This window comes from uncultured Vagococcus sp., from assembly GCF_963518325.1.
Lineage (GTDB): Bacteria > Bacillota > Bacilli > Lactobacillales > Vagococcaceae > Vagococcus_D.
The window spans coordinates 57,672-149,107 of record NZ_CAUQJB010000008.1; the positions used below are offsets into that span (position 1 = coordinate 57,672).

The following is a 91,436-nucleotide window of genomic DNA, read 5'->3' on the forward strand; positions in this document are numbered from 1 at the left end:
ATTCTTAGTATACAGATTCTTTTTCACATTTGTTAACGGTTTCATCACAACTTTTTAAACGACCAGTAAAATAATTGTGATGAACTGGTGGAATCACTTATTGATTCTCCTCTAAGGATGTACCTTGAAACACGCCCCACTCTAATGATTATTAGTTCTTCCCTGTGACAATCCACACTTGATTAAATAATCGGATGATGTCGTTCGTACTGCCGCCTTTTCTTAAGTTAAGTCACGAATGATTGCCCCAATGCCTTGTCCAATATTTCTCCCCCAATCATTGATTGAGCCAAATAATCAAATGTGCCTAAAAGAAATCACCGCTAGATAAATTTACCACTTTACTAGTTGCCAGTTTAGTTCGTCATGCCTGTTTTAATACATTGATTACTCGCCTTCAGTTTTAAGAGTCTTATCCAACAGCTAGCACACCACGACAACTGATAGCCTAATAATTACGGTAGTGACTAAAGGTGACGTTATTTCCATAAAAAAACATCAAAAAATCTGAATGACGGTTTATTTTGTCTCAGAAAACGCAAAAAACGAGACTAGACTACCTGTCTAATCTCGTTTCAATTGATGCCATTATGAAAAAACAAACCTTTACAGCCACACCTATTCTTAAATAAACTTAAGCATTTTCTAGAATTTTGCGAAAAAAACTAGAAAAAAGCGCTTAAATTAGGTACAATAGATGAAGCTGGTGTAAAAGCTAGCTTGGCAACTGATTGACTAGTACTGTAGTCTTTTGGGCATCGCAGGGGGATTGCAGTCTCCTTGCGAGCACGCCATAAATTATTATTTAGTTGTCGTGATGGTGCTAACAGGGTCATTGTACGACAGTTTGAAAGCGGTGTCAAGAGCGTACGTTTATAAATAACAAAAAATATAAGCAGCTTCCTAGGTGATTGGTCTAGGTGATGTGTAATGGGATAATAGAGGTTGGTATACGAGTCTTCTAGCCTCCTATAGCTCAATATTTTATTTTTCACACTAATTAGTAACTTGTCTAAAGACCGATAATCATAATTAGACGTGCTAGTTAAGGTTATTATCGTTATAACACCAGATTTATCTATTTTTTAGTTGGTTAATAAACTAATGTATCACGCTGGTCCTGAAGTGGCAGCTTACTTCCAGCCCCCCCATCAAACTGGACATAGCATTTTCCTCTCTATCTATCATTTTCCGCAAATAGAGTAGGCATGAGTTTTTTGCCCACCCGTGGCTTAATGTCCCTTACTTTCCCAGGGACATTAAGCCGAAGTTAATAAATAAAATATTAAAAAACATTGACCTTGCCCACAGAAAAAATAGGCTAATATATCCAAATATACTAGCCTACTTAAACATTTTAGCAAAAGTTAAATTTATCTCATCTTCATGCTTTAGCCAATCTTTAGATAATGTCCCTGTGTAGCGAAAAGTCACATTAGTATCCATTTAAGTAATTCTATGTCCTCTTCACTGACCTCCTTTAAAAGACTAACCTTTTCTGCCTCATAACAAACAAAACAAGCATAATTACAATCAATAAATAACTGTTCGATTTTTATGTCTAATTTTTGATGAGACATTGAATATATATTGACGGTTTTCGTTTTATCCGTCTTAATATAAAACGAATCAAGTTTGCAACTCAGCCCCAATCCCAAATATTTAACATAACTTTCTTTTGAACTCCACAGATTATAGGCATGACTATTCATTTTAGCCCTTTCCATACGTCTACATTCTTTTTTTTCAATGTGGTGAAAATGGTTCAATAAAATTGATCCATGATTTCCATATTTTTCAATATCAAGCCCTACACACTTATCACTAACAGCGCAAACAACAAAACGTCCTGAATGAGAGATATTGAAGTGATAGTCTTGATTTACCAGGCTAGGTTTACCATATAGGTTTTTTCTAAAACAAATTGATTGTTTCTCAATAGACAAATCAATATACATGGCATAATAAACGATTATCTCTGCGAGTAGTGATCTCTTTTTGTCGTCATCAAATTTAAATCGTTTAATTTTTTCCCTTCTATTACTTGAAATAACATGCCAAAAACGGTCGATAAGGACAGTAGTTTCATACGAATCAATCTCTAAATAATAGATACGTAACAAGCCCTCTCCTCCTCCAATAAGATTAGACACCATCTCTTTGCTTAGACAAATTCAAATAGAAAAATAGGGGAATTGTACTCTATAATGAATTGGGTCTTTACATACTTTTTTATCACATATCCATCATTTTCCATGATTATCGTGTACGCCATTCCCAAAAAGTAAAGCTCGCAAAGGACGGTGCCTTTTTCTGTAAATGACCCTTCCGAAATAGTCGTTACATTTATTATCTTCGCTACAACTTTTGAGCAAAGCAGATAATGGTTGTCTAGATTCAGCAAATATAAATTTGAAATAAACTCACTTTCACTGCAATATCTTTTTTTGACACTTTCAATAACATTTTCTTGAAAAAACAGTGACAATTCCCCCTCGTTTTTGTTGTCCCCAAAAATATGACTCAATACTTTCTTTCCTATTCTGAACTTTTTAAAGAATCAACAAGATTTAACTTTCTCAACTTTCTATAAACCCCATAATTCACAAGAAATGTGCAACCGATAACTATAGCTAATGTGATAACTATATTACTCATCCTTAACTCAACTAGATAGCCTCTAACATTAGTGCTTACAAGCGAGACAAACACGCCTAAGAATTTTATCCCAACAATCATGCCAAACACAGCCCCTACAAATAGTGAAGGAATACTATCAAAAACGATTAATTTGAATAACTCACTATTTTTAAATCCCAACACTTTTAATGTTGAATATTCCTTGGTTCTTTCCACAAATTTTAACATTCCTAGATTATACAAAATGACAATACTTAAAAGGATCGATGCAAAGATCATTGCAATAATTACCGAGTAAATACTTTGCATAATTTCATTTGTACTTGCAAATTGCTCCTCCAAGGTTGTTATTGAGGTAATATTATCATTATCTCCCTTTAAGACGTTCTTAGCAGTCAAATATGACGTAGGTAAAAAGTCATTCCCTTTTCCCTCCCAGTATCTCTCAGAAACATAAATGCCTTGAGGAAAAGGTATCTCAATTATCTTTGAAACATCGTATTTCTTGAAACTAGAACTTATCGAATCTTTCATGGCGATAGTGTCATTCACGCTTATGCCCAATCTATCAGCTAGTTTTTTTGATATCATGACTTGTTCTGAGTTAAGATGAATTGGCTTTGATCCTCCCAACTCAATAAAATCACCTTCACTTATTACGGTAATATTCGTCGTTTCAATGATACTATCAACATCTATTTCGACGATCGATTCTTGAATCCATTGTCCTTTAAAGTTATCTAATGTTTCGATAGCATCTCTATCAGTAAATTTGCTTACGTTTACTTTTGATTGGTATGAAAATACCGTACCATACACAAAATGATTGCTATAGCGAACGGAATCCCTAAGACCTATAGCTGATAGAATCAGAACAACACTTCCTAGTACCCCAATAACACCAATGAGAAAACGTAACTTAGTTCTAAAGATATCTCGTATTACCCAATTCCATTCATATCCTAAAAACCCTACATTCACTTCCTTCTTATTCCCAGAGTTTTGTGAATTTTGATTTTTCATAATTAATGCTGGATTACTTACTACTAGCTTATAACTTGCCACTAAAGCTCCTAAAGAACAAATTAAAATAACTGCAATAACAAGAATTAAAGACCTTGCAGATATAGGAATATCCCAACTTGGCATCACATGAAACTTTTGTTGTCCTCGAATCAGTAAGTTACCCAAATAGAAAGAGCAGGCATATCCCGATACCGTTCCTAGTAGGCTTATTAACATCCCATAACTCAAGTAATGAAACAATATTTGACTTCTCGAAAAGCCCATTGCTATCAATGTTCCAATTTGAATTCGCTGCGAACTCACTAGCCTACTAATAGTTGAATAAATTGTCAATAGTGCCAATAGTAAAAATATTATTGAAAACAAAATCGACACTTTCTTTATTGATTCAATCTTACTTGTAAAATAAGTAAGATTTGGATTAGTCTCTCTATCTATATAGGAAACCATTTTATCTTCAAGAATATCATTAACTTGATTTCTGACCACTTTTGATTTAGACTCACCCTCTAATTTCAACTTTAAACGATTGTAGACAATAGGTGATTTAATTAACGACTCAAATAAATCCCTTCCTACAACCATATATCCATAGGATTTGTGATCTGTTGGTGTCACAGATCCTGGGCCAGTATACCCTATATATTCCGGATTCATGACTATCCCACTTATTCTTATTTTCTTCGCCTCATCAGCAACTTCAATTTGAATAGTATCTCCCACGTTTAAATTCAAAGCATCCGCATAAAACCTGTCCAACCAAACACCAGATTTATCACTATGATAGTCTTCACCACTGACGACTCGGAGGGAGGAGACATTATTATTTTCAGAAGATATTATCTGAAAATCAGCACTTTCACTTTTATGAATGACCTCTCCACTAACAAAAACCTGCCTATCAACATCTTCAACCCCGTTTAACCGTTTTATTTCTAATAGTTGGTCTGTGGTTACTCCTGTTGTTGTTATCCATGCATCAGCTAAATTAGTTTCTTTAAAATATTTTTCACTGTTAGTATCCATTGAATTCCATAACCCTTCAATCCCTGAATAAACAAGCAGGCAAAGAAAGGTCATCACAAATACCGAAGCAAATTGACTTTTATATGACCATAAATCTCTCCTTAATTTCTTCATTAAATAATACATTACAACACTACCTCCTCAGGAGAGAGTGGAGTTTCATTCGTTTCAATTGCAACAATGCTTCCATCTTTCATGGTAATAACCTTATCAGCAAGTTTTGTGATTTCAGAATTGTGAGTGACCATAATTATAGTTATTCCGCGTTGGTCTGAAATTTTTTTAAGTAGTTTCAAGATGTTTTTCCCAGTCTCGCTGTCTAATGCTCCCGTTGGTTCATCGCACAATAATATCTTAGGGTTTTTACAGATGGCTCTAGCAATAGAAACTCTTTGCATTTCCCCGCCTGACAAGTTTGAAGGAAAGTGTGTTTTTCTATCCTCCAAACCCACAGCTTTTAGTATTTCATCTGCGTTTAACGAATCATTTGATAGTTTTCGTGAAATATCTACATTTTCAAATGCGTTCAAGTTAGGAATCAAATTATAAAATTGGAAAACAAAGCCTATGGTCGCTCTTCTATACAGTGTTAACTCTTTATTTGAAAAATCACTAATCTTTTTCCCATCTATTGTGATTTCCCCTTCTGTTGGTGAGTCAAGCCCACCTAAAAGATTCAGAGTCGAACTTTTTCCAGAGCCCGATGAGCCTAAAATAACAACGAAGTCACCTTGATTGATTTCAAAACTTATTTTATCTACCGCCTTAACAACTGATTCTCCAACTTTAAAAAATCTTGAAACATTCTCAAATTTTATTAATGACATATCTATCTCCTTCTCTTTTTACTTAGTTATACTCTGTTGATATTGGTCTTTAGAATAACTGCTAAAGTAGTTAAAATACTGTTTCAAATATTCCCTATCAATAACACTCCATTCAAAGCCGATTTCCTGCAACACCTTAACAGTGAAATCACTATTATACTTGAAATCACTTTTATAAATTGACAAGCCTTTAGACAGATCATTTACGCGAATCTCTTTTAAATACGCATCATTTTGATTTGCTACCAATTTGTCTACTGTTTCTAAAAATTCATTATCTTCAACAATTTTTACATTAATGTTTAACTCCAATAAAATTTTAATCAAATCTTTACTTCGCAAATAATGATTATTATTAATGTGAAAAATATTATAGTCCATATTATGTTGACTCAAATTGACTATTGCGGCAGCTACTTCATTTACTGGAGAGAACTCAAAAGGATACGTTTCTAATGACGTAGGTATTTCCCCTGAATTTATCATTAGTAATAGACGTTGAGTAAATGCATCTGACGATTGATTACGCTGAAAAACCCCATCACTACTTCTATTCGTAACATTTCCAACTCTAAATATGAATGCATTCAAGCCTTCTGAAATCTCTTGGAGAATTATTTTTTCAGCCTCAAACTTAGATTTTACATACACATTATTTAGCGGCTGACCGACATAAAGATCACATTCCTTAAATTCAATCTTAGTGTTACCATCGGTCGATGAGTTCTCTAATCCATTGTTTCCAGAAATTGCCAGTGTTGAAATATGCAAATACTTTGCACTCGATTCTTTTGCGAAAGCGATGATTTTTTCAACTGCCACAACATTAATCTGATAGATACTATCATACCTACTATAATGCTCAACCGACCCAGCCGAATTAATGATGAAGTCAGTAGTTTCCTTAAGAGATAAATAAGCTTCTCGACTCATTCCAAAATTTTCTTTCAAAACATCACCTGAAATTATCGTTACTTTTTGCATAATACGTTTTATTTCATCTGAAGAAAAATAGAAATTTAGAACTTGATTCATTCTTTCTTCAGCAGTCTGATTTTCACTAAATCGAACGACACAATGAATACGTTTGCAATGATTCAGTTTTGCTAATTCTAATAATAAGTGTGAACCTAAGAAACCTGTAGCGCCAAATAATAGAACATTATCTAATTGATTTTCTTCAATAGTGCCTTGGGCTCTGTATTTATTCTTTAAAAGAACATCCTTAACCTCTTTGGTCGAAATAACTGGCTCTAATATGGTATTTTCTGTTGATTTATTTCCTTCAAGAAATACCAAGAAATCTTTCAAAACGGGGTTATCTAAAAAGTCCTGAAGAGTACAACTAATTCCACTATTTTGAATTTTATCCAAGACATCGATTGCTAATAATGAGTCTCCACCAAGCTCATAGAAGTCGTCATCCAATTCTATGTCAGATACTTCAAGCACCTCGCTCACGATTTGAAGTAACATACTTTCTAGATCATATTCCACATGACATTCTGCCTCAGTTTTATTGATACCATCAACTGACACCTCTTCAAAAAAATACTTTTTATTCATTGGGTATCTATATGTCGGGATTTGCCTCCAGTTAAAATTTCGATAGAGGAATGTAAAATTAATCTCTTTCCCCAATTTAGAAATAAAGTAGCTCAAAGTGTTATAAAATTTTTCTAACGTTTTTATATTATCGCTATTACTCACTTCATCCGTAATGTTATAAACATCACTATTGGACAATTCCGGTATGACTTCATTTAAGAATGACGTCCAGTTTAGAAGAACATCTACTTCTGAAGAACCACCTCCATAAAAAACATCCATGATATAATTAATCTCTTGTCGATTAAAATGAAAATCATAGCCATTGGTTAATTCGCTTATCGAGTCAGTATTATTGATAAACGATAACAGCTCTCTTTTATTTTTAACAATCATAAATAGGTTATTTTTGTAGTCATTGCTTTTTCTAGAAAGCGAGTATACGATATCACCAAAAGATTGTTCATTTTTTAACAATCCATTCAACTCTTCTTTAATCTTAACTAAATCATTTTCGTAATTGTACGACAGAGGAATAAAATACAGAGGTAACTCTTCGTTAAGATCTAATTGTAATTGACTGGTATATCTTTTAAGCCTAACATGTACATTAGTTCCCCCAATCCCAAATGAACTTAATGCGATGTCATTTACTTTAGTTAAAATATTCTCTTTAGGAAAAGAAAATAAACTCGCATACTTATTTAAGTTATGATTGATTTTTTTTAAATTTATATTTGCTGGAATAACATTATTTTTCATGATATACATTGCTTTTATTAATGACGTAATCCCTGCCGCTACGTCTAAATGTCCGACGTTAGCTTTCACACTCCCAATTGGAATGGGTGAGATCTGACTATTATATACTTTCGCAAGTGCTTTTATTTCGATAGGGTCACCTAGTTTGGTTCCGGTACCGTGTGATTCTATATAATCTGGCAATTTTTGACTTAGGCCTTCACCCTTAATCACTTTTTCTTGGGCCTTAGCACTTGGAGAGGTAAACGACATTTTATCCGAACCATCATTATTAATACCTATATAGTCTATAACTCCATAGATAGTATCTTTATCAGCTAATGCTTGAGAAAGTTTCTTTATAAGAATTACAGAGCATCCATTGCCTTTCACTAGTCCATTTGCCTCTTCATCAAAAGGCCTACAAGTCCCATCGCTTGAAAAATTATCCTCTGATCTAGAGATATAGCCTTCGTTATGTGGAAAAGAAAGTGAGACGCCTCCAACTAATGCAGATTCACACTCTTCATTTGCAATACTTGAGCAAGCATAGTTTAGTGCAGCTAAAGAGCTTGAGCACGCATTCTGAATGTTTGTTGCTGGTCCAATTAAATTCAACTTATACGCGACTCGTGTTGCTAAAAAGTCTTTATCATTTCCTATCAATAACCCATAATCAATACTATTTTTATCAATCTTCGCGTTAAGTAAATTATTTATTAAGTACGAATTAAAACTACTTGAAGCAAAAACACCAATATTTTTTTTTATTTGCCGATTTGAATAGCCACTATTCTCCAAAACCTCATAGCAAATCTCTAAAAAAAGTCTGTGTTGCGGATCCGTGTACTTTGCTTCTCTAGGGCTCATAGAAAAAAATTCATGATCAAAATATTCAATTTCATCTACACTAGAGTATGTATTAACTATATTAGGATTACATTCTTCTTTATTTGTAAAAAAGTTTTCCCCTGAAACAAGTTTTTCAAAAAAGATATTAGTATTGCTTGCACCACCATAACGCCCCGAAAATCCCACAATTACAATTTTATCTTCATTCATACAATCCCTCACCTTATTCTATTTTGTCTTCACTAATCATTTTCAAAATATCTCTACCGGTCCCCAATTCAAACATATCTGCAATATCAAAATTCTTTAATTCAAAAACGTCAACAAGTGTATTATATATCCTTGGAATATGGATGGAGTTAATCCCAATATTGACCAAATCATCGTCCAAATTAAAATCATTATGCTCAACAGCTTCTGATATTATCACACTAACTTTCTCTTCATCAGATTTCCCCTCAAGTGAAACACTTCTCTCTTCATTATTTAAATACGGTATAACATGATCCCGTAGCTTCAGAAAATTAATTTTTCCATTAGCGGTCAAAGGAAACGTACTTAGCTTTATCCAAAACGTCGGTATCATATAATCAGGTAACATTTTTCTTAATACATTCTTTCCCAACTTTTGAGATATCTCTTCATCATATACATAATAAATAACCAAATGAGATATTCCCATACTTGTTTGAATGCAGTCAACTACACTCTTACCTCCTTTAAAATAGTTCTCAAAAACCGTCTCTACCTCACCACATTCAACTCTGAAACCTCTAATTTTATGCTGTCTGTCTGTTCTACCTAAAAATTCTATTTGATAATCATCGAGAATTTTCACTTTATCCCCAGATAAATAAACATTTTCTCCATTGGACAGTTTTACAAACTTTTTATCATTAAGGATTTGGTTATTTTTGTACCCGCTCGTAATACTCGGTCCCCCAATAGCTAATTCTCCTGCAAATCCTTTTGGTAAGAGGGCTCTACTTCTCTCATCAACGACAAAACTTCGTATGTGAGGCAACGGTTTTCCAATAATATTCGCTCGATTTTTCTCAATATCGTCATGACTCACCTCATAAAATGTCGAAATGACTGTTGATTCTGATGGACCATATAAATTAAATATTTTTTGAGTCGTTAATGGATATTTTTTAATCCAGGAATCTAATATTGAGAACTGAAACGATTCGGAAGCAAAAAGCATATACTTTATAGATAATTTGTTTTGATAATCAAACTCTACCTCTTTTAATAATTTGAAAGCAGTTGGTGTTTGAGTTAGTACTGTAACGTTATTTTTCATTAATAAATTTCTAAATGCTCTCGGTGATTTTTTTATCCTATCATCAACCACAACTAACTTTGCACCAGAAAATAACGAAACGTACATCTCCCAAATGGAGGCATCAAAACTAAAGGAATGTGCAAATGCCCAAACTTCTTTACTTGAAAAGCCAAGTGTCTTTATGACTGAGTCAAGCATGTTGTGCAGATTACTCCTAGAAATCGGAACGCCTTTCGGCTTGCCCGTTGTACCAGATGTATAAATAATATACGCTATTTTATTCTCGGAGTGATGGCAATCCAAAGAGAAATCATCTGCACCTAACGTTTTATCCATACTCTCTAAAACGTTTGCATCAATAATTTTATACTCTTTTAGATCATGAAAAATGTCTTCTTTTCTTTGTAAAGGCACCTCTTCCGGGATAGGAATATAAACTTTTTTAGCTTGTATAATTGCCAAAGAGAGAGCCACCAAATCAATACTTTTTTTTATCGAAACAACTATGTTTTTATCACATGGCCAATTAGTTATTAGCCAATGTGAATATTTATTAACTTTTTCTTTTAGACCTCGAAAAGTTAACGTTCTCGAACCATGTAGTATAGCGATTTTATCTGGGGCCTTTCTTACATTTTTTTCAAATCTAGCAAATAGGCAATCATCCTCAAGTTGTACGACACTACCACTATTTAGACGTTCGACTTCACTATGAATGTCCTTCGAATCGTAAAAAGAGTAACTATTAATGTCTACCTCACCCTTGAGAATATTAGCTAATACATTTTTATAAATTTTTTCAAGCTCAAATGACTCAAAAAATGTGCCTAATTCGTAATTCACTTGGTACCTATTATCTAATTCAGTAACAGTAGAAGTCAGTTCAAATTGAATGTATTCATGATTAAAATCTATAATGTTTGTCGTACAATCTTTATACTTTGGCAAAATATCATTTTTGTAAAAGGTAAAACAATTATTAATTTTATCATTCTCAAGGCTTAAAATTTGTCTATTATCCGCATTTTGCTTTTTTAAAAGTAAAAATACATTTTTTTTGATAGTTGCTAAAACTTGCGGAAAATCATCGCCGATTGAAAAATCAATTTCAATTGGTAATGTATTCACAAAATAACCAAAAATTTTACGAGTCTTCTTGTTCCTGTTTGCAAGCGGTATTCCAATCGATATCGTTTCTTTATTGAGAATCTTCGATATTACAATTGCGTGAACGCTTAGAAAAAAAACGAATGGACTAACTGAGTATTGAGTTAAAATATTCTGTATTTCGTCATAATTTACAATTTCAAACTGTAAATTCCTACCAATCAATTTATCATCTTTTTTCTTTTGTGTTATCTCAGGAAGGCCTAAATTAGTATACGTTTTTTCCAGTTTAGTTACTGACGACACAAATGCATCATCAGTTAGAGAAAGATAACTGTCAGTCCTTACATCTTCGATCAATAAACTAAGATTTTGTTCGTCTAATTTGCTGTTGTACAACGTTGCAGCTTTTTCAAGAAACGAATAAAAACTATAAGCATCTGCTATTATGTGAGAAACAACACAAATAGCCGCATAATCTTCTACATTTTGTTTACTCCAGTACAGATTTATCCTAATAAGCTTATCTTGTTCCAAATCAATCGATTCTTTATGATAGTTCGAAGCGATCTCCCTAATGTTTTCCAAAAAATCCTCAGTACTTAACGCATCGATACTTCTTACTTCAACGGAATGATTTATTGCACTATCGTGTTTCATATAAGTAGCATCATCTTCACTTATAAAATTAACTTTCAAAATTTCCTCTGTATTCATTAGTTGTTCTAAAACAGCTTTCATTCGCTCTTTATTAAACATTCCCGATAAATGAAAGGAGTATACGATATTATACGAGGGATCTTTTGGGTATTTTTGGTAATGTGTAAATAATTGCTTTTGTAATTGATTTATCCTAACTTTTTTCATTCGGTAGCTCCTTTTTGTCCCATAATTTTCTGTGCGATATAATTTGGTCTTTGATTAATAAAAAAATGATGACCACTCATTTTGCATATCTCAACTTCCCCTTCCACGAAATTTTTCCATTTTTCTATTTTGTCGACATCAACTAGTGGGTCTTCCGTTCCAACTAACAAAGTTAAGTTAACCGAAATTGGGTTAATAGTTGCATTTATCCTCAAGTCAGCATATTGAGAAAGTAAGTCAAAGTCTTTTTTCATAGTGGGATATAAATATTCAACCATGATGCTTTTCTCCTTGAGTGTAGCCATTTCAGGAAAACCTCCAACCTCCTCAATAAAGTCCGCAAGGTCTTTTTTAAAAAAATTAAAATACTCTCTTTTTAGTTGATTAGGTGGATTCACTCCAGATAGGACAATTTTAACAATTTGTTTATTTAACCTCTTACTTCTCCCAACTTCATAGGCTAAGTACGCTCCTAAGCTATGACCGTACAGGATAATTTCAGAACTTTCTGAACATTCCGAATATACTTTATCGCATAAATAGTCGACTGTTTCTGCAAATGTTCTAACTGCTTCTGTTCTAAAATCCAAAGTCTTATGTGTAATCCCAGCATCAAAAAAAGAAGTAATGTTCCTATAACAGTTTTTATTCCCTCCCGAATAGGGAAAAAGAATGACTTTTGATTTACTCATTTTTTTTCTCCATAACGGACTGCTTTAGAAATGCTAAACCACCAACATGATATTCTGTTAGGGCAGCAATTTGATATTTCATATTTTTTTCTTGCCCCTCCGCTTTCAGTATATTGAGATAGCCATTCACTAAATTTTCTGCAATGATTTTTAGCACATCAGTATTTTCATCAATAGTCAAATCCGGGACAACCATATTGTTAATAATATCCAATAAATCTGAAATATAATGCTTGTCGTTCTCCTCCATTTCACGATCAAATATCAAAATAACACCTTCTTTCACGGGCAAAATATGATTGAACAAAATAAATAATAAACCTTCTTGAAGATTCTCAGAGCCAACGAAAGGGTTACTAGCGAGGAGTTTAGATATAAAGGTCAATTTTTCTTTAGCCTCAACAGTCAGAGCATCAAAAATACAATTTTTTGACTTAAAGTAATTGTAAATATTACTCTTTGAAATACCACATTCCTTAGCAATATCATTCAAGGAAGTCTGTTTGTAGCCACCTGACATAAACAGCTTACTCGATACATCTAGAATTTTATTTTTTATTTCTATCTTTTGGATTTGCATAATTAGACCCTTTCATCTTCAATAAAGTCCAATCGTTCTTTATTGAAATTATAATATTATATTTCCACCTAAAAGTCAATAATCATAAAAAAAAAATCCTAATAAGCTCGATAAAAAATATTTACACCTAAAAAGAGTTATATCTCTCAACATAATACTATTAAATAACAAAAACATATATTATGTTCGTTTTTTTAGCGAACTGTTCATTTAAACCCAACTGTGCTCAATATAACTATGCTATTTATCGAATAATCTAAAAACGACTTGTCATTATTAAATTAACTAGTGACTCTCATTATCCAATTATCATAATATATAATGCTTGGCTTGACTCTCACTTCAGATTTTTTTCTTATTTCAACACTATAAATAAAAGTGTTTTCTACAACTGTCAACTCTAATGTAATTTTAACATATATCCGCCACGGTATATAATCAAACAGACAATTCATTAGCTTATCTGCGTAACCATCAGAGAAGAGACATATTTTCAGCTGTATCCAACTCAATATTTAGCGGTGGAAGCTTTCATTACATTGGCCTTATTCTAACGAATTCATTCGTTAGAATAACAGTAGCAATTAAACACGAATGACGTGGCTCTTACGTCTATTAAATAACAATATTCTCACATCAGAACCTTTTGGAATTGAGGCAATCAAACAAGATATCAAGAATGCCTGTATACTCACGATAAATTTTCCTGCCTAGGCAGTTTGAGCCATGACCTCATCGTAAATCAACATATTAAATTTTATTAAAGATTAATTAGTCTAATTTATTACCAAATCAAAACCTCCAGTGAGGACTGTAGGTTTGCTCTGCGGCTGAAAGGCCCTCTGAGTGGTCTCCCTTTTGCACCACATTTACTCACGGATTCTGAAGAATCTCATTCTATTTTCTCTTGTTTTTTCTCCTGTAAACGGATCATACTCTTCGATTAACGTCAGTTGATCTGCTACATAATCCTCTTGTATTTGATTTCTTATGTATTCTTTGATTTGCTTTTTGTTTAGCCCAACAGTATCCACATAATAACCACAACACCAAAATTACGATTACCCTATCTATAGTTTAGTTCAGCATGTCGATCAAAAATCATTAGACTACTTTTTCCTTTGAGATAGCCTATGAAACTCGAAACACTTTCTTTTGGAGGGATACTTACTAATAAATGGATATGGTCTTTACATGGATTCGCTTCTATTATTTCCACTTTTTTCCTTTGACATAATTCTCGTAGAATTTTCCGTAAACGAGCTGTCTTCTATATTTCGGCGCGAACACTAAGAGAATAACATTTTTTTATTACCTCCCTTAAATATGTTATAATCGGTTTCTAGGAGGTGTAATTATTGAGAGAATTACTAAGCGCCGCCATTAAACAAGGAAAAAAGATTACATTATTTTTTGTAGATGGAACTGAGCTTGATGAGATAAGCGCAACTGGAAATTATAAAATCTTCGGCAGTGGTGATATCTTATCCGTAACTCGTTGTGATGATCCAACCCAAAATTTTGTTATTAATCTTTCACTTGTCAAATATTTTACAGCTTCATAGTCACATTGCCTACCCTCGCTATTAAAGGTAGGTTTTTTAGTTATTCTTTCGAGTATTCTAGATATTACTAACTATGTTATAATTATCCTCGACTAAATAGATTGGAGTAATTATGTATGACAAAATTTTATACTATCTTTTGTATTGTAGCTGCTGTAGTACTGTTTCCTTGTTTAGCTATGATCGTTAGTGGGTTTAAAAATAAAAAGGTGTTATTAACCATTTTAGGTTTTATTTTCCTGATACCTTGCTTATATATCGTGTATATAGCGTATGTATTTATCGCCCTATCGACTATTGATTTCAGTGGTTAATCTGGTGATTCTTTCTGGAATTAACGAATTACGATTCCTCTAATTTCTTTTTGATTTTTTCCGCAAAATGTCTGATATCAAGTTCAATCGATTCACCGCTTTTAAAAGTGTACTGGCAATATAATAAAATTTTGTCGAGATCCCGAACTTCTTTTTCTGTAAATTCCATTTTTCTTCACTCCTTCTTATTTAAAGTAATCCCATGTGTCAACCTCATGAAGCTTAACAACTATTTGCGTCTAAACGTTTTTCGAAACCACATTGATTCGTCTTCACTTTTAGTTGTCAAATGCTCCATACATTCACGAGTAATAATATAGGTAGTGCCAAAAAGTCGAATTTGTCCGTCTAGGAACCGTTCAGGATACGTCTGATACATTTGCCTAACATAGTTCGGTTGGTAGCCCCAGCGTCGACTGGCTTCGGTAGCCATCATTAAATCAGGACTAGTTAGTTCATATTTTTTCAACTGGCGGCCTCCTTAGATTTACCAGGTAGCTTATTGAGTCATAATATTCTACCTAGTAAATCATAACTTTCTCTAAATCACTTTAGATAGTAAGATTTGATTGTTTTTTAACCCCGCTATTATCAGTCGTCCTCTCGAATATCAATGCACTTGAGCAAACCGCACTAAGCAATTTTTTATCTCCTTACCTAGAGCGAAAAAAGAATGGCGAGAAACATACCAGTCATAATCATCCTTCATGACATTGGGTTTGACTCCCCAATAATAGAGAGAGCCAAATTATCTTTAGGTCAAAGACTCAATATCCACACCAAAATCTTGCGAACAATCGCGCCATCATTTCTATGTGATATCCACCAAGGAATAGCTTCTTTCTGAAGTTAGTAAAAAAACATTCATAGTCTGATGCGAAAGATATCGAAGGTGTGTTGAGAATACAATGGCTAATTTTTTTTGACGCAGATTAATCAACCGTGCTTTCGATTACCTTAAATAAATGTTTATTATATAACGTTTTAAATAACTTACTAGGATATTCATTACTAAGGCTATTCAGTTTCGCCCTAGTAATTTTAATATCTTTTAGATAAAACATCATCATGTCTTCTGCCTTATTACCGCTTACTTCAATCATGTTTTCATAATCATTAATTAAATCAAGGATTTGCATCAATCGATCATTACTATTAGTGATTGATGCCCTTGCATTATAGATATCACACTTAGTTGATAAGGTTTCAACTTTATTTCACGAAACCATCGATGAGGTTATTTCGGTCGTCTTTGGAACTTGGTTCGTGAATTTAAGCTGATTGGCAAATGATAACCCAGTCTTGTAACCATATCTTTTTTCTCCGCTTATGATAAACTTACTTGCTATAAGCTTATCGTCACTCAAGAAAGTTTCTTCATTTAAATAAGGATTAGTGAAAGAAAAATAATAGATGCCTTTCTCAGCACGACTTATCTCCTTGCATTTATATAGATTTGATAAATATTTTCTAAATGAATTTTGCTCCACCCCATATTTTTCTTCTGAATATATATATCTCAAAATTATCGGTTCGTTTTTGCCAAAATCTTCTAATAACACTTCTTTTAGCCTCATTTCTTTAGTCATACTATCACCCCTTTATCCCCATAATAGCTCAAAATTAAACGTTTTTAATTCTTTTTTGCGATATCGAGATTATAAATTTTCGAATGAAATTTATTCAAAAAAACATCAGCCCCTTTTCCCATAAAAAGGAGCTGACTTTATAGCAGCAGATGAGCCACGTAACAATAAGGATTGTGATACTGCGCTTTGGGCTTTTACTATTGGCCCTTATTCTCGTGGCAATCACCTGCATTAACTATCTCGTTTAATGGTCTTTAGATCTGTCACTTCAACTTTCTTCTCTCGATTCCTGGATTCCCACCATCATTTAACTAACCCATTCATTTAATAACTGCCACGCCCTAATCTAACAGGAAAGGATTTTTAATTAACAACCTCAGAGCTAAACAAGGTAGTTTTAGCACTATCGTAACCGCCAGTCATGATGGACTTCCCTCCCCTTACTCCTTAATCCCCCCTGCTGTCACACCAGCAATAATATAACGGGACAAAAACAGATAAATCAGCAACAGAGGGATGATTGTCAAGGAAATTCCCAAGTACATACTCCCAAATTCAGTCCGGTAGACATTCGTCTTTAATAATTGAACCAACATTGGCAAAGTGTACTTCTCCGCATCATTAATCAAGATCAGTGGCATAATAAAATTATTCCAGGTTTTGACAAAGGTAAAAATCGCCATAGTTGCCAGACCCGGTTTCATCAATGGCAAGATGATGCGGTGAAAAATCTTGATTTCCCCTGCCCCATCTAAGCGAGCCGAATCGGCTAGATCCGGGTGGTAAATCGTCTCTAAGTACTGCTTAAGAAAGAACACCGTGGCAGGAGAGGCTAAGGACGGCAAGATGATTGGTAAAAAACTATTGAGCAAATTAAGACGCAACATAAACTGATAAAAGCCAATCAAACTAATTTGTGGGGGAATCATAATCAAGCCCACTACTAAAGCAAACAAGCTGTTTTTCCCTTTAAACTCGTAGGCCGTCAGTCCGTAAGCAGCAATCGCTGAACTATATAAGGTTAAGAGGGTCGAGAAAAAGGCAATCACAAAACTGTTTTTAAAGCCTTGAAACACATTAAAGCCTTTACTCGTTAAAGCCTGCCAATTATAGGCCAAGCTACTGCCCGGCAAAAGAGACAAGCCTTGTTGGATTTGCTCTGCTGAGCGGGTCCCATTCACGAGGACCACCCAAAAAGGAAAGAGGCTTAATAACGTCAACAAGATAAGCAAGGTGTATATCAGGTACTTTTGGATGTTCACAGCTGACATTAGGCACCTCCTTTGACTTGACGTTCTTTAAACAAGCGAAACATTATCAGGCTAAGCCCGACTGAAATCAGCAAGAGGATGACTGAGGCGGCCGAGGCCATGTTGAGATTGCGATTGCCTTCAAAGGCTTGTTTGTAAATATACATCGTCACTGTCAAGACGCTATTGTCTGGATTCCCACCGGTTAGTAGAAAAGGAATATCAAAAATCTGCAAGCCACCAATCAAGGAGGTCACCATGGTATACAGTAAAATCGGTCGTAACAAGGGAATGGTGATGTAGCGAAACAATTGACGATCTGTGGCACCATCAACCATGGCTGATTCAAATAAGGTGTCGCTAATACTGAGAATACCCGATATGAGCACTATCATAGTCTGACCGTACCACATCCAAAACTGAATAAAAGCCACAATCCCCCGTGTCGCCCCAACTTGCCGGAAAAAATCAAATGGCTGATCAATGAGATTCAGGCGCATTAACAACAAATTCATCGGCCCCATGGGGTAACTAAAGAGGGCATAGAATAGCAAGGCCACTGAGGCCGCCGTAATGATATTCGGTAAATAGAAGACAATTTTAAAGAAGCCTGTCCCCTTTAGCTTTAATTTAATACTAGTAAACCAAGCTGCCAACACTAAGGCTAAGACGATTTGTGGCAAGAAATTCATCGTCCAAATAATAAAGGTGTTAGCAATCGATTGACGAAACAGATTGTTGTGACTCAACTTAACAAAATTTTGGCTGCCAATTAATTGAAAATCAGTTTGCCAGCCACGCAAATCAGAAAAACTTAGGACCACTGTGTATAAAATCGGGTACAATTGAAACACCACAAACCCGATTAAAAAAGGCAGTAGGAACAAATAGGCATAGCGGTTATAGCGCTCGAAGCCTCTGGGTCTAACGTTGGCCATGATGATCCTCCTTACTTCACGCTAATATCGGGATAACTATTTTGAACCGCGGCCTTAAAATTAGCAATCGCCGTGTCCTTGTCCACTTCTCCTTTAGAATAGGGAATCAACGCTTCATCCTGATAGAGGGTATCAATGGTCCGATCATACTCCGTAATGGTCTCAGCCGAAATGGTTTCAATCATCTTGGCAAATTCCTCGTAATGGTTTTGTCCGCCAAGAAAGTCATTTTTAAACTCACCTTTGACTTTGGCCACCACTTGACGATTGGAGATCACATCGCCGACTTCTCGGGTGTAGTCCTCTAGGAAAGTAGCATCTGTGGTAATAAATTTAATTAACTCAGCGGCTTCTTCCTTCATCGTTGATTGCTGACTAATGCCGACCCATGTGCCACCTGAGAAATAAGGGGCCGGACCTTGAACCATCTTCCAATCCCCAAAAGTCGACTCACCAGAATCCGCTTCTGAATTCGGCTGTAACCAATAATGCAGCCCCCAGGTTGGCAGAGGGTACCCCATAATGGTCTCAGAGGCCATGCCACCGTACCACGCTTCTGAGCGGTATTCCGTATCTAAGGTCAACTTTTCAGCCACCATCCGCTTGCCTAACTCCATCAAGTCAACCATTTGTTGATCCATTTGAAATTGCTCGTCTTTGACCCAGCCAGTCTTTCTCAACGCTTCAAAAGGATAAAGTAAGTCACTGACACTGGAAATCATGTAGACTTCGCCCTTTGACTTTTCCTTTAAGGTTTTGGCCGTGTCATAAAACCTGTTAAAATCCGTGACCAAATCTTGAAACTCAGCCGGTGAGTTAACCCCTAAGAATTTTTCGGCTAAACTAGCACGGTAGAAAAAAGCACCGGGAGTGGCTTGCCACGATAAGGCTCTTAAGGTGCCGTCAGTCGATGTGCCCACTTCTTTGACATACTCATAGGTGTCCCCAGAGGCTTCATCTAGTTTTAGGGCATCTAAGTCTGCCAATAAGCCAGATTCCACGTATTTCTTCACAAAGGACGATTCTAGGGCAATGATATCTGGGGCTTTGTCGGTGCCAATAATCGGGTCAAGCTTTGTTTGAAATTGATCACTAGGAGTGACCACAAATTTAATCTTATAAGCCAAATCCGGGTTGGCCACTTGATAATAGTCCGTCACCATCGTTTCGATTTCATCTGTAAACGTCCAAACCACCAATTCTTTTTTGGTTTCCTTCCCGCCGTCTCCTTGATTTTTACCACAGGCAACTTGTACCATTGCTAACACTAACATTACCAATAATCCGATTCTTTTTTTCATGAATATTTTCCTTTCTCTTGGTTGACTGCTTGCGTGAGTTGTTGCGCACTTGATGACATTCCTTGAGATGAGAGACCATAAGATTGACCCTAATAAATTCAGATTTTTTCCTGATCAGTTGCGGCCATATTCGTTAGACGTATGGCTTGCAGATAGGTTTTAGCGGCTGTCACAATGGAGGCAGATGAGACATCGAATTTGGGATGATGGTGGGGGTAATCCTTTGCCATACCCCCACTGCCAACAAAGACATAACAACTGGAAACCCCTGTTTGACTGTATTGGGAAAAGTCATCCCCTGCTAGCGTTGGCTCGATTTCATGACAGGTTGCTGCTGGTATCCCTTCTTGTAACCCACCTTTGATTTTTTTAGCATAGGACGCATCATTGACTAAGGGGTAGGCTTCTGGTCGACTGGCAAAGGTCACAGTACACGTCCCACCATACGCCTGACACATATCATGAGCTAGGGTCTCGATTTTGTCATATAGAAACGCCATGTCCCTTAAATTCAAGGCTCTCAAGGTTCCGCCAATCGTTAACTTTTCGGGAATGACATTGTAGCTATTGCCACCATGGAGGGAGGTAACCGAGACCACTCCCGTTTTAATTGGTGCCAAATTACGAGAAACGATGGTTTGCAAACTAGTAATCAGATTAGCTCCTATAACCATTGGGTCGATGGTCTCCTGTGGCATGGCCCCGTGACCGCCTTTGCCCTTAATCACGATGTCAAAAAAATCACCAGCCGCCATTAATGCCCCTTCATTTCCCCCAATAACTGACGTTTCTAAAGGAGTCCATAAGTGCAAACCAAACAAATGATCCACACCTTCTAACAGACCTTTTTCGATAAAGAGATTAGCCCCTTTGCCCACCTCTTCTGCTGGTTGAAAGAGGAAGCGTAGGCTACCAGTTAGCAGATGACGGTGTTGGCTGACAATTTTAGCCGTGATTAAGAGAGCTGCCATATGACCATCATGACCACAGGCATGCATCTGTCCCGGGTGTTCTGAGCTAAAAGCCAGACCTGTTTCCTCAGTGACTGGCAAGCCATCAATGTCCGCTCGGATGGCGAGATGTTTGCCGGGAATCTCTGAGGTCAGCTCAGCCACCACCCCCGTCTCAGAGACACGATAACTGTTGATACCGGGCAATTCTGCCAAATAGCTTTCGATATAATCCGTTGTCAGAAACTCTGCAAAAGCTAATTCTGGTATGCGATGCAAGTCTTCTCTAATGGTCATTAGTTCCTCCTGATGACGTTCCACTTCTTGATTCAGCAATAGGATGATGTCTTTCGTTTCCATAATTGTCTCACTTTCTTAAATTAAGCCCTGAATGATTGCGATGATTTGCCACTAGTACGATTCGTCTCTCTTGCTCTGATAGGTTGATTGTTCTCCTTCGATTTTGAGATAACTGTCGGACAGACTATCCAACAGCTAGCACACCACGACAACTGATAGCCTAATAATTACGGCAGCGACTATAGGTGATGTTATTTCCATAAAAAAACATCAAAAAATCTGAATGACGGTTTATTTTGTCTCAGAAAACGCAAAAAACGAGACTAGACTACCTGTCTAATCTCGTTTCAATTGATGCCATTATGAAAAAACAAACCTTTACAGCCACACCTATTCTTAAATAAACTTAAGCATTTTCTAGAATTTTGCGAAAAAAACTAGAAAAAAGCGCTTAAATTAGGTACAATAGATGAAGCTGGTGTAAAAGCTAGCTTGGCAACTGATTGACTAGTACTGTAGTCTTTTGGGCATCGCAGGGGGATTGCAGTCTCCTTGCGAGCACGCCATAAATTATTATTTAGTTGTCGTGATGGTGCTAACAGGGTCATTGTACGACAGGTTGAAAGCGATGTCAAGAACATATGTTTATAAATAACAAAAAAATATAGCATCTTCCTCGGGTGGGTATGAGCCGAGGGAGATGCTTTTATATTAAGAACTCAATTAGCAACTAGACTTTTCATGTCACGTAATCTCGACTTATTCACTCTTTAGTTAGGATTTCCCACGTTATAGCCTTTGCTTTATCGATTGGCTCATTTAATCCCATTCTCGTCTCATAATCATCATCCCAAATATAATACTCTCCTAAACCACCTCTAGGAGGATACAAGCCATCATTGATTTGACGTATCTCATCTAGATTAACCTCATCTTCATTCCTATTTAGTTTATCGATAATTAGTCTAATCGTTGATAGCTGTGGCGCATTTAACTGGTTTCCAAGTTTAATCAGCTCAGCTAAAAGTAGTTGATATTGTTTTCGCAAAAGATTTATACTAACCATTCCTACATTAAATTATCTATTAGTTTGACAACTTCTTGTTTATTTTGAATAAGTTCAATGAAATCACCAATGTAAAAACTCAATCTGCACTCATTTTTCGGAACACCATTTGCTTCACTAACTGAATCAATCACTAAAACATTATCCTCTTTACTTGATATCAAGTATTGGTTACCCTCGATATTAAACCCTTCATAGTCTTCACCCTCATATAAAATATCTTTGAATTTATCAGATTTTTCAAGGTCATTACTTTTTACAAATGCAATTGTTTCATTTAAATTATCGTCATCGATTTCTGATAATAAAAAATCCTTAATCTTCATTTTTTCTTGATTATTAAATTTAGACAAAACTGTTAGCAACATCGGATTCGTATTTTTCATTAATGCTACTCCTTTCAATATTAAGGTTTGACCACAGGATAAGTTGTCCAAATATTATTCAAAGTGTCATACACTATTTTTATATGAGTCTCTCCTTTAGTCCCTATTACTTTTCCAGCGTCAATAATAGTAGAAAAAGAAGTCTGTCCCTGGCTCCCTATGCCATTAGGTAAAATTTCTAAGACCTCACCATTCATTAAAGCATCTTTTACAATTGCATTAGCTTCCTTAGCAGTTGATACATTAAACTTGCGTGCACGTTTTGCAGTCGAACTATTCAAATGTTTGTTCTTTATTTCAAAGCTATTGATATTCATATTTCTTAGTCTACCAACTTGATTATTTTTTTCTATGATACCTATTTTTGCTACATCTTTAAAATAACCAGTCTTAGTCAATAAAGCTAAATCTTTTGCTGATAACTGGGTTCCCGATAGTAACCGATTGCCAGCTCGTAACTCTTTTGCCATTGTGATTAAACCAGCCTGAGACACTAGTAGAGCAGTTGTCCATAGTGCGGCTTCTAAACGGCTTACCTTATCACCAGTAACGGGATCCTTCCCCGTAAACAGACGATAGACTGAATAAGCTCCAGTCATCTCTCCCGCCATCGTTACACCCATCAGACCTAACTGTTTCATGCCGTCTTTCGATAGCATAAACATATAGTTCGCAGTGGCTTGCTCGTTATAACAACCATTGACATAAACTTTGTAATAGCCATCAACATCCGTTGAAACAATCTCTAAACGTTGAGATGGGCTCTTTTCATTATAAGCTACTAAATCATTATACCATTGACTATTCGTAAAATCTGGCGAATTGTACATGCCTGTCTGTACATTAAATTGTTTCGCCTTTCCGAGTTCACCTAATGCCGACTCTAATTGATTCCCAACACTTATTATCTCAGTAAAATCACTAGCATGAGATGATTCAAACGCCTGATATTTTTCCAATATGTCCACTTTTTTTTGAAGTTGACCGATTTGCAAATCTTGCACCCTTATACCATATCCGCCAACTATTTCAGCAATAATATTACCAGATATTTTTATCATTAATTCTTGTTTCGCTTGTTGAATACGATTAATTTTCGCTTGTAACTCAGCTAGCCGGTCCGTATCAAGAACATTTTCAGTTGCGCCTACTTCTCCATCAAAACTTGCTAAAAAGGACGTGTACGTTTCACCAAAATCACAATGATAATTATACATGGCTTTAGAGATAGTCTGGTACGGCTCAAAAGACTGCTTGGCTGACTCCCAACCTGGCCCCGTTAAAGCTGTTGTTTGCGAAAAGTCACTTATTCCATTTTCAAAGGTTGAAAAATTTGATAAACAACTAACTCGAGCGGCTTGTGTACTGCTGTGTACGCCTTGTAGTTCTGAGCGATTGATCTTAACCATTACTTTCCTCCTCGCTCTTAGACTTGTAATAGGCTTCTGTCAGTCTATCTTCTTCCTCAATCAATGTCTTTTTTTCTTGTTCGAACGTATCCTCAATCTCTAATGATAAATTCTTAATTTCTCTACCTTCTTCTAAAAAATCTTCTAATTGATGAGTCGCATTTTTATAAGAAACAGTTCCTTTACTAAAATGTGCTACCTCATCCAGTGCCTCTTGCTCTTGCCGATGTAAATAATTAAGCTCTTCTTTATATGACTCCCAGAGTCGTTGTTTCTTTTCCAATCGCTCCTTAGCATTTTCATTCTGAGTTAATTTTTCTAAAAGTTGGTTCGTATCTGGTTTATTTGCCATTTCCTACCACCTTCTTAGCTTCTTGATCGGCTTTTTCTAGCGCTGCACTTATAGACAAGATATTTTTCGCATCCGCCGTTATACTAGTTTCAAACGTTGACATCACACTTGCTGTTTGACTAATGATTTTGGTAATATCTTGAGCCGCTTGACCGTTGGAGTCACTAATTGAAGCACTCCCTACCGAATAAGGCGACACAGCTGGACCAATCATCTTATTAGCAAATTGAGTGGCTACCCCTTGATCATTTTTTGTCTCAGACATTTTACTCGCCTCCTTTAAATTAAGAGCGTTTTTTATAATCAAATTCAAAATAAAATCACACAGAGTTGATTTAATAGTACAATTATACCAATTGAAAACAATATATCCAAACACAAATTGTGAAAAATGGAGAAATACTAACTAGTCGAGCATTTTAGATACCGCTTCAGAGTTTTACAGATGTTTCTCACAATTAATCAGGTAGTACTACTTTACTGATAGTCTCGATCTATTACATTAATCGCTCATTTCCTCTCGTTATTAACTCAATAAATGATTCTGTATTTATGTTGTAAAATCCTCCTAATCAAGAAGAAGTAATTGAGTCGCTATCGAATTATCTGAAATTAGAATTGAATAGAGCTCTAATTGGCCAAATTTCAGATTTTTCGACAAGTTTATAGATTATTCAGACCAACTTATTGTAAAAAATAATTAAAAAATGTGAGTTGAATTTGATAAAAAGCTATTACATCTACTAAACTAACTATTCAAATGATGATTACAAAAATAATTTATTCATAATTCAGGACAGTTACTCGTTATATCATTCACCAACCCTACCATTGCTACCGAACAAAAACGGAACTTTAATAGAACATATTAGTAAATAATGTTATAATAACACTTAATAAACAATGAAAGAGGTTATAACATGTTAAATTCTGCTTCAAAAAAGAAAGCTCTCTCACTTTACAAAACTCAGGAAACGAGCTATCGTTCTAGAAGGAAAAGTATAATCGAAACGAGTCAAATCTTATTTGACGTTCGATTAAAGATGTTATCTTATATTGAAATGTCTGAAACTATTATTAATAACATTGCTAATACTCCAAAAACCTTTGATAAACAAATTAAAGAAATCAACATCAACTATAAAAATTTCAATCAATTTTTAGATGACATGGGCGAATATACCACTGAAAAAGTAGGAGGATCTATTGCCGGCGCCGGTGTGGCTGTTGGCGTTGGTGTGGCTGCCTTCGGCTCAACCGCAGCTATGAGTATCGCAACAACGTTTGGAGTAGCTTCAACAGGTACCGCTATCTCAACGCTTTCTGGCGCTGCTGCGACAAATGCTGCACTTGCTTGGCTTGGAGGCGGAGCTCTAACAGCAGGCGGTAGTGGCATAACTGCTGGTTCTGCTCTATTAGCTTTAGCTGGTCCTGTTGGTTGGTCAATTGGCGGTGTTGCATTCCTTGGAGGCGGTTTATACACGAATAGTAAAAATAAAAAAATTGCAGAAGAAGCACTAGAAAAAACAAAAGAATTAAAAGGACTAAATGCAGAATTACGCTTGGTTATGAAAGATCTTTATCCTTTAAAAGACAGTACGATTACCTTAAATGAAGGACTACTGCCAATTATTGAACAAGCTTCTCTCTTGGAACGCCGTGACTATGCTACTTTGACTGAGGATGAAAAAGCTTTGTTAGGATCGCTAGTCAATAATACTCTAGCAGCTTCTATTTTACTTAATAAAACGGTTGGTAAGTAGTTTATGACTCTATCTTCCACTGATAAACAAATTAGCAGTGTTATCATTGATAACCTTTCTAAGAAGTGGTCTGAGAAAGCTATAGAAAATACCTTTGCTCAAAATAAACGCTTCATTGAGGCCTTATCTGAATTAGATAAGATAAGAGATTTTATTAATTCTCCCAGTAATATACTGGGGAGTCCCTTAACAAAACACGGGGAAATTGCTGAGCAAATAAATGTTGGCTTCAAAAATGCAGATTCCATTATGGCTGGTCTGAAAAAAACAGCCACATTTGAGAAGGTTGGACGATTAGCACCTCACGATTACATTGTGGATGGTCAATTTGTTCAAGCAAAGTACATTAATGGTTTAAATAATACATTAAAGCATGTCACTAACCATCAAAAAAAATATTCATTTGCTAGTGGTATTAAAACTGAGTATTATGATATTCCAAAAGATCAACATGAACTTCTGGAAAAAATAATGGCTGGTGAAAAGATTACTGAATTAAGTGAAAAGTCTATTCAGTCAATTAAAAATAAAATTTCAGAAATTGAAACCGCAACAGGAAAGCCATACTTTAAAGTTATTCATTCGGGTGAGGTTACCTATTCTGAAGTCCAAACTAAGGTTGCAGGAAAAACAATTGAGAATAAAGAGCAACGCTTGCAAGAAGTCAATAATAATAAAATAGCTAAAATAAACACAAAAAATCAAATTGGCGAGGGGGCTAAAGCAACTGTTACTGCTGCTGCAGTCGCTGGGACACTAAAACTTGCCTCATCAGTTTATACCAAAGTGAAGAGTGGTAAACAACTTAACGAATTTGATAAAGATGATTTTAAGGAAATTGGAATAGATGTAACATCTTCATCCATAAATGGTGCAATCAGTGGAGCTTCAATATATGGATTACAAGAATTTTTTAAGCTTTCCGCACCTGGAGCCGCCTCAATAGTATCTGCTACAACTGGTTTGTATAAGCTTCATAGGAACTATGTTCGAGATGAAGATATGAATCTCGATGAATTCGTAGCCGGCTGTTACGGACTTACAATGGAGGTATCGCTTAGTTTCATTGGAACAGTTTTAGGAACTGCACTAATTCCTATTCCAGCAGTTGGCCCAATTATTGGTGCTATTTGTGGCTCTTTTGTTTCATCTATTATTAATGATAGTTTGGAGGCAAGTGACAAAGAACTGCGCGAGAAACTAACAACTGACTATGAGCGATTTTGTGCACAGTTAGACTCATGGGGGTTACAAAAAGAAGCTCAAATAATTAATAAATACCATACCCTTGATCATTATCTTGATTTAGCTTTTGACCCAGATCGCAATTTACAACTTCTTTTTATTGCTAGTGGAAAATTAGCTTCACATCTCAATGTGCCTGAAGTAGAAATTCTTTATGAATTTGATGCTGTAGATAATTACTTTTTAGGGTAAAAATTCGTAAGGTGTTTTCACCAAATCACTATTCCTTTCGGCATACTCATGATATTAATGTCACATTTTTATACATATCACGTAAATAAAGATATTTCACCTATGGCGCCCCCTCTTAATTAATGATGTATCAGTTCATCCAAAAAGATTGCTGGGACGATTGATATTACAGTCTATTTGATCAATAATATCATTTCTAGCTATATTTGATGGTTTAAGTATAGCTAGAAATAATTCTCGTTCGCAGTCGGTCACTTATTCCTCAGTTCTCTCCTTATTAAGTGGAATATCTTTTATTTAGCTAAAAAGAATATCTGCTGAAGACGACATCAGATATTGACTACATGCATAACCAGAAAGAACCAACTACTCGCATACTCACCATTACAGTGAATACAACTTTCCATCTCGGAAACGAGGGCTCTATATCTATCTAGTATTCAAGAAATTCTATGAACCATTATTTTGATGCAGAATTCATCATTTCCTTTAGCATTCCATAAAAGTTGATTAGACGTTATTCAATTTACAAAGTGTTTTCAATTGCCTAGAGAGTTCTTTTTTTGGACTTTTAATATTTCCTTCGATAGAAAATGTTTCTTTTAAAATTTCTTTACAATCACTATTAGTCATCGACGTAATGATACTTAACTCAATTCTAGCTCTTGAAGCCCCTACATAAAATATCATTTGTCTATTATGCTTAAATAATAAAGGATCCACATCGACAAGAATAATCGCATCAGCTTCTAAACCTTTGAATTTTCTGCAAGTCGTAAACTGAACATCATGATAAAAACCACGTGACCCTTCACAAGCAAGTAAACTTTCCTTTTCTGTTGTACAAGTCAAAATAACAATATCATTAATACCTTTTTTATGATACTCCTCGATCCTCTCATTCACTGCTCCAATTTCATCATCGGTAAAGTATATCATAGAGGCCTTTCCCTTCACAGCCGCATCAAAAAGCTTAGGTTTTTCATTAAATGTTGCCATTGATGTTTTGGCAATATTTTCAGTATTTCTGCAATTCCTATACAAAGTTAATTTGCAATCAGCTTCACTAATATATTTCGGAATAATCTGACCTTGGACAAGCTGAAGTCTATCGTAAAAAATATAAAAAGAATTATTTGATTTTTTATCAACAATGATATCCTTTAACAATTCTATGAGTGCAATTTCTTCAATTTTATCTTGTCCAAAGTCTTGTCCCTCATCAATTATTATATGATCATATGGAAATCTATTTAGAAGATACATATCTTCTAAATTCGCCTTCAGTTTAGTATAGTCTGGTTTTGACGAATTGCACAATTTGCATGCTAATCCATCGATCGTATAGTAATGAATATTTTTATGTTTATAATTTTCAATCAAAAAATCCTTTAAAAATTTGTTGTAGCAAAGAAACAATACTTGCTGATTGTCAAAAGCGTGCATTTTTGCTTTCTCAACTGCAATCATAGTTTTCCCTGTTCCAGCAGCACCATTAATAACTGCACTTGTTTGGTCTCCTAAATACTTTAATATTCCAACCTGTTCTTTTAATAATCGGTGAAATATCTTTTTTTTGATATCGTTTTCGAATGATATTGTTGGAAATATATCAAATGCTGGACATAGTACCGATTCTAGCAGCCCTTTTTCTTCATTCTCACTTAGATTAGTCTCTATCCCACTAGGAAGTCTTAACTGAAAAATTTGATCTATTTTCTCCTGAACGTTTGATAATGACTCTTTCGTCATTATTAAACATTTTTCCGCGTCTGCTGGCAAGCTAATATTTTGTAAGTCAATTTTTGAAATCGATGGAAACCAAACAGCATGAAGCAACTTACATTTCCCCAGCAGATTTTGATACTCACTTTTTTCGATATGACTTTTCAATTTCCATTTATTACCACTAGCTTGAGCGAATGGGCCACCCTTCTTCATTTGTCTACCATTCGAATATCGCCATTCTCCTTTGGAATAACTAACTCTTCCTGCTTTCGCTTCTATACATAAAAGACCCTTTCTTCGATTAAAAATTAAAAAATCAGTTTCACTTTCATAAAAAGTTCCATTTACATTTCTAGCTATTTTGAAGGAATGAAAAACATAATAGTCATCTGATAATTCTTTTAAAGTATTAAACATCTCATCTTCCAGGCTGGATTTAGTATACGCTCTTGGTACTTCTGGTATCATTATTGCCATTAACTTCGCTCCCTTATCAATTTGGATAACATTTCAGGTGTAATATCACTATTTGAAATATTTATACTTCTCCAACCAGATATTTTCCCATAATCAAGATCGCTAGTGTCTCCTGAATCCCAAAAGAGTATTTTAGCTTCTTTCCAAATTAAATTAACCTGAACTTCCTCTCCTGTATCTAAATCTTTTATAGTCCCATCTATGGTAGGCTTCTCACAATCATAAAACAACTCATTCTTTTTGATTGCATTATCAAAAAAAATACGACTATTTGGTTCTTTGGCCTCGCCAAGAAGTATCTCCCATATCTCATGATACTCGTAATCTTGTAAGCTAATCCCTTCACTTGAAAGAAAAAAAACTGCTTTTTTCCTTACGGGTACTTCAGAAGGAACGACTTTATTTTTTTCATATACCCACTTATGCTCATACAAAAAATCACTAAAAATTCCTAATTTTTTATTATTAAAAGTTCCAGAAATCACCGCCCTATCTAAGAGTATATTATATTCTTCGCAGCAAGTCTCTGGTAATAGTGTGCATGCATGACAAGATGCTAAGTTCAAAGCATCTCTTCCTTGACCGTTGCTAAGAATACACACAGGATCATTTGAACAAGACATAGAACTAAAGAGTGCTTTTTGATATATCCTTGAAAAGCTATCTGCTCTCCCCTGTCTAACTAACCCACCTAAAGTGCCTTCTGAATCACCACTAGAGGTATAAATCAATATTCCAGCCATTCTTTTTCCATCATCTTCTTCACTACAATAAATTCTTTCTTTTAGAGAAGCCACACTATAACCGCATTCAAAACTTAATTGCTTTATCAGTAGATGAGATAATGTGTGCAGTAGTAAAAACTTTGCAGTAATCCTTCTTGGATATTGTTTTCCCGAATATGACTGGTTATACTTTTGATTTATTTCATCCATTCTGTTTCTTAACGAACTATTACCTTTTATCCACTCCTCTATTTGATTTTGATCAAATTCCAAAAATATTCCTTCACCTCTCACCTCACAAGCTGGGTACCACCTAGTCCTTTTGCCTTTTATTGAAACAAAAGTATCATTTGACTTATAATCAGACATTTTTTCTATCGGATCAATCCTTGAAAAACCCAGTAGAGCTTGAACTTCTCTTACCTTGTGGATTAATGTGATCTTATTTACTAATGGCACTTTATATTCATTTATGTTCATTTCTTCAATAGCAAAATCAAGCGTTTGATTTCCTGTAATCTCTACTTTTCCATTAAGCGCATCATATTCTTCAGAACGATATTTGACACTTAGCGTGCTATATTCCTCATCCTGTTCATCGAGCCACTTTCTTTTTAGAACTTCCTTAACAAATTCTTTTGGTACAGCTACCGCATTAGATATATCGCTAACCCAAGAAACTAGTTGTTCTTTAATCACACTTTCTCGTAACTCTTGTGGTATTTGCGCTAATACACTTCGATAATTTTTAAAAGTTTCACTAGCTTCAATTTTCGAAATAAATTTATCAGAGTAAGGAGGAATTACTAACGAACTAGCTGTCACAGGATAATAGATTGAAGAAGAACCTCTTTGCATCGCCTTAGGATACTCGTCGCAGTTTTCAAATTCATTTTTCCATGGGTGGAAACCTCTACAAGAAAAATCCCACCTATTCTCACTGCTTTTTTCAGTGAGGCTCTCAAAAATCCCAGGATTAAATGCCTCTCTAAGCGAAGCCTTAGCTTTGCATGTTTCACAAGTTATAATTAATCCTTCAAGGCCTTCACTTGAAGATGTTCCAGTCTTAAACCTTAAATCTGGTTTACTACATTCTTTTTTCTCACCGCTCATATTCTTTCTATGTGCCCATTCTACCCAGGGAAAGTCATCTATGTGTCCTCTTCTACATGCAACAACAATTCTAGATACCACAAGATTTTGATAACATGTGGTACATTTGATATGTTTTGTCATGTAGTAATCATCCTCAGCTTTTTTCTTATCTTTAATTTGAAATTCTTTAGTCCATTTTTCTAATGTTTGAAATTTCCTGCACTTTGGGCAAAAATACCACGATGGAAATCTCGCATAAGAAATACCTTCCTGAGCTATATCTTTTCCAGCCGGCATACCAAAGTAATCAACGCCCAATAGTTTTTCCAATCGCTCATCATTAATCTCCACAATATTTTCAGCCCAATACTCTGGCGCAGCAGTCATCAATGTTTGATTCGGAAAATCTACCATCGCCCCTACGCCATACTGAAGCACAGCTTGGGAAGCTCTAACGATGTGTGTGTAACTATTCAACCGTTCTTTTGTTACCAACTCTTGATTCATATCTTATCTCTCCTTCCAGATTAAAATATTACTTGCTACCATACTATCAACATTTCTCAATGAAGTCATGGTATCTCTAGCATTTAGATCACTCCGATTTGAATTGAAAGTTTTCAACAGTCTTCTCTGGTCACTTGAAGTCTTTTTCATCATATACTTCTTACCATAATGTAAAGTGCTAGAATCTTTTTCTTCTAGCAAGTTACTCCAATCATTAATAAAATTTTGTATTTCCTCAATGATTTCTTCACTGCTCGGTACCAGGTGATCATTTAGCCTTCCCATTATTTCCTTATCCCTTGTCACAATAAAGTTTTGAATTCCCAAAATTTCATTTAAAAATTCTTTTTTATCAAAATTTTGCGCATCCTCTTCCCCTTCTAACTTCTCACTAATTTGACGTAAAATTGAAACTACAACTGCATGCAGAGCTCGCTCTCTTGCAGGTTTTGAGAACGGTGTGACTCCAGTCGGTTCAACGAATTGATAAAAAGATTCATGATATGATTTAAACTGTTCATAGTGTGACCTATCTCGACTTTTAGTACCATCATATTGAACAAAAACAACGCCTGGATACTCTCTGCCAACTCGACTAGTAGCTTGAATATATTCACTTGTAAGCTTAGGTTGTCCAACAAGCAACATCATATTCAACCTAGCTACATCTATTCCAACTGAAATCATATTAGTTGCTAATAGAACATTAGATGCATAAATTTTATTGTCAATATTCTTTTTAGAATACTGAACTTTTTCAAGCTTATCTAGAGTAGTAGTTAACTGGGTTGTTGAGATTCTACTTGTTAATTCATCTGGTGTTCCTAATAATCTTAACCGGTCAAGATTGTTATTTCTCGATGCTATCCTTCTTATAAAATCTCGAACATCATCGCCAAGTAATGTCGATGCTTTCCCTAGATCTCTAAGGCTATTGAAGTACACTGTTAGTGTCCAAAACTTATCAATAACTTTATCATCTACTTCTAGTGTTTTTACATTCTGCAATAATGTTGATAACATTCTAACTTCCATCATTGCTTTAGTTTTACCTGATGGCAACACGCCTAAATATACACGCCCAAAATTATTTTTATCATAAGATATAACAGATTCTTTTGCAAAAAAAGAATCTGATGAATTCAGTCCTGGTGCTGGAAATTGAGTAACTTCTCGGTTATATAATGATGCACACTGTTCTTTAGCTCTACTTATAGTGGCTGTCGAAGCTACTATTTTAAAGATGTTACTTTTCTTTCTACAAATTGCTTCAATTGCAGTTTCATATAATCCTACCATTGTTCCTAAAGGTCCAGAGATTAAATGTAATTCATCCTGAATAATTAGTTCTGGACATCGATTATTGTTGTGACTTGCAAAAAAATTACCTACTTTACTTTCCCAAGGTAACATCGCAAATTTATCAACTGTACCAAAAAGTAAAGTGGGAGGATTTTTATACAACTCTTCATCAATAATTTGAATGGGTAATTTTTGATTAAAGCTACATGCCTCTTGTGGACAAGAAAGATAGAAATTCTTTCCTTGCCTCATTTTATACCCCCATTGACCAACTTCTATGTTTTCTTTTATCCCCTTAGTCATTTTAGTACCACACCAGGGGCATTTCAGTATGTGGAATTTATTATGCCATTCTATTCTAGTGTATAGATCCCCCTTTGATTTATCACAAAGTTTATCTAACTCTTCTTTGGCTTTTTGGTTGGTATTAGGTATATGTTGACTCCCTATCCATAATCCAATACTGACGCTCTCTTCACCTAACCTATACTTTCTAAAATTAGTTTTTCTATTTTTAGTTTCCATTCTTATTAACTCACAAGCGCAAATAAGGGTAGCGGCACGGGTAAATTGTTGAGAGGCTAGTAATCTCAAGGTATATCTCATAATAACCGTACTCCCATTTGATTGATCAAAATGAGCTAATCGTCTATAGAATATAGTAAAAGCAGTCAAGCCAAGATATGCTTCGGTCTTCCCTCCTCCGGTTGGAAACCAAATAAGATCAACTAGTTCTCGTTCTTTGCAATCATCTTCCGTTATTGAGCGAATACTCATCAAAATAAAGGCAAGTTGAAATGGTCTCCAGTAAAATTCATCTACTCCATCTATATAATTTATTAGATTTAAAGAATTAGTAAGTTCTTTGTCATCTGGATACCTGTCTTTGTCTGAATGTTTTTTTTGAAATTCAAGCTGATATCGTTGCATATGCATGGCTCTATTAGCAAGCTCAAAAGAATACCAGGCATCTTCATTTTCTCTCAATATATCCAAACCATCGCTCATCCTTATATATGATAGACGGCAATTTTTAATGTTTTTATCTCCTACATTTTGAAAATTTTTAGGCAAACTTGGTAAAGTCTTTTCTAAATCAATAATCCAATTACTATAAGAATCAATAAACTTTTTTAGAATCCCAATCTTATTTTCTTTAGATTCTGAGTTTAAATCTGATAAATATTTCATTGAAAGTGATTTTTTATCCAGCTGTGCTTCTTTTGGTAATTCAAAATCCATGTTGGGGACTTCAATTTCTGGGACAAACTCACTTTCGACTTTTCCTTCACCATTCTCATCAATGCACCAATTTAAAGATGTACCTAAGCCAGATCCATATTTTTTTTTGTCTCTATAGAGCATTGCTAAACTTAACTCATCTTCGCTTAATTCTTCAAATTTAAGGTAACTCGACCTCTCTGCAAATTGAAAATTATTATTTTTCGAATTCACAATTATCTTAGATTGGAAAATACAATTCTCTCCATTAGGTTTTCCTATCTCTTCATTAACAAGCATTATCGTTAATGAAAACAAATCAGGTTGTACCTCCCTTCTCAGTGCAGTTACTTTCGCCTTTACAGTACTTTCAACCCCATTATTATCAATGTAGTTCTCTTTAGTAAAATCAAGTTTAACTGCTTCAATATGTGGAATTCTCTTGTAACTTCGCTTAATTTGGTTAGCTAATTTATACAAACAGTGGAGCAGATCATACTCGTCAGTTGCAATTTGTCCCTGCTGTTTTAAATAACTAATATCTTTTGATGTGAATTGTTTGATACATTTTATACAGTTATCTTTTTCATCAAAATAAACTATACTTTCAATGCATTTCGGAACTTTATAATTCTCTGGGTTTTCAGGGTTAAAAATCACACGGCAGTCTTCCATTTTTGCTTTAACATATGTTGCAAAATGAAGATCAATATTGATTATTTTTTCAGGACTGGTTATAAAGAAACTAATTCCCATAGATGAAGGTAAATTCTGATTTGATAATCCAACTTCATCATCAAGATTTTCTTCACTATCAAAATCCATATTACTTCTCCTCGTTATCTCCTTCTTACCTACTCCTTGCTCCATATTCATATCTGCTGTCAAACTTTCCTCTATTTCATCGAGAGCCAACTTTCCTTCAATACTAGCGTCAAAAATCTCATCATTTTCCGCAGCTATAATATTATCTTGTGGGAATAATACACCTGCTGAATATCTTTGTTCTGGTGAGCTAGTGATAACTTCTCTTTCTCTATCTGTTATATCTCGCTCAGAACCTGGCCCTATAATTTCCTCTTTCAGTTGTTTAATTAGTTCTTCCCTTGTTGATAACAACTCTGACGTACTCAACATGCCTTATCCTCCTATATCCACAGGTCTATTTATCATATTCAGTGGTACTGATTGACTAATTTTTCGTATATCTGTTATTTCAAGAATTAATGCCAAATCTTTAATCTGTGAGGAAACTATCTTTGAAATAATATCTTCATTTGACTCGTCACCAATGCCTTTCAAAATGGAGTTTCCTATTTTTTTCAAAATACCTCTTCTAAGTTTCCTTATATTATCACAAGCAATTTTAAACAGTTCATAATTAACAAGCATATCGCTATCCTTAGTTAGATTAGCTATCTTTTTATATACTTCCAGTTCGTTAGGTCCAACAATATGTTGTGAATCATCAATCCATGATCGTATAGTGACCTTATCTTTTATGTTATCTAGCTTAAATGCAATTTCTTTATAAGTTAAATTATTCTCATCACGATATTTTTTCAATACTTCTTTCCACTTAAGAGACCTGAAATAATCCACCTTCAATTTTTCATCTATTTCCTCATTTTTTATTAATAGCTCTAAAACTGAGCTAACTATATCTTGCGTTTCACTATTATTCTGTGTGAATACAACAGTATCTCCGATCTCTAAATCAGACGCATTTTTAATAGTTACTTTTTTTTCTAGCACATCTAAAACATAAGCTTTATAATGTTTAGATACAAACATTGCCTCATCAGAGAAATAAATAATTTTGTTTGATATAATATGCTTATCTGATGACTCTTTAAATTCATTAGAAATAAACTTCTCAAATTTACCGTTGTTTATTTCCAAAATCATTTCGTCTAACTCTTTTATTGTTTCCAACTCAGAACAAGAGCCCTTCTCAACATTTTGAATTATCTCCAAAAAATCAATTTCTTTTTCATCAGCTTCAGCTTCTGGTAAATAGCTAAATAAATAATTCTCTTTATTTATCATATTTTTCTTCATACTATCAAAAATAGATTCTTCATTAGCATATAATAATACCTTAATAACTTTTGAAGTGGAACATCTAAATATATTAAATCTTTTTCCTTCATATATTCCAAGTACTATTACTTCATCATACATAATACTATTATCATACGTATTAGCTGTACAAATACGAACGTTCTTAGTCTTAAGTACATTACCTAAAACTAATTTATCTTCAATTATAGTTTTATAATACGCTTTAGGAACTACAATACAAGCTCTTTTTTCTTGCCAATTGATACTAATGCTTTCTAGCGCTTTCATTTTGAGTGAACTATCGTAAAGCTCCAAATATAAACTCTCTAATTTCCCAACAATTGTTGTTATTATTTCTAAAATATCACTTGAAATGCGCCATTTAATGCCTCTAAGCTTACCAAGTTTGTCTGATATAGATTCAATAGTTATATGTTTATCAGCAATCGCCTGTTCCACTGCTCCTAATGGAAACGCTGCTGTTGTATATAATTTTAACAATGAATATGACGTCATAATAAAATAGTCTAAATCATCATCTGGTATTTTTTTTCTTTTCAAATATACTAAATCCTGTTTAATTTCTCTTGTTAAATCTCCAAAAATCCCCTCTTGTATCACTATTGGAATTATTTTTTTTCTAACAATTATATCAATTTGTTGTTGAAGTTCTTGCGTTACCTCATTTACTTCAACAATTTGAGTGTGTTGTGGTTTTATTTCTCTTTTGGCAGAAGTAAATAAGCTAGTATCATTATATTCCGAAATAAGTTCGTGAATATTGCTAAGATACATTTCACAAAACGTGTACACAAATCTTAATGATTTCCGTCCAATCAACTCATAGAGCTCAGTTCCTCCCGATAGCAATCTAAATGAATCTAAGAAAATGATTCCAATTTCTTTCGCTTCACTAGTTTCAAATACTAAATCTCTTACAAGTGAGACTCGATTTGTTATCCTAACCTCAGGTTCCAATCTACCAGGGTTTCCTCGATAAGGATATTCTTTTTTTTCAGAAAAAAAAGAGATGTTGACCAAATCGAAAAGGCTTACACTTCCCTCTTTAAAGAATAGTTTCACGTTATTGATAATATCATCAGCTTTTTCTTTTTCCATCATTACAATCGTATATTTATCAGAACTACTCTGAATGTCCTCTTTTTTTAACCCTAAAGCATATTGAATAAAGCTTTCTCTCTTAGAATAATTCTTATTTATGCCTTTACCATCTAAACAGATTGCATCTCCATAATACGGCTCAATTCTATTCCAATTCTCTTTTTTTAGAGAATTCAGCATTTTGCCATTATCGGGTTGAGATAACTCAATGATTTCCATTTCATCGTCATAACGATGAAATTTATATCTCTGTTTCTTAGTACGGCCATATAAAACTATAGTATCATCTTTCAAATCCTCTAAAATATCTTCATTCTTCCGTTCAGAAAAAGCAAAACTGCTGACTACAGCAAGTAACATTCCAAGGATATCAAAACAAATTGATGGTGGCCTAATAATAATCCCTACATTATGCGATTTCTCGTCAATTGTGTTCGAAAAAAACTCAAAACACTCTTGTAATATATGCTCTTTCGATACAATATTCCCTTTATACTCAATCTCACACTTCAATAACAGGTTTACTAACATTTGTTTTACCACTTCAGACCTCCTATCATTTTTGAAAAATAAATAGGCTAGAGCAATACTCTAACCTATTTAAAAGAATCCAAAAATTGAAAATTAGAACATCATTCTGAGTTTCAATTTTTTGTAACTAGCACAACACCTAACTTAGCATTTTTTAATATACCATATAAATCTAACTACTAACACCGTTAATTATTTTATTAACTTTCACAAAATATTTACCACTTGCTTCAGCAAGTTTTACAGGCACGGCATTCCCTATCTGTAAGGCTATCTCACCATTCGTTCCTTCAAATATAAAATCATCATCAAACGACTGTATCCTGGCAGCCTCTCTAGCGCTGATAGCTCTATCATCTCTAGGATGACCAAACCGACCTTTAGTATATGACATGCATCCCCCCGTCATTGTTGGTGCAGGTTTTAACAAATCAATGATTCCATAAACGTCGCCATGTCCATTCTTATCCTTATGACATTTCAGAACCATATGTTCTGGCAAGCAAGATCTACTTCCTCCGTGTGCTCTAATATAGCGTATTTTTTTTCTATTAACATCCGAGAGGCCATTAGCAAAATGATTGTAGACGCCTGGTCCTTCATACTTTTCACCAGCTTTAAGCTCAGGCAAGTTAAACACATCTTGAGTCGTCCTCCATAGAGGCAATCCCAGCGGATTTTCCTCTATGCTCGGATTTATATTTGTTTGCTTCGGTAGTTCAATATCAATGCCTTTTTCTACCATTTTTTTATGAATATCATTTCTAATGCCATGTAAAACTAAGCGTTTTCTCGTTTGAGGTACGCCATAATCTGCAGCATTTAGTATATTATACTCTGTTTGATAACCTAAATCGTCTAGTTGTTTTAGCACTTCGGCAAAGATATTTTTCCCTTTTCCTCTAGCCATCCCAGAAACATTTTCCATTAAGAGATACTCTGGTTTCAATTCTGAAACCAGTCTAACAAACTGAAATACTAGTTGATTACGTATATCACTTGCTGTGCCATTACCTATCGAAGAAAAACCTTGACAGGGTGGGCATGCCACAAGAAGAAGGTCTTCATTCATTTTACGTTCTACTTTGTTCAATATCTCTTTTCCCGTTACCTCTTGGATATCCTTTTCGATTATGTGGGCATTCAAGTTCCTACCGTATGTCTTAACGGCTGTTTTATTTATTTCTATTGCTACTTTAACTTCAATTCCAGCATTAACCAAGCCAGCACTTGTTCCGCCTGAGCCGCTAAATAAATCAACAGCCACAATTTTTTTCTTCATTGGTTGTCACCATCCATGTAAAATAAGTACAATTACCTATGATAATATTATCATAGATTACAGACACAATAAAGATCTATCTGCCATCATACTTTTAGACTTAATAAATTATTCCATAATTTTATCTAATACATCATAAAGCTCCTTGAATAATGGTGACTTTTTATCAATTCTCGCCAAAACTCGACGTTGATAATTAAGAATGTCATCACTAGATGGAATAGCCTGCAACTCCTCATTTGCAGCTTCTTCAAAGAAGTCTTTCCCATTTGATGATTCAGCCTTTACCTCTTCTCCTATAGATTCAAGTAAAAATAATTCAGGTGTCTCATTAGGTAAGAAAAAGACATTTTTTTCCCAGTATCGTAAAAAAGCTCGTTGTTTTTCTATTTTCTCTACTTGATTTGAAGTTCCTCTACTTCCTGAAACACTTATTTTAATATCACAATGTGTGATCTCCTTCAAAATTTTCCCAAGATTATTATTCTCTGACTCCGGTAATCTGTTTTCAATTAATTTACCTATCTCTTCATCACACCAGTCTAATTTAACACCTCCAGAATCCTCATCAAACTTCTTTTCAAAAGGGTAGTGGTTTTGATCTCCATCAAGAAGATAAAAAGTATTCTCTTCTTTTTCTAAACTACTTTGGCAGATTCCTCGTGTAATTATCGCTTCTGCACCTCCTAAAAGAGCTTTAACTGTAATAGTATCTCTCCACCTATCTTTGTATTTATTTATTAACGCTTTTTCCACAACATGCTTTGCTAATTGGTCCTCTACAAAAATACTTTTCGGAGTTTCAATAAATTGACCTATTTCGTAAAACGCTTCTTGATAAGTCACATTTTCCTGAATATCAACTTTTTTGTCCGCTCCGGTACTTAGAAGCTTAATCGCTTCCTTTGGTAGGCCACGGATTAGTCCTGGCGAATGAGTAGAAACAACCATTTGATGTTGATTAATTAATACTTCTTCTAAAAAAAATAACTTTAATCTCTCAATTGCATTCGGATGCAATGATATTTCAGGTTCATCTACCAAAATTAGTGATCTTGGTTTTGCCTGCATTACATCGTTAACTAGTAAAATAAGTCTAGATTCTCCACTACCAGCGAAAGCCTCTGAATAAGATAGATTATTTTTTTTCATCCAAATAGTTTTGGATGGTTTCCCAAATTGCCCCTTTGTATATAAAGCATGAGTAATGACCCTTATATCTGAGTAATCTTCGCCCATAATCTCACTGATTTTTTCACATACTTTTCCATCAAGTCGCTCATTCGATATTACTTGCGGTTTATTATAATAATTAAAATTTATTTCACCAGTAGATATTATTTCTGAAAGGTATTTAGAGCGACCTCTAAGAAAATCTTGCTTCGTTTTAATATTGCTTGTTTTCTTAAAGTTCGAATGATAAAAAAACAAATCAAACGCAGATAAATACTCTTTACAATCTGAGTAAACTACATCTTTTTCAATTAATTCCCATCTCGTTGTATTTGATTGATTAGGAGTGTTTAATAATTCTTTTTTTGTGGGTATATGCATATTATATTGAGCCTGTGGCCTAGATGTTTCCCAATAATCCACAGTTTCACTTTTTTTATTTACTCGTGTCTTCAAAGCTTCTACATCTCTATTAGCCCCCGAATGTTTGTATCTGTAGATATAACAACTTGGTCTTTCACCTTCAGTACCATCAATTTGATCCACTTTAGTGTTAAACCAATACTCCCCTACATTTTTCCCTTTGGGACAGCCGTATATTGCTTGAAGAATGGAAGTTTTGTTGGTTCCATTTCCCCCAACCAAAAATGTTAGTGGAAAGTCGAAACTAATACACTCTCCGTGCCGGATCATTTTATAGTTAGGGAATCTAATGCCTCTAATAAAGGGCTCATATAACTTTTTATCACTTTTACTAAACTTCGCTAATATTTGATCACATAATCTCTTTACATCACTCTTCTTATTCAAAAACCTAACCCCATTCAATTATTAATTAATCGATTTAACAGTAACTTGACAAAATTTCTTCAATTAATACAGGTAATCCACATTTTTTCAATCTAAAAATTCTTTCGTTAAATAAGATTTCGACCATTTTACTCACTTCATCAACCTCACCATGATGAATATACCTGTGACAATTTGGACACAATGCAACAATATTTGCCTCCACATCTAAACTCGCATCTTTAAAATCTCCTTGCCTGTTTATAGGTATCAGATGGTGAGCTTCTACATAGTTTCTACCAGTTTTTTTTGAAGTAAAAGTTTTGTGACTTGAAGATATCTCACACGAAAAATTAGCAATTTGAAGTGCCTTAATTGCTTTTTTAGGATTTCGCCTATAAGTGCTATAAACTCGATCATCCAACTCTGGTACCTTTTCAGATTTATCAATATGACGCGATGAATCATAATCAATTAATTCTTCTTTCAATAAATGTTCAACATCAATATTCAACTGTTCATCTAAACGTTGCTCTCTAAGTTCATCTAAATAATTTAAGTATTTGATATAATGATTCAGAGGAGCTGTATACATTCGATTTCCAACTTGGTCGATTTCTCTAATCTCATTAAGTCTTTTTATTTCTTCTATCAGATCAGTATTTCTAATTTTAAAAATTTTATTGTAAAAATGATTATTCTCAACCAGTGTTTTGTCCACAACTCTAATTGCACTTATATATTTTTTTATTGTAATTGGGCTAACTTTTCTATTCTGCTGAATCCATCCCACAAATCCCTTCTCAAAATTAATTTGAGACTCATCCATATATTTTATTAATGCAAATAAGTACGAAGTATTATGGTTATTAGTATCTCTTTTCCTTGCTTCTCTATCTCCTGCCATCCATTTTTCATAGACGCTGGCTACCTCAATAAATTGTTTTTCAGTAATTTTATTACTGTTTGTCATTGTGGAACTAGGTTCATGATACTTAGCCCTTGCTAACCACACATCTTTTCCATCTGATTGAGCTTCAAACCAAACACCTTCACGAGCATTACTTGGAATTGTCAGTAATTCTATTGGGTGATTCGCTAATTCTTCTAGAATCTGTCTCCACAAAATTTTTTTTTCCAACACTAATCAATCATCCTTAGCTAATAATATTCTACTACTACTCACTTAACATTCTTACATACCTGTTAACTGCGTCTAATTATTTGATATCCATACTCACATAATTAACTACTTTATATTTAATAGATAATTATCTTTAAAACTAATTATAACCTACTTCTGTATAAAACAACATAAGTATTCATATTTGAAAATAAGACAAAGTATCGCTTGCTGTACTGAACTATTTTACTAAGTTTTATTTAAATACGCTAACATTCACTTCACTAAGATAATAGAAAAAAATGAAACAACATTTAAGGAAAATCATAATTGTGTCAGTTGAAGTAATTTATAGTAGTGACTATAATCACTTAATAAACAACACATTATCATATAATAATAATATAACTATCTATATTAACAAGATTGACTTATAATTTAAAGTGATTTATCAAATACAAACGAGGTGTACTCATGAAAAAAACTTATTTCCAAGATTTACAAATTAACTGGAGCAAAGCATCAAAAGAATACATATATGATAACTTTATTAGTAAAGAAAAATTAGAAAACAGTGACTATCTTTATAAAGAACAAATGAATGATCTATTGAGTTGGTTAGAAATTTATATTAATCAAACACCTACAAATACTAATATCAACAATATTTTCAGTATTATAGGTGGTCGGGGAACAGGCAAGAGCTCATTCATCCGATCTGCCACAAAAATAATTGATGAAAAAAAATTTACTGATGTTTCTTCTATAACAAATAACCAAAGCATATATAAGCTAGATCCCATTGATCCCACTGTATTTACAAGTTCTCTCAATATACTAGAACTATTTATCGCTACGTTAAAAAGTAAGATTGACAATACCAATGGTAAAAGTAAAGACAATGATCACTTTAAAAAAATTACAAAATTCAATAAAACCGTCACTGATATTATCGAGGTCCTGAAAAACATACGCATCAATAAGTCTTCCTTTGCAGAAAAGAGCTCCGGCATTGAAGTTTTAGATAACATTCAAAATCAGCAATCCTTTTTCAGTAAAATTTCTGAGTTAATCGAATCTTTTCTCACGATAATAAATAAAGACCGGGGTAACGATTACAAGTACCTTTGTCTGTCCATCGATGACCTTGATTTAGTACCTAACCAATTTACGCACGAAACACTACAATTAATTATTAAATTTCTAAAAAATCAAACTAATCTTATTTTGCTAATCGCCTATCGTAAAGAACAACTTGTCGATTCGGTTTTAGCTAACTTACTTTTAGAAAATAAAGAATTACTAGATAGAAAAGAAATTGATACAACTGAACTTCGAGATCAAGCCGTTAACTTTATTGATAAAGGGTTACCATTACCTCAGCAAGTTGTGCTTGAGTTTAAACTACAAACAAGGATTAGTGATATTTTGTCACCATTTATCGAACCCTACAATAATGAAAGTGAAACTATCTTTTCAGGCTTTCTAAATAGCGACAATGAGCCTTTGACGATTAGGCAATTTATTCAAAAGTCCATTATGGAGCAAACTAGGATACAGATCGAACCTATTGAATCTTTAGAACAAACCCAATACACAAACCCGCGTAATTTGAGAGCGGCCATCCAATTTCTAGAATTCATTCATAAATTAGCTAATTATCAAATATCGATCAATTCTAATGATGATAGGCTTAAATCTTTGGGTTTATTATCTCTCAATTTGAATCGATATCGCCAATACCTTTTAAATGGTTTTAGAGAAAACTTGTCAAAGGACAACTTTGAGATTATTTTAGATTGGAGGTCCCAAGATTACCAAGCTAGAAATAGATCTTTGTGTAACAATATGCTAAATTCAATACAAAGTGCATCCCCCAATAGTCTCAATGACTACTATATTAATATTTTAAACAAACAACCTTATAATGTTTCGCTAGGAGATGTATTTGCTGTTTTGGATCTTTATACTCGAGAGAATAAGCACTCTGATGCTAAATTATTTTTTATTTATGCTTTAAAAATGCTCTATTCAATAGAACTTTTGAGCTTGTTAGTTCATTCGCTAATAGATAGAACGGATAACCTCCATCTTGAAGGATATTTTTCACTCACTAAAGGAAAAATTATTCCCGATGGTTATTATTATAATGATTCCTTTACATCCGGAAACGCGCAGATACTACTAGCCCAAACTATCAAAGACTTGTACGAACCTATCAACGCCCCACTAAATAAATTACTTTACAGCAGTCTCTCAGCTTCTGGGAATATAAGAGTCCAAGGAAAACAATCTTTGGACGATTTTGGTAGAGGATTCAGCTATCAATTTAGGGAGTTTTATGCCAATTATGAATTTGTAAAAGGAAATCATTACCTGATTGATCCTTTTGCGCAATTAAGTAGCCAGTTCTATGTTCAACATAAATTAGACCTTGCTCTCAAGGAGAACCAAAATAATTACTTATTCTACTCCATGTTCGACTTAGACTTCTTTATTCGAAAAAACTATTCACGTAGAAGTTCAACTGGCCGTCCCGCGATCATTTATTCACTTAAACGTGTAAACGATTGTTTCACGGGTAGCTTGTCTACCGCTAACGAAATAGACATGCGTACTAAAATGGTTATGCCTTTATTTGAAGCTGACACATCTAAAGAGTTTTATAAGTATAATCCAATATTCACGGAAAACGAAATTGCAACCCTTGCTAACGAAATAGTACCTCCAGAATCAATAAGCTCCATCAAAGACTTATCTCTTGAGGAAATAGATACCCTTATTGCCTTGGGGAATGATTCATTAAAATATGACTACGTTAAACCTAAAAGAGAATTTGCTAAACAGTATTTCCAAAAGATGAGTGAATGGCCTAAAAACATGCATCCTGAGCAAAAAGAAAGAATGGACAACTTCATCAGCAAACCTAGGTCTCAAGGTTTTGATGAGCTAAATGATAATTTGAAACTGATGACCGAGACTCTCAATGGTCATCGCTCAAATTTACTTAGCAACAATCTAATCGATAGTGAGAAAACTCATGACTAGGCCAAAGGATCTTTTTAATGACATTGATCGTTTGCTAAGAGTCATCTATCGGGAGCTCTGCTTCGACTACTTTCAATCCCATCATTTTATTCCTGATGACCCTTATTGGATAGAATTATTTGATCTATCCAACACTCAGTTTCGTAGTCGAATTATTGGTAAATACATTCAGATTTATCCTGGTAATTACCACACGGATGACTTAGAGAATTTAATCACCTCTCTTGAGGGGCTTCTTAGTCAACGATATAGTCATTCAAATTCTCTTTACTTAATTTTTTTAACTGCTCACCATTTATTCAAAGTAGATAGAGATAATTTGTACGTTGAATTTAATGACCTAATTGAATGGGATGGTTTTAGAAATAAATTAGACCCAAAGCTTTTTGTCTCAGCCTATAATGTAGGGTGTTCTAAAATATCTCACCCTACTTCTATAACTAGTATTGTGGGGCACGATAACAAACAACTGTATGATATTTTACGCCGTCATTCTATTTCAGAAAATCACATGCATTTAAAAGCATCAGGTTATACAGATGAAATCAATTGGTACTCTTTTTTACAATTAAGTTTCAACGACACGACTCGTTTCGCTGATTTCATTTCTAGGGATGAAGTTTTTAAAGAAATTGAAAAGACAAAACAGAATCAAGAGAATCTGATCCAATTTATTATCAAAGTAAGATTACTACGGATTATTCTTATGTTATACGTCCTTGATGACGATGGGGCTTCAGTAGATAATAATGAATTGAAGTCAACCATCACACAGTCCTTTAGCTTGTTACTACGCTCTCATGATGTTTTAAACACATTGGATAGTTTAGGGATCTTGAAAGACACCATAGCTTTGGAAATGGCACAGACCAGCTATTGGAAAGGACAGTTCAAGGGACTAGACTTAACCAAATACGCTGCCTTTGAAACTAACTTTTATCAACAGGTTATGACTTATATTTACGAGAAAAATGCTCACTCTGATTTCATTACCATTGTTTTTAACCTTTATATTGCAGGCATCACTCAATTAAAATTTCAGTTTTTACAAGATAATCTAGGAATGGGATTTACTAAATTCAAAGAGAAAGAAGAACTTAAATCCATCTTTATTAAAGATAAATCCGATGAAAAAAAAGCAGTCATTAGCAGTGTTTTTCATAAATATTATCGCGAAAAATACATTAATAACATTGAAATTCGAGTAACACCTGAACAGACACCGAACGATTACATCGAATTTATTCAGGATATTAATAACATCAATCATAAAGAGTACCATAAAGCGAAGCGAGAACTAAAAAAGCTAGGGCATTCTATCAACAAAATTAATTACGGTGTGATTATCCATTTTATTAAACCACTAAAGTCTGGTATTCATTCCATGGTTGAAGATCAGGCAATCAAGCGAAAGAAATTAGAAAAAGATGCGACAGTTTTGCTTAACACTTTAGATGTCATCAAAAAATACAGCGATAAGCCTAATAATAAGGGATATCTAAGTGATCAGGTAGCTCATAAAATTGTCGGCATCGATACCGCTAATTACGAGAAAGATAACCGCCCGGAACTCTTTGGAACCATCTATCGAAAAATGCGTGATGGAAGCCCCGAAGGCTATGTTCTAAAGGCGACTTATCACGTAGGTGAAGAATTCCCCACCCTTTCAAACGGATTGCGTGCAATCGACGAAGTCCTGACATTTCTAGATTATCGGGCAAATGATCGCCTTGGTCATGCCCTTGCTCTAGGAAGTCATGTTGAAAACTATTATCACACTAAACGGCAAAATATTTTTTGTTCTATTGGCGATTACTTAGATGATCTTGTTTGGATGTATTCTATCCTTGTTGAATCTGATCAAAGTAACGCTCTCCTACTTTTTTTGCGAGATGAATTCGAAGCGAACAAGCTTGAATTATTTAATCCCATCATGCCACAAAATGAAATACCTGATTTTGAGACCTATCTTCATGCCTATTTTTTACGAGGAGACTCTCCAGAACTGCATTATGAACTAATGGATCAATCAGCTGAAAGTTATGAGGGATTTTGCCAGAGATACACTTATCGACTTAATTCAAGATTTATTAACCACAGGCGTGCCTTTTTAGATAAAGGCGCACGAGACCTTTTCTTGCGATATTCATTTGATAAAGATTATCGTGAGAACGCTGAACGCCCATTTCACACAGAAACAAGCGAGCGATTCATTTGCTGTGTTAAACGTGTCCAACGTTTGTTACAAGAAAAAATACTACGAATGACAGTATATATTGAAGCGAATCCCTCTTCAAATAAGAAAATTTCCTACGTCCAAAAATACTCAGAACTACCGGCCATGAATTTAAGTGGCCCCCTATTCGGAGAAAAAGATTCCTTGGAGCTTCCAATTTCGATTAATACTGATGACAGTACCATTTTTTCTACTAACCTAGTTAACGAGTACTCCATGCTAGCTGCTTCTCTTATACGCGAGGGCTATCAACCAGATGATGTCTATCATTACATTGAGAAACTCGCCATTGCCTCAAATATTCACTCCTTTGTTCAGCGGTATTGATATCTACCCGTACTTGAGATGACATGAATAAGCTCACATTAATTTTTCAAAATAATGTGAGCTTTTTATTTTTATGTTAACTATTAACGTCACTTTCACAATTGTTGAGCAATCTTCTGAATTTTCAAGGCAAGATCATCCTCTACTCTATATTTTTCCACTACAAGTTTTTCAAAAGTCTAATGTTTGAAAATCGAGTTGTCTTTAAAAAAGCTTTCTTCACAATACACTTGCAATCTATCTACCTCTAAAATGACATACTTTTCTACTAAGTGGGCATAATCTAAATACAAGCCACTAGCAATCATAAAACTAACATCTAAAACCTTATTTCTAACAATTCGTACAAGAACATAGCTGAATTTATTAGAGTAATTAAAAGGTTTTAGTATTTTCTCCAGGACTGTTTCACAGATAGAAAATACTCAGAAATCTGAATACAATTAATTTAATTGTATTCTATTTCTTCATCAAGATAGCTCTAAAATGAACATACCACAGTATCTGCAAACCAACCAAATTTCGACCGAGTGATAATTTTATAATCGTTGATTTATCGTCGATAAAAATCAGCGTAATCATCTCCAACAATTTTAACTTTGCCGATGTCACTTGTTGAAATTCCATAATAAGAACCTCCAAGCATTCCCTCACTTGACGTAGTTTGGTATGTTACTAATCCAAATATATGTTCATAACAAGGATTTAGTTGAAACTTTCTATTACTATTTAGGACACGTCCTTTTCTTCTTATGGTATAATTCTGCCAAAACCTGCCATGATTCTATCCTAACCTCAATATCCAAATTCCTAAACTCAGAAGATTCAATTTCCCTTTTAATGCCTCCCCAGAGTTACTTCACGATAATTATTCTCAGCACTTCAGTCGAAATTTTCACAAAGTCCTTATTCTTCAATCTAACAGGACACTCTCTAGTTAGTATTTGACGACTTCCTTGACAAAAAATCAGAAATGGAATACTCCTTCAAATTTTTAGGAGCAATCTCTAATGAACTTAAAGTATATTTTTATACACCTAATCTTTCTCGCAAGTGAATATAATAATTTCTTCATGCAAAATACTCAAGTCCCCATCATTTTTAACTTTTTCGCACACTATTCCATTCGCTTTTAATAAGTATTGTGGCTCTGATTTACAGTTTCTATATTCTACTTTGACTTGGCTTTTCCTAAATATTTCCCAAACTTTATAGAGTATAAACGGTAAATGAATAAAGTTGCTCAAATATTTACTTTCTTCTTCAGTTTCATTAATATGTACAATAATCATCTCCTTTGATTCATCATATGAATCAAATCTCAAACTCATCAGCGACAAAGTAATTTCAAAGTCTGCTATTAATAACTCTGGCTTAATTGCCGGTATTGATTCTTTTATCTTCATCATTTCAATTTTAGAAAGTTCTGTTACTTCACCTGTAAAATCTGCAATAAATAACGCTCTCGCTAATTGCAACAAATTTGCACTTCTAGTTATTTCGGCATAGTAAATTAGTATTTCATCTGTTGACAATTCATGAGAATTTTTATTCCCTCTAATTTCAAATATTAATTCTGCCTTCAAACCATCTATTATATAATTTTTATATTGAGCCAAATTTCGCCAATTACTAATTTTATACTGAACAGGTAATCCAGTTTGAAATAGATGACTCATACTTGGCTTACATTTTATTAATAAATAATCGTTCATTACCCCTAATTTCATTTTCTTCAATATGCTAATTTCTACTTTATACCCATTCTCCAAATAATATATTATCTGATATAGTTCTCTAAAATGATACTTTATCATTCCTTCTGCCATGTCCCCAATAAGGTTTAATGCAGTTTCAAAAGTATCATAAGGATCACTATTATCATATAGTTTACTAATTTGATCATGCTTTTTTTGCCATAAGTTATTATCGTTCGCGATGTCTTTATCTTGTCCAATAATGAATGTTAGTATGTCGGGACCATAAGCATTAAGTCCTTGTCTGTATACCTTTACTACTTCTAACAAGTCCTTTTTAAAATGGATATCTCCAACCTTCTCATAGTTACTAATAAAGGAAGCTACTCTTATAGATAAAGGATCTGTAGATGCTTTATCTAATTTATCTTCATTTGTAAATAAGCCTTTTAAAATCTTTTTTGTATTAATTGTAATGTTATTATCTCTTACGCTCATTATATGGCTCCTCATCTTTTCATTTTCAGCATAAAAGTGGCTAAATTAAAGAAATGCTAAACAAATTAGTTTTCAAATACATTATTAAAACCAAGTTCCATTAATGCGGTACTGGCAATTTCTTGCTATTTACAAACTCTTCCAGTTCATCTACAAATTTTTGATAGCCTTCTGGCTGAATTTCTTCTTTAGATGTCCCTTTACCACTCTTATAAAAAGCAGTGCCATCATTATATTGAATGCACAGTTGCCAATTATAACCCTCTCCCCCCATCTCATCTAACACTTGCTTGTCTCCGTAAGAATAGTCAGTTAACCAATCGGTAACATTATTTTTTATAAAAATATCTTCTACAACCTGTATGTCTTTTTCCGTCAACGCTTCATCCAATTCGGCAACTCCAATAGTTGAATCACCTGGGTTTAGAAAGAGTCCTTTGTTTGCTAAATCTACAGCAATTAGTCTCTCCCATGCTAAATTGTTTATTTCATAAAAATAAAATTTAGCTATTTCTTCCACACCCTGTTCCTTACTAGTAATACTCTGCTTATTTCTTCTTAATTTTTCAAAATCCGATACAGGCGGAACCTGATTTGCATTAATCATAGACGAACTTTCCATTGTCTTTTCCTCTTTACTAGTCTTTACATTATTGTTAGAACAAGCCGATAATAAAGTTAATACAGTCAGAAAATAGATACAAATTTTCATTTGTCCTTACCTCCCATTTCCTTAATTGCTTCCTTCATACTTTCATTAGATTTAGGCAAATATTTTTCTATACTTTTAAGTCTCTCAGAATGCTCGGGTTCTGGAACCATTTCTCGTCCAAAAAATCCCGCAAATCCTTCGATGTTTTTCTTGTATAATGACCCGTTCATCACGAGAAAGGTGTTTGTCTTTGCGTGTTTCTGTGTTAAACTGATTTTGCGTTATAGCGATTTCACCCTTTATTGTTTGGCTTCAGAACCTCAATAATACCTGAAATTTGTCTATGACGTTATTTTTTATCTCAAGTGGCTAACTTGATTATAAAATGTGCCGTTGAAAAATAAATAAATTGTTTTTAAGAAGAAGGCCTTTTTTTGGTTTATTTATTATTATTTAATATTTAAATTACAGAAAAAAGCTACTCTATTTGAAGACAGCATTCCAAATTGTCCACCTCTGCGAAAGAACCATTTCTTCGCACGACTGGTAAAAAGCCTTCGCCATACTCACATAAAGCTTCAGGTGGTCTCCCGCCCATTTAATATGTCTAAATGCTTACAAGTCAACATAGACAAAGAAATAGAAAAATCTGTGTCAACTTTCCTTGACTAACTCAAACGAAAAAAGTCATATGTTTGCTGGCATATGACTTTTAACCACTATAGAAGATTAATTAACTAGTAAATTTCGTAAAGAATCAGTTAGTAATTCTGAAAAATTAACTTTATGCTCCTTGCCTAACACATCTAAATAATTAGGTATCGTCACATTTTTCCTAACAGACTTATTATCATTAGCATACTTAAAATTTCTAAAATTGACATCTACTGTAGTGACTATGTCATTCTCACTTTTTTTAAGTGAGCCAATGTTTCTATAATCCACCTCTTGCTCTGGAAATACACTTCCTTTTCTATCCAACTCGACTAGATGATTACCGATATAGTCTCTTGCCATTTCTATTGACTCTTCAAACGTTTCAGCTTGGGTAAAACCATTAAATGCTGGTATCTCAATGACGAAATCAAAACCTGACGAGTCATTTTTAGTTTCAGAAATGACTATGGGATACAAATATATTTCTTTTTTCATAGCTTACACACCTCCCCTTTTCAAAATATAGTTAATTTGTGGATAATATGAATCGCAAGACCGATTAATTCTAGCTGACTAACAGCGGGGGTTATAACCCCCACTTTTTAATCAGGGATTGTGCTAGTCGTTCGTTTATCTCTCGATGACGTGGTATCTGTTCTGTAGCGTTTCCGTTACTCCAAATATCATGCTTACCGCCCGAACGAAGAATGCTCCAACCCTTTTTCTTGAATTTATTTTCTAAGTCTCTCTTTTTCATATTCTTCTACTATATATGTATTATTATACGCATGAAAATATGTTTTATCAAGAGTTTATGCGTGTAAATATACACCGGCCATCGATGAACTAAGGGTTTTTATTACCATTCTTCCATTCAAACTCATGTATATGTGGGTTGGCGAAAAAATAAAATTCCTACTTATATTCTTCCGATTTATCAACCTAAAAAGGAAACTTGAAAATTATTAAAGCAAAAAAGAGACATTATTCGTGTCTCTTTTTATTATTTCACTACCTTTTCAAAAAAGTAATTATTCACCTACATTTTTGAATAATAGTGCTTACTTTAAAAAAAACTAAAAATTAATGTTTTTACTTTAAAAATGTTGTATACTAACAGAGACAAATAGATTGGAGGTTTATGTATGGATGAATTTAAATTGCATGAAACAATCAGTAAAGCAATAGTTGATGGTACTTTGAAAGGGTACTTACAGTATCTTGAAGAGCGTAAAAGTAAAAAAGAGTCAATGAGTGTTAGTGGTGCTTACGCTTGGACAAAAGGAAATCACATCGATGATCAAGTTTCTAAAATTGGACAAAACCACAATGTACAGTTTAAAATTGAAAAAGCTGGCTATACCTGGGAATATTTACAGTTTTCAGTTAGCGAAAATGCTGAAAATTATATGGTTATCGTAAAAAACTCTAGACGAGTGAAAAAATCATTTGATGATCAAAAAAAGAAGGCCAATGAAGATAATTATTTGGTGAATTTAGCTGATATAAATACAGACGTTTTAAAGAATAGCGAGCAAAACTTTGTTGTTCAACCAGAACAAATTCAACTTGAATTAAATGACCCAGAAGAAGTAAGGGCTGTTATAGAAGGCAAGCAACTGAATGTCACTCAAAAATACTCGCGCTTTTATATTGTGACCTACGAAATTGATGATGAAACTAAATTCGTTGAATCCATTCAATTAACTATGCCTAATCGTCAAACGATGAACCTAGAGCTAATTGAAGATTTAAGTTATCTTATTCAAGATAGTGAGTATGAAATTACTACTGAAGATGTAGAACCAATTATGAATGAAAAAGTGTCTGATCAGACTATTTTCTCAGGTGATTCAAACGCATTTGGTTATTCTATCCCTGAAGAAGAAAAAGAAGAATCTGGAAACTAGTTCTCCAACAAATAAGCAAGGATGTGATTACAATGTTTTTCGGAGAGAAATTACAAAGTGTCAGAGAATTAAATGGTCTCTCCAGAAAGGAACTTGCTGACAAATTAAATTTAAGCGAACAAGCAATCTGGCAGTATGAAAATCAATATACTGTACCAAAATTTGAAGTGGCTAATGAATTTAAAAAAATTTTTAATGTAAAAGCTCAATTTTTCTATACAGAACCATTTGCAACCAATATTTCTAAAGTTGAAAGTATTGCCTACCGAGCTGAGGATCGAGAGGCTCGTAAAAAAACAAAAATGGAAACAACTTTTATTGATTTTATTAGTTATTTTTTAGATAAGTTTGAAAGTAAACTCAATTTGCCAACTAGTCCCCTTCCATCATTAAGAGACGAATCAATTCAACTTTATAATATGTCAATGGAAACAAATGACAGGCTCTTACAGTTAGAAAAGATTGCTGAAAATGCTAGAAAAAGATTGGATGTACAATCAAATTCAGAGCTTCTTTACAAGCTTGAACTTTCAGGAATATATATTTTAGAAAAAAATATGGGAACAAGTATTGATGCTTATAGTACTTGGACTAGTCAAGAAAAACCGTTTATTATTCTTGGTAACAAAAAAAAATCAGCAGTTCGAAGAAATTTTGATTTAGCCCATGAATTAGGACACTTGCTACTTCATTACAAGATTGATATGGATAGCCTAACAAAAGATGAACATAAAATAATTGAAAAAGAAGCAAATGACTTTGCCTCTTTTTTCCTTCTTCCAAAAGAGCAATTCTTAAAAGACTTTTCAACTATTTCAAAGAAATCAAATCCTGAATCATATCTGGATTTAAAAATGAAATATATGGTTTCAATTGGCGCCTTAGAGTATCGTGCTTATAAAATGGGACTATTGACGTTTGAAGAAAATCGTTACTTTTACGCGACCCTAAATCGAAAAGACTACAAAAAGAATGAACCTTTAGATGAAGATATCGCGATTATTAGACCTGGAAAAGTTCGTTCTTTGCTAGACTTAATTTTTAAAAATCACTTATTTTCATTAAATGATATTCTAAATGACTATTATATTGACCGTTCATTTTTAGAATCTCTATTTGGGATTGAACATAAATTTCTAAGCAAGTACTCTGAAGAGTCTAATAGAGAATATTTTAATAACTCAAATGTTGTTTCTTTGTTCCCTAAGGAAAACTAATTAATATTGAAGGACGTTCTTATTAGGACGTCTTTTTTTTCGATTAAATTAAAGGGTAATTTCAAAGTAATGGAGATTAAAATGGTAATAAAAATAAGAAATCCTACAATAATCTATTCTAATACTTTGTTTTCCTTGTTTATCATAAATTATAATAGTTTTTTCAATATTTCCACTAGAACCAAGTTTATTGAATTCTATTTTACTATTTGGAACTCCGTCCATGGAAGAATAATTCTTTTTATAGTACTCTTCTGGTAAAAATGGCTCACTAGCAAAATCACTAGGTCTTGTGACAGAATCACTCATAAACGTATCTGCCATTTTTTTTACCATACGGGCACCATAAGCTTGCCCAAAGGCCTCCATCACTGGCGTAACCATTCCTGCATATAGAAACTTATTTTTTTCAACTGCTGTTAATTTTTTTCCAGCGTGCGGATGAATTCCTTTACTCGCACATAAGATATACTTTTGATAAACTGTGTTTAAATCATCTGTCTTCTTGACAAGAATCTCTTCAGCTGGAATATCACCGACCTTCATGCCTCTAAGCATGCCTAAATTCAATTTACCATCTTTAAACATTTGATGGCACATACTCTTCGCAACACTAATGTTATATAGTATAATAAATAATAAGATAGTGGTTATCGAAGGATATTAATTTTTCGTAATATGCAACATCAATTTGTATGAGAATATCTAGAAAGGAATATCTGGAAGAGGTTGATACAAACGTTAGCCAACCAACAACAGATATAGGCGAATATGAAAAAAAAAAATAAATACAGATTTGAAGTAAAATTAGGTTTCTTTGTATTAGTACTGTTTGGGCTTTCACACACATTAGTTATGGCTTCGGAAATCGTAAGAGGATTTTTAGCTACCTTATCTATTGCGTTAATCGTAATTGGATTCTTATCTGATAATAGTTATGAGCAATTAAAAAAAAAGAAAAAAAAGATTTTAACGAACTAAAAGTACTTTTAATATTTCATTTTTCGTGATTTGATGTGACAACGAATATGAAAAACGCAATACCGTCTTAATGTAACTCAGAGTATTGTTAACATTCGTATGATTTTAGAAAAATCACGTTGTGAAATTATTTTCGTTATATAGATAGCCACTATCAAAATTAATTCTGTAAGTGGACAATAGTTTCTTCTCAACACCATGTGTGGTACCGGAAACTCAAATTTATTGCGATTGTGTATCTGTTCAGCTCTATTATGTTACTTTATAGGTACTTTCTTCAGATATCCCGTCACTCTCAGTGTGCTCAATGGAGCAAATGATTGCTGATTTATCTTTCTAGGATAAACGCATCAATTTCCAGCAACCGGATGAAAACGTTTCCATTCCATGCGAAGTAGATTAGAAAATTGATTTCTTACCATGCCCCCTCTAGTCTGATTATTTCGGAGAATTGAGCCATCATTTCGGGAATCGTGGGCCACGAAAAAGAGTTGGTCTACTTCTAAATCAACTCTTTCTTTTTATCTAGCTCTCATCGAATGCTCTCCTTCAATTAAAATACATGGATCATTTATTAAATTAATTGATAGCTCATCAAATCGTTCAATTTCCTTATTCTCAGTTCTTACTCTTGTCACCAACTTAACAGATGACGTTATATCAAACTCCTTAATAATCCTCAGTTGCCCTTTTCATTTAATTTCCCCGTCTATATCAATATCAGTACTGCCTTCATCTTTTTTCTGATAGCTCTTCCTAACTCCTAACATTATCATGAATATGATAAGAACCATCTTTATAACCCTTCCACAGCTCTGGCTAAAAATACCCAGCATGCGCTCAACTTATCGTTTTTAACCGCACTCTTTAGCCTTTTGTATATCGAATTTAATTGATTACGCTGAGACTTGTTTCTATTTTTTATGCAATTAGGAATTTCTTCGTATTAACTATTAGCAGCTTTATTAGCTAATTATGGATGACTAATTCCTCTATTAATTGGGTGATTGTCTTTTTAAAATCATAATTGTTAAAATAGTCAACGATTATGTTTTGCACAAACTCATTGTCAATTGTTTCATCACTAATATACTTCAAAAATAAATCATAAACTTCTTGATTTTGATATTTTGATAGCAGTATACATATAGGCAATAATAATTCTGGATCTGCCTCATATTTAGTTAGAAAATAGTCTGCCAATAGTTTGGCTGACTTATCGGTCATTTTGTTTTCTATTGCTTTAATAAATATAATTTTCTCATCACAAGAATAGATTTCTGATGTAATTAATTTAATTAGTTCTTCTGTGTTCAAATCCTCTTCAAGTATATTTAATTGGCTACTAGCCACACCATCTCTCGCTTCTTTATCATCATTATAATAGTCCTCTAAAAAAGTTGGATAGTCAACTAACTCATAAATCAAAGAATTTATATCCTTAACATATGAACTAATATTGCTTTTGTATACTTGAAAATCTTGAATCTCATATATTGATAATCCACTAAAGTCATCAACTATTCTAATATCATCATCTTTTTTTATAATAACTGGATAGAATTTATTAATAGTTATATCTCTATTTTTTTTGTTAGAAATTGCTTTTACAATCATATTATCTAACCCCCTTTGGTATAAAATTATTATCCAAGTCTATTATCCAAAAATTATCAGTGAGTCCATTCCTGATTTTTAGATCTTTAGGGATTGGTACTTTCATTTTCACATCATAAAAACTTATTTCACCAGTTTTTAGATTTTGATAATAATGAACTTTTCCTTTCCCCATCAGTGTTTCATAACTATATGTGGACTCCATTTTTGCCCAGGCTGACATTGAACTTCCATTTTTAGTAAGTTCGGAAATCACCTTAGAGTCTTTCAAATCGGAGACTGATATAATTGGTTTGGAGTTTTCAAGTATATCACCTTTCATTTATAGGCGATCTTTAGTAGGCGTCAAATAGAATGACGGCTATTGTGAACCAGCTGTCTATCATATACTAGCATTATCAACTATATGAAAGGCGGTTTCAAGTGGATATTGTATCGGTACACTTAACCCAAGGCACCAAACCAGGTCAACCAAGCTCACAAACAGCTCAGACTCAGACTCAAAAGAATCCGTTAGTTTGTCGGATTCGCCTTGAGAAAAATCGGGATGTTCAATTTTTTCAAGGGGCAGATCCCAAGTTGATTCAAGCTGTTTTAAGGGGGTTAGCTTAGATGTTAGTGGATTTCTCAAAAGTAGATCATACTTATCTTGTTTGCGGCTTCACTGATTTACGCAAAGGAATTGATAGCTCAGCCAGTCTTGTTCATTCTCATTATCAGCTTGATTTATATGACAATGCCGTGTTTCTATTTTGTGGCCGCCGAACGGATCGGTTTAAGGCCTTGCATTTTGATGGTGAAGGCTTTTGGCTTCTCTACAAACGATATGATGGTGGAAAACTTAAATGGCCTCGTTCTAGAGAGGAGGTCACCGAACTGTCTCCCAAACAACTCGACTGGTTGTTTAACGGATTTTCAATTGATCAACAGCCAAGAATCCAGTCATCAAACCCACGAACTTTAATGTAAAAAAAAGCTCAAAACGTTGTTTTCATCACGTTTGGGCTTTTTTTACATGTGCATAAATAGTACAATAAAAATAGAATAATCAGAGAGAGGTGACCGTCATGGATGAGTTAGAACAGCTACGCCAATCAAACAAAGAGATACTCAATCAATTGGGCATCGCTCTTAGCCAAAATAAAGAATTTATCGCTGAGATTAAGCGCTTATAAGTATTTGAAGTACCTCTTTGAATGTCTCCCTCAGTTGCCTATCCATCAACAACCAGAATTAGTTGAGGCGTTACTGCCGTGGCAGCCTCAGGTTCAGTCTGCCCTAATTAAATAGGCCTAATCATGATTCTTATCCCAAGAATACCTTGATTAGGTCTATTTGTCATACCGTCATTCTATTTGAGGCTTACATATAATCCATCATTGACAGATTACATCTCTGTTTGTTTCTCTATTAATCATCTATGAGTGTTATTTTTTCAAATTGGCTACAAATACCGTTGTTGCCGCTTGGACAACCTTACCAAATAAACAGTAGCTTTTACTAGTTGAGAAACCATGACGATTCCTTTCTAAGCCTCGACAGCTTAATCTATTCACTATCCGAAAGATATTAAAACTTATTGTCACCTCAAATAGCCAAAGTTTTTAAAGTATCAGAAAGTTCAAGTAACAATTTCTTTCCCTCGTTTTTACTGAAAGTAATGATTTCTAATTGGGCATAATTTTCAATAAAATAATCAAACGTTTGAAAGGTCGTTTTCTCAGGTTCTTCAATCTCTTCCCATAAATACTGGGGGCTAATCTCTAAGTAGATTGTTTCATCTACGCAATATATCCAAGTTGAATTCCTTATATTGCGCGAGGCAGACCACAATAAATAATCATCAGTTAAATCCTCTTCGTTAGCATCTAGCTCCTCATTCATTAAACGATGAAAATAGCAACTCCACTCGTAACCAATTCCATGAGGAAACAACTCAGGTGATAGCGTAAGCTCTCCATTTATCGCACGCTTAACCTGATTGCTCAGCGCTTGGTAACCTTCGATAGCAAAATCCTCAAAAACGAGATATTCTTTTTGATCATTTATTACCTTAATTGATAGCTCATCAAATCGTTCAATTTCCTTATTCTCAGTTCTTACTCTTGTCACCAATTTAAAAGATGGAGTTACATCAAACTCTTTAATAACCATTATTTTATTTTCCCCTTTTTATTTACTTTCCCTGTTTTAATCAGTACTGCCTTCATTTTTTCTGATAGTTCTTCCCAACTCCTAACATGACCATGAAATTGCCCCGTTACGGTTTTATCCAATACAACAAATTCCCCTTCACTGACCGCGACTCTTCTATCAGTTGTAGCCTCCTTCAACGGTACCGAATTATCTAATGCATCTTGGCCATTTTTAGGTTTTTTACTTTTGGTAGAGTTTCCTTTACTACTATGATAAGAAGCATCTTCATAAATCCCATTTGGATTCTTATGCCCATTCCCACCACTTCCTAAACTTTTCATAGCACTGACTAGAACCAAACCTGAATGCGCCCAGATTGCCCCAGTCGTAGCCAATGAACTTGGCAATGCTACCACACTCGCTCCACCAGTTACAGGAGCTGCTAGCAATGAAATCCCAGTACTTCCTGCCAACCATGTGGTACAGGCATCATCAAATACTATCTAGCAACGCTCAAAACATGGACGTCATCATGATTATAGACGGTTAAAACATTACCCCTCTGCTAATCACAGGTATTTCCCGAAGAACTATTTCATCTGAAGTATTCTGTTATGTATTAATAATATCGAAAAACAACTATTTTGTAGCCCCCCTATTCAAACCATGTTTATTTTAAAAGCCAATTTGGATTCATTTTAAACGGCTGGCCCACCATTTATCTTGGATGTTCCATTCCAATCTCATCCATCATATCTTCTCGAAAATAATCTAAATTCTAGATCCTTAACTAGTAATCAGTATCATCTAAATAAAAGGTTGAACGCTCTATCACCACCTAACCAATCAATTAAAAAAACTAACCGAATGAGCGGTTTCATATAGTAAAAACTGCGGCCTTAACAGTTGCTTATTTCTCCATGTAACGTTGGTAATCAAGCTTTTAAGATAATACGACTCTCTTTTTTTGCCTATAATCTCTTTGGATTCACCCGTTTACTAGTAATAAGTGATTTTAATAATCACATTATGTCACTATCCACGAGATAGTCTAATCCGCCAGACCAAGGAGCTGTCTTTAAACAATACATCCTATAAAAAGGCCGTTCCACAGTCATTAACTAGTAACCCTTCACCCATAGATTTAGCTATTTTTATGATTTCCCCTTGACAAGCAAACGTTTTCATTATATACTCATTAAAAGATGAAATTTAGTTTTTTTTAAGAATATTATTAATACTGGATAAAATAACTACTTTTTTGTTGTCGTTTGCCTACCTATTATCAACCTAAAAAGTACGTAAACGCTCAGACGACATAGGTTTAATAACAAATAATTATTTGCAAAAACCTCATAAACAGCATATTAATAGTAATTTAAAAACTATTTAAATAACGATTTTTGTAATTTTTACGTAAACGCCGCGTTTACATCATCGACAATGAAAAATAATAATTTTAACGCATCTTCAAAAAAAATAAATAAACATAACAGGTTCCTCAATTTATACTTAGGTTTAAATTTTTTATAGCCTCAAGTATGCTCTCTTGAAACCATATGACACAGAAATTATTTTGTGTCATTGCTTAGTCGATTAAAATAAAGCATCTTTCCTAATTTTAGGAGAGGTGCTTTATTGTTTAATCTAATCAAATCCCCAGGCAATTCGAACCAAACTACATTCACTATCAGTCACTAAATTGACTTGCTTTGCCCTCTTCTCCTGGTATTTCATAATCTTAAGATCCCAGCCGGAGCTACTTTATTCAAACTATTTTGAGTTTTTTCGTTTTAGGTGCACTTGTAAGTTCACCGTCTACATTTGATAGGTCCCACCAAATGTAGACGATACTTTTACTTGACTATTGGTTGTGCCATCAAAGACATAATGGTTGACGACAACCTGTTAGCTAAAGGCAATCCTCATCTGTAATTTTATCACTCTCATCTGACACATTCCCTTTAATTTCAATTTTTGTTGCCTTTTCATTTGTGTGTTGACTGGTAACGACTAATTCTTGTGAACAGTTAGCAATTCACCCTTATGAATTGTTTGCCCTGCCACACGCCATTCTTTTTTGACAGAGACATTAGTTTCAGCCTGACTAATATCATTACTTTTCATCATTAGAGCGATTAAAAGCTTCAATAGCTTAGTCTTCCAGAACTCTTGCAAACTAAAGAGAACGAAAAAATGATTCAACATAGATCCAAGAGGTAACAGGATGGAACCTCCCTGCGCCCTTTACTCTCTGATTAAGTAAAAAATATCAACCACCTATGGATTCTTATATGTCATATTTTTCAATCCTTTTAATTGGGCTGACTCGAATGATATTAAAATACGAAACCAAAGATACTCCTAGAGTCACCAAAATGAGAATCGGTGAAATAATCAATAGTGGGTCAATCACCAGACGATACGTTGCTGACCACTGTCCTTCGATATAACGTTTAACCACCGTACTAATCAGTAAAAAACTGAGAAAAAAAGATAAAATCAGTGTAACCACTGAATAACAGAGCCCCTCAATCAGAAATAGCGTGCGCATTTGCTTGTTTGTCATACCAAGGCTCTGCATAATCCCAAACTCTTTACGACGTGCTGTAGCTGAGGTAATCACTGTATTGACCAAGTTAAGCATGCCAATGCTAAAAATAACTATACTTAATAATGTTTGAACGAGCATCATTGCCGAAGTCTCTCTCTTATATCTTGACGCCAGCGTTCGAGCTGATGTAACGGTCACTTCATCATTACGATGTTCATTGAAATAACTCTCAATCGTTTTTTCTCCTAATTCATTCACATTGAGATATAATTTTCTGATTTCCTTATTTGGATAAAGACGCTCAAATTCGTGATAAGGAATAAAAAAAGAGAGAGAAAATTCTGCCTGTTTACTTCTTCTTGCTTCACTAATCGTCACTGGCGCCTCTACTATTGCCATCACTTCAAATTCTTTCCCCTGTATGATTACTTTCTCTCCCACCTGATAGGTAGGTTGCTTAGGATTCGCTGGATCATAGACACCTTGAGCAATGACATAGTTTCCTTTGTTAAACTTCTCTTCATTCCAACTGCCCTGTAATAAGCCTTCTTTGGTGACCAGATTTTCCGATACAATTCCATCAATCCCATAAATAATCTCCATACATTTTCCTGTTTCAACCATTCTTTGATAACCTTCAGTCCAATTTTCATTGGAAGACATTTGACTGAGAATTGCCCCGGCATTTCCTTCGTAGTAGTTCTTTAGCTGTTTCATGAGAGTCTCTGGTAATCTTTCTTGAACTTCTTGAGTCATCAATCGCCCTTTTTTAGTTACGCCCTGTAACTGCTCAATTTCAGTCACCAGAGACTCTGGGAGCACCATCTTATGAGAGTCATTGATCCTCTTATCTTCTACAAAAGATGTATCCGCAATACTATAATCACTAATGGCGAACTCGTTTTGATATTTATCCATATCAAAACTTTTATCAATCGCGTATACACAACTTAGCATCACCAATCCCATCACCATAAACCCAATAGATATGATGGTTCGCATTTTATTTCTAGATAAACTCAATAAGCTCAACTGGAAGAGTAAAGGTAGACCTGGCCACTTTTTTTCGCTCTTATGACTAAATCCATAACTTTCATCTTCATTCAACAATTCAGTTGTAGAAACTTTTCCAGCCGTTCTGGCAGGGATAATACTTGAAAGAACAATGACTAAGAATATCAGTAGCACCGTGATTAAACTATCTCCCCACTTAATACTAGTACTCCCTCCGGAAAAATAGCTATTCAAGATTCGATTGACAAACGAGCCACCAAATCCCCCACCAATTATGAGGCCAATTAACATCCCAATAAGCCCAATGATCAGTGCCTGAAAGAACACAACACTATAAATTTGATAGGCGCCTGCTCCTAATGTTTTCATTCTACCAAATAGCTTAATCTCATGTTTAATTGAAATCTGCATCACATTTAACAAGATTAACCCACCACAAAATAAAATAATTATGATAGCTACATAATATAAGCGATTCTCTTTAGTTAAATAGTGAAGCGTGTCTGGGTCGTAGACCCAGTTTACTCGATATTGTCTTTCCTCCAATTTCAACTGGCTAATTACTTTTTGAGAGGCATCAGCGCTCGTTTTATCATCTGGAAATAAGACCGCAGCACGGTAAATAGAAGCTTTGTCACTTTTCATACTGCCAGAGGCCAACCAAATTCCCGATTTTTCTTGCGCGGATCCTGTCCAATACCCCACTAAGGTCAATTTTTCTTCCTGAAACATGTCCTTTGTCTTAAATTTATAGACGATTGTTTCGCCAATTCGAACCGGAACACCCATCTCTCGTAAAGTTTCAGCGCTTACTACTACTTCATTCCGTTTAACCGGTGCCTCTCCATAATCAGGAGTTAAAAAGTTTTCTTTCGTGTAAAGTTGATCCATTTCAATCAAATTAACTTGTTGGCTGTGTTCATTCACTTCAATCGTACTTGCCTTCGACTGACTTATGCCAATTTTTGTCCCCTTCACTACGTTCTTCGCTGATTTTACCTGCTGAAGAGTCAAATCATTGATAATTAAGTGAGCACTCGTACCTGCTTGTTTTTTAAAGTTATCTTGCCAACTTAGTGTAATATTTGAGGTCATTACCAGCAGTAGGAGTGTAAAGAGTGTCATGATTGACACTGTTAAAATCATAATAAAATTTCTTAGTTTATTCACTTTGATACTTCTGAATGCAAATCTTCTCAGGACTCGAAAATGTATTTGTCTTTCAGTTATTTTTTTTTCTTTTTTCATCTATGCGTTCTACCCTCCCATCACGTAAGTGGATAATCCGATCTGCTAGCTCAGCTATCTCTTGATCGTGGGTTACGATGACAACGGCTTGGTTAAACTCCTTGATTGTCATTTTTAATAGTCCAATAACCTCTAGACTTGTAAAGCTATCTAAGCTTCCTGTTGGCTCATCCGCAAGAATTAGTGCTGGCTTAATCGCTAAAGCTCTAGCTATCGCCACCTTCTGCTTCTCTCCTCCAGACAAAATATTGGGTAACAGAGACATCTTATCTTCTATTTGAAGAAGAGAGGCAATTTGCATGATATACTCTCTATCCGCCAGTCGACTATCCAATTCTAGAGGAAATGTAATATTTTCGTAGACATTCAACACTGGCAGTAAATTATAATTACGAAAAATGAAGCCAATATGTCTTCTTCTATAAGATGCAAGTCCTTCTTCATCTAAAGTAGCCAAGTTCATGCCATTGACTTGAACTAATCCAGAGGTTGCTCGGTCTAACCCACCGATAATATTCAACAAAGTCGATTTGCCACTCCCAGAAGGCCCATTAATTGCCGTAAGTCCCTTCCCTATATCCAGACTAATATCTTCTAGAAGATTAATTGATGTCCCATTGGACAAAAGAGACTTATTTAACTGTTCAGTTTTTACCGTACCCATATCTTCATCACTTTCCTTAATTTAGAGTAGAAATTGTTGGCAACATCACTTGTGTGAAACAATCGCTTGTACACCTTTGAGCATTCACACCCTTGCAACTCGCATACCCATCAATCTCTTCTGCCATAAAAAATTCATCATCATCAAAGTCTTCATAATCACTTGCTTCCAGTTCAGGGACTGTTTGTCTTACCTTCTCTTTGTTATTTTTTTTTTTGAGCATTCTATTTCCCTCCTCCTACTTACTTATAGATACTTCTTATTTGAAAACTGTTCTCTGCTGTCAAGCAGATTCTCTGGTAAGTATTAATGATTGGAAAGACCGTTATAGTCATTTTTTGTTGCTTTTCCAGTAGTTTAACTAAATCATTCAAATACGCTTGATTCTCATTAAGGAATTGATTACTGATTGCCCCAAAGAAGAAAATATCCGCCTTTTGAACATATGCTTCAACATCCAGCATGGATTGCCCAACCATCGCATCAAAACATAATTCCACATTTCCAATCTGTTTATACATGCCATACAAGCGCATATTATTAATATCCATATCGTCTGCAAAAAATAATATACGCTTATCTCGGAAACCATCATTCTCAGTTGTTTCATATTTATTAAAAAATATTTTAGACGCATTTTGCTGTTGACTAAACTGCTCTAAATAATCGATAAAACTTTCAACTAAAGAACGATCAATTTTACGGGTTCCTATAAAACTAGAGAACAAGCCCGCTAATAGTGGACAAAGATAACTATTCCCTTGTCTAATCGTGCAACGAATTGCATCTGGAATATAGACCATATTATCCGAAAATTCAACAATTCTCTCTTGATAGGCCACCTGACAAATATCGGTTGGTATTTCTGAGGTGGTCACGCCAATCACACAATCAAAATTGGCCGGATAAGACTTCGTCCCCGGTAGATTATGGTCTGCCGCAAAGATGACAATGTTTTTTTTCTGTGCCTCTAAACAGACTTGTTCTAATAAATGAATCCGCTTAGCAGAAGCCGCACAACTCCCCAAACTCAAATTTACAATATCCGCTTGAATTTCAATACAATACTTAATCGCATTGATGATGTCCGACAATAAACAGCGATTTTGTTCATTTAAAACTCGAATTGAAATAATTTCAATATCACTAGTCTCTCGTAATAGGACCTTGATAATCTCTGTCCCATGGGAATTCACCTTCCCTTGGTACTGTTGTTTTAATTCGCCATCTTCATAATACAAATCTTGAAGAGTCACATTTTGGAGCAGTTGATCCGTTTTGTCAATCCCTGAATCAATCACAACCACTTTCTTTTTCTTAATCATGCTAGACTTCCTCTCAATTTTTATACTGCTTGAACAAGCGAAGCCTGATAGCTACGGATAGCTTCCACCATATCCGTCCTTTCCCAAGAAAACAGCGTGTCCTTTCTACCAAAATGGCCATAACAGGCTGTTTTTTGGAACATAGGACTTCGTAAGTTCAGCAACTGAATAATTGCATCTGGCGTTAAGCAAAATAACTCGCTAATAACATCGGAGATTTGTTCATCTAAAAGCAGTCCAGTTCCAAACGTATTCACATTGATAGAAACTGGCAGAGAGACACCAATGGCATAAGCCAATTGAATTTCACATTTCTTCGCTAGTCCTGCTGCTACAACATTTTTTGCAATGTACCTTGCAGCATAGGCACCAGAACGATCCACTTTAGTGGCATCTTTACCAGAAAAAGCCCCACCACCATGTCTAGCCATTCCGCCGTAGGTATCCACAATAATTTTCCGACCAGTTAAACCGCTGTCACCATTAGGGCCACCAATCACAAAACGTCCGGTTGGATTAATAAAAATTTTTGTTTCTTCATCTATTAAGTGAAACGGAATACACTGTTTGACTACGTGCTGCATGATATCCTTTCGTAATTGTTTGACTTCAACCGTCTCATCATGTTGTGTAGAAATAACTATTGTATCTACTCGTATAGGATTATCCTCTTGATCATATTCGACCGTTACCTGTGCCTTCCCATCTGGACGTAGATAAGTCAATCTCTCGTCTTTTCTGAGAAATTCCAATTTTTGCGTTAGTTGATGAGATAAGACTATAGGTAACGGCATTAGTTCTTCTGTTTCACTACAAGCGTAACCAAACATCATGCCCTGATCACCAGCTCCAATAGCCTTGTCTAAATGCCAATCCTCATCCACACCTTGGGCAATATCCGAAGACTGTTCTTTAAGGGAAACCAGAATCTGGCAGGTATCTAACGCAAAGCCATCCCGGTCTTCTTGATAACCAATCTCTTTAATCGTAGACCTGACAATTTCTTCTATATCAATCGTCGCTTTGGTAGTTATTTCACCCATTACAAACACAATGCCAGTATTGATCGCAACTTCACAAGCTACACGACTATAGGGATCCTGGGCAAGACAAGCATCCAATACAGCATCGGATACTTGGTCACATATCTTATCTGGATGTCCTGTCGTCACTGATTCTGATGTAAATACTCGTTTCATAATTATTCCTCACTCTCGCTTTTTTTATTCTTTTCTCTTATCATAAGATTCTTTTTTACCTCTTGCCATAGTTGATGCCTAATCCACGCTTTTTCTTGTCTAACTCATCAAAAAAACGATTAAAAGAACTCAAAAATCGCCTATTATCAGCTTAAAAAAACTGGTAATAGGCGACACATTAATTATATGGCTTGATAATAATTTGCTGATTACATTCAACTAATTGATCTCTTAATTTTGAATTAATCGTCAAGTTTACATATTTCTCACCTTGCTTAATCGTGACAGAAACGTCAAGAAAACAATTAATACCATCAATTGACAGTAACTTCACTTGTTTAGAGAATATCCTCATAACATCCTCTTGCTCAATTGGACGGGCCATTATATAATCATAGTCAAATGTCTTGTGATGATCTCTGTTCGTATTTAGAACTCGTTCGATGTACTGGAAGTACTTTTTCGGCATGAGCTCTTCTAACACTATCTCTATTTCAGAAGAGCCGTTGCATTCTCGAATCGCCTGTATGAGTCTTCGAATCGCAAAATCTGGAATAATGATAAACTCGTTGCTTTCTTCAAAATAAACGTCGCAGTTGCTCAATGGCCTACCTCCAGTGCGTTACTTATCTGTCAGCATATGCTGCTTTTAAACTTGATTTCAAATCGGCAGTAATTTTTTTTTGACAACATCTCCCGTGACAACAACTTGAAAAAACAACTTTTCCAGAATAATTCAAAATAAATTTTAACATCATTTTATTGAGATAACACTTAACATTCTTCATCCAAACTCCTCCTAATATTTACTATTGTATCGGTAACACAATATTTATCTTAAACACTTTTTCCTCTTGCTCAATATCCAAATACCCCTGATATTTTTTTAAGGCTCTCTTTACATTCGCTAAGCCATAACCATGGAAGGTACGATTCAATTTAGACGTCTTTTGAATAGGTTCCTTGATTTCAAGCATCGAGTTTCTAATCACAATAATGAGCAGATGACATCTGCGTTGAGTACTTATAAATAGAAATTTTTCTGATTCCTCCACTTTAGCTGCTGCTTCAATGGCATTATCTAGTAAGTTACCAAAAATAGTACTAATGTCTAAACTTTCGATAAATTGTCCCCCTTGAAATTCAATATCACACTCCATTCTAATCCCTTTTTCCTGAGCTAACCTGACTTTTTCACTCATAATAATATCCAAAAATTCATGCCCTGTCGCAACATAACTTTCATAGCCTTCAATTTTCTTCCTAATTGTCTCCGCAGTAGCATCATCTTTTAGCAGCAGTAGGTGATTCTTTAAATCATGATAAATCCCTCGTACATTCTCTTCATCAGATTTTCTACGTTCATAATAATCGGCTTTCAGTTCTTGCTCATAACGCACAACTTCTTCCTCAGTAGTTTTACGTTGTAGGCGAGTATAACGATCCAGGAAAAAAAGAATATAGATATAAGCGAACAGAATCGCAACTGAGCAAACTAAGTAAATCACCCGCCCTGATTGATTCTTAATTTGCGGCATCAGTATAAATAGACATTCCATCACCAACAGGAAAGGGATACTCACACATAATATTGGCATTAATTCCTTCATTGTTTCTTGATCTTTCTCTTTATTTGTTAATTTTCTTAATAAAGTCATTGAGAAAAAAAAGAGTCCTAAATATACAAGAAGAATTGAGGGAACAAAGTCTTCATAAATCATATTGTCCGCCACTACCGGCTTATTAAAGATATTCCAAATAGCAAAAGGTATTTCACTGCTAAATGTCAATACCGCACAATACACAATCCCATAAGAAAATAGTTTTAACACAGAGCAGCGGTATATAAATTGGCCTAAGGTCACTATTGTAATTATAATGAAAAAAAACTTAGGCCATATTGGAAAATCTAATCTCGTCATAGTAATACTACCAATTACTAGAGCACCAAATAGAACAGCTTGTCTCCCCTTTCCTCCTTTTAATTGTTCATTTTGCAACAGATAGAACAACATCCACGTTTCTATAACGGTGACAACGCTATCAACAATCGTATTTATCATCATATTTTTTCTCCCCAATATCTGGCTAGACTCTTCATAAAATGCTTTCTCTTCGATTGGCTGATAGGGATAATTTCGCCAGTAATTAGTTGTGCATCAGGTTGTTCAATCTTCTCAATATAGGCTAAGTTGACAATATAAGCAGAATGACAACGACAAAATCCTTGTTCCTGTAGCTCGTTTTCCAATTCCTTTAATTTTTTTGAACAGGCAATCGTACGCCCTTTAGTATGAATCAGAACCTTTCTATTTGAGGTTTCAATGTAGCTTAACTCTTTAATCAATACTTTATGGATGCCTTCTTGATTTTTTAAAACTATATAAGGCTCTTCATCTTGGGAGTATTTCTGATACCACGCATTCAATTCCATTTCCAAACGTTTGTACGTGATCGGTTTTATAAGATAGTTAAAAGCCCCTACCCGATAGCCATCTAACGAGTGCTGTAATAACGAAGTCAAAAAGATAATGCTAACAGATGTATCTCGCTGTCTTACTTTCTCTGCGGTCTTTATCCCATCTATTCCTGGCATTTTAATATCCAGAAATAAGATATCTAGATCGCCTGAATATTTTTCCAATAATTCTAGACCACTTGAAAATGTGACAACTTTTATCTCTTTTTCATTCTCTCGACCGTATTGCTTAATAATTCCACTTAATTTCGTAACAATTGCTTCAGAATCATCACATATTCCAACCCTAATCATTTTATCACTCCCTAATTCTAACATTCATACTTTAATTATAGCTGTTTACTTAGCCGCAGGGAACTGTTTCTTTCAATTAGCCCAATGACTAAAAAAAGGGCTATAACAATAATAGCTAAACAACCATACACTAAAATGTCTAATAAAATGGGGAATATGAGGTAGGATACTCCTAGGGCCAGAACTATTAAAAATAACCGTTTAATCGTTTTCTGACGAAATGCTACCTTCTCTTCTTCTGTTAACGGCTTATTTACATGATCGACTGGTGCAAGAATGAAAATGATAAGAACTGAAATCCCTGCAAACACGATAAGTAATTGATGTAAGTCTTCAGCCATCAACCAATTGATACCTAAGAAAAAAGCAATCGTACTGGAGGTAAAAATCAGAATACAATTTTTATAAGACGTCGCATGATACCCACCACAAGCCACTCGAATATAGGTAAACACCACTAGAAATAGAAGCATTTCGATTACTTTCCCCATCATAGCTGCTGCAGACAGTACAATGATATTGCTTATCATATCCGATATAAATAATTCGCACCCGTAGTGATAGGCACTAACGTGTTCTTTCTTAATGACGCTGCCCTTCGTCCAATTTGTGACAATTTTATTTGAAAGTTTACTGATCATACTTTACTCTCTCCATTTTTTAATTTGATGATTCCAGCTTAGTGTTCAGTTAATCCAAATACAGACTTACAAATACAGTGGCTCGCATAAGCAACTGTATTTGTATCGCTCTAACTCATGGCCATCAGATTTTATCATTTTTTTGTTGTCTTCTCTTTGATCTATCCTTTTCCATATTCCATCCCTCCAATCATTGTAGCATGATCTGTAACCAAATATCTTTGATTTCCGCCATTTGTGTTTTTATTAACAAGCTCTTATTCCATCATAATAGTTATTTCAACTTTTGCCATAGTTAGTGTCTAACTCATGCTTTTTATTGTCTAACTCATTAAAAACTCTGTAAGTCTATTTAAGAGACTTACAGAGTTTTTTCAAATCATACCTGTTTTCACATTTTATAACGAGTATTTTGAATCTGCCAAGGCTGCTAATCGGTTATACCCACGATTCTCGCAACCTCCCGTAAAGAAATTCGATAACCCACGTATTGATAAAGCGCTACAAGCAGGCACAACACAAGACAAATCAACGCTGCTGGGATTTCAAAACTAGAAAAAACACCATCATTTTGCCAATAAGTTAATAAATTATAGAGATAAACCAATAACGTACCTACGACAGTTGGTAATAAATAAACCTTCTGTAGTTGACTCTTGATACAGCGAATCAGATAGGCGTTGTTAGCCCCTAACTTTCTGAGATCCTCAAAGACTTGTTGATTTTGTTTTCCAATACTCTTACTTCGAGTGTAGCTAATCACCCCAACCGATGCCAACATGACGATCGACACATAGGCAAATAGTAAGAACTGAACGCCCATTTTTAAGACATTGTATTTTTGGGATAAAATTTTAATAAATGGTGCATACTTCCAATCTAGCTCTGCCTCTGGATGATCCGGCTGTAAATCAACTGTGGTATAGCCTTCATCATTCTTATCTCGATAAACGTCATAGTACATCATTACCCGCATTTCAGCATTGTTGCTTTCTGAATAGCGCTTAAAAAGCTCTTTAGAAAACTCAAAAGAATCCTCTATTTTTGGTACATTAAACAACACCTGAGAGACTTGGTTTACAGGTGAAATCCCTGCCTTTAACTTTTCATAATCTTGGTCATTTAAGATAAATCGTGACTGGTTATCCCAACCGTCTCCCATCAATAGTTCATCAAATACTTCTGTACCGGCAAATTTTAATTCTTTCCCAACTCCTGTTGTCGTATTTTCGACATAGTCCAAATCTTTGTAACTAGAGAGAATCGATTCTTGTGTTAGGCTTCCCCGAATGGTTCTGTAAGTTCCCGTTTCTACAGCAATTGTTTTTTCGAATTTTTCATTAATTTCACTGACGGAAGTAAATTGTCGATAGAAACCTTTTTTTGCATAAGTTTCAACAAGCTTTCCTGATTTATCCGGTTCTAGGAGAGTCGTGCTGGAAAGAAGCTCAATAAAGAGTATCTCTTGATAGTTTTTAATGGTCAAATTATGCTTGGCAGCTAACGCAACGACTTGATCCTCTGAAATCGACTGTGAATTATTCCCTAATTGATTGTAAGAAACATCTACAGGATTACGCTTTACGGAATTACTTCCGGCAGTCATATTTGTAGGTAAATAAAACGCGGCGTATAAAGCTCCAATAATGAGCAGTGCGATTAAAATCATGTTCCGCACCATCGAGATTCCTTGAAATTTTAACATCCCATATGAAATCAAATGTCGATAGTACTTCTGGGGATTCCTCCCTCTTTTGTGTACAGCAATGGAGTACACAAGTAAACGATACAGTCCCCAGACACTCATCAGATAAAAAATATTAGAGACGCCACTTATATACTGTTTAAAAATCGCGACATATAGATTTGGAAGAACCACCGCGATGAAAAGACCTAGGAAAAGCATCACCAAGCCTGAAATTAAATATTTTTGAGAAACTTCTTTCTTTAGTGGCTCACTCTTTCTTTGCTCATTAATAATTTCCATCACGTTAGAGCGTTTTATCCAAGAGGTAGTCATGACAAGTAACACAAGTAAGACAATAAAAGCAAAACTAAAAGCGGGGATCAAGCCTGTTAAAGATAATTGAAAATCTGTAATACCGGGTATTGCTGAAACCTTCTCAAATACCTTGCCAATCCCCAGACCTAGGATATTCCCAGTTGCGATCCCAATCAACGTTGAACAAATCGAAATATAAGTAACCTCACCAATCATTGTTCTGGCTAGCTTTCCTCGGTCTGTTCCAAGAGCCAAAAAGACACCAACTTGACGACTCTTTTGGCGAAGAAACAAGCCAGCTGCATAGATAACGAAAATAAAACAACCGACTATCGCTATTCCAAAAATGAAATAAATAATTTTTCTCGTATCCCCACCAGCTGGTAACGTTTCTTGAATAAACGGACTAAATAAAACAGCAAAGAAAGAAGAAACTAACAGATTCGCAAAGAGCAAGCACCCTTCAAACTGACGATAATCTTTGCGATCTTTTTTTCGCAGTTTGCGGAAAAGTTTACTTAAGGTCATCTTACTCACCACCATTCAAATCTTGGAGGACACCTAACAGTTCATTCAAGAATGCTTTTCTGCTTCCTTCTCTCACTAGCTCCTGGTAGACTTGGCCGTCTCGCATCATAATAATGCGATCGCAGTAGCTAGCTGAAAAAGTATCATGAGTTACCATAAAAATAGTTGCTTGTAGTTGTTTCTGAGCATTCTTGAAGGCATTGATTACCGCTTCACTAGATTTACTATCCAAATTTCCTGTCGGTTCATCTGCTAAAATCATCAGAGGATCATTCATTAAAGCACGAGCAACCGCCACTCGCTGCTTTTGACCACCAGATATTTCAGCTGGATATTTGTTACTAATTCCGTTAATTCCAAACATATCCAGTAATTTTTTTGCTTTTACTTCCATCTTTTTGTATGGCGCATCTATAATCACTTTCGGTACACAGACATTTTCTAAGACGGTTAGACCATCAAGAAGCATAAAATCCTGAAAAACAAAACCCAATTTTTCATTTCTAACGCTGGCGATTTGTTTCTCATTCAACACAGACAAATCTTGTTCATCTAGGAGAATATTCCCCTTCTCATAGGGAATAAAACAAGAAATACAGTTCAACAAGGTCGTCTTCCCACTACCAGAAGGGCCCATTACGGCAACAAATTCCCCTTCATTGACTTCAAAATTAACATCTCTTAACACATCATATTTCGTTTTTCCATTGGTATAACTTTTATATAAACCATTAACACTTAGCATTGATAATTCCTCCTTAGTAAGCTTTTAATAAATAGTCTGTCGTAATCGGAAAGACATGTTTGTCCTTGACCCCAAAGACTTGATCAAAATGGGTACACTCTTCTAAATTATGAGTAATACAGATAATAATCTTCTCTCCCTTCAATTTCTTTAAAATATCAAATAACTTATTTCTTCGCTCCAAGTCAATCGAAGCGGTACTCTCATCGAAAATGATCACATCAGATTCTCTTAGAAGGGCTCTTAGAATATCTAAACGCTTTTTTTGCCCGCCAGATAAGTTATTCCCTCCAGAGCTTAATTCTGTCTCCCACTGTTTAGGAAGTCGCATAATATCTTCATAGACGTCTAACAATTTACTAAGCCGAATCATTTGAGAAGAATCTACTTGATTCCCCATTGTTAAATTTTCTAAAACTGAGCCTTCATAAAATAAGGAGTCTTGGGCAACAAATGCGATTTTTCCACGAATACTCTTTAATGAGAGGTTTGCCATATCATGCGCATTCACATGGATAACACCGTCAGCTGGTGGATATAGCCCCAGCAACAATTTAACTAATGTTGATTTGCCACAACCGCTTCCCCCAATGAACGCATACATTTTCCCCTTTTGAATGTTCAAATTAATATTTTCCAAAATAGTATCAGATTTTGTGTACTTGAACGCAACGTCTGTAAATTGAAGATGATTAACGGGTTCGTCAGAAATATCATGCCCTTCGTCGGATTCTTCCTCATAAGCCAGAACACTTAACAATCTCTTCATAGCTATCAACACACTTTGATAGCTATTATTGAATTCTGAAAAAAAAGTCAAGGGGCCAATTAACATACTCTGATAATTAATTAATGCCGTTACCGTCCCAATTGTTAATCTTCCAGCAAAGATTCCGATTCCGCCAATTAACCAAATACCACCAGACAATAGATAATTCAAGAGTCCGCCAATATTAAGATTCATGGAATAGTTCACTTCCAAAGCCATTTGTAATTTATATTGTCGTTTATAAGCATTGTCAAATTTTTCGTTTACATATTGATAAGCGGAGTACAACTTCGTAATTAGAACATTTTTGTAGTTTTCTGAGAGGGCTCCTAGTGACTTCTCATTGCCCTCCATACTTTTTTCTGCTAGATCCTTAATTCTTTTCCCCCAGAACTTATTATTCATCACGTAAACTGTCAATAATACACAAGAAATAAGAATGACGCGCCATTCCATTCGGATAATCATAAAAGCTGCCATAATAAAAGTCACGGCATTGCTTAACGTCTTCACTAACATATAGCCACAGTTTTCCTTAATTATTTCAACTTCACGATTAAATTTCGATAATACACTATTCAAACTATGATCGTCGAAATAAGAATATTTCATTAAGGAAATTTTCTGATTCAACTCAATCCGAAGAGTCTTCGTAATGTTCTCGGCTATTCTTGCCAGTAAGAAATCCTTACATACATTAAGAATTGACGTTCCAAGAAAACAGACTAACATGATTATTATCATCAGCCAAAATTGTTGAATATCTTTTTGTGGAAATACTTTGTCCAGCAGTCTCTGATAAACTAATGGAATACACATTGTCAAAAAACTTTGTGTAAAGGTTGTTAGACAAACTAGCGTAAAATAGATTTTTTCCTCTAGCACATATTTTTTTAAGAAATAGCGATATACGTGATGCATGAGTTTCTCCTTTTACTTATAATTTTTGATAGCTTCAACTCTAAGGGGATCATCCTACTCTAATCAATTGCTTATTTTCTGACTGCGAAAGTTTTTGTGCGTTCAGCTGAACGTTATTTTTTCATCAATCACCTCTCTCAAAAAATCGGTTAAGGCTTGAAAATTGTCTTTATTACTTTTTCGACGATCATAATAAAAAAGATTGAAATGAATCATTGCTCGTTTAGATAAGCATTTACTATCTACTTTTTCCATAACTCCACCATTCTCAGCAACTTCAGCAATACATGGTCCCGGACAAAAATAATTTTCTGGACAAGTTTGACAGACTAGATTTTGACTGACTAAAAATCTATTTCTCATTTCTTCATCAAGCATTTTCTGATCTAAATTCTCTACAATTTCAGCCATCGTCTTAGAACGGATATTCCCCATGGAATAATCTGATTCTTTGAAATTTCCACACATATACGTTGTCCCATCTGAAAAGATAGATAAAATTTTACCAAATGCCCCACATGATTTTTTAGGTTGCAAATTATCTAAGTAACCAAGAATAAACCGATCATCAAGATAATCCTTTTCCAATAAATAGGAAAAATAATGATAATACTTCTGAACCATCTCTATTTCTTGTGACTCTTCCCTTTGATAGCGTCCACTGTCAATCGCGCGGCCAACTAAGGTGACAATGCGAAGCGTTAAAATCCCTTCATATTCTTCACATAGATCAGCTGCATCTCGAAAGTAAGGTTCACTATCTTCATCTAATACGAAAGAAAGTGAGAGTGTTAAATTATTTTTCCGAATTCTTCTGAAAATCTTCTTCATTCTGAGTAGGAGCGTTATATTCTCAAAAATATTTTCAATACTGATTTCCACTGTTGAAACATATTCTTTTACTTCATCGATAAACTTTTCTGTCAATAATAGCCCATTAGTTTGTAGTAGCACTCTTTCTTTCCCAAATGCTTCGGCAAACACTTCCAATATTTTAAGAATGTCTTTTCTCATGACAGGCTCTCCGCCGGTGATAATAATTTTTTTAGGAGAGATCTCTTTTAGTTTGGGAATCAGCATCTTTTGAATTTCGTCAAGTGTCAAGTCCTCTTCTGTGCTAACATCTGGACCAGAATTCATTGTACAAAAGGAGCACTGCAAATTACACTTATTGGTGACAGAAAAATAGATACTTCGAATATTGCTAGTCTCAGTCCCACCGCCAAACAAATCAAAATCATTATGAAACTTTTCAATTAATTGCTCTTTCTTTTCTAAATCTTGGCAAATAGCCGTATAGTATTGCTTGCTCATTCTTGCCCAATGATTATTCTCTGGATTAAGGAAAACAATCCGATTGTTTCCTTCATATTGAATCAGATTTTCGAATTTCTTCGTTAAATCCATGATTACACCTCCTCACATTGTTAAACGAGAAATAACTTCTTCGTTTTCTTTATAGATATCTACCATTAACAATCGAGTCCAACACAGCATCGGTGCTGGTTCATGAGGATTTCCTGTTTTGGCAATATTCATCATGACACAACTCTTTTCTGTGCACAGATTGTATGCGGCACACGACCGACAACGTTCATTTTTAATCGAATCAAACTGTTTTAACCAGTTAATCTTCTCTGAATCAAAGCCAGCGTCAATATCACCTAACTCCACTTGTTTATCTAGATTCCCAGGGCAGGCGTACAAGCTACCATCATGTCTGACATAAGAGGAAACAATACCTGCACCACACTCGTAAAATTTCTTACAAGGTTCTCTATCCCTCATTTCAACTAGAGAGGACGCAAAACTCCACCTAAACCCTTTACCTTGATAGGCTTTTTTTATAAAAAAATCAAAAATTTTGCGTATTTCTGACGCTAGACCATTCATTTCTTGTTCTGTCCACTCACTATAATAATCAATACCTGTATCAATCAACCTAAAGCCGACTTCTGTCACGAGATATTCAACAGATTCGGCATAATTCTGATAATTATTATTGGTCACTACATTGGTAACTTGTACAAGTTTATTCGTTCTTTTTTCAAACTCTCTCACGTAACATAATTGAGAGATAATCCGATCATGTACACTGTACTTCGTTTTTGAGACACGATTACGGTCATTTACTTCTTTAGTACCGTCTATACTTATCTTTAAACTAAAGTTCTTCTCCACTAGGAAATCAACAATCGCCTGATTAAATAACGTCGCATTAGTTGTCACACTGTATCGTAGATAATTATTCGCCTTTTGATTTTTTTCTTCTATATAGGAAATAATCTCTTTAATCATTGGAAAATCAATAAAACTTTCTCCACCAACAAAATCAAATAGTAATTCTCGGTCTCGATGTGCCCGGACCTTTTCAAAAGCCATATCAACCCCTTTATAAGCTGTATCAATCGACATCTTACTTCCATTCTTTTCACCCAGATAACAATATGTGCAATTTAAATTACATTTTTGATTTACTTCCAGTGTCATCGTGTACATTTTATCACCTAATTTCTTCTTGTTTTTCTTCAATGATCACTTGAAGCATTGTTTCACTTAATGGAATACTTTTTTCTTCAGCTTTTTCTAAATAGTAAAAAAGTCTTGCACTTTTCCTTCGATACATTTCTTTTAGGACATACAAATTATGCTTGTAGAGCAATCTCTCTAACTTACAAGTCATCTGGCTATGAACATTAAGCTTTCCTGTTTTAAAGTAATTGTAGAAACCACATTTAGCCCCTGTACAAGTGAAGGCGATATCACATTCATGACATTTTGATTTTCCTGAAACATTTTTTTTGATTGAATTGACAAACTTGGACTCGTCTAAACCACTCTTAACTTGCCCAAGATTCCATTCAGAATCATTGACGACATAGCCACAAGGAAACAATTCTCCTTGACTATTAATGACAATATGTCCAGCCGTACCTCCTGAACAATACTTAGGTGTCCTAGCTGCAACAAATATTGATAATTTGAAATCATAAAGATTCAAAATCAAGTCTTTGCTCTCTGACACTCGATTAAGATAAAGATTATCAAGTTGCTCATATTGATAATCCAGCTCACTTAACGCTTCTTCTGACCAATGGCCAACTGTATCCACCCCGATATGAATCTTTTTAATCCCCATATCATAGAAATGTCTGACATTAGCGCTCAGTAAGTGTATATTATTCTGGGTAGCCGTCATACGTACTGAAAAGTACAAGCCACTCTCTTGCAATTGTTCCATATTGGCAATGATTTTACCGTATACATCTTTACCGTCAACACTAACTCGATTAAGATTATGTGTCTGCTTATCACCATCAATACTTATTGAAACATCAAAAGAATGATTCTTAAACAATTCAATCAATTTTTCATCTAGAAGAACACCATTAGTCGTAATAGCATACCTAAAGTTATTACTCGCTTCTGAGTATTCTTTCTCAACAAGATCAATAAACTCATAAATTTTCTTTTTATTCATTAACGGCTCTCCGCCTAAAAAAGTTAAATTAATATCTTCTTCACCTTGATTGTTTGCCATTATAAAATCCAAAGACTTCCGTAATCCTTCAGATGACATAATTTTCTTTCTTTTTTTATCCCCTTCATAACAATAGCTACAACGTAAGTTGCATTCTTCACTTAAATAAATTGTACACTCCATGATCCTTCTCCTTGCAATTTAGATTTCAAAATAGTCAGCTGTATTTTATTCACTCATATCCCCCCATACTTACGCTTTGATATGGAGTCATATGACTAAATTAATTCAAGTAGTCACCTTATCGCTTTAAAACGATTAGATAGTCGTTCATCGGTTCCCTACCTGAATTAAAAATAGTCCTGATCGTCAGCTAATTCTAGTCACCAACCATAATTTTCTTAGTTGATATGAGAAACTGCTGGGCCGCCAAAGGCACAATCATTCAAGCATTTTTGCTTATGAGTAGAGCAATACGCGTATCCCTCTGCCTCATCATCTTTCTCCTCCTGTTTTCCTACAGTATCTGGTGTGTCGTTATTTCCTTTTTTCAAGTTCTTGTTTTCGTCTTGGCTCATATTAACATCCTCTTCTTCTTTTAGTTTTTGAGATCCAGTATTGCGCTATACGTTCTCAATTTTTTAGCACTGGCCTGTTGCTGACTCTAAGTTATCATGAATTATTTACTCAAACCTTGCTTCATGTCTAACTGATGCCTTTTCATGTCTAACTCAACATTTTTTATAGAGAATTTCAGCAGGTTGAGTTTTATCCATTGATAAATGATGTAGGTTGATGCAGATGTAAGAAACTAAGCTAGAACAAAACCTTTAACTAATTTAAATACCGCCAAATCAAGGAGTTTGATTTGGCGGTATTTCTAGTTCCTTATTTTTTTAAAACAAGAGATTTGGCACTTATGATCCCACCACCCTCTTTGTTCAGCTGTCATCACTTGCTCAGTACCTAAGCCCATGAACTCCTATTTATAGGGAAGTTGCTTTATCGTTTAATCTAATCAAAGCCCCAGGTGATTCGAACCAAACTACATTCACTATCAGTTACTAAATTGACTTGCTTTGCCCTCTTCTCCTGGTTATTTCATCATGTGAATGTCCCCAAATGCATCTACTTTCATAGTGGGTGGCTTTGATTCATTATCAGCATTTAAAAAGCTATTAATATTTTTCCATATAATCTCCAATATTAACTATACTTTCTCTAAATATCCCATGTCCTTGCAACAGGTTTAGCCCCCTAATCGACTAATTGATCGGAACACCTTTCTTCACAACAAAAAAAAAACAGAGCGTTTCACCCTGAATTTTTCATCTTATCCTCATTCCTGACCTTCAGAGATACTCGCCATGATTTCGTTAAAATAAGTCATGTAACTATCCGCTAACTTAAATGATTCTAGCTCTCTGCAAATTTCTAATGCCCGATTGACTTTTTTAGTCCCCTCGGCTATTTTATTTATTTTTAATAAATACAATCCTTCAGAATACATCAGAAGATTTTTCTCATACAGGTAGGTTTGAGAATTGATCAACTGATCAATTTCTTGTTGAAATTGATAGCTTTGATCTATTTTGTCGTTTAGTAGGCAAATCAGATTAGCGTTGAGTAAAATATGAATAATCATCTTTCGGTGTTCATTATTACTTTGAAAAAACTTTGTTTTACGAGAAATTTCTTCCGATAAGATGATCACTGTTTGGATTGGTATTGCCGATATGGAATTGCCAAATAGTACAATTTCATAATACGTCCAATCGTCTATTGCAAATAAATAATCTGTCAGTAATTCTACATCTTCATCCTTGACTGTTTTACAATCATTTAATTCATCGTTCATAATTGATATCATCAAATAATTATATCTGTTATTTATATTTCCAGTCTGCTGCCATTTTGAATATTCCTCATTTGATAGTCTTAATAATTCCTCAGTATCTCGATTCGTATAAGCCTTTCTAATCTGTTTTACTAATTGTTGGAGGTTGCTCTTCTCGTAATTATTACACAGCAAATCAAATTCTTCTAAGGTGATATTTATTCTATTAAGCAATTTGACAAATTTTGACAGAGATACATCGTTTAACCCTCGTTCAAACTTTGATAATTGCCCGACTGATAATATCCCTTCAGAAACTTCAATGATACTCATTCTTTTTTCATTTCTTAGTTCTCTAAAAAAATTTCCATAGTACATAGTAATCTCTCCTTAGAAAGTTATTCACATATGCAAAATATAACCGACTCAATTAATTCTATGGTAACATAAGAAGAGGCTCATTAGAAACGAAATGGAGGGATAGTTAATGGACATCGTAATAATCACACCACGCGGAGGCGGTTTAGTCGTAGTAGGACCTTAGTTCTCAGATTAATGATAACTATGTTCCAACGACTTACTTGCTATATAGCGTCCCTTACTAAGCTCACTTAGTAAGGGATTTTTTCATTTTATTGTGTTGCTAGATTACTGATTTCATTAGTGACTATATGATTCGTTTGGACGCATCGTGGTCTTAGTAAAAAGTGAGGGTTTAAGAAGGTATCGTGACCAGCTAAACTTTTAAGATGTCGAGTTATTATTTTCGCATATCATAAATGTTCTAATCTTTATTTTTTTCAAGTTTATTACCATTTACGTTCCTAAAATTGGATATCGTCCTATTATGCTTCTCAAATAATTGGTTAGCTATGTTCATTTCCCTCGTGCCTTCCTTTATAACTAACTATTATGAAGCAAAAAAAATACGATCAATACCTAATTGAAGAAAGATTTGCGGACTTAGAAATTGGTCGGACTGTTTCTGAAAAAGAAATGATTGAAGCGTTTGGTGACTATGGCTGGGGTGAGTCATATGACTCTCTATTCTGACAGTTTTAGAAGCGGATTGAAGGTAAAATATCGGAATGGTCAAGGGATTATGGCTTTTCACCTACTAACATTTCTGACTTTGTCAGGTCTATTTATAAAGGAATTGAACTAACTAAAAGGAGACCTCATCTCTTTACTTATTTAAGCAACCACTTATTGCCTGTTAATCGGCAAATAATATGCCCTCTTTTAACGAATTGCTCATCAAAAGAAACCATTATTAGTTGGCATCGTCTATCATCAAAAATAGATGCCGCTTCCTTTCTATTTTTTTCTCACTTAATCTCATTTTTACATGTTAAAGAAAAATAATTTACTAATCGACTAGTCAATTTCAAGTTACCAATGGCCACTCTCATAGCGAATAAGCTTCATCACCCACCTATAAATGATGGGTGATGAAGTTCTAAATTGAGTTAAAACTATCTAAAGAAATCAATTGTTTAGAACTACTTAGTGTTTTAAACCAGTGGGCTGACTTTTTAGGATAACGTTTTTGCGTGTCAAAATCCACGTAAAACAATCCGTATCTTTTATTGTAACCATTTGTCCATGAAAAGACATCCATTAAAGACCAGATAAAGTAACCTTTGACATTAATGCCTTGAGAAATGGCTTGTTGAATGGCTTCTAAATGCAGAAAGACATACTCAATGCGGTTATCATCTGCAACCGTGCCATTTTCAAGAATATCTTTATCTCCCATTCCATTCTCGGTTATGTACAACTTGTTATAATGAGGATATCTTTTACTTATGTAGACTAACATGTCTAATAACCCTTGGGGATAAATCGGCCAGTCCCAATCAGTCGCAGGAATCGCTGGATTATTGACTCGCTCACCAATTCCTTTAAGAGCGAAAATACTACTACCTTTTTCACCACTACCATTATGATGAATAAGCGACTCGCCATCATAAGCAGATAAGAAATGGCTGGCATAATAATTAATTCCAAGAAAATCAAGTTGTTCAGCTGCTAAAGTCAACACCTCAAATTCTTCTGGTGTTGTCTTTAACACACCCTTATTTTTTTCCAGCACCTTGTTAATGATGTCCATGGTATCTTCTTGATAACTTCCTATTAATGAGCCATCAAGAAGAAACTGATTTGCGACAAGGTGCTCATTCTTTGCAGCTTGAGCACTTGAAGGAAGCTCATCGATGGGATATTTTGATTCTAAAATATGAACAATACCGATTTCACCAGGATAGTTAGTTTCTTTAAAGATCTTTACGACACGGGCGTGCCCGACTAACATGTTATGCATCGATTGAATCGCTTTTGGGATATCGTAGTTGATATTTGGTGGGAAATGGCCAATGATATATTGGCCAGCCACAACGGACCAGGGTTCATTAATTGTAATCCAATAGTTGACTTTACTTGAGTATTCTTTAAAACAAAAACTTGAAAAGTCAACATAAGCATCCACCATTTCGTTTGATAACCAATCTCCTTTTTTATATAATGCTTCTGGTGTATCAAAGTGATGGAGTGTCACAAATGGCTCAACCTTATTTTTTAGGCACTCATCAATCAGAGCATGATAGAAATCAATGCCATTCTGATTGGGTTCTCCCGTACCATCTGGAAAAATACGAGACCAAGCAATGGAGAGGCGAATACCATTGACACCAAACTGCTGACATAATGACAAATCCTCTGGATATTGATGATAAAAATCGCTGGCAACGCTTGGATCAAAAACGCCTTGATTCTTTAAATAGTCATCCCAATAGGTCTTCCCTTTCCCACCAAGGTTGACAGCTCCTTCTGCCTGATACGCTGCTGTCGCTGCCCCAAATATAAAGTCTTCTTCAAATTGATTCATAACACAGTCCTCCTAGACACTTAATTAATGACGGTCACAATTTGCTGATACACTGATAATGTCTCTGAATCCAATTGACTATCTGTAATTAAATAGTCAATGTCATCAAGACTATAAAAACGATAAAAATCTTGTTTATTAAATTTACTGTGGTCAGCTACGATGTATTTTTCCTTCGCACTGTCTAATATTAATTTTTGACACAGTCCCTCTTCTTCATTGGAATTAAACACATAATTCTCAGAAATAGCATTGACACCAATAAACGCTTTATCAACATAGATTGTTTCAATAAAATCATTAGTGATGGTTCCGACAAATGAACCTGTTTTTCCTCTATAAGTGCCACCAATAAGAATCAAATCAAACCGACTATCATGTTTGAATTTGTCAAAGACATGAATGGAGTTAGTGACAATTCTTGCTTCCTCAACAGTCAGATAATCGTATACGAACTCGATTGTTGTACCAGATCCTAAAAAAATCGTTTCTCCATTGGCAATTAATTGAGCAATGGATTGGGCAATTTCACTTTTCTCTTGCAAATGAATATTTTTCTTCTCTAGATGAGTTAGTTCCGAAAAAGATAACTCATTCTTTTCATTCAATTTTGCGCCACCATGCATCCGCGTTAATAATCCCTCTTGCTCCATCTCTTTTAGATCTCGCCTAACGGTCATTTCAGTCACATTCAATTTCTCAGCAATAAACGCTACTTTCAGTCTTTTCTTTTCTTGTAATAATTCAATAATTTTTTCTTGTCTATTTATTTTCATAAGAAAGCACCCTTCCCCAATGTTAGTTAATGTTCAATTCAAGTTTATTATATAAATTACAGTTTGTCAACGAACATAAAACAAACAACAGAAAACAAAATAAAACTACAATCGAACAAAAAAGGATTGACAAAGAACATGTACCCGGTATATCATGTTTTTGTAACCGATATTATTTAAAAATACGATGAAAAGGAGACGAGTAGTTATGAATAAAGAAGAAGTCGCGATGATTGGTTTTGAGGTTGTCGCCTTTGCAGGTGAGGCCAGATCAAAGTTAATGGAGGCATTAAATGCAGCCGAAGCTCAAGATTTTACTAGGACAGATGTCTTAATCGAAGAAGCTCACGCCAGCTTAATGGAAGCCCATAAGTCGCAAACAAAACTATTAGCGATGGAAGCTGGTGGAGAAAATGTAGAAATTGGGTTCATTATGGTTCATGCTCAAGATCACTTGATGACGACAATGTTATTAAAAGATACGATGAAACACTTAATCAATATTTATAAAAAATAGGAAAGAGGAGAAAAAATGAATATTTTGATTAATCGAATTGAAAAAATGAAACCGTTTTTCGAAAAAATCTCCAACAATCCATATTTACGAGCCATTCGTGATGGATTTATTAGTTTGATTCCAATCATCCTGTTCTCAAGTGTTTTTTTATTAGTGGCATATGTTCCTAATATTTTTAATTTTTATTGGAGTTCTGGTGTTGAAGCAACATTAATGAAGGCATACAATGCGTCAATGGGCATTTTAGGTTTAATGATGTCTGCAACAGTTGCTAAGAGTTTAACTGATAATTTTAATAACAAACTGCCGAAAACCAATCAAATTAATAATACATCGACCATGTTAGCAGCTTTTATTGGATTTATTTTGATTGGTGTTGATTTTGTAGATGGAAACTTATCATTAGGTTTTATGGGAACAAAAGGATTATTGACGGCCTTTGTGGTTGGGTTTGTCGTTCCTAATATTTATCGTTTCTGCATTAAACATAATATTACGGTTAAGATGCCAGAGGAAGTACCTGGGAATATTTCACAAACCTTTAAAGATTTGATTCCCATAACGGTATCCACTACTATGTTTTGGTTATTTGATTTAGGATTTAGAAACTTATTTAAGGTTGGTTTCTCAGAAAAAGTATTAGAAGTATTTCAACCAATTTTCACTGCTGCTGACGGCTATTTTGGCTTAGCTTTGATTTTTGGCGCTATGGCCTTCTTCTGGTTTGTCGGGATTCATGGACCTTCGATTGTGGAACCGGCTGTCTCTGCAATCTATCTCTCAAATGTCACCATGAATTTACAACTGTATCAGGAGGGAGCACATGCCGATAAGATTTTATCTCAAGGAACCCAATATTTTGTCGCTACATTAGGTGGAACAGGTGCCACCCTAGTGATTACGTTAATGTTTGCCTTTCTAGCAAAGTCCAAACAATTAAAAACCATGGGGAAAGCCTCAGCTGTCCCCGTCTTGTTTGGTGTTAATGAACCGATTTTGTTTGGTGCGCCACTGGTCTTAAATCCAATCTTCTTTATTCCCTTTATCATAACCCCCATTATCAATGTTTGGTTGTTTAAGTTTTTTGTCGATGTGATAGGAATGAATGGGTTTATTTATAACTTACCTTGGACAACCCCTGGACCATTAGGTTTAGTCATGGGAACAGGCTTTGCCTTACTATCGATTGTGTTAGTGGGAATTTTATTAGTGGTAGACTTCCTCATTTACTTTCCATTCTTTAAAGTGTATGACAGCGAGATGTTAGCAAAAGAAGCCGCTGGTCAGAGCCATGAAGGACTGGCTGACATACAAGATGATAAACCAGTCGTTCTGGCAGTAGATGATTCAATTAAAGGTAACAATATTCTCGTGCTTTGTGCTAACGGAGCCACTAGTTCAATGTTAGCCAATGCCATCAAAAAAGGCGCTAAAGAGAAAAATATCTCCCTTGATTCAACAGCAATGGCCTATGGTCAACATAAAGAGATTATCGCGGATTTCGATTTAATTATACTGGCTCCGCAAATGGCTTCCATGCTATCGGAACTTGAAAGTGAAACAGAAGGCATTAAAACCAAAGCAGTGTCAACAACTGGCCTTGAATATGTCAATTTAACCAGAGAACCTGAAAAAGCATTAGAATTTGTTTTCACGAAACTAAAATAATCAGACAGAGGAGAATTGTGATGAATGTTTATCTTTGTTCTAATCAAGAGGGATTCAGACTTAAGGAGGTGGTAAAAAAAGAATTAAACACTCATCACTATCACGTCCATGACCTAAGTGAGGTACCTCATCCAGATTTTGTTGACTCGGTGGAAGCTTTAGTAACATCGTTACATCGCGATCAAAATGGCCTTGGTATCGCCTTTGATGACTACGGTGCTGGAAGTTTTATTGCCGCCACCAAACATAAGGATATCATAGCAGCTGAAGTTTCTGATGAACGCTCCGCTTATATGACAAGGGAACATAACAGTTCTCGAATCATTACCTTGGGCCAGGAAATTGTTGGAAACGAATTAGCTAAAAATATCGTGTTAGCATTTTTAGAAGCGGATTATGAAGGCGGTCGCCATCAAATCCGTGTCGACATGCTAAATAAAATGCTTTAAGGAGGATGAAAATGAGAATAGCAATTGGATGCGATCATATCGTAACTGGAATCAAAATTGATGTCGCTGATTTCCTAAGAGAAAAAGGACATGATGTCATCGATGTTGGCACACATGGTTATACTAGAACCCACTACCCCATTTACGGAAAAAAAGTAGGCGAGCTCGTTGCTAAGGGCATCGCCGATCAGGGGATTGTTATTTGTGGCACTGGCGTTGGTATTACTAATGCTGTCAATAAAGTGCCAGGTGTCAGAGCTGCCTTAGTCAGAGACATGACAACGGCGTTATATGCCAAAAAGGAATTAAATGCTAATGTTTTAGGTTTTGGTGGAAAAGTAACAGGCACATTTCTTATTTGCGACATTATCGAGGCTTTTTTTAAAGAAAATTATCTAGAAACCCCCGAAAATAAGCGATTGATTCAAAAACTCAGTCAATTAGATGAAAATGTTGATCCATCACAAGAAGATCCCCATTTTTTTGATGAGTTTTTCACAAAATGGGAGGCTGGCTTTTACCATGATTAAGGAGGAAAACATGTTATTAAAACGAAGTCTTACTGAAAACAAACGTTATCATATGGAACAATTATCAACCACAACTGGTATCATTGCCGCTCTTGCGATTGACCAGCGGGGAGCTTTAAGGAAAATGTTAGTTGCGGAAGGATTTGAAGGTGATACTGAGCAAGCCATTGTTAAATTTAAACAATTAGTGTCTGAGGAACTAACCCCCTATTCCTCCTCTATTTTATTGGATCCAGAATATGGTTTACCTGCCTCTAAAGTTAAAGCGACTGGCTCAGGTCTTTTACTTGCTTATGAGCAAACTGGCTATGATGCATCAGAAGCAGGCCGTTTCCCTGATTTGATTCAAACTTACTCTGCCTTGCGACTGAAAGAAGATGGGGCTGATGCAGTAAAATTTCTACTTTATTATGATGTAGACGAAACAGCAGAAATCAATGAGCGGAAACATGCTTTTGTTGAGCGGATTGGCTCTGAGTGTCTGGCTGAAGATATTCCTTTTTATTTAGAATTATTGTCATATGATGCTACTAATTCAGATAATGGCAGTCAAGAATTCGCTAAAATAAAACCCCATAAAGTATCAAACATGATGGTTGAATTTTCGAAAGACCGCTACCATGTAGATGTTTTAAAAGTGGAAGTCCCTGTTAATATGAATTACGTTGAAGGATTTGCTAGTTCTGAAGATGATGTGGTTTACACTCGAGATGAGGCATTAGGTTATTTTAAAGAACAGAGTAATCAAACCAAACTACCTTTTATCTTCTTAAGCGCAGGCGTCAGTGCTAAATTATTTCAAGATACCTTGTATTTTGCAAGAGAAGCTGGCTCTGAATTCAACGGTGTTCTTTGTGGTCGCGCAACTTGGAAAGCGGGTGTCAATGTGTTTGTTAATGAAGGTGAAGCCGCCACACGACAGTGGCTGCGCACAACTGGAAAACAAAACATGGATGAGTTAAATAAAACATTAGCTCATACAGCAACAACCTGGCATAGCAAATTCATCTAAAAGGGGGGCTTTCAATGATCTTAACGGTGACACTGAATCCATCTGTTGATATTTCATATCCTCTTGACTCTTTAGCTATTAATCAAGTAAACAGATGCACGTTAACAAGAAAAACCGCTGGTGGCAAAGGGCTAAATGTGACTCGGGTTATCCATCAAATGGCTGTCCAAGTTAAAGCCACTGGACTTTTAGGTGGGGCACTCGGGACATTCATTGAAGAACAACTGGACACTCAACAAATCGACCATCATTTCGCTAAGATTAAGGGTGAGACACGAAACTGCATCGCGATTTTGCACGATGGTGACCAACAAACTGAAATTTTGGAAACAGGTCCAACTGTCTCGAAAACAGAGCTGGCACGATTTGAAAAAGTGTTGATTGACGATAGCAAAGAGGCGTCTGTTGTAACCCTATCAGGAAGCTTACCTAATGGTGCGCCACCCTCTTATTATGTTAATTTATTGAAAAAATTAAAGGATACTTCAGCTAAAGTGATCCTTGATACGTCTGGAGACAATTTAAAGACTGTATTAGAAGCAGCCTTCAAACCATACGCTATTAAACCTAATTTGGAAGAGTTAGAAGAATTAACCAACACAAAAATCCAACATGATGACAGTAAACTTAAAGACCTATTGAGAGAACCATTATTTGCTGGTATTCCATTAATCGTTGTATCTTTAGGAAAAGAAGGTGCTTTTGTTAAATTTAAAGAACATTTCTACCGCGTTAAAATTCCCAAGATAACTGTCATCAATCCAGTAGGAAGTGGTGATTCTGCCGTAGCGGGATTAGCCATCGCCCTAGAAAAGGCTGCTGATATTGAGGAGACATTAAAAACTGCTATGACTCTAGGAATGCTAAATACAATGGAAAGTCAAACTGGTTTTGTGAACAAAAACAATTTTGAGACTTATTTCAATCAAATTATTTTATTAAAAAATTGATTTTCTCTCATGACAAAAGCTTTTAATCTCCTTATCAACAGTACTTGTTCAAACTTTTCTGAAACCACTTTAAGAGGCTGGGACAATAGTCCCAGCCTTTACCATTTTACCAAGCAACCTAAAAGAGATAGCCTCTAAAAATCTGCTCGCTGAGATTTCCTCACAGATCTTATGGAACTCCATTCAAAAACTGATATCCTATTAGTTTATTCCACTGATAAGTCTTCAGTTTTGTATTCTGTATAGCCTTCGTATTAATCGCTTATATTAATTCCCTTCATGTAAGTTTGCCGACTGTTAACCAAATTGATACGGGCATGATCCATAAGCTATCTAATTTCCATATCATTAACTGGACTAAGCTCCATAGCGGATAAGTCATCGTCTTTATCAATTAAATTCCAATCGACAACTCGCTTCAATGCCTTCTTTCATGCAAGCAAAGAGAGGCATCCAGGCTTATTCCAGTTACACCGCGAATTTTCCTATAAAACGAACTCTCAAGACGCAAAAAAGATAATGAGCGAGAGACTAACTCTTCATTCATCATCTTTATAAATCCATTTATCCTATTCGACAAAAAAATCAATTTAACTTTCACTTATTTCATAAAAAAGATTCAACTGCTCTCTCACATACTCATTTACATAATTTGAAATATACCACAGCTTATTGTGAAAAAAACTGATAGTTAACTGTTACTAACGAGTGGCAACATGATCGATCAATCGAATGATAACGACTCCTCCACTAATTAAAATAATGAGATGACTAATCTTAGTTATTCACTTTCTACTTTCCGTTATTTTATCTAATTCAAAAAAAACTGGCATGTAACCTTTAAGCGTACATTCAAATGGCTGTTTTCGTTATATTCAAACATTGCTAACCGCTGAGACACATAGGGGATCTGAATGAAAATAAGTCATGAAAGGTTGTTTCAACTAATCCCTTTAAACGCGACATCCCTTCAAGTAGCTCAAAGTCATTTGTTATTTATATAAAATTACATTCATT

The 91,436-nt window shown here is 34.7% G+C and carries 75 protein-coding genes and 1 pseudogene; 18 read left to right on the forward strand and 58 right to left on the reverse strand.

What is annotated here, in order from left to right:
* Window positions 1-1,430: 1,430 nt before the first annotated feature.
* From RWN13_RS09040 to tnpA, 8 genes and pseudogenes are all read right to left on the reverse strand, one after another.
* Complete coding sequence (locus tag RWN13_RS09040; RefSeq protein WP_314062427.1) at window positions 1,431-2,123, reverse strand: 4'-phosphopantetheinyl transferase superfamily protein; 693 nt, start codon at window positions 2,121-2,123, stop codon at window positions 1,431-1,433.
* Window positions 2,124-2,538: 415 nt separating this feature from the next.
* Window positions 2,539-4,818 carry an FtsX-like permease family protein gene (locus RWN13_RS09045; protein ID WP_314062430.1) on the reverse strand — a complete coding sequence of 760 codons (2,280 nt, stop codon included), beginning with the start codon at window positions 4,816-4,818 and terminating at the stop codon, window positions 2,539-2,541.
* Window positions 4,818-5,519 carry an ABC transporter ATP-binding protein gene (locus RWN13_RS09050; protein WP_314062433.1) on the reverse strand — a complete coding sequence of 234 codons (702 nt, stop codon included), beginning with the start codon at window positions 5,517-5,519 and terminating at the stop codon, window positions 4,818-4,820. Before RWN13_RS09050 ends, RWN13_RS09045 begins: the two co-directional genes overlap by 1 nt.
* 18 nt (window positions 5,520-5,537) lie before the next feature.
* Window positions 5,538-8,870, reverse strand: coding sequence for a beta-ketoacyl synthase N-terminal-like domain-containing protein (locus RWN13_RS09055; protein WP_314062436.1), 3,333 nt, complete (start codon window positions 8,868-8,870; stop codon window positions 5,538-5,540).
* 13 nt (window positions 8,871-8,883) lie between these two features.
* Complete coding sequence (locus tag RWN13_RS09060; RefSeq protein ID WP_314062438.1) at window positions 8,884-11,922, reverse strand: AMP-binding protein; 3,039 nt, start codon at window positions 11,920-11,922, stop codon at window positions 8,884-8,886.
* Entirely contained in the window at window positions 11,919-12,614 is a 696-nt protein-coding gene (locus tag RWN13_RS09065; RefSeq protein WP_314062441.1) for an alpha/beta fold hydrolase, read from the reverse strand. Before RWN13_RS09065 ends, RWN13_RS09060 begins: the two co-directional genes overlap by 4 nt.
* The gene (locus tag RWN13_RS09070; RefSeq protein WP_314062444.1) at window positions 12,607-13,194 is read right to left on the reverse strand and encodes a TetR/AcrR family transcriptional regulator; all 588 of its coding nucleotides are present in this window, start codon (window positions 13,192-13,194) and stop codon (window positions 12,607-12,609) included. The genes RWN13_RS09065 and RWN13_RS09070 overlap by 8 nt, the downstream gene beginning before the upstream one ends.
* 869 nt (window positions 13,195-14,063) lie before the next feature.
* Window positions 14,064-14,493, reverse strand: a pseudogene (gene tnpA / locus RWN13_RS09075) (IS200/IS605 family transposase).
* A 59-nt stretch (window positions 14,494-14,552) separates the two neighbouring features.
* On the opposite strand from tnpA, the gene RWN13_RS09080 reads away from it, so the two are divergent.
* Together RWN13_RS09080 and RWN13_RS09085 are read left to right on the forward strand one after the other, a co-directional pair.
* A complete protein-coding gene (locus tag RWN13_RS09080; protein ID WP_314062447.1) occupies window positions 14,553-14,759 on the forward strand; it encodes a hypothetical protein in 207 nt (68 codons plus the stop codon).
* Window positions 14,760-14,875: 116 nt separating this feature from the next.
* Window positions 14,876-15,073: a hypothetical protein gene (locus RWN13_RS09085; protein ID WP_314062449.1), complete on the forward strand. Its 198-nt coding sequence runs from the start codon at window positions 14,876-14,878 to the stop codon at window positions 15,071-15,073.
* Between the two features lie 28 nt (window positions 15,074-15,101).
* Here the strand turns inward: RWN13_RS09085 and RWN13_RS09090 are convergent, their stop codons facing one another.
* The 12 genes from RWN13_RS09090 to RWN13_RS09145 form a co-directional block, all read right to left on the reverse strand.
* Window positions 15,102-15,242 (reverse strand): hypothetical protein, encoded by a 141-nt coding sequence (locus tag RWN13_RS09090; RefSeq protein WP_314062452.1) that lies wholly within the window; start codon window positions 15,240-15,242, stop codon window positions 15,102-15,104.
* 60 nt (window positions 15,243-15,302) lie between these two features.
* A complete protein-coding gene (locus RWN13_RS09095; RefSeq protein ID WP_314062455.1) occupies window positions 15,303-15,542 on the reverse strand; it encodes a helix-turn-helix domain-containing protein in 240 nt (79 codons plus the stop codon).
* A 748-nt stretch (window positions 15,543-16,290) separates the two neighbouring features.
* Entirely contained in the window at window positions 16,291-16,662 is a 372-nt protein-coding gene (locus RWN13_RS09100; RefSeq protein WP_314062458.1) for a hypothetical protein, read from the reverse strand.
* 440 nt (window positions 16,663-17,102) lie between these two features.
* Window positions 17,103-17,933 carry a carbohydrate ABC transporter permease gene (locus tag RWN13_RS09105; RefSeq protein WP_314062459.1) on the reverse strand — a complete coding sequence of 277 codons (831 nt, stop codon included), beginning with the start codon at window positions 17,931-17,933 and terminating at the stop codon, window positions 17,103-17,105.
* Window positions 17,933-18,850, reverse strand: a complete 918-nt coding sequence (locus RWN13_RS09110; RefSeq protein WP_314062461.1) for a sugar ABC transporter permease — start codon at window positions 18,848-18,850, stop codon at window positions 17,933-17,935. The genes RWN13_RS09105 and RWN13_RS09110 overlap by 1 nt, the downstream gene beginning before the upstream one ends.
* Window positions 18,851-18,861: 11 nt before the next feature.
* On the reverse strand, window positions 18,862-20,151 hold the full coding sequence (locus RWN13_RS09115) for an ABC transporter substrate-binding protein (RefSeq protein ID WP_314062463.1): 1,290 nt from the start codon (window positions 20,149-20,151) through the stop codon (window positions 18,862-18,864).
* 98 nt (window positions 20,152-20,249) lie between these two features.
* A complete protein-coding gene (locus RWN13_RS09120; protein WP_314062465.1) occupies window positions 20,250-21,461 on the reverse strand; it encodes an amidohydrolase in 1,212 nt (403 codons plus the stop codon).
* A gap of 703 nt (window positions 21,462-22,164) precedes the next feature.
* Entirely contained in the window at window positions 22,165-22,449 is a 285-nt protein-coding gene (locus RWN13_RS09125; protein WP_314062467.1) for a hypothetical protein, read from the reverse strand.
* 20 nt (window positions 22,450-22,469) lie between these two features.
* Entirely contained in the window at window positions 22,470-22,853 is a 384-nt protein-coding gene (locus RWN13_RS09130; protein ID WP_314062468.1) for a hypothetical protein, read from the reverse strand.
* Window positions 22,854-22,873: 20 nt separating this feature from the next.
* Entirely contained in the window at window positions 22,874-24,262 is a 1,389-nt protein-coding gene (locus tag RWN13_RS09135) for a pre-toxin TG domain-containing protein (RefSeq protein ID WP_314062470.1), read from the reverse strand.
* Window positions 24,255-24,614: a hypothetical protein gene (locus RWN13_RS09140; protein ID WP_314062472.1), complete on the reverse strand. Its 360-nt coding sequence runs from the start codon at window positions 24,612-24,614 to the stop codon at window positions 24,255-24,257. Before RWN13_RS09140 ends, RWN13_RS09135 begins: the two co-directional genes overlap by 8 nt.
* Window positions 24,604-24,879 carry a DUF3130 family protein gene (locus RWN13_RS09145; protein WP_314062474.1) on the reverse strand — a complete coding sequence of 92 codons (276 nt, stop codon included), beginning with the start codon at window positions 24,877-24,879 and terminating at the stop codon, window positions 24,604-24,606. Before RWN13_RS09145 ends, RWN13_RS09140 begins: the two co-directional genes overlap by 11 nt.
* Window positions 24,880-25,534: 655 nt before the next feature.
* Between RWN13_RS09145 and RWN13_RS09150 the strand changes: the two genes are divergently transcribed.
* Together RWN13_RS09150 and RWN13_RS09155 are read left to right on the forward strand one after the other, a co-directional pair.
* Window positions 25,535-26,377, forward strand: a complete 843-nt coding sequence (locus RWN13_RS09150) for a hypothetical protein (protein WP_314062476.1) — start codon at window positions 25,535-25,537, stop codon at window positions 26,375-26,377.
* 3 nt (window positions 26,378-26,380) lie between these two features.
* Window positions 26,381-27,814: a hypothetical protein gene (locus RWN13_RS09155; RefSeq protein ID WP_314062479.1), complete on the forward strand. Its 1,434-nt coding sequence runs from the start codon at window positions 26,381-26,383 to the stop codon at window positions 27,812-27,814.
* Window positions 27,815-28,324: 510 nt separating this feature from the next.
* Here the strand turns inward: RWN13_RS09155 and RWN13_RS09160 are convergent.
* The 7 genes from RWN13_RS09160 to RWN13_RS09190 all read right to left on the reverse strand — a co-directional run bounded on the left by RWN13_RS09160 (window position 28,325) and on the right by RWN13_RS09190 (window position 42,974).
* A complete protein-coding gene (locus RWN13_RS09160; RefSeq protein WP_314062481.1) occupies window positions 28,325-30,019 on the reverse strand; it encodes an NERD domain-containing protein in 1,695 nt (564 codons plus the stop codon).
* Window positions 30,019-32,346 carry a DUF1998 domain-containing protein gene (locus RWN13_RS09165; RefSeq protein WP_314062483.1) on the reverse strand — a complete coding sequence of 776 codons (2,328 nt, stop codon included), beginning with the start codon at window positions 32,344-32,346 and terminating at the stop codon, window positions 30,019-30,021. The genes RWN13_RS09160 and RWN13_RS09165 overlap by 1 nt, the downstream gene beginning before the upstream one ends.
* Before the next feature lie 3 nt (window positions 32,347-32,349).
* Window positions 32,350-36,006, reverse strand: coding sequence for a helicase-related protein (locus RWN13_RS09170; RefSeq protein WP_314062486.1), 3,657 nt, complete (start codon window positions 36,004-36,006; stop codon window positions 32,350-32,352).
* Window positions 36,007-36,009: 3 nt separating this feature from the next.
* Complete coding sequence (locus tag RWN13_RS09175; RefSeq protein ID WP_314062489.1) at window positions 36,010-38,598, reverse strand: DrmE family protein; 2,589 nt, start codon at window positions 38,596-38,598, stop codon at window positions 36,010-36,012.
* Between the two features lie 160 nt (window positions 38,599-38,758).
* Window positions 38,759-39,868 carry a DNA cytosine methyltransferase gene (locus RWN13_RS09180; RefSeq protein ID WP_314062492.1) on the reverse strand — a complete coding sequence of 370 codons (1,110 nt, stop codon included), beginning with the start codon at window positions 39,866-39,868 and terminating at the stop codon, window positions 38,759-38,761.
* Window positions 39,869-39,976: 108 nt separating this feature from the next.
* Window positions 39,977-41,851, reverse strand: coding sequence for an ATP-binding protein (locus RWN13_RS09185; RefSeq protein WP_314062495.1), 1,875 nt, complete (start codon window positions 41,849-41,851; stop codon window positions 39,977-39,979).
* A gap of 34 nt (window positions 41,852-41,885) precedes the next feature.
* On the reverse strand, window positions 41,886-42,974 hold the full coding sequence (locus RWN13_RS09190) for an HNH endonuclease (RefSeq protein ID WP_314062497.1): 1,089 nt from the start codon (window positions 42,972-42,974) through the stop codon (window positions 41,886-41,888).
* A gap of 453 nt (window positions 42,975-43,427) precedes the next feature.
* Here RWN13_RS09190 and RWN13_RS09195 point away from each other — a divergent pair, with 453 nt between their 5' ends.
* Together RWN13_RS09195 and RWN13_RS09200 are read left to right on the forward strand one after the other, a co-directional pair.
* Window positions 43,428-46,001, forward strand: coding sequence for a hypothetical protein (locus RWN13_RS09195; protein ID WP_314062500.1), 2,574 nt, complete (start codon window positions 43,428-43,430; stop codon window positions 45,999-46,001).
* Entirely contained in the window at window positions 45,994-48,564 is a 2,571-nt protein-coding gene (locus RWN13_RS09200; protein WP_314062503.1) for a hypothetical protein, read from the forward strand. The genes RWN13_RS09195 and RWN13_RS09200 overlap by 8 nt, the downstream gene beginning before the upstream one ends.
* A 459-nt stretch (window positions 48,565-49,023) precedes the next feature.
* Here the strand turns inward: RWN13_RS09200 and RWN13_RS09205 are convergent, their stop codons facing one another.
* The 5 genes from RWN13_RS09205 to RWN13_RS09225 all read right to left on the reverse strand — a co-directional run bounded on the left by RWN13_RS09205 (window position 49,024) and on the right by RWN13_RS09225 (window position 52,825).
* Window positions 49,024-49,191, reverse strand: coding sequence for a hypothetical protein (locus RWN13_RS09205; RefSeq protein ID WP_314062505.1), 168 nt, complete (start codon window positions 49,189-49,191; stop codon window positions 49,024-49,026).
* 410 nt (window positions 49,192-49,601) lie between these two features.
* Window positions 49,602-50,759, reverse strand: a complete 1,158-nt coding sequence (locus tag RWN13_RS09210) for a hypothetical protein (RefSeq protein ID WP_314062507.1) — start codon at window positions 50,757-50,759, stop codon at window positions 49,602-49,604.
* Between the two features lie 100 nt (window positions 50,760-50,859).
* Window positions 50,860-51,471 (reverse strand): hypothetical protein, encoded by a 612-nt coding sequence (locus tag RWN13_RS09215; protein ID WP_314062510.1) that lies wholly within the window; start codon window positions 51,469-51,471, stop codon window positions 50,860-50,862.
* Window positions 51,472-52,140: 669 nt separating this feature from the next.
* Window positions 52,141-52,563: a type II toxin-antitoxin system HicB family antitoxin gene (locus tag RWN13_RS09220; protein ID WP_314062513.1), complete on the reverse strand. Its 423-nt coding sequence runs from the start codon at window positions 52,561-52,563 to the stop codon at window positions 52,141-52,143.
* Between the two features lie 91 nt (window positions 52,564-52,654).
* On the reverse strand, window positions 52,655-52,825 hold the full coding sequence (locus RWN13_RS09225) for a type II toxin-antitoxin system HicA family toxin (RefSeq protein WP_314062516.1): 171 nt from the start codon (window positions 52,823-52,825) through the stop codon (window positions 52,655-52,657).
* 388 nt (window positions 52,826-53,213) lie between these two features.
* Between RWN13_RS09225 and RWN13_RS09230 the strand changes: the two genes are divergently transcribed.
* A complete protein-coding gene (locus tag RWN13_RS09230) occupies window positions 53,214-53,978 on the forward strand; it encodes a hypothetical protein (RefSeq protein WP_314062518.1) in 765 nt (254 codons plus the stop codon).
* A gap of 32 nt (window positions 53,979-54,010) precedes the next feature.
* Window positions 54,011-55,195, forward strand: coding sequence for an XRE family transcriptional regulator (locus tag RWN13_RS09235; RefSeq protein WP_314062520.1), 1,185 nt, complete (start codon window positions 54,011-54,013; stop codon window positions 55,193-55,195).
* A 48-nt stretch (window positions 55,196-55,243) separates the two neighbouring features.
* On the opposite strand, the gene RWN13_RS09240 is transcribed toward RWN13_RS09235, so the two are convergent.
* Window positions 55,244-55,783, reverse strand: coding sequence for a hypothetical protein (locus RWN13_RS09240; RefSeq protein WP_314062523.1), 540 nt, complete (start codon window positions 55,781-55,783; stop codon window positions 55,244-55,246).
* Between the two features lie 183 nt (window positions 55,784-55,966).
* Between RWN13_RS09240 and RWN13_RS09245 the strand changes: the two genes are divergently transcribed.
* The gene (locus tag RWN13_RS09245; protein WP_314062525.1) at window positions 55,967-56,176 is read left to right on the forward strand and encodes a hypothetical protein; all 210 of its coding nucleotides are present in this window, start codon (window positions 55,967-55,969) and stop codon (window positions 56,174-56,176) included.
* 969 nt (window positions 56,177-57,145) lie between these two features.
* Here RWN13_RS09245 and RWN13_RS09250 read toward each other — a convergent pair.
* Both RWN13_RS09250 and RWN13_RS09255 read right to left on the reverse strand, forming a co-directional pair.
* The gene (locus tag RWN13_RS09250) at window positions 57,146-57,793 is read right to left on the reverse strand and encodes a hypothetical protein (protein WP_314062528.1); all 648 of its coding nucleotides are present in this window, start codon (window positions 57,791-57,793) and stop codon (window positions 57,146-57,148) included.
* A gap of 1 nt (window position 57,794) precedes the next feature.
* The gene (locus RWN13_RS09255; RefSeq protein WP_314062529.1) at window positions 57,795-58,115 is read right to left on the reverse strand and encodes a hypothetical protein; all 321 of its coding nucleotides are present in this window, start codon (window positions 58,113-58,115) and stop codon (window positions 57,795-57,797) included.
* A 101-nt stretch (window positions 58,116-58,216) separates the two neighbouring features.
* Here RWN13_RS09255 and RWN13_RS09260 point away from each other — a divergent pair, with 101 nt between their 5' ends.
* Together RWN13_RS09260 and tnpB are read left to right on the forward strand one after the other, a co-directional pair.
* Window positions 58,217-58,405, forward strand: coding sequence for a hypothetical protein (locus RWN13_RS09260; RefSeq protein ID WP_314062531.1), 189 nt, complete (start codon window positions 58,217-58,219; stop codon window positions 58,403-58,405).
* The gene (tnpB, locus tag RWN13_RS09265) at window positions 58,406-58,762 is read left to right on the forward strand and encodes an IS66 family insertion sequence element accessory protein TnpB (RefSeq protein WP_314062534.1); all 357 of its coding nucleotides are present in this window, start codon (window positions 58,406-58,408) and stop codon (window positions 58,760-58,762) included. It begins immediately after the preceding gene.
* 618 nt (window positions 58,763-59,380) lie between these two features.
* Here tnpB and RWN13_RS09270 read toward each other — a convergent pair.
* The 21 genes from RWN13_RS09270 to RWN13_RS09370 all read right to left on the reverse strand — a co-directional run bounded on the left by RWN13_RS09270 (window position 59,381) and on the right by RWN13_RS09370 (window position 82,008).
* The gene (locus RWN13_RS09270; RefSeq protein ID WP_314062537.1) at window positions 59,381-59,947 is read right to left on the reverse strand and encodes a hypothetical protein; all 567 of its coding nucleotides are present in this window, start codon (window positions 59,945-59,947) and stop codon (window positions 59,381-59,383) included.
* Window positions 59,947-60,378, reverse strand: a complete 432-nt coding sequence (locus RWN13_RS09275) for a hypothetical protein (RefSeq protein WP_314062540.1) — start codon at window positions 60,376-60,378, stop codon at window positions 59,947-59,949. Before RWN13_RS09275 ends, RWN13_RS09270 begins: the two co-directional genes overlap by 1 nt.
* A 1,564-nt stretch (window positions 60,379-61,942) precedes the next feature.
* Window positions 61,943-62,080, reverse strand: a complete 138-nt coding sequence (locus RWN13_RS09280; RefSeq protein WP_314062541.1) for a hypothetical protein — start codon at window positions 62,078-62,080, stop codon at window positions 61,943-61,945.
* Between the two features lie 139 nt (window positions 62,081-62,219).
* Window positions 62,220-64,667: an FtsX-like permease family protein gene (locus RWN13_RS09285; protein WP_314062543.1), complete on the reverse strand. Its 2,448-nt coding sequence runs from the start codon at window positions 64,665-64,667 to the stop codon at window positions 62,220-62,222.
* 52 nt (window positions 64,668-64,719) lie between these two features.
* The gene (locus RWN13_RS09290) at window positions 64,720-65,409 is read right to left on the reverse strand and encodes an ABC transporter ATP-binding protein (protein WP_314062545.1); all 690 of its coding nucleotides are present in this window, start codon (window positions 65,407-65,409) and stop codon (window positions 64,720-64,722) included.
* A 16-nt stretch (window positions 65,410-65,425) separates the two neighbouring features.
* Entirely contained in the window at window positions 65,426-65,632 is a 207-nt protein-coding gene (locus RWN13_RS09295) for a hypothetical protein (RefSeq protein WP_314062548.1), read from the reverse strand.
* Between the two features lie 19 nt (window positions 65,633-65,651).
* Window positions 65,652-66,734 carry a S8 family serine peptidase gene (locus tag RWN13_RS09300; RefSeq protein ID WP_314062550.1) on the reverse strand — a complete coding sequence of 361 codons (1,083 nt, stop codon included), beginning with the start codon at window positions 66,732-66,734 and terminating at the stop codon, window positions 65,652-65,654.
* Between the two features lie 20 nt (window positions 66,735-66,754).
* Window positions 66,755-67,939 (reverse strand): methionine adenosyltransferase, encoded by a 1,185-nt coding sequence (gene metK / locus RWN13_RS09305; RefSeq protein ID WP_314062611.1) that lies wholly within the window; start codon window positions 67,937-67,939, stop codon window positions 66,755-66,757.
* 172 nt (window positions 67,940-68,111) lie between these two features.
* Complete coding sequence (locus RWN13_RS09310) at window positions 68,112-68,537, reverse strand: hypothetical protein (RefSeq protein ID WP_314062552.1); 426 nt, start codon at window positions 68,535-68,537, stop codon at window positions 68,112-68,114.
* A 22-nt stretch (window positions 68,538-68,559) separates the two neighbouring features.
* A complete protein-coding gene (locus RWN13_RS09315; RefSeq protein ID WP_314062555.1) occupies window positions 68,560-68,721 on the reverse strand; it encodes a hypothetical protein in 162 nt (53 codons plus the stop codon).
* Between the two features lie 21 nt (window positions 68,722-68,742).
* A complete protein-coding gene (locus RWN13_RS09320) occupies window positions 68,743-69,999 on the reverse strand; it encodes a GHKL domain-containing protein (protein WP_314062558.1) in 1,257 nt (418 codons plus the stop codon).
* On the reverse strand, window positions 69,996-70,706 hold the full coding sequence (locus tag RWN13_RS09325) for a LytTR family DNA-binding domain-containing protein (RefSeq protein ID WP_314062560.1): 711 nt from the start codon (window positions 70,704-70,706) through the stop codon (window positions 69,996-69,998). The genes RWN13_RS09320 and RWN13_RS09325 overlap by 4 nt, the downstream gene beginning before the upstream one ends.
* A gap of 35 nt (window positions 70,707-70,741) precedes the next feature.
* On the reverse strand, window positions 70,742-71,347 hold the full coding sequence (locus tag RWN13_RS09330) for an accessory gene regulator B family protein (RefSeq protein WP_314062562.1): 606 nt from the start codon (window positions 71,345-71,347) through the stop codon (window positions 70,742-70,744).
* 430 nt (window positions 71,348-71,777) lie between these two features.
* Window positions 71,778-73,877, reverse strand: a complete 2,100-nt coding sequence (locus RWN13_RS09335) for an FtsX-like permease family protein (RefSeq protein ID WP_314062565.1) — start codon at window positions 73,875-73,877, stop codon at window positions 71,778-71,780.
* A gap of 1 nt (window position 73,878) precedes the next feature.
* Window positions 73,879-74,622: an ABC transporter ATP-binding protein gene (locus RWN13_RS09340; protein ID WP_314062567.1), complete on the reverse strand. Its 744-nt coding sequence runs from the start codon at window positions 74,620-74,622 to the stop codon at window positions 73,879-73,881.
* Window positions 74,623-74,635: 13 nt separating this feature from the next.
* Window positions 74,636-76,312 (reverse strand): ABC transporter ATP-binding protein, encoded by a 1,677-nt coding sequence (locus RWN13_RS09345; protein WP_314062569.1) that lies wholly within the window; start codon window positions 76,310-76,312, stop codon window positions 74,636-74,638.
* 102 nt (window positions 76,313-76,414) lie between these two features.
* Window positions 76,415-77,719, reverse strand: a complete 1,305-nt coding sequence (locus RWN13_RS09350) for a radical SAM/SPASM domain-containing protein (RefSeq protein WP_314062572.1) — start codon at window positions 77,717-77,719, stop codon at window positions 76,415-76,417.
* 12 nt (window positions 77,720-77,731) lie between these two features.
* Window positions 77,732-78,802, reverse strand: coding sequence for a radical SAM/SPASM domain-containing protein (locus RWN13_RS09355; RefSeq protein ID WP_314062575.1), 1,071 nt, complete (start codon window positions 78,800-78,802; stop codon window positions 77,732-77,734).
* 13 nt (window positions 78,803-78,815) lie between these two features.
* Complete coding sequence (locus RWN13_RS09360) at window positions 78,816-79,976, reverse strand: radical SAM/SPASM domain-containing protein (RefSeq protein ID WP_314062578.1); 1,161 nt, start codon at window positions 79,974-79,976, stop codon at window positions 78,816-78,818.
* A 218-nt stretch (window positions 79,977-80,194) separates the two neighbouring features.
* A complete protein-coding gene (locus RWN13_RS09365; protein ID WP_314062581.1) occupies window positions 80,195-80,371 on the reverse strand; it encodes a hypothetical protein in 177 nt (58 codons plus the stop codon).
* A gap of 761 nt (window positions 80,372-81,132) precedes the next feature.
* A complete protein-coding gene (locus tag RWN13_RS09370; RefSeq protein WP_314062583.1) occupies window positions 81,133-82,008 on the reverse strand; it encodes a helix-turn-helix domain-containing protein in 876 nt (291 codons plus the stop codon).
* 534 nt (window positions 82,009-82,542) lie between these two features.
* Here RWN13_RS09370 and RWN13_RS09375 point away from each other — a divergent pair.
* On the forward strand, window positions 82,543-82,683 hold the full coding sequence (locus RWN13_RS09375; RefSeq protein WP_314062614.1) for a hypothetical protein: 141 nt from the start codon (window positions 82,543-82,545) through the stop codon (window positions 82,681-82,683).
* A 406-nt stretch (window positions 82,684-83,089) separates the two neighbouring features.
* Here RWN13_RS09375 and lacG read toward each other — a convergent pair whose 3' ends face one another.
* Both lacG and RWN13_RS09385 read right to left on the reverse strand, forming a co-directional pair.
* Window positions 83,090-84,517: a 6-phospho-beta-galactosidase gene (gene lacG / locus RWN13_RS09380; RefSeq protein ID WP_314062586.1), complete on the reverse strand. Its 1,428-nt coding sequence runs from the start codon at window positions 84,515-84,517 to the stop codon at window positions 83,090-83,092.
* 20 nt (window positions 84,518-84,537) lie between these two features.
* Window positions 84,538-85,293, reverse strand: coding sequence for a DeoR/GlpR family DNA-binding transcription regulator (locus RWN13_RS09385; protein ID WP_314062589.1), 756 nt, complete (start codon window positions 85,291-85,293; stop codon window positions 84,538-84,540).
* Window positions 85,294-85,501: 208 nt separating this feature from the next.
* On the opposite strand from RWN13_RS09385, the gene RWN13_RS09390 reads away from it, so the two are divergent.
* From RWN13_RS09390 to RWN13_RS09415, 6 genes are read left to right on the forward strand one after another with little or no spacing between them, the layout of a single operon-like run.
* Window positions 85,502-85,810 carry a PTS lactose/cellobiose transporter subunit IIA gene (locus RWN13_RS09390; protein WP_314062592.1) on the forward strand — a complete coding sequence of 103 codons (309 nt, stop codon included), beginning with the start codon at window positions 85,502-85,504 and terminating at the stop codon, window positions 85,808-85,810.
* Window positions 85,811-85,825: 15 nt separating this feature from the next.
* Window positions 85,826-87,478: a lactose-specific PTS transporter subunit EIIC gene (locus tag RWN13_RS09395; protein ID WP_314062595.1), complete on the forward strand. Its 1,653-nt coding sequence runs from the start codon at window positions 85,826-85,828 to the stop codon at window positions 87,476-87,478.
* 20 nt (window positions 87,479-87,498) lie between these two features.
* Window positions 87,499-87,927 carry a galactose-6-phosphate isomerase subunit LacA gene (lacA, locus tag RWN13_RS09400; RefSeq protein ID WP_314062597.1) on the forward strand — a complete coding sequence of 143 codons (429 nt, stop codon included), beginning with the start codon at window positions 87,499-87,501 and terminating at the stop codon, window positions 87,925-87,927.
* Between the two features lie 11 nt (window positions 87,928-87,938).
* The gene (gene lacB / locus RWN13_RS09405) at window positions 87,939-88,457 is read left to right on the forward strand and encodes a galactose-6-phosphate isomerase subunit LacB (RefSeq protein WP_314062599.1); all 519 of its coding nucleotides are present in this window, start codon (window positions 87,939-87,941) and stop codon (window positions 88,455-88,457) included.
* A 10-nt stretch (window positions 88,458-88,467) separates the two neighbouring features.
* The gene (lacD, locus tag RWN13_RS09410) at window positions 88,468-89,469 is read left to right on the forward strand and encodes a tagatose-bisphosphate aldolase (protein ID WP_314062602.1); all 1,002 of its coding nucleotides are present in this window, start codon (window positions 88,468-88,470) and stop codon (window positions 89,467-89,469) included.
* A 14-nt stretch (window positions 89,470-89,483) separates the two neighbouring features.
* Window positions 89,484-90,419, forward strand: a complete 936-nt coding sequence (locus tag RWN13_RS09415; RefSeq protein ID WP_314062605.1) for a hexose kinase — start codon at window positions 89,484-89,486, stop codon at window positions 90,417-90,419.
* Window positions 90,420-91,436 lie beyond the last annotated feature (1,017 nt).

What these genes read in the sequence shown, in the direction of transcription:
- RWN13_RS09375 (WP_314062614.1), top strand. Translation starts at nt 82,543, where the DNA reads ATGAAGCAAAAAAAATACGATCAATACCTAATTGAAGAAAGATTTGCG.
- tnpB (WP_314062534.1), top strand. Translation starts at nt 58,406, where the DNA reads ATGTTAGTGGATTTCTCAAAAGTAGATCATACTTATCTTGTTTGCGGC.
- RWN13_RS09320 (WP_314062558.1), bottom strand. Translation starts at nt 69,999, where the DNA reads ATGATGATAAATACGATTGTTGATAGCGTTGTCACCGTTATAGAAACG.
- RWN13_RS09135 (WP_314062470.1), bottom strand. Translation starts at nt 24,262, where the DNA reads ATGGTTAAGATCAATCGCTCAGAACTACAAGGCGTACACAGCAGTACA.
- RWN13_RS09120 (WP_314062465.1), bottom strand. Translation starts at nt 21,461, where the DNA reads ATGGAAACGAAAGACATCATCCTATTGCTGAATCAAGAAGTGGAACGT.
- RWN13_RS09160 (WP_314062481.1), bottom strand. Translation starts at nt 30,019, where the DNA reads ATGGCAATAATGATACCAGAAGTACCAAGAGCGTATACTAAATCCAGC.
- lacG (WP_314062586.1), bottom strand. Translation starts at nt 84,517, where the DNA reads ATGAATCAATTTGAAGAAGACTTTATATTTGGGGCAGCGACAGCAGCG.
- RWN13_RS09315 (WP_314062555.1), bottom strand. Translation starts at nt 68,721, where the DNA reads ATGAAGAATGTTAAGTGTTATCTCAATAAAATGATGTTAAAATTTATT.
- RWN13_RS09130 (WP_314062468.1), bottom strand. Translation starts at nt 22,853, where the DNA reads ATGAAAAATACGAATCCGATGTTGCTAACAGTTTTGTCTAAATTTAAT.
- RWN13_RS09100 (WP_314062458.1), bottom strand. Translation starts at nt 16,662, where the DNA reads ATGACTAAAGAAATGAGGCTAAAAGAAGTGTTATTAGAAGATTTTGGC.
- RWN13_RS09230 (WP_314062518.1), top strand. Translation starts at nt 53,214, where the DNA reads ATGGATGAATTTAAATTGCATGAAACAATCAGTAAAGCAATAGTTGAT.
- RWN13_RS09385 (WP_314062589.1), bottom strand. Translation starts at nt 85,293, where the DNA reads ATGAAAATAAATAGACAAGAAAAAATTATTGAATTATTACAAGAAAAG.
- RWN13_RS09195 (WP_314062500.1), top strand. Translation starts at nt 43,428, where the DNA reads ATGAAAAAAACTTATTTCCAAGATTTACAAATTAACTGGAGCAAAGCA.
- RWN13_RS09220 (WP_314062513.1), bottom strand. Translation starts at nt 52,563, where the DNA reads ATGAAAAAAGAAATATATTTGTATCCCATAGTCATTTCTGAAACTAAA.
- RWN13_RS09170 (WP_314062486.1), bottom strand. Translation starts at nt 36,006, where the DNA reads ATGTTGAGTACGTCAGAGTTGTTATCAACAAGGGAAGAACTAATTAAA.
- RWN13_RS09330 (WP_314062562.1), bottom strand. Translation starts at nt 71,347, where the DNA reads ATGATCAGTAAACTTTCAAATAAAATTGTCACAAATTGGACGAAGGGC.
- RWN13_RS09140 (WP_314062472.1), bottom strand. Translation starts at nt 24,614, where the DNA reads ATGGCAAATAAACCAGATACGAACCAACTTTTAGAAAAATTAACTCAG.
- RWN13_RS09070 (WP_314062444.1), bottom strand. Translation starts at nt 13,194, where the DNA reads ATGCAAATCCAAAAGATAGAAATAAAAAATAAAATTCTAGATGTATCG.
- RWN13_RS09345 (WP_314062569.1), bottom strand. Translation starts at nt 76,312, where the DNA reads ATGCATCACGTATATCGCTATTTCTTAAAAAAATATGTGCTAGAGGAA.
- RWN13_RS09085 (WP_314062449.1), top strand. Translation starts at nt 14,876, where the DNA reads ATGACAAAATTTTATACTATCTTTTGTATTGTAGCTGCTGTAGTACTG.
- RWN13_RS09300 (WP_314062550.1), bottom strand. Translation starts at nt 66,734, where the DNA reads ATGATTAAGAAAAAGAAAGTGGTTGTGATTGATTCAGGGATTGACAAA.
- RWN13_RS09210 (WP_314062507.1), bottom strand. Translation starts at nt 50,759, where the DNA reads ATGAGCGTAAGAGATAATAACATTACAATTAATACAAAAAAGATTTTA.
- RWN13_RS09200 (WP_314062503.1), top strand. Translation starts at nt 45,994, where the DNA reads ATGACTAGGCCAAAGGATCTTTTTAATGACATTGATCGTTTGCTAAGA.
- RWN13_RS09165 (WP_314062483.1), bottom strand. Translation starts at nt 32,346, where the DNA reads ATGAATCAAGAGTTGGTAACAAAAGAACGGTTGAATAGTTACACACAC.
- RWN13_RS09180 (WP_314062492.1), bottom strand. Translation starts at nt 39,868, where the DNA reads ATGAAGAAAAAAATTGTGGCTGTTGATTTATTTAGCGGCTCAGGCGGA.
- RWN13_RS09045 (WP_314062430.1), bottom strand. Translation starts at nt 4,818, where the DNA reads ATGTATTATTTAATGAAGAAATTAAGGAGAGATTTATGGTCATATAAA.
- RWN13_RS09270 (WP_314062537.1), bottom strand. Translation starts at nt 59,947, where the DNA reads ATGGTTATTAAAGAGTTTGATGTAACTCCATCTTTTAAATTGGTGACA.
- RWN13_RS09340 (WP_314062567.1), bottom strand. Translation starts at nt 74,622, where the DNA reads ATGCTAAGTGTTAATGGTTTATATAAAAGTTATACCAATGGAAAAACG.
- RWN13_RS09150 (WP_314062476.1), top strand. Translation starts at nt 25,535, where the DNA reads ATGTTAAATTCTGCTTCAAAAAAGAAAGCTCTCTCACTTTACAAAACT.
- RWN13_RS09115 (WP_314062463.1), bottom strand. Translation starts at nt 20,151, where the DNA reads ATGAAAAAAAGAATCGGATTATTGGTAATGTTAGTGTTAGCAATGGTA.
- RWN13_RS09060 (WP_314062438.1), bottom strand. Translation starts at nt 11,922, where the DNA reads ATGAAAAAAGTTAGGATAAATCAATTACAAAAGCAATTATTTACACAT.
- RWN13_RS09295 (WP_314062548.1), bottom strand. Translation starts at nt 65,632, where the DNA reads ATGCTCAAAAAAAAAAATAACAAAGAGAAGGTAAGACAAACAGTCCCT.
- RWN13_RS09205 (WP_314062505.1), bottom strand. Translation starts at nt 49,191, where the DNA reads ATGGAATTTCAACAAGTGACATCGGCAAAGTTAAAATTGTTGGAGATG.
- RWN13_RS09155 (WP_314062479.1), top strand. Translation starts at nt 26,381, where the DNA reads ATGACTCTATCTTCCACTGATAAACAAATTAGCAGTGTTATCATTGAT.
- RWN13_RS09335 (WP_314062565.1), bottom strand. Translation starts at nt 73,877, where the DNA reads ATGACCTTAAGTAAACTTTTCCGCAAACTGCGAAAAAAAGATCGCAAA.
- RWN13_RS09090 (WP_314062452.1), bottom strand. Translation starts at nt 15,242, where the DNA reads ATGGAATTTACAGAAAAAGAAGTTCGGGATCTCGACAAAATTTTATTA.
- RWN13_RS09225 (WP_314062516.1), bottom strand. Translation starts at nt 52,825, where the DNA reads ATGAAAAAGAGAGACTTAGAAAATAAATTCAAGAAAAAGGGTTGGAGC.
- RWN13_RS09235 (WP_314062520.1), top strand. Translation starts at nt 54,011, where the DNA reads ATGTTTTTCGGAGAGAAATTACAAAGTGTCAGAGAATTAAATGGTCTC.
- RWN13_RS09215 (WP_314062510.1), bottom strand. Translation starts at nt 51,471, where the DNA reads ATGAAAATTTGTATCTATTTTCTGACTGTATTAACTTTATTATCGGCT.
- RWN13_RS09290 (WP_314062545.1), bottom strand. Translation starts at nt 65,409, where the DNA reads ATGGGTACGGTAAAAACTGAACAGTTAAATAAGTCTCTTTTGTCCAAT.
- lacB (WP_314062599.1), top strand. Translation starts at nt 87,939, where the DNA reads ATGAGAATAGCAATTGGATGCGATCATATCGTAACTGGAATCAAAATT.
- RWN13_RS09415 (WP_314062605.1), top strand. Translation starts at nt 89,484, where the DNA reads ATGATCTTAACGGTGACACTGAATCCATCTGTTGATATTTCATATCCT.
- RWN13_RS09065 (WP_314062441.1), bottom strand. Translation starts at nt 12,614, where the DNA reads ATGAGTAAATCAAAAGTCATTCTTTTTCCCTATTCGGGAGGGAATAAA.
- RWN13_RS09395 (WP_314062595.1), top strand. Translation starts at nt 85,826, where the DNA reads ATGAATATTTTGATTAATCGAATTGAAAAAATGAAACCGTTTTTCGAA.
- RWN13_RS09245 (WP_314062525.1), top strand. Translation starts at nt 55,967, where the DNA reads ATGAAAAAAAAAAATAAATACAGATTTGAAGTAAAATTAGGTTTCTTT.
- RWN13_RS09250 (WP_314062528.1), bottom strand. Translation starts at nt 57,793, where the DNA reads ATGATTGTAAAAGCAATTTCTAACAAAAAAAATAGAGATATAACTATT.
- RWN13_RS09255 (WP_314062529.1), bottom strand. Translation starts at nt 58,115, where the DNA reads ATGAAAGGTGATATACTTGAAAACTCCAAACCAATTATATCAGTCTCC.
- RWN13_RS09325 (WP_314062560.1), bottom strand. Translation starts at nt 70,706, where the DNA reads ATGATTAGGGTTGGAATATGTGATGATTCTGAAGCAATTGTTACGAAA.
- RWN13_RS09370 (WP_314062583.1), bottom strand. Translation starts at nt 82,008, where the DNA reads ATGTACTATGGAAATTTTTTTAGAGAACTAAGAAATGAAAAAAGAATG.
- RWN13_RS09240 (WP_314062523.1), bottom strand. Translation starts at nt 55,783, where the DNA reads ATGTTTAAAGATGGTAAATTGAATTTAGGCATGCTTAGAGGCATGAAG.
- RWN13_RS09050 (WP_314062433.1), bottom strand. Translation starts at nt 5,519, where the DNA reads ATGTCATTAATAAAATTTGAGAATGTTTCAAGATTTTTTAAAGTTGGA.
- lacD (WP_314062602.1), top strand. Translation starts at nt 88,468, where the DNA reads ATGTTATTAAAACGAAGTCTTACTGAAAACAAACGTTATCATATGGAA.
- RWN13_RS09390 (WP_314062592.1), top strand. Translation starts at nt 85,502, where the DNA reads ATGAATAAAGAAGAAGTCGCGATGATTGGTTTTGAGGTTGTCGCCTTT.
- RWN13_RS09145 (WP_314062474.1), bottom strand. Translation starts at nt 24,879, where the DNA reads ATGTCTGAGACAAAAAATGATCAAGGGGTAGCCACTCAATTTGCTAAT.
- RWN13_RS09110 (WP_314062461.1), bottom strand. Translation starts at nt 18,850, where the DNA reads ATGGCCAACGTTAGACCCAGAGGCTTCGAGCGCTATAACCGCTATGCC.
- RWN13_RS09355 (WP_314062575.1), bottom strand. Translation starts at nt 78,802, where the DNA reads ATGACACTGGAAGTAAATCAAAAATGTAATTTAAATTGCACATATTGT.
- RWN13_RS09350 (WP_314062572.1), bottom strand. Translation starts at nt 77,719, where the DNA reads ATGGATTTAACGAAGAAATTCGAAAATCTGATTCAATATGAAGGAAAC.
- RWN13_RS09105 (WP_314062459.1), bottom strand. Translation starts at nt 17,933, where the DNA reads ATGTCAGCTGTGAACATCCAAAAGTACCTGATATACACCTTGCTTATC.
- RWN13_RS09365 (WP_314062581.1), bottom strand. Translation starts at nt 80,371, where the DNA reads ATGAGCCAAGACGAAAACAAGAACTTGAAAAAAGGAAATAACGACACA.
- RWN13_RS09055 (WP_314062436.1), bottom strand. Translation starts at nt 8,870, where the DNA reads ATGAATGAAGATAAAATTGTAATTGTGGGATTTTCGGGGCGTTATGGT.
- RWN13_RS09360 (WP_314062578.1), bottom strand. Translation starts at nt 79,976, where the DNA reads ATGGAGTGTACAATTTATTTAAGTGAAGAATGCAACTTACGTTGTAGC.
- lacA (WP_314062597.1), top strand. Translation starts at nt 87,499, where the DNA reads ATGAATGTTTATCTTTGTTCTAATCAAGAGGGATTCAGACTTAAGGAG.